The 111486-nt window shown below is 69.8% G+C and carries 108 protein-coding genes, 1 tRNA gene, 6 pseudogenes and 1 riboswitch (1 of these 116 only partly in view); of the genes and pseudogenes, 57 read left to right on the top strand and 58 right to left on the bottom strand.

What is annotated here, in order from left to right; all coding sequences use genetic code 11:
• Position 1, bottom strand: a 1-nt sliver of a protein-coding gene (locus tag ABT115_RS05525) for a copper chaperone PCu(A)C (RefSeq protein WP_351784329.1). Its footprint begins 647 nt before the window's first position; a 1-nt sliver of its 648-nt coding sequence is all that appears in the window; only part of the start codon is in view: it crosses the left edge, with 1 base visible at position 1; its stop codon lies off the left edge, out of view.
• A 619-nt stretch (positions 2-620) separates the two neighbouring features.
• Between ABT115_RS05525 and ABT115_RS05520 the strand changes: the two genes are divergently transcribed.
• The 6 genes from ABT115_RS05520 (at position 621) to ABT115_RS05495 (ending at position 6986) form a co-directional block, all read left to right on the top strand.
• The gene (locus ABT115_RS05520; RefSeq protein WP_006380568.1) at positions 621-1103 is read left to right on the top strand and encodes a CarD family transcriptional regulator; all 483 of its coding nucleotides are present in this window, start codon (positions 621-623) and stop codon (positions 1101-1103) included.
• Positions 1104-1436: 333 nt separating this feature from the next.
• Positions 1437-2183, top strand: a complete 747-nt coding sequence (gene ispD, locus ABT115_RS05515; RefSeq protein ID WP_351784327.1) for a 2-C-methyl-D-erythritol 4-phosphate cytidylyltransferase — start codon at positions 1437-1439, stop codon at positions 2181-2183.
• Positions 2173-2676 (top strand): 2-C-methyl-D-erythritol 2,4-cyclodiphosphate synthase, encoded by a 504-nt coding sequence (gene ispF, locus ABT115_RS05510; RefSeq protein ID WP_351784325.1) that lies wholly within the window; start codon positions 2173-2175, stop codon positions 2674-2676. The genes ispD and ispF overlap by 11 nt, the downstream gene beginning before the upstream one ends.
• A 101-nt stretch (positions 2677-2777) precedes the next feature.
• On the top strand, positions 2778-4181 hold the full coding sequence (gene cysS, locus ABT115_RS05505; RefSeq protein WP_351784323.1) for a cysteine--tRNA ligase: 1404 nt from the start codon (positions 2778-2780) through the stop codon (positions 4179-4181).
• An 85-nt stretch (positions 4182-4266) separates the two neighbouring features.
• A complete protein-coding gene (gene rlmB / locus ABT115_RS05500) occupies positions 4267-5223 on the top strand; it encodes a 23S rRNA (guanosine(2251)-2'-O)-methyltransferase RlmB (protein ID WP_351784321.1) in 957 nt (318 codons plus the stop codon).
• Positions 5224-5390: 167 nt separating this feature from the next.
• Entirely contained in the window at positions 5391-6986 is a 1596-nt protein-coding gene (locus ABT115_RS05495; protein ID WP_351784510.1) for a DoxX family protein, read from the top strand.
• 83 nt (positions 6987-7069) lie between these two features.
• On the opposite strand, the gene ABT115_RS05490 is transcribed toward ABT115_RS05495, so the two are convergent.
• From ABT115_RS05490 to ABT115_RS05480, 3 genes are all read right to left on the bottom strand, one after another.
• Entirely contained in the window at positions 7070-7780 is a 711-nt protein-coding gene (locus ABT115_RS05490) for a nucleotidyltransferase family protein (RefSeq protein ID WP_351784319.1), read from the bottom strand.
• Positions 7781-7814: 34 nt separating this feature from the next.
• Positions 7815-8228, bottom strand: coding sequence for a hypothetical protein (locus tag ABT115_RS05485; protein ID WP_351784317.1), 414 nt, complete (start codon positions 8226-8228; stop codon positions 7815-7817).
• A 224-nt stretch (positions 8229-8452) separates the two neighbouring features.
• The gene (locus ABT115_RS05480; protein WP_351784315.1) at positions 8453-9589 is read right to left on the bottom strand and encodes an ABC transporter ATP-binding protein; all 1137 of its coding nucleotides are present in this window, start codon (positions 9587-9589) and stop codon (positions 8453-8455) included.
• Between the two features lie 178 nt (positions 9590-9767).
• Between ABT115_RS05480 and ABT115_RS05475 the strand changes: the two genes are divergently transcribed.
• Positions 9768-9841, top strand: a tRNA-Thr gene (locus tag ABT115_RS05475).
• Between the two features lie 128 nt (positions 9842-9969).
• Here the strand turns inward: ABT115_RS05475 and ABT115_RS05470 are convergent.
• Positions 9970-10626: pseudogene (locus tag ABT115_RS05470) on the bottom strand (site-specific integrase); the annotation flags it as partial.
• On the opposite strand from ABT115_RS05470, the pseudogene ABT115_RS05465 reads away from it, so the two are divergent.
• The 4 genes and pseudogenes from ABT115_RS05465 to ABT115_RS05450 all read left to right on the top strand — a co-directional run.
• Positions 10624-10953, top strand: a pseudogene (locus ABT115_RS05465) (DUF3631 domain-containing protein); the annotation flags it as partial. The pseudogenes ABT115_RS05470 and ABT115_RS05465 sit on opposite strands and share 3 nt — an antisense overlap.
• A 389-nt stretch (positions 10954-11342) precedes the next feature.
• Positions 11343-11781 (top strand): annotated as a pseudogene (locus ABT115_RS30850) (DUF2637 domain-containing protein); the annotation flags it as partial.
• A 599-nt stretch (positions 11782-12380) separates the two neighbouring features.
• Positions 12381-12938, top strand: a complete 558-nt coding sequence (locus ABT115_RS05455) for a MobC family plasmid mobilization relaxosome protein (RefSeq protein WP_351784311.1) — start codon at positions 12381-12383, stop codon at positions 12936-12938.
• On the top strand, positions 12935-14671 hold the full coding sequence (locus ABT115_RS05450) for a relaxase/mobilization nuclease domain-containing protein (protein ID WP_351784309.1): 1737 nt from the start codon (positions 12935-12937) through the stop codon (positions 14669-14671). The genes ABT115_RS05455 and ABT115_RS05450 overlap by 4 nt, the downstream gene beginning before the upstream one ends.
• Before the next feature lie 5 nt (positions 14672-14676).
• Here ABT115_RS05450 and ABT115_RS05445 read toward each other — a convergent pair whose 3' ends face one another.
• A complete protein-coding gene (locus tag ABT115_RS05445) occupies positions 14677-15096 on the bottom strand; it encodes an NUDIX hydrolase (RefSeq protein WP_351784307.1) in 420 nt (139 codons plus the stop codon).
• Between the two features lie 68 nt (positions 15097-15164).
• Here ABT115_RS05445 and ABT115_RS05440 point away from each other — a divergent pair, with 68 nt between their 5' ends.
• Complete coding sequence (locus ABT115_RS05440) at positions 15165-16022, top strand: hypothetical protein (protein WP_351784508.1); 858 nt, start codon at positions 15165-15167, stop codon at positions 16020-16022.
• On the opposite strand, the gene ABT115_RS05435 is transcribed toward ABT115_RS05440, so the two are convergent.
• The 8 genes from ABT115_RS05435 to ABT115_RS05400 form a co-directional block, all read right to left on the bottom strand.
• Complete coding sequence (locus ABT115_RS05435) at positions 16010-16870, bottom strand: aldo/keto reductase (protein WP_351784305.1); 861 nt, start codon at positions 16868-16870, stop codon at positions 16010-16012. The two genes, ABT115_RS05440 and ABT115_RS05435, sit on opposite strands and share 13 nt — an antisense overlap.
• Positions 16804-18015, bottom strand: coding sequence for a JmjC domain-containing protein (locus ABT115_RS05430; protein ID WP_351784303.1), 1212 nt, complete (start codon positions 18013-18015; stop codon positions 16804-16806). Before ABT115_RS05430 ends, ABT115_RS05435 begins: the two co-directional genes overlap by 67 nt.
• Positions 18016-18097: 82 nt before the next feature.
• Positions 18098-18259 (bottom strand): hypothetical protein, encoded by a 162-nt coding sequence (locus ABT115_RS05425; protein ID WP_351784301.1) that lies wholly within the window; start codon positions 18257-18259, stop codon positions 18098-18100.
• Between the two features lie 542 nt (positions 18260-18801).
• Positions 18802-19389, bottom strand: a complete 588-nt coding sequence (locus tag ABT115_RS05420; RefSeq protein ID WP_351784299.1) for a class IV adenylate cyclase — start codon at positions 19387-19389, stop codon at positions 18802-18804.
• A gap of 20 nt (positions 19390-19409) precedes the next feature.
• Positions 19410-20063, bottom strand: coding sequence for a class I SAM-dependent methyltransferase (locus ABT115_RS05415; RefSeq protein WP_351784297.1), 654 nt, complete (start codon positions 20061-20063; stop codon positions 19410-19412).
• Positions 19981-20553 (bottom strand): hypothetical protein, encoded by a 573-nt coding sequence (locus ABT115_RS05410; RefSeq protein WP_351784295.1) that lies wholly within the window; start codon positions 20551-20553, stop codon positions 19981-19983. The genes ABT115_RS05415 and ABT115_RS05410 overlap by 83 nt, the downstream gene beginning before the upstream one ends.
• Before the next feature lie 61 nt (positions 20554-20614).
• Positions 20615-21517 carry a radical SAM protein gene (locus ABT115_RS05405; protein WP_351784293.1) on the bottom strand — a complete coding sequence of 301 codons (903 nt, stop codon included), beginning with the start codon at positions 21515-21517 and terminating at the stop codon, positions 20615-20617.
• A gap of 107 nt (positions 21518-21624) precedes the next feature.
• On the bottom strand, positions 21625-22317 hold the full coding sequence (locus ABT115_RS05400) for an HAD family hydrolase (protein WP_351784291.1): 693 nt from the start codon (positions 22315-22317) through the stop codon (positions 21625-21627).
• Positions 22318-22413: 96 nt separating this feature from the next.
• Between ABT115_RS05400 and ABT115_RS05395 the strand changes: the two genes are divergently transcribed.
• Together ABT115_RS05395 and ABT115_RS05390 are read left to right on the top strand one after the other, a co-directional pair.
• A complete protein-coding gene (locus ABT115_RS05395) occupies positions 22414-23187 on the top strand; it encodes an XRE family transcriptional regulator (protein WP_351784289.1) in 774 nt (257 codons plus the stop codon).
• Positions 23174-23641: an NUDIX hydrolase gene (locus ABT115_RS05390; protein WP_351784287.1), complete on the top strand. Its 468-nt coding sequence runs from the start codon at positions 23174-23176 to the stop codon at positions 23639-23641. Before ABT115_RS05395 ends, ABT115_RS05390 begins: the two co-directional genes overlap by 14 nt.
• Here the strand turns inward: ABT115_RS05390 and ABT115_RS05385 are convergent.
• Positions 23629-24192, bottom strand: coding sequence for an HD domain-containing protein (locus ABT115_RS05385; RefSeq protein WP_351784285.1), 564 nt, complete (start codon positions 24190-24192; stop codon positions 23629-23631). The two genes, ABT115_RS05390 and ABT115_RS05385, sit on opposite strands and share 13 nt — an antisense overlap.
• 639 nt (positions 24193-24831) lie before the next feature.
• On the opposite strand from ABT115_RS05385, the gene ABT115_RS05380 reads away from it, so the two are divergent.
• The 11 genes from ABT115_RS05380 (at position 24832) to ABT115_RS05330 (ending at position 35594) form a co-directional block, all read left to right on the top strand.
• Positions 24832-25848: a ScbA/BarX family gamma-butyrolactone biosynthesis protein gene (locus ABT115_RS05380; RefSeq protein ID WP_351784283.1), complete on the top strand. Its 1017-nt coding sequence runs from the start codon at positions 24832-24834 to the stop codon at positions 25846-25848.
• Positions 25848-26888, top strand: coding sequence for a beta-ketoacyl-[acyl-carrier-protein] synthase family protein (locus ABT115_RS05375; RefSeq protein WP_351784281.1), 1041 nt, complete (start codon positions 25848-25850; stop codon positions 26886-26888). Before ABT115_RS05380 ends, ABT115_RS05375 begins: the two co-directional genes overlap by 1 nt.
• A 185-nt stretch (positions 26889-27073) precedes the next feature.
• On the top strand, positions 27074-27316 hold the full coding sequence (locus ABT115_RS05370; RefSeq protein WP_351784279.1) for a phosphopantetheine-binding protein: 243 nt from the start codon (positions 27074-27076) through the stop codon (positions 27314-27316).
• Complete coding sequence (locus ABT115_RS05365) at positions 27313-28551, top strand: beta-ketoacyl-[acyl-carrier-protein] synthase family protein (RefSeq protein ID WP_351784277.1); 1239 nt, start codon at positions 27313-27315, stop codon at positions 28549-28551. Before ABT115_RS05370 ends, ABT115_RS05365 begins: the two co-directional genes overlap by 4 nt.
• Positions 28548-29261, top strand: coding sequence for a 3-oxoacyl-ACP reductase FabG (gene fabG, locus ABT115_RS05360; RefSeq protein WP_351784275.1), 714 nt, complete (start codon positions 28548-28550; stop codon positions 29259-29261). The genes ABT115_RS05365 and fabG overlap by 4 nt, the downstream gene beginning before the upstream one ends.
• 35 nt (positions 29262-29296) lie before the next feature.
• A complete protein-coding gene (locus ABT115_RS05355) occupies positions 29297-30280 on the top strand; it encodes a 3-oxoacyl-ACP synthase III family protein (RefSeq protein WP_351784273.1) in 984 nt (327 codons plus the stop codon).
• A 17-nt stretch (positions 30281-30297) separates the two neighbouring features.
• Positions 30298-31041: an SDR family NAD(P)-dependent oxidoreductase gene (locus tag ABT115_RS05350; protein WP_351784271.1), complete on the top strand. Its 744-nt coding sequence runs from the start codon at positions 30298-30300 to the stop codon at positions 31039-31041.
• The gene (locus tag ABT115_RS05345; protein WP_351784269.1) at positions 31029-31745 is read left to right on the top strand and encodes an HAD family hydrolase; all 717 of its coding nucleotides are present in this window, start codon (positions 31029-31031) and stop codon (positions 31743-31745) included. Before ABT115_RS05350 ends, ABT115_RS05345 begins: the two co-directional genes overlap by 13 nt.
• Positions 31746-31946: 201 nt before the next feature.
• Positions 31947-33527, top strand: coding sequence for an MFS transporter (locus ABT115_RS05340; RefSeq protein WP_351784267.1), 1581 nt, complete (start codon positions 31947-31949; stop codon positions 33525-33527).
• A complete protein-coding gene (locus ABT115_RS05335) occupies positions 33524-35185 on the top strand; it encodes an FAD-dependent monooxygenase (protein WP_351784265.1) in 1662 nt (553 codons plus the stop codon). Before ABT115_RS05340 ends, ABT115_RS05335 begins: the two co-directional genes overlap by 4 nt.
• A 19-nt stretch (positions 35186-35204) precedes the next feature.
• A complete protein-coding gene (locus ABT115_RS05330) occupies positions 35205-35594 on the top strand; it encodes a PPOX class F420-dependent oxidoreductase (protein ID WP_351784263.1) in 390 nt (129 codons plus the stop codon).
• A 21-nt stretch (positions 35595-35615) separates the two neighbouring features.
• Here the strand turns inward: ABT115_RS05330 and ABT115_RS05325 are convergent, their stop codons facing one another.
• The 3 genes from ABT115_RS05325 to ABT115_RS05315 all read right to left on the bottom strand — a co-directional run bounded on the left by ABT115_RS05325 (position 35616) and on the right by ABT115_RS05315 (position 41510).
• The gene (locus ABT115_RS05325) at positions 35616-36956 is read right to left on the bottom strand and encodes an MFS transporter (protein ID WP_351784261.1); all 1341 of its coding nucleotides are present in this window, start codon (positions 36954-36956) and stop codon (positions 35616-35618) included.
• Positions 36953-40186, bottom strand: a complete 3234-nt coding sequence (locus tag ABT115_RS05320; protein WP_351784259.1) for an AfsR/SARP family transcriptional regulator — start codon at positions 40184-40186, stop codon at positions 36953-36955. The genes ABT115_RS05325 and ABT115_RS05320 overlap by 4 nt, the downstream gene beginning before the upstream one ends.
• A gap of 469 nt (positions 40187-40655) precedes the next feature.
• Entirely contained in the window at positions 40656-41510 is an 855-nt protein-coding gene (locus ABT115_RS05315; protein ID WP_351784257.1) for an alpha/beta fold hydrolase, read from the bottom strand.
• A 64-nt stretch (positions 41511-41574) separates the two neighbouring features.
• Between ABT115_RS05315 and ABT115_RS05310 the strand changes: the two genes are divergently transcribed.
• Positions 41575-42108, top strand: a complete 534-nt coding sequence (locus tag ABT115_RS05310; protein ID WP_351784255.1) for a cysteine hydrolase family protein — start codon at positions 41575-41577, stop codon at positions 42106-42108.
• Positions 42109-42234: 126 nt separating this feature from the next.
• Here the strand turns inward: ABT115_RS05310 and ABT115_RS05305 are convergent, their stop codons facing one another.
• On the bottom strand, positions 42235-43185 hold the full coding sequence (locus ABT115_RS05305) for an aldo/keto reductase (RefSeq protein ID WP_351784253.1): 951 nt from the start codon (positions 43183-43185) through the stop codon (positions 42235-42237).
• Between the two features lie 313 nt (positions 43186-43498).
• On the bottom strand, positions 43499-44458 hold the full coding sequence (locus ABT115_RS05300; RefSeq protein ID WP_351784251.1) for an aldo/keto reductase: 960 nt from the start codon (positions 44456-44458) through the stop codon (positions 43499-43501).
• Positions 44459-44571: 113 nt separating this feature from the next.
• Here ABT115_RS05300 and ABT115_RS05295 point away from each other — a divergent pair, with 113 nt between their 5' ends.
• A complete protein-coding gene (locus ABT115_RS05295; protein WP_351784249.1) occupies positions 44572-45021 on the top strand; it encodes a hotdog fold thioesterase in 450 nt (149 codons plus the stop codon).
• Positions 45022-45045: 24 nt separating this feature from the next.
• Positions 45046-45531, top strand: coding sequence for a MarR family winged helix-turn-helix transcriptional regulator (locus tag ABT115_RS05290; RefSeq protein ID WP_351784247.1), 486 nt, complete (start codon positions 45046-45048; stop codon positions 45529-45531).
• A gap of 54 nt (positions 45532-45585) precedes the next feature.
• On the opposite strand, the gene ABT115_RS05285 is transcribed toward ABT115_RS05290, so the two are convergent.
• On the bottom strand, positions 45586-46617 hold the full coding sequence (locus tag ABT115_RS05285) for a 3-oxoacyl-[acyl-carrier-protein] synthase III C-terminal domain-containing protein (RefSeq protein WP_351784245.1): 1032 nt from the start codon (positions 46615-46617) through the stop codon (positions 45586-45588).
• A gap of 92 nt (positions 46618-46709) precedes the next feature.
• Here ABT115_RS05285 and ABT115_RS05280 point away from each other — a divergent pair, with 92 nt between their 5' ends.
• Positions 46710-47507, top strand: a complete 798-nt coding sequence (locus ABT115_RS05280) for an enoyl-CoA hydratase-related protein (RefSeq protein ID WP_351784243.1) — start codon at positions 46710-46712, stop codon at positions 47505-47507.
• A gap of 373 nt (positions 47508-47880) precedes the next feature.
• On the opposite strand, the gene ABT115_RS05270 is transcribed toward ABT115_RS05280, so the two are convergent.
• The 3 genes from ABT115_RS05270 to ABT115_RS05260 form a co-directional block, all read right to left on the bottom strand.
• On the bottom strand, positions 47881-50196 hold the full coding sequence (locus tag ABT115_RS05270; protein ID WP_351784241.1) for a GH92 family glycosyl hydrolase: 2316 nt from the start codon (positions 50194-50196) through the stop codon (positions 47881-47883).
• A 342-nt stretch (positions 50197-50538) separates the two neighbouring features.
• Positions 50539-51702, bottom strand: coding sequence for a M20 family metallopeptidase (locus ABT115_RS05265; RefSeq protein WP_351784239.1), 1164 nt, complete (start codon positions 51700-51702; stop codon positions 50539-50541).
• Between the two features lie 55 nt (positions 51703-51757).
• The gene (locus tag ABT115_RS05260; protein WP_351784237.1) at positions 51758-53311 is read right to left on the bottom strand and encodes an AbgT family transporter; all 1554 of its coding nucleotides are present in this window, start codon (positions 53309-53311) and stop codon (positions 51758-51760) included.
• A 171-nt stretch (positions 53312-53482) separates the two neighbouring features.
• Here ABT115_RS05260 and ABT115_RS05255 point away from each other — a divergent pair, with 171 nt between their 5' ends.
• A complete protein-coding gene (locus ABT115_RS05255) occupies positions 53483-54565 on the top strand; it encodes an AsnC family transcriptional regulator (protein WP_351784235.1) in 1083 nt (360 codons plus the stop codon).
• Positions 54566-54708: 143 nt separating this feature from the next.
• Here the strand turns inward: ABT115_RS05255 and ABT115_RS05250 are convergent, their stop codons facing one another.
• A complete protein-coding gene (locus tag ABT115_RS05250; protein WP_351784233.1) occupies positions 54709-56109 on the bottom strand; it encodes an NAD(P)/FAD-dependent oxidoreductase in 1401 nt (466 codons plus the stop codon).
• A gap of 62 nt (positions 56110-56171) precedes the next feature.
• Positions 56172-56846, bottom strand: coding sequence for a rhomboid-like protein (locus tag ABT115_RS05245; RefSeq protein ID WP_351784231.1), 675 nt, complete (start codon positions 56844-56846; stop codon positions 56172-56174).
• Positions 56847-57040: 194 nt separating this feature from the next.
• Here ABT115_RS05245 and ABT115_RS05240 point away from each other — a divergent pair, with 194 nt between their 5' ends.
• A complete protein-coding gene (locus tag ABT115_RS05240) occupies positions 57041-57517 on the top strand; it encodes a GNAT family N-acetyltransferase (protein ID WP_351784229.1) in 477 nt (158 codons plus the stop codon).
• Positions 57518-57543: 26 nt separating this feature from the next.
• Here ABT115_RS05240 and ABT115_RS05235 read toward each other — a convergent pair whose 3' ends face one another.
• The gene (locus ABT115_RS05235; RefSeq protein ID WP_351784227.1) at positions 57544-58041 is read right to left on the bottom strand and encodes a hypothetical protein; all 498 of its coding nucleotides are present in this window, start codon (positions 58039-58041) and stop codon (positions 57544-57546) included.
• Between the two features lie 284 nt (positions 58042-58325).
• Positions 58326-58901 (bottom strand): TerD family protein, encoded by a 576-nt coding sequence (locus tag ABT115_RS05230; protein ID WP_351784225.1) that lies wholly within the window; start codon positions 58899-58901, stop codon positions 58326-58328.
• A 206-nt stretch (positions 58902-59107) separates the two neighbouring features.
• Here ABT115_RS05230 and arfB point away from each other — a divergent pair, with 206 nt between their 5' ends.
• Entirely contained in the window at positions 59108-59542 is a 435-nt protein-coding gene (arfB, locus tag ABT115_RS05225; RefSeq protein ID WP_351784223.1) for an alternative ribosome rescue aminoacyl-tRNA hydrolase ArfB, read from the top strand.
• Positions 59543-59685: 143 nt separating this feature from the next.
• Here the strand turns inward: arfB and ABT115_RS05220 are convergent, their stop codons facing one another.
• Complete coding sequence (locus ABT115_RS05220; RefSeq protein WP_351784221.1) at positions 59686-60192, bottom strand: flavin reductase family protein; 507 nt, start codon at positions 60190-60192, stop codon at positions 59686-59688.
• Between the two features lie 367 nt (positions 60193-60559).
• On the opposite strand from ABT115_RS05220, the gene cdgB reads away from it, so the two are divergent.
• The gene (cdgB, locus tag ABT115_RS05215; RefSeq protein ID WP_351784219.1) at positions 60560-62203 is read left to right on the top strand and encodes a diguanylate cyclase CdgB; all 1644 of its coding nucleotides are present in this window, start codon (positions 60560-60562) and stop codon (positions 62201-62203) included.
• Between the two features lie 152 nt (positions 62204-62355).
• Positions 62356-63306, top strand: coding sequence for a CBM35 domain-containing protein (locus tag ABT115_RS05210; protein ID WP_351784217.1), 951 nt, complete (start codon positions 62356-62358; stop codon positions 63304-63306).
• Positions 63307-63407: 101 nt separating this feature from the next.
• On the opposite strand, the gene ABT115_RS05205 is transcribed toward ABT115_RS05210, so the two are convergent.
• From ABT115_RS05205 to ABT115_RS05190, 4 genes are all read right to left on the bottom strand, one after another.
• Complete coding sequence (locus ABT115_RS05205) at positions 63408-64259, bottom strand: class II fructose-bisphosphate aldolase (RefSeq protein WP_351784215.1); 852 nt, start codon at positions 64257-64259, stop codon at positions 63408-63410.
• A gap of 152 nt (positions 64260-64411) precedes the next feature.
• A complete protein-coding gene (locus tag ABT115_RS05200) occupies positions 64412-65392 on the bottom strand; it encodes a 1-phosphofructokinase family hexose kinase (RefSeq protein ID WP_351784213.1) in 981 nt (326 codons plus the stop codon).
• A 370-nt stretch (positions 65393-65762) separates the two neighbouring features.
• On the bottom strand, positions 65763-66995 hold the full coding sequence (gene nagA, locus ABT115_RS05195) for an N-acetylglucosamine-6-phosphate deacetylase (protein WP_351784212.1): 1233 nt from the start codon (positions 66993-66995) through the stop codon (positions 65763-65765).
• Positions 66995-67927, bottom strand: coding sequence for an ROK family protein (locus ABT115_RS05190; protein WP_351784210.1), 933 nt, complete (start codon positions 67925-67927; stop codon positions 66995-66997). The genes nagA and ABT115_RS05190 overlap by 1 nt, the downstream gene beginning before the upstream one ends.
• 143 nt (positions 67928-68070) lie before the next feature.
• Here ABT115_RS05190 and ABT115_RS05185 point away from each other — a divergent pair, with 143 nt between their 5' ends.
• Both ABT115_RS05185 and otsB read left to right on the top strand, forming a co-directional pair.
• The gene (locus ABT115_RS05185) at positions 68071-68337 is read left to right on the top strand and encodes a DUF3263 domain-containing protein (protein ID WP_351784208.1); all 267 of its coding nucleotides are present in this window, start codon (positions 68071-68073) and stop codon (positions 68335-68337) included.
• Positions 68338-68389: 52 nt separating this feature from the next.
• Positions 68390-69268, top strand: coding sequence for a trehalose-phosphatase (otsB, locus tag ABT115_RS05180; RefSeq protein ID WP_351784206.1), 879 nt, complete (start codon positions 68390-68392; stop codon positions 69266-69268).
• A gap of 12 nt (positions 69269-69280) precedes the next feature.
• Here the strand turns inward: otsB and ABT115_RS05175 are convergent, their stop codons facing one another.
• Both ABT115_RS05175 and ABT115_RS05170 read right to left on the bottom strand, forming a co-directional pair.
• Positions 69281-70672: an alpha,alpha-trehalose-phosphate synthase (UDP-forming) gene (locus tag ABT115_RS05175; protein WP_351784204.1), complete on the bottom strand. Its 1392-nt coding sequence runs from the start codon at positions 70670-70672 to the stop codon at positions 69281-69283.
• Positions 70673-70726: 54 nt separating this feature from the next.
• Positions 70727-71677: a glucosyl-3-phosphoglycerate synthase gene (locus tag ABT115_RS05170; protein WP_351784202.1), complete on the bottom strand. Its 951-nt coding sequence runs from the start codon at positions 71675-71677 to the stop codon at positions 70727-70729.
• A gap of 153 nt (positions 71678-71830) precedes the next feature.
• A riboswitch (SAM riboswitch) is annotated at positions 71831-71958 on the top strand.
• An 18-nt stretch (positions 71959-71976) separates the two neighbouring features.
• Here ABT115_RS05170 and thrC point away from each other — a divergent pair.
• The 5 genes from thrC (at position 71977) to ABT115_RS05145 (ending at position 77019) form a co-directional block, all read left to right on the top strand.
• Positions 71977-73278 carry a threonine synthase gene (gene thrC / locus ABT115_RS05165; RefSeq protein ID WP_351784200.1) on the top strand — a complete coding sequence of 434 codons (1302 nt, stop codon included), beginning with the start codon at positions 71977-71979 and terminating at the stop codon, positions 73276-73278.
• A gap of 29 nt (positions 73279-73307) precedes the next feature.
• A complete protein-coding gene (locus ABT115_RS05160; RefSeq protein ID WP_351784198.1) occupies positions 73308-73586 on the top strand; it encodes a MoaD/ThiS family protein in 279 nt (92 codons plus the stop codon).
• Between the two features lie 421 nt (positions 73587-74007).
• Positions 74008-74214: a cold-shock protein gene (locus ABT115_RS05155; protein WP_003967346.1), complete on the top strand. Its 207-nt coding sequence runs from the start codon at positions 74008-74010 to the stop codon at positions 74212-74214.
• A 405-nt stretch (positions 74215-74619) separates the two neighbouring features.
• Positions 74620-76242, top strand: a complete 1623-nt coding sequence (gene groL, locus ABT115_RS05150) for a chaperonin GroEL (protein WP_072487928.1) — start codon at positions 74620-74622, stop codon at positions 76240-76242.
• A 306-nt stretch (positions 76243-76548) separates the two neighbouring features.
• Positions 76549-77019 carry an RICIN domain-containing protein gene (locus ABT115_RS05145; protein WP_351784196.1) on the top strand — a complete coding sequence of 157 codons (471 nt, stop codon included), beginning with the start codon at positions 76549-76551 and terminating at the stop codon, positions 77017-77019.
• Positions 77020-77100: 81 nt separating this feature from the next.
• On the opposite strand, the gene ABT115_RS05140 is transcribed toward ABT115_RS05145, so the two are convergent.
• Entirely contained in the window at positions 77101-77319 is a 219-nt protein-coding gene (locus ABT115_RS05140) for a ferredoxin (RefSeq protein WP_351784194.1), read from the bottom strand.
• A gap of 5 nt (positions 77320-77324) precedes the next feature.
• Entirely contained in the window at positions 77325-78515 is a 1191-nt protein-coding gene (locus tag ABT115_RS05135; protein ID WP_351784192.1) for a cytochrome P450, read from the bottom strand.
• Positions 78516-78626: 111 nt separating this feature from the next.
• Between ABT115_RS05135 and ABT115_RS05130 the strand changes: the two genes are divergently transcribed.
• Positions 78627-79217, top strand: a complete 591-nt coding sequence (locus ABT115_RS05130; RefSeq protein ID WP_351784190.1) for a TetR/AcrR family transcriptional regulator — start codon at positions 78627-78629, stop codon at positions 79215-79217.
• A gap of 53 nt (positions 79218-79270) precedes the next feature.
• Here the strand turns inward: ABT115_RS05130 and ABT115_RS05125 are convergent, their stop codons facing one another.
• The gene (locus tag ABT115_RS05125) at positions 79271-80890 is read right to left on the bottom strand and encodes an adenosine deaminase family protein (RefSeq protein ID WP_502969033.1); all 1620 of its coding nucleotides are present in this window, start codon (positions 80888-80890) and stop codon (positions 79271-79273) included.
• A 166-nt stretch (positions 80891-81056) separates the two neighbouring features.
• Positions 81057-81260: pseudogene (locus tag ABT115_RS05120) on the bottom strand (helix-turn-helix domain-containing protein); the annotation flags it as partial.
• Between the two features lie 114 nt (positions 81261-81374).
• Here ABT115_RS05120 and ABT115_RS05115 point away from each other — a divergent pair.
• The 3 genes from ABT115_RS05115 to ABT115_RS05105 all read left to right on the top strand — a co-directional run bounded on the left by ABT115_RS05115 (position 81375) and on the right by ABT115_RS05105 (position 82909).
• Positions 81375-81623 (top strand): hypothetical protein, encoded by a 249-nt coding sequence (locus tag ABT115_RS05115; protein WP_351784186.1) that lies wholly within the window; start codon positions 81375-81377, stop codon positions 81621-81623.
• Complete coding sequence (locus ABT115_RS05110) at positions 81613-81846, top strand: hypothetical protein (RefSeq protein WP_351784184.1); 234 nt, start codon at positions 81613-81615, stop codon at positions 81844-81846. The genes ABT115_RS05115 and ABT115_RS05110 overlap by 11 nt, the downstream gene beginning before the upstream one ends.
• Positions 81847-82078: 232 nt before the next feature.
• Positions 82079-82909, top strand: a complete 831-nt coding sequence (locus ABT115_RS05105) for a COG4705 family protein (protein ID WP_502969030.1) — start codon at positions 82079-82081, stop codon at positions 82907-82909.
• Here the strand turns inward: ABT115_RS05105 and ABT115_RS05100 are convergent.
• A complete protein-coding gene (locus ABT115_RS05100; protein ID WP_351784182.1) occupies positions 82890-84299 on the bottom strand; it encodes an ATP-binding protein in 1410 nt (469 codons plus the stop codon). The genes ABT115_RS05105 and ABT115_RS05100 overlap by 20 nt on opposite strands.
• A gap of 49 nt (positions 84300-84348) precedes the next feature.
• Positions 84349-85023 carry a response regulator transcription factor gene (locus ABT115_RS05095; RefSeq protein WP_351784181.1) on the bottom strand — a complete coding sequence of 225 codons (675 nt, stop codon included), beginning with the start codon at positions 85021-85023 and terminating at the stop codon, positions 84349-84351.
• Positions 85024-85264: 241 nt separating this feature from the next.
• On the opposite strand from ABT115_RS05095, the pseudogene ABT115_RS05090 reads away from it, so the two are divergent.
• Positions 85265-85501: pseudogene (locus tag ABT115_RS05090) on the top strand (Uma2 family endonuclease); the annotation flags it as partial.
• Between the two features lie 61 nt (positions 85502-85562).
• Here ABT115_RS05090 and ABT115_RS05085 read toward each other — a convergent pair.
• The 3 genes from ABT115_RS05085 to ABT115_RS05075 form a co-directional block, all read right to left on the bottom strand.
• A complete protein-coding gene (locus ABT115_RS05085; protein ID WP_351784179.1) occupies positions 85563-87119 on the bottom strand; it encodes a PTS transporter subunit EIIC in 1557 nt (518 codons plus the stop codon).
• A gap of 49 nt (positions 87120-87168) precedes the next feature.
• Positions 87169-88134 (bottom strand): N-acetylmuramic acid 6-phosphate etherase, encoded by a 966-nt coding sequence (murQ, locus tag ABT115_RS05080; RefSeq protein WP_351784177.1) that lies wholly within the window; start codon positions 88132-88134, stop codon positions 87169-87171.
• A 90-nt stretch (positions 88135-88224) separates the two neighbouring features.
• Positions 88225-89142 carry a MurR/RpiR family transcriptional regulator gene (locus tag ABT115_RS05075; protein WP_351784175.1) on the bottom strand — a complete coding sequence of 306 codons (918 nt, stop codon included), beginning with the start codon at positions 89140-89142 and terminating at the stop codon, positions 88225-88227.
• A 181-nt stretch (positions 89143-89323) separates the two neighbouring features.
• Between ABT115_RS05075 and ABT115_RS05070 the strand changes: the two genes are divergently transcribed.
• Both ABT115_RS05070 and ABT115_RS05065 read left to right on the top strand, forming a co-directional pair.
• Positions 89324-89692, top strand: coding sequence for a DUF8819 family protein (locus ABT115_RS05070; RefSeq protein ID WP_351784173.1), 369 nt, complete (start codon positions 89324-89326; stop codon positions 89690-89692).
• The gene (locus tag ABT115_RS05065; RefSeq protein WP_351784171.1) at positions 89689-89964 is read left to right on the top strand and encodes a DUF4031 domain-containing protein; all 276 of its coding nucleotides are present in this window, start codon (positions 89689-89691) and stop codon (positions 89962-89964) included. Before ABT115_RS05070 ends, ABT115_RS05065 begins: the two co-directional genes overlap by 4 nt.
• A 159-nt stretch (positions 89965-90123) precedes the next feature.
• On the opposite strand, the gene ABT115_RS05060 is transcribed toward ABT115_RS05065, so the two are convergent.
• The 6 genes from ABT115_RS05060 to ABT115_RS05035 all read right to left on the bottom strand — a co-directional run bounded on the left by ABT115_RS05060 (position 90124) and on the right by ABT115_RS05035 (position 95204).
• The gene (locus ABT115_RS05060; RefSeq protein ID WP_502969029.1) at positions 90124-90342 is read right to left on the bottom strand and encodes a hypothetical protein; all 219 of its coding nucleotides are present in this window, start codon (positions 90340-90342) and stop codon (positions 90124-90126) included.
• Positions 90343-90423: 81 nt separating this feature from the next.
• On the bottom strand, positions 90424-91137 hold the full coding sequence (locus ABT115_RS05055; RefSeq protein WP_351784169.1) for an HD domain-containing protein: 714 nt from the start codon (positions 91135-91137) through the stop codon (positions 90424-90426).
• 184 nt (positions 91138-91321) lie between these two features.
• Complete coding sequence (locus ABT115_RS05050; RefSeq protein ID WP_351784167.1) at positions 91322-92350, bottom strand: DUF2891 domain-containing protein; 1029 nt, start codon at positions 92348-92350, stop codon at positions 91322-91324.
• 48 nt (positions 92351-92398) lie between these two features.
• Complete coding sequence (locus tag ABT115_RS05045; protein ID WP_351784165.1) at positions 92399-93367, bottom strand: DUF979 domain-containing protein; 969 nt, start codon at positions 93365-93367, stop codon at positions 92399-92401.
• A complete protein-coding gene (locus tag ABT115_RS05040) occupies positions 93364-94095 on the bottom strand; it encodes a DUF969 domain-containing protein (RefSeq protein WP_351784163.1) in 732 nt (243 codons plus the stop codon). Before ABT115_RS05040 ends, ABT115_RS05045 begins: the two co-directional genes overlap by 4 nt.
• 386 nt (positions 94096-94481) lie before the next feature.
• Positions 94482-95204 carry a GntR family transcriptional regulator gene (locus tag ABT115_RS05035; protein WP_351784161.1) on the bottom strand — a complete coding sequence of 241 codons (723 nt, stop codon included), beginning with the start codon at positions 95202-95204 and terminating at the stop codon, positions 94482-94484.
• Positions 95205-95393: 189 nt separating this feature from the next.
• Between ABT115_RS05035 and ABT115_RS05030 the strand changes: the two genes are divergently transcribed.
• From ABT115_RS05030 to ABT115_RS05020, 3 genes are read left to right on the top strand one after another with little or no spacing between them, the layout of a single operon-like run.
• The gene (locus ABT115_RS05030; protein ID WP_351784504.1) at positions 95394-96143 is read left to right on the top strand and encodes a LamB/YcsF family protein; all 750 of its coding nucleotides are present in this window, start codon (positions 95394-95396) and stop codon (positions 96141-96143) included.
• Positions 96140-96814: a 5-oxoprolinase subunit B family protein gene (locus ABT115_RS05025; RefSeq protein ID WP_351784159.1), complete on the top strand. Its 675-nt coding sequence runs from the start codon at positions 96140-96142 to the stop codon at positions 96812-96814. The genes ABT115_RS05030 and ABT115_RS05025 overlap by 4 nt, the downstream gene beginning before the upstream one ends.
• Positions 96811-97671, top strand: a complete 861-nt coding sequence (locus ABT115_RS05020; protein WP_351784157.1) for a 5-oxoprolinase subunit C family protein — start codon at positions 96811-96813, stop codon at positions 97669-97671. The genes ABT115_RS05025 and ABT115_RS05020 overlap by 4 nt, the downstream gene beginning before the upstream one ends.
• Positions 97672-97680: 9 nt before the next feature.
• On the opposite strand, the gene ABT115_RS05015 is transcribed toward ABT115_RS05020, so the two are convergent.
• The 3 genes from ABT115_RS05015 to ABT115_RS05005 all read right to left on the bottom strand — a co-directional run bounded on the left by ABT115_RS05015 (position 97681) and on the right by ABT115_RS05005 (position 101385).
• A complete protein-coding gene (locus tag ABT115_RS05015; RefSeq protein WP_351784155.1) occupies positions 97681-99960 on the bottom strand; it encodes a heavy metal translocating P-type ATPase in 2280 nt (759 codons plus the stop codon).
• A 388-nt stretch (positions 99961-100348) separates the two neighbouring features.
• Positions 100349-100936 carry a DNA-3-methyladenine glycosylase I gene (locus ABT115_RS05010; protein ID WP_351784153.1) on the bottom strand — a complete coding sequence of 196 codons (588 nt, stop codon included), beginning with the start codon at positions 100934-100936 and terminating at the stop codon, positions 100349-100351.
• On the bottom strand, positions 100933-101385 hold the full coding sequence (locus tag ABT115_RS05005) for a hypothetical protein (protein WP_351784152.1): 453 nt from the start codon (positions 101383-101385) through the stop codon (positions 100933-100935). Before ABT115_RS05005 ends, ABT115_RS05010 begins: the two co-directional genes overlap by 4 nt.
• Before the next feature lie 121 nt (positions 101386-101506).
• Between ABT115_RS05005 and folP the strand changes: the two genes are divergently transcribed.
• Positions 101507-102367: a dihydropteroate synthase gene (gene folP, locus ABT115_RS05000; protein WP_351784502.1), complete on the top strand. Its 861-nt coding sequence runs from the start codon at positions 101507-101509 to the stop codon at positions 102365-102367.
• A 114-nt stretch (positions 102368-102481) separates the two neighbouring features.
• Here folP and ABT115_RS04995 read toward each other — a convergent pair whose 3' ends face one another.
• Both ABT115_RS04995 and dapE read right to left on the bottom strand, forming a co-directional pair.
• Positions 102482-103231: an LOG family protein gene (locus ABT115_RS04995; protein WP_351784150.1), complete on the bottom strand. Its 750-nt coding sequence runs from the start codon at positions 103229-103231 to the stop codon at positions 102482-102484.
• Positions 103232-103529: 298 nt separating this feature from the next.
• Positions 103530-104609, bottom strand: a complete 1080-nt coding sequence (gene dapE, locus ABT115_RS04990; protein ID WP_351784148.1) for a succinyl-diaminopimelate desuccinylase — start codon at positions 104607-104609, stop codon at positions 103530-103532.
• 304 nt (positions 104610-104913) lie between these two features.
• Between dapE and ABT115_RS04985 the strand changes: the two genes are divergently transcribed.
• Together ABT115_RS04985 and ABT115_RS04980 are read left to right on the top strand one after the other, a co-directional pair.
• Positions 104914-105861, top strand: a complete 948-nt coding sequence (locus ABT115_RS04985; protein ID WP_351784146.1) for a hypothetical protein — start codon at positions 104914-104916, stop codon at positions 105859-105861.
• 222 nt (positions 105862-106083) lie between these two features.
• Positions 106084-106482 carry an ATP-binding protein gene (locus ABT115_RS04980; protein WP_351784144.1) on the top strand — a complete coding sequence of 133 codons (399 nt, stop codon included), beginning with the start codon at positions 106084-106086 and terminating at the stop codon, positions 106480-106482.
• A 75-nt stretch (positions 106483-106557) separates the two neighbouring features.
• On the opposite strand, the gene ABT115_RS04975 is transcribed toward ABT115_RS04980, so the two are convergent.
• Positions 106558-107655, bottom strand: coding sequence for a bifunctional succinyldiaminopimelate transaminase/glutamate-prephenate aminotransferase (locus tag ABT115_RS04975; RefSeq protein WP_351784142.1), 1098 nt, complete (start codon positions 107653-107655; stop codon positions 106558-106560).
• 123 nt (positions 107656-107778) lie between these two features.
• Positions 107779-108099: a ferredoxin gene (gene fdxA / locus ABT115_RS04970; RefSeq protein WP_018956287.1), complete on the bottom strand. Its 321-nt coding sequence runs from the start codon at positions 108097-108099 to the stop codon at positions 107779-107781.
• Between the two features lie 117 nt (positions 108100-108216).
• On the opposite strand from fdxA, the gene ABT115_RS04965 reads away from it, so the two are divergent.
• Positions 108217-109218, top strand: coding sequence for a GNAT family N-acetyltransferase (locus ABT115_RS04965; protein ID WP_351784140.1), 1002 nt, complete (start codon positions 108217-108219; stop codon positions 109216-109218).
• 17 nt (positions 109219-109235) lie between these two features.
• On the top strand, positions 109236-110093 hold the full coding sequence (locus ABT115_RS04960; protein ID WP_351784500.1) for a transglutaminase family protein: 858 nt from the start codon (positions 109236-109238) through the stop codon (positions 110091-110093).
• A 160-nt stretch (positions 110094-110253) separates the two neighbouring features.
• Here the strand turns inward: ABT115_RS04960 and ABT115_RS04955 are convergent, their stop codons facing one another.
• Entirely contained in the window at positions 110254-110571 is a 318-nt protein-coding gene (locus ABT115_RS04955) for a hypothetical protein (protein WP_351784138.1), read from the bottom strand.
• Positions 110572-111208: 637 nt separating this feature from the next.
• Here ABT115_RS04955 and ABT115_RS04950 point away from each other — a divergent pair.
• Positions 111209-111486 (top strand): annotated as a pseudogene (locus ABT115_RS04950) (hypothetical protein); the annotation flags it as partial.

The raw sequence follows: 111486 nt of genomic DNA, 5'->3' as shown, positions 1-111486 counted from the left end.
CGGCGGCGGCAACTCCTTGAACGTTCGGACTGCGGACGGGAGGGGCGGGCGACGTAAAGCCGCCCTAAGGGTGTGTCAGCGGCCTTAGGCTACCGAGCCGCCCCTCCGGCCCCGCACCCGACCCGCCCCTGCGCGCACCGACACTTCCCGGGGCCGGTCCCGTTCGGGCCCCGCACCCGGCCGGCGTTTGCGGACCGGCACATCCCGAAACCGGCCGACACACGCCGTTCACATATCGCCGGTGATCAATTCATGGAGCGTGGCGCATTCCGTTCGCATAACCGATCACACCGGGGCGCTGATCAATTCCATTGATGAGTCGCACTTACGTCCGTACGGGTGATCGATCTCCGAACGGAGTACGGAAAGTTCATCATCCAGAAACCGGCAAAATGGGACGTTCGACCACTCTGGAGGGGGGTTCGGATGCGTGTAACGTGGGCGTTTCGCCCCACCCGTACAGCCGCTCCGACCTGCGAATACCGTCTTCCGCGAGCCTGCCGCAGCACGTACGTGTTGCTGTTGTCAAGCCCCGAGATATGCCCTGACCTGCGGAAACGCCATTCAGGAGAAGCTGTTCTCGTGTTACCCTTGATAGCCACGGAAGGGGTACCTGTCACATGACGTTCAAGGTTGGCGACACCGTGGTCTATCCCCATCACGGGGCCGCGCTGATCGAGGCTATCGAAACTCGCCAGATCAAAGGCGTGGACAAGACCTACTTGGTGCTCAAGGTCGCCCAGGGCGACTTGACGGTTCGTGTGCCGGCGGACAATGCGGAGTTCGTGGGTGTGCGCGACGTAGTCGGGCAGGAGGGGCTGGACCGGGTCTTCGAGGTGCTGCGCGCACCGTATGCCGAAGAGCCGACGAACTGGTCCCGGCGCTACAAGGCAAATCTGGAGAAGCTCGCCTCCGGCGATGTCATCAAGGTCGCCGAAGTTGTTCGCGACCTGTGGCGTCGTGAGCGCGAGCGCGGACTCTCCGCAGGTGAGAAGCGAATGCTCGCCAAGGCTCGCCAGATTCTGGTCAGCGAGCTGGCTCTCGCGGAGAACACGAACGAAGACAAGGCCGAGGCTCTGCTCGACGAGGTACTCGCGTCCTGAACCGGCTCACGCCGGTCGTAAAAAATGTGCCGCGGTGCCCGCTGACGACCGTATTCACGGTACGTCGTCGGGCCCTGCGGCATGTCCGGATTCGGCCACGACGTGTCTGGATTGCGTTCTGATTCACCGATGCGTTGGCTTCATCGGCGATCCCCCCGATACGTTGCTCGCGATCTTGTGTAGCCGATCCCGAGCGACCGGTGCGGCTTGTCCGAATTCGACCGGGTGTCACGGAAAGGGCCCGATCGAGTCATGGCGTGGCGCCCGGCTCGCTTGTGGCCATACCCATGTCGGCTGTGGAAACAAACATGCCGAAACTTCGGAGTGCAACCGATGCCTGATCCATCGCGTCCGTACCGCACCGCCGCCGTGATTCCCGCGGCCGGCCGCGGCGTACGGCTCGGCCCGGGCGCCCCCAAGGCGCTCCGCGCGCTGGGTGGTACGCCCATGCTCATCCATGCGGTACGGGCCATGGCGGCGTCCCGTTCCGTCTCCCTGGTCGTCGTCGTCGCGCCGCCCGACGGCGCCCCCGAGGTCAAGAACCTGCTCGACGAGCACGCCCTGCCCGAGCGCACCGACTACCTCGTGGTGCCCGGCGGCGAGACCCGCCAGGAGTCTGTGCGGCTCGGCCTCGATGCCCTGCCCGAGGACGTCTCCGTCGTCCTCGTCCACGACGCGGCGCGCCCGCTGGTGCCCGTCGAAACCGTGGACGCGGTGATCGAGGCGGTACGGGACGGGGCACCCGCCGTCGTCCCGGCGCTGCCGCTCGCCGACACCGTCAAGGAGGTCGAGCCCGGTCCGCCGGGGGCGCCGGAGCCGGTCCTCGGTACGCCCGTACGGGCCAGGCTGCGCGCCGTGCAGACCCCGCAGGGCTTCGACCGCGACACGCTTGTGCGCGCGCACAAGACCGTCGCTGTCAGCGGCGACGGCGCCACGGACGACGCGGGCATGGTGGAGCAGCTCGGGGCGCCCGTCATGGTCGTACCCGGGCACGAAGAGGCGTTCAAGGTGACCCGGCCGCTGGATCTGGTGCTGGCCGAGGCGGTACTCGCACGCAGGAGGGCGAACGATGGTTTCTGAGGAACGGACCGGGCCCGTGATCCCGCTCGTCGGAATCGGCACGGACATCCACGCCTTCGAGGAGGGCCGCGAGCTGTGGTGCGCGGGACTGCTGTGGGAGGGCGAGGGGCCCGGCCTGGCGGGCCACTCCGACGCCGACGTCGTCGCGCACGCCGCGTGCAACGCACTTTTCTCGGCTGCCGGGCTCGGCGACCTCGGACAGCACTTCGGCACGGGGCGGCCCGAGTGGTCCGGCGCCGCCGGAGTCACCCTGCTGACCGAGGCGGCGCGGATCGTACGGGCCGAAGGCTTCGAGATCGGTAATGTCGCCGTTCAGGTCGTCGGCGTACGGCCGAAGATCGGCAAGCGGCGCGCCGAGGCGCAGAAGGTGCTGTCGGCCGCTGTGGGGGCGCCCGTCTCGCTCTCCGCCGCCACCTCCGACGGGCTCGGCTTCACCGGGCGGGCCGAGGGCCTCGCGGGGATCGCGACCGCACTGGTCTACCGCACGGGCTGACCCGCATACCGGCGTCCGCCCACCGCACTCGCAGCCGCAAGCTTTCCCCGCGATCCCGAAGGAGGCGCGGGGCACTGGTGCGCGCCCACTACCCTTGAGGCGTGACTATTCGCCTGTACGACACCAGCGCCCGGCAGATCCGTGACTTCGTCCCGCTCACAGCAGGCTGTGTCTCGATCTACCTCTGTGGCGCGACCGTGCAGGCCGCCCCGCACATCGGGCACATCCGGTCCGGGCTGAACTTCGACATCATGCGCCGCTGGTTCGCCTACCGCGGCTACGACGTCACTTTCATCCGGAACGTCACCGACATCGAAGACAAGATCATCACGAAGTCGGCCGAGCAGGGTCGCCCGTGGTGGGCCATCGGCTACGAGAACGAGCGGGCGTTCAGCGCCGGCTACGACGTGCTCGGCTGCCTCCCGGCCACCTACGAACCCCGCGCGACCGGCCACATCACCGAGATGATCGAGATGATGCGGGGCCTGATCGAACGCGGTCATGCCTACGCGGCCGACGGCAACGTCTACTTCGACGTGAAGTCGTTCCCCGGCTATCTGGAGCTCTCCAACCAGGACCTGGACGACCTGCGCCAGCCGTCGGGCGAGGGCGAGACCGGCAAGCGCGACCAGCGCGACTTCGCGATGTGGAAGGCCTCCCGGCCCGGCGAACCCAGCTGGGAGACCCCGTGGGGCCGCGGCCGGCCCGGCTGGCACCTGGAATGCTCCGCCATGGCCCACAAGTACCTCGGCACCGCCTTCGACATCCACGGCGGCGGCATCGACCTGATCTTCCCGCACCACGAGAACGAGATCGCCCAGGCCAAGGCATTCGGCGACGAGTTCGCCAGGTACTGGGTCCACAACGGCTGGGTCACCATGTCCGGCGAGAAGATGTCGAAGTCCCTCGGCAACTCCGTGCTGGTCAGCGAGATGGTCAAGCAGTGGCGTCCGATCGTGCTGCGCTACTACCTCGGCACCCCGCACTACCGGTCGATGATCGAGTACAGCGAGGAGGCCCTGCGCGAGGCCGAGTCCGCGTTCGCGCGGATCGAGGGCTTCGTCCAGCGCGTCACCGAGAAGGCGGGCGAGACGGTCGAGCCCGCCACCGAGGTCCCGCCCGCCTTCGCCGAGGCCATGGACGACGACCTGGGCGTCCCCCAGGCCCTCGCCATCGTCCACACCACCGTCCGCCAGGGCAACAGCGCACTCGCGGCGGACGACAAGGAAGCCGCCGTCGCCCGGCTCGCGGAGGTCCGCGCGATGCTCGGCGTTCTCGGCCTCGACCCCCTCGACGACCACTGGGCCGGCGAGAGCGACCGCGGCGACGACCTCCACGGCGTCGTCGACACCCTCGTACGCCTCGTCCTCGACCAGCGCCAGGCGGCCCGCGAACGCAAGGACTGGCCCGCCGCCGACGCCATCCGCGACCAGCTGGGCCAGTCCGGGCTCGCCATCGAGGACAGCCCCACCGGGCCACGATGGACACTCGGCCCGCGCCAGTAGTCCTCCCATGTGCCGCCCGGCGTCCCGGGCGGCACACTTCACTTAATACGTACGCATGTCTGAGAAGCAACGAAACAGGTAGGTCATGGCCGGGAACAGCCAGCGCAGGAACCGCCGCACGTCCAACAAGAAGGGCGCGCAGGTAGGCAGCGGTGGGCAGCGACGCCGTGGCCTCGAAGGCAAGGGTCCGACGCCGCCCGCCTCCGCCCGCAAGGGACACAAGAAGAACCGGATCGCCAACGCCCAGGCCAAGCAGGCCGCGGCCCGCCGCCCCGCGCCGCGGCGCGGCGGCGTCAAGGGCACGTCCGAGATGGTCGTCGGCCGCAACCCGGTCTACGAGGCCCTGCGCGACGGCGTTCCGGCGACGACGCTGTACGTCCAGCAGTACATCGACAACGACGAGCGGGTCCGCGACGCGCTCCAGCTCGCCGGCCAGCGCGGCAACGTCAACCTGATGGAGGCTCCGCGCGTCGAGCTGGACCGGATGACGAACGGCCTGAACCACCAGGGCCTCGTCCTCCAGGTGCCGCCGTACGAGTACGCGCACCCGGAGGACCTCACCGCCGCGGCGTACGACAACGGCGAGGACCCCCTGATCGTCGCCCTCGACGGCGTCACCGACCCACGCAACCTGGGTGCGATCGTGCGCTCCGTCTCCGCGTTCGGCGGCCACGGCGTGGTCGTGCCGGAGCGGCGCGCGGCCGGGATGACGGCGGGCGCCTGGAAGTCCTCGGCCGGCACGGCGGCGCGTACGCCGGTCTCCCGGGTGACGAACCTGACCCGGGCCCTGGAGGGCTACCAGAAGGCCGGGCTCACCGTCGTCGGCCTCGCCGCGGACGGTGAGCACACCGTCGAGGACCTGGAGGCCCTCGACGGTCCCGTCGTCATCGTCATCGGCAGCGAGGGCAAGGGCCTGGGCCGCCTCGTCGGCGAGACCTGCGACTACCGGGTCCGCATCTCGATGCCGGGCGGCGCGGAGTCGCTGAACGCGGGTGTCGCGGCCGGGATCGTCCTGTACGAGGTCGCGCGGCGCCGGGCCTGAAATGCACCCGGCCGGGGGGCGGCCGACCGGGCGCGCCCCCTGCCGGACCTCATTGACGGGCCTCGGACACTTGAGGCCCGTCAAGGCAGTGTCCTAAACACACATCACTCGGTTAGATGAGTGTGGACACCAGAACGCCTCGGTTCGACGATCAACCCGCCCTGAGCATGGCCAAGGTGGACTGCGACCCAGCGCAGGTCATCGTCAACCACGCCAGCTTCCGGGTGCAGCTCGCCCCCGGCCAGCGCCCGCGGCTTCGCGGTCTGGCCTCCGCCGGCGTGCCCAGGATCCCCGCCATGAGCGGCCGTGCCGGAGCAGTGCGCGGCAGGCGCTCGCCCGTCGTGTGGAGCGGCCGGTCCGCCCCCGGCGACCCCGGCGCCACCGGACTCCTGCAAGCCGTACGGAACTCCACCGCAGGCCGCCCGGTCACCGCGTACGACTCCTACGACCCCTACGCCGGTCACGAGTTCGACGGCGGGCTCGGCGCGGGCGGCACCCAGGTCATCGAGCGCCTCGAAGAGACCCGGCCCAACCCCGTCATCACCGCCCCCCAGCAGCCGGGCCGCCACGGCAAGGGCCCCCTGCTGCCGCCCATGCGCCGGGCAGTCGGCGCCTACGACCCCGTCGACACCGGGCCGTACGGCCAAGAGGCGTACGGCGAGGGAGAATACGACGAGGACGAGTACGACGACTTCGCCGACGGTCGGGGCCGGCGCCACGGCGGCGATTCCGTACGGCACGCGTACTACCCCGGGCGCCGGATGAACCTCGGCGTCGTGCTGCTGCCCATGCGTGTCTTCCTCGGCTTCATCTCCATCTACGCGGGCATGGGCAAGCTGTGCGACCCCGTCTACTTCGACGGCGGCGAGCGCGGCTCCATGGTCAAGTGGCTGACCTCGCTGCACCCCTGGGGGCTGGCCGAGCCATTGCGCGACATCGCGCTCTCGCACCCTGTCGGCGCCGGACTCACCGTCGCCTTCCTCCAGGTCCTCGTCGGCGTCCTCACCGTCCTCGGTCTCTGGCAGCGCGTCGCCGCCTCCGTCGGCGCTCTCCTCTCCGCCGCCCTGCTGGTCACCGTCAGCTGGCGCACCGTCGCCGTCTACGACGCGCCCGACATCATTTACCTCGCCGCCTGGAGCCCGCTGATCATCGCGGGCGCCCCCGTCTACTCCGTCGACGGACGGCTCGCCGGTGAGGCCTGGCGCAGGCTCGGCCCGCGCTCGGCGATCTGGGACCTCCGCCGCCGGGTGCTGCGCCGGGGCGCCGTCGTCGCCGCCGTCGTCGTCGGCCTCACCCTCCTCGTGGGCTCCATGCTCGGCAGCGCGGTCCGCTCCTCCGACGTCGTCACCGTGCCCGGTCCGAACGGCGACCCGACCAACCAGCTTCCCGGCTCCCCGCTCCCGCAGGAGTCCCGCAGCGGCCGGGCCTCCCGCACGCCCGACGGGCAGCGCCCCACGCCCTCCCGCAGCAGTGCCGCCACCACCCCGTCCGTAAAGGCGTCCACACCCGCTGCGGACGCCGTCCGCGAGCCCGGCCAGGCGGGGGCCGGTGCCGGACAGCCCAGCCAGACCCAGGGCACCGCCCAGCAGCTCCCGCGGCAGACGACCCCGCAGCAGCCGCCGTCCGGCAGCTCCGGCCCGAGCTCCTCCGGTTCCACCGGCACCGGCGGCGGCTCCACGGGCGGCGGCTCGGACAGCGGCGGCGGCTCCACCGGCGGAACGTCGGGCGGCGGGCAGAACCCCATCGGCGGCCTGCTCGGCTGAGAGGCTGTCGGACTGCGGTACGCGCGGGGGCGGTCACCGGAACGAACCGGTGACCGCCCCCGCGCGTACTCCGTCGCTTCTCGTTACCGCCCGTCCAGCTCTTTGGCGGCCTCGGTCAGGTCCTTGGCCGTGTCGATGGCCCGCCAGTACGCCCCGTGCGGCAGCGGATATCCGGCCAGTCTGCGCTCGCGGGCCAGCCGCGGGAACGTCGTCCGCTCATGGTCGCCCCGGTCCGGCAGCAGCGTCGTGAATGCCGGCGAGAAGACGTACACACCGGCGTTGATCAGATACGGCGACGGCGGCGACTCGATGAAGTCGGTGATGTGCCCGAACGCGTCCGTCTCCACGGCGCCCCACGGGATACGGGGACGGGCCAGGGCCAGTGTGGCGGTCGCATCGCGCTCGGCGTGGAACGCGGCCATTTCGCGCAGGGAGAAGCGCGTCCAGATGTCGCCGTTGGTGGCGTACCAGGGCTGGTCCGGATCGGGCAGCCGGGCGGCGGCGTACTTCAGCCCGCCGCCGCGGCCCAGCGGTTCGGTCTCCACGACGGTCGTCACGCGCAGCGGCAGCACCGCCGAGTCCAGCCACTCCTGCAGCACCTCGGCCAGATGACCGCACGACACCACGGCGTCGGTCACGCCCTCGGCGGCCAGCCAGGAAAGCTGATGGCCGATGATCGGGGTCCCGGTACCCGGGATCTCGACCATCGGCTTGGGGCGGTCATCGGTGTACGGGCGCAGCCGCGACCCCTGGCCACCCGCCAGGACCACGGCCTGCGTCGGATACGTATGCATGCCAGGCACGATATGTGGTGCCCGGACCGGCGGGTCAGCTGAACTGTGCGACACCCGAGGCGAACGACGTGTCGCAGACGGGACGCGAGAACCGGTGGGCGCGCGTCGGGCCGTACCGCTCGACCGCGGCACGGCCCAGCGCCTTCGCGATCGACATGCAGTGCCGGGCGAGCGAGGGGCGGCCCTCGACGGAACGCTGCAGATCCGTCAGCGCGACACCCGGGTCCTTCTGCCGGAGCTCCACGAGCAGCCGGTCACGGAGGACGTCCTGCGGGGTGCGCGCCTTGGCACGCTTCGAAACATTCTGAGCCGATGCGGTCAGGACCTGCGACTCGGAATTGTGCGCTGCCCACGGCACGCTGGTGACGGCGAGAGTCCCGGAGAGGACCATCACGACGGGCAGTACGAGAGCGAGAGTTCGGCCGATGCGGCGCGCGGTGTGGGTCACGCAGCGAGCGTAGCGGGCAGTGATGATGTGGCGACATTTAGTCACCCTTGAGGGGGAGGGTTCGAGGATGCTTTTCGAATCGCGTGTTGACGAATCTCGACGAAATGACTGGTGTGCCAGGGATTTCGCCGCCGTACGGATCCAAACTCAAACAAGCCCCACGGCGCGCGAACGGCCCCGCACGGAGAAATGCGGGGCCGGCTGCGGTGCGGGTGCGCGGCGTGTCAGTCGGTGAGACGCGCACCCGTCGAGGTCGAGAAGACGTGCAGCTCGTCCGGGCGCGGCACGACGTGCAGCTTGGTGCCCTTCTCCGGAACGGCGCGGCCGCCGACGCGGACGACCAGGTCCTTGTCCTCGCCGCCGACCCGCGCGGAGCCGTAGACGAAGCCGTCGGCGCCGAGCTCCTCGACGACGTTGACCGAGACGGCCAGACCGGCCGGGGCGTCGGCGCTGTCCTTCGAGAGCGACTTCGCGGCGGCGCCGCCGTGCTCGACGATGTCGAAGTGCTCGGGGCGGATGCCGACCGTGACGGTCGTGTCGCCCTTGTCCGCGGCGGCGGAGAGCGCCTCGCGGGAGACCGGGACGACGCTGTTGCCGAACTTCACGCCGCCGTCGGTGATCGGAACCTCGATCAGGTTCATGGCCGGGGAGCCGATGAAGCCGGCCACGAAGAGGTTCGCCGGCTTGTCGTACATGTTGCGCGGCGAGTCGACCTGCTGGAGCAGACCGTCCTTGAGGACCGCGACACGGTCACCCATGGTCAGCGCCTCGACCTGGTCGTGCGTGACGTACACGGTCGTGATGCCCAGACGGCGCTGGAGCGAGGCGATCTGTGTACGGGTGGAGACACGGAGCTTGGCGTCGAGGTTCGACAGCGGCTCGTCCATGAGGAAGACCTGCGGCTCACGCACGATGGCACGGCCCATCGCGACACGCTGACGCTGACCACCGGAGAGTGCCTTCGGCTTGCGGTCCAGGTACTCGGTGAGGTCCAGCATCTTGGCGGCCTCTTCGACCTTCGCCCGGATCTCGGTTTTGTTGACACCGGCGATCTTGAGCGCGAAGCCCATGTTGTCCGCGACGGTCATGTGCGGGTAGAGCGCGTAGTTCTGGAACACCATGGCGATGTCCCGGTCCTTCGGGGGCAGGTGCGTGACGTCGCGGTCGCCGATGCGGATCGCGCCGCTGTTGACGTCCTCAAGACCCGCGAGCATGCGCAGGGAGGTCGACTTGCCACAACCGGAAGGACCGACGAGGACGAGGAACTCACCGTCCGCGATGTCGATCTCGAGCTGGTCAACGGCCGGCTTCGTGGAGCCGGGGTAGACGCGGGACGCCTTGTCGAACGTGACACTGGCCATGCTGAATCTTCTCCTTCACCGGCAGGAACGTGCCGGACGATCCGAGTAAGGGAGTGGTCTGGTCCACTTGGGTGAACCCGCAGCGACGCTACCTGGCCATTTGAAATCTGTCAGTAGTTCAAGGGGCGCGAATTTTGGGACCGCGCAGGGGGCTTTGTTGGTTACACTGCTCCGGCACGCCTCCTTAGCTCAGCTGGCCAGAGCAACGCACTTGTAATGCGTAGGTCGTCGGTTCGAATCCGACAGGGGGCTCAGAGAAACCCCAGGTCAGATACCTGCTGACCTGGGGTTTTGTGTTGCTCGGGGCATGGCGGGGCGCACGGCTGGAGTGGCGTGGGACTGCCTGCGTGAGCGATGCGTGAGCGGAGGGGCTCTGGGCCCTACTTCCCGGGCTTCTTCCGCTTCGCCTTCTTCTTGCCTGCGGCCTCGGCCTTCTTGGCGCTCTGGGCCTTCTTCCGGGCTTTCTCCGCCTTGCGGGCGGCGTCCTCCGCCTCGGTCTTCCGCCGGAGTGGGACCAGCTTGGCGGTGGCCTCGGCCGCGCTCTTCCCGACGTGGGGGAGGACGCTCTGGTAGATGTCCCGGGTGATGCGGGTGTCGCTGTGCCCGAGCGTGGCTGACACGATCTTCACGTCAATGCCGGCGGCGAGCATGAGTGTCGCGGCTCCGTGGCGGAGGTCGTGCAGCCGGATGGGCGGCAGATCGGAGGCGGTGACGAGCCGTTCGAAGAGGTCGGTGACTTTTCCGGGGTGAAGCCAGGATCCGTCTTCCTGGGTGAAGACGAGCCCGGTCTCGAACCAGGCTGGTCCCCATTCCTCGCGGCCCGCCTCCTGCTGCTTGCGGTGCCGCTCCAGGACACCGACGGTGTCGTCATCCAGGGCTACGACGCGGAAGCCGCTGTCGGTCTTTGGTTCGGATGCCTCAACCTCCCAGCCGTCCTGAACGAGCTGTCCCGAGACGGTGAGCGAGTGCCGGTCGAGGTTGGTCTCCGACCAGGGCTGCCCGCACGCCTCGCCGCGGCGCAGGCCACGGAAGGCGAGGAACAGCCCAGCGGAGCTCGGCTTCTCGCCGACATCCGTCGGGTCTTCGCCGCCCAGCGCGAGGCCGACAGCCTCTCCACGGACGAACTCCTCCACCATCTGCGCCAGGACGCCGAGAGCCCCTGGGCGGAATGGGGACGCAACGGGCTGACAGCCCGCGACCTCGCAGCCATGCTGCGGCAGTTCGACATCGGGCCCGGCAACGTCCGGATCGCCGACGGAACCCAGCGCAAGGGATACACGCGCAACAAGTTCCTCGACCCCTGGCGCCGTTACTGCCCGACCGTCCACCCGGTCGACGCCGCCCCCGCGCCCCAGGAGGGCTGACCCCGCCGCACCCCCGGCTGCCGTCCTTGCCGTCCCTGCCGTGATTCCGCAGGTCAAACGCCATACACGCAAGACGGCAGCCGGGCTCAAGACGGCAACACGATCACGACCGCCGCGCTGAGCGCTGGAACCTCGCCCGCATCCGTCTTGTGCCGTCCTGCGCGTACGTGCCGTATCACCGCAGGTCACAAGCCATGAGGCCAAGACGGAAGGCGGGCTCGCCCCGTCCGCTGTCCAGATCCGGAGCCTCGGCGACCGCCAGGCTCCGGGCACGCCGCAGCCGCAGCCAAGACGGACGCCGGCCACCTCTGCCGTAACGGCCCTGACCAGCGCTTGCAACGGCCAAGACGCCGAAGACGCACCACGCCACCACCACAGGAGCATCCCGCTTGACCACCCCCGCCATAACCGCCCACCGCGCCACAGCCCACCGGGTGACCGGCTGGGACCGCGCCGCGATCCTCGCCCTCGGCGCTGCCGCGTGCGCGCTGTCGTACGACGCACTCCAGCAGATGGCCGTCGCTGTCCACATCCGGGGCTTCCTGACCTACCTCTTCCCGCTCGTGATCGACGGGTTCATCGCCTACGGGGTGCGGGCGCTCCTCGTCCTGCGCACGGCCCCGTTCCGAGCCCGGCTGTATGTGTGGAGTCTGTTTGGGACGGCGACCACGGCGAGCATCTGGGCGAACGCTCTGCACGCCGTCCGCCTGAACCAGGAAGGGGCCTCCGACGGCTTGTACCTGGGGGACGCCACGGTGGGCGTTCTCTCCACCATTGCGCCGCTCGCCTTGGCCGGTGCGGTCCATTTGCACATCCTGATCACCCGCGAGACGTCGGCTGTCGAGGCGCCGGAAGAGTCCGCGGGGGATATGGAGGCGAAGCGGCGCGGTGGTCGTCCGCCGGACGCCAGGGTGGAGGAGCTGGTCGAGATCGGCCGCGCCGCTGCCGCTGAGCAGGGAAGTCAGTCCCGCGCGGTTGTGCGGAACGCCGTTCAGGCCAAGGGGCTCGGCATCGGCGGTGAGCGGCTGACCGAGGTCATGGAGATCCTCCGCACCGAGGCGAAGACCGGTCCCGACAGCCCCTGATCGACTGGTTCGTGAGCCCAGTCGGGGTGGTCGGAACCATTCCGATCACCCCGTACAGGGCCCGTCCACACCCTGGGGACCGCCCTTGTGGATCCCCCACGGTCCCACCGCCCTTGCCTCTGGGATCTCCCGCTTTCGTCCGTCCACTGGAGAACCGCCCGTGACCCATGACCCGTACCAACCCACCACCGACACCGAAGCAGCCCCGACACAGCCGAAGTCGCCTACGCTGCTGGGGCGTTTGCAGCGCGCGTTCGGACGGACGGCCCCCGACGGAGCGACGGAGCCAGTAGTACCCCGAGTCCGACTCAAGGCCGGTCTTCGGGGGTCTCCGCCCCGGGGGTGGCGGAGACGGCCCAGCGCCAGGGGGCGCCGGACCAGGAAGTCGGCGAGGGCGGCCCCGACCCGGACGAACTCCACGCCACCCAGCAGCAGATCCTCCGCCCCGCGCCCGAAGACCAGCCCTCCCTCGGCGAAACGGCCGTGCAGAGCGTCCAGCCCACGATCCGCCGCTTCACCGGCAACAAGCGCACGGACCGCGTCGGCCCTCTGCTGTTCACCAACGACGAGCGCTCCCGTCTGCGGCAGGCCGCAGCTGAGCACGGCTACAAGGGCGAATCGGGCTTCGCCGCCGATGTCGTCCTCGCCTTCATCGACGGCCGGTTCACCGCCAATCTCCCCCTGTCCGAGGACCGCCGTCGCACGCACATGTTCCGAGCCCAGGTTCTACGTCAGCTCAACCGCATCGGCGTCAACGTCAACCAGATCGCCCGCGCACTCAACAGCGACCTCACCCCGCCCGACATCCGCCAGCGTCTCGACGAGCTCCACCACCTGCTGAAGCTGATCGCCGAGGCCCTGCGCGAGCCTGCCGACTCCAGGAAGGACCTGGTTGCGTGATAGCCGCCATCAAGCCGGCCGGGTCCAACACCCGCGGCCTGCTCGCCTACCTCTACGGACCCGGTCGGCACGACGAGCACGCCGATCCGCACATCGTGACGGGCTTTGCCATGCTCGGCATGCCCGACCCCGGCCGTGATGAGAACGCCACCCTCACCCAACTCGCCCGCCACCTTGACGAGCCGGTAAGGCTCCGCAACAGCGAGTTCGGCAAGGAGGTCACCAACCACGTCTGGCACTGCCCCGTCCGCGCAGCCCCCGAGGACCGCTACCTTTCCGACTCCGAGTGGGGCGAGATCGCCCAGCGCATCGTCCAAGCCGCCAGCATCGCCCCCGCAGACGACGACCTGGCCTGCCGCTGGATCGCCGTACGTCACGCCGACGACCACATCCACATCCTCGCCACCACCGTCCGCGAGGACGGCCGCCGCCCCAAACTCCACGACAGCGGCATCCGCGTCGGCAACGAATGCCGTGAGATCGAGAAGGACTACGGTCTGCGCGAGTTGAAGAAGGGCGACCGCACCGGCACCCGGCGTCCTACCCAGGCCGAGATGTACAAGGCTGAGCGCCTTGGATGGGAGCAGACCAGCCGCGAGTGGCTGCAGGACCGCATCCGCGCCGCCATTTCGCACGCTACCAGCGCCGAGGAACTCCTCGCCTACCTCGAAGCTGGCGACATCCTGGTCAAGCCACGTCACGGACCCTCCGGCGACCTGCTCGGCTACGCCGTCGGCCGCCCCGGCGACCTCAACACGCACGGCGAGCAGATCTTCCACCCCGGCGGAAAGATCGCCCCCGACCTGTCCCTGCCCAAACTCAAGGCCCGCCTGGAAAGCGCCGTGCCGGAGGAGCACCCCACCGCCCGCCGCAATCGGCCCGGCACTCCATGGCAACAGTCCACCGAAGCCCTCGACATCCTCCACGCCCACCTCACCGACCCCAGCAGCGGCGACAGCGGTGACGCTCTGTCCCAGGGCCAGATCGCCGCTCTCGGTGAACTGATTGAAGCCACCGCCCAGAAGGCTCCAGCGGACTTGCGTGTTCAGCTGCAAGCGGCCAGCAAGGCGTTTGCCCGTGCCCAGCGCTCCCAGATCCGGGGAGAAGACCGCGCTGCTCACGCTCTGCGGACCGCAGCTCGCGACATCGCCAACACCGCCACCGGCCCCGACGGCAGCGCCCTCGCCGCCCTCATCGCAGCCATGGTCTGGGCAGCCATCCTCGCCGGACGCTGGCACGAAGCCAAGGGCCACGCTCACCAGGCCAACGCCGCCCGACAGGCCCTCCAGCATCTCCAGGCAGCAGCCGACCACACCCTCACCCCCGCACTCATAGAGCTCGAAGCCCGACAGCCCAGGGCGGAGACCCGCCTCATCCTCGCTAGCGACGTACGCGCGGCCGTCCCCGAGCACGCCGACCGGATCCTCGCCGATCCCGATTGGCCCGCCCTCGCCACCGTCCTCGCCGACGCCGAAGCCGGCGGCCACAAGCCCCACCAGCTCCTCAAAGAAGCCGCCGCACAGCGTGAACTGACCACCGCCCGTCAACCCGCGCGCGTCCTGATCACCCGTATCCAGCACACCGCACGCAACCCCGCACCCAACCGCCTCGCCGAAGCTGCCCGCCGCCGCTCGACCATGACGTCCGCAGTCCCCACACAGCGGGCCCGAGAACTACAGACCCCAGTCGCAATCATGGCGCCCACCGAACAACAGCACAGTCAGCGCCGGTAGACCCCTCAGAACCCGGAGGTAAGCATGGCGTCGAGGTGCGCCTGCACCGGCCCCAAGAGTCCGTGCGGGACGTACTGGGGAATCTCGGCGTGGGTCACCCAAGCGAGCTCGGCCAGCTCGTCGGAGTCCGCCACGTGCGCCGTGCCACCCACCACCTCGCAGGCCGTATAGGACATCAGCCGATCGGTCGCCGGGTGGATGCGCTCGCCGAGCAACTTCACGGCTGCCACGTCCAGGCCGGTCTCCTCCTGGGTTTCCCGCACGGCGGCGTCTTCACGGGACTCGCCGAGCTCGACCTCGCCGGCGGGGAACTGCCAGGAGAGCTTGCCCTCGCTAACCCGGCGTCGCACCAGGAGCACCCGCCCCTCGCAAACGACGATGGCTGCGGCGATGCCTGGCCGTTCTTCAGCTCTCGGCTGCGTCATTTCCTCTCCTTCTGGGGACTCGCATGCCCAGTTTCTTGCTAGCGTCGTTGAGTCGCAATGGAGGTCCAGTGCCGTCTTCTCTGCCCGCTACACCCCACGTCGACCTACGAGTTGAGTCGGTCGATGACGTACTCAACCAGGTTGAGCGCGCCTTCCAGACTTCGCTGGACCGGGGGACGCTGGTACGTAAACGGCGCTCGCTCGGCGCGCGCACAGACCGAGGCACATGGGTGCGGATCGAACGGCGCCGGCTCGACAAGATCGGTGGCCAGGGCTGGAACGGAACCGAATGCGCTGCCTTGCTGGATGGGGTGGCCAGGCCCGGGTGGCACCGGGGGACGGCTTGGCGCGAACCTGATGATGCCGTGATGTGGCGGGCCGACGAGACGGATCTCCTGCCAGGAACGCCGATCGGCAGCAGTGTTATCGCCACCGATCCCCACCTGCCGGACGAATGGTGGCAGGCGCTGAATACTTCGCTGGACGCGCTGGCCGTCCAGCACACGAGGCGCGTGGCCACCCCGGACACCGTCACGATTACCCAGAGCGGTGTTACTGAGGCGATCAAGCGATTCCTCCTCCTTGGCACCGACACGGCGTTGAACCACTGGCGGCCAGCGCACGCGGACCTCAACTGGGCGAACATGACCGGACCGCAGTTCTGCCTGTTCGACTGGGAGGACTGGGGTATGGCCCCTCAAGGTCTGGACGCGGCGTCGCTGTGGGGGAACTCCCTCGCCGTCCCGGCGCTGGCCGAGCGAGTCCGCCGCGAACGGCGCCGCGACCTGGAGAGCCGGGACGGCAAGCTGATGACCTTGTTCGTCTGCGCGAAGATCCTGGCCCCGGACGCTCACCCCGAGGACCCTCGCCTCGAACCGGCCCGAGACATGGCCACACAGATGGCGGACGACCTTCAGAGGGGCTGATGGCCTGCTCGCTCGCGGAGGAGCTGTCGGTACGTATGAATGCTCTTGGTGTTGGCCTCGTACCGCAGGGCGTCGACCAGTTCCCGCAGGTGGGAGGGGTTATCCGTACCGACGGCGATCTTCCCTACTCGCGGTAGCCAGTACGCGGTGCGGAACGCGGCCTGCAGTGCCGAGAGGCTGTCATCAGGGTTCTGGATGAACACCTGTGGGTCGAGCTTGTCCCACAGCGGATCCGTGGCCTTACCGGCGAACGGGCTCATACCCCAGAGCTGGGCCGTGCCGAGGTCCCACCGGGCCGCCAGGGCTTCGGAGGCTTCCAGGACGTCGATCCCGGTGAGGAGGCCCCCGCGGACCATGAGCACGTCGGGTCTGGGCATGGTGTCGTCCGCGAGTTCGGGCAGCGGGCGGGGATCCCAGGAGGAGATGCCCCAGGCTCCGCACAGCCCCTCCGCGGCGGCTGCCTCCAGGGCAGCGCACGCCGCGCCCAGAGCGTCCTGCGCAGCATCCGGCGAGCCGGTGAGAGAGCGCTCGGGGTTGTGCAGGAACACCAGGTCCGGAGCGCGGCCCAGGTCGCGGTTCGTCTGCTCCATGGCTTCCCGGAGCCGGCCTGGGTCGAGGGAATGCTCGGCTCGTCCGGCGGCGGGGAAGAAGCCGACTTTGGTGGAGAGCGTGAAGCGGGGAAGGAGATCGCTTCCGACGTCCGCCAAGGCGGCGTGGGCCGAGAAACCGCGGTAGTTGAAGCTCGTGTCGATCGTGTCGATCCCGAGTTCCAGCGCGCTCGTCAGGATCCGGCGCTCGTAACGAGATCGGTGTAGCCCGAGAACAATTCGGGGGTCAGACTCGCGCACAGCTCCTCCTCCACCAGGATCTTCGCTAGTGCCTCCACCTCGGCGCCCACCGCGCGGGTGGCGTTGTCCAGCTGCACGGGGTGGCCGCTCAGGAGCATGCGGAGCCCTGGCAGAGCCTTGGCCGCGAACGTGAGCTTCTTGCCGGCTGCCACCACGACGGCCGTCTCCCCGTCCTCTCTGATCAGGGGCGGGAACTCGCTTACACACGCCACGGCCTCCAGGGGGCCGAAGATGTCCAGGAAGGGAACGTGCCGGCCGGGAGGAGCTTCCTGCTCTCGGAGCCTGAGGAACTCCGCCGGATCGCGGGCGTCGATGAGGCGTGAGGCGGCGGTGGCCAGCAGCGTCTGCTGGGCCTGCTGCTCGTCGGGGCTGCCCCAGCGGTCGAGGTCGTGGCGGAACACCTCCTCCTGACGGGACCAGTCGGCAAGCCAGGTCAGCCAGCTCACGGCGGTGCGCTTGGCGAAGTCGAAGGTCACATGGGCGCTGTGGCCGCCACCCTGGCCGACGCGGGTGGCTGCGTGCCAGTAGCCGCGTGGGATGTGCATCACGTCGCCAGCCTGCATGGTGCCGGTCCACACGATCTCTTCGCTGGGGGTGTTGTTTCGCTCGGCGTCTCGGAACATGGGTACGGGCCGGGAGGTGCCGCGCACCTCCCACTGCTTCTCGCCTGCCAACTGCACGATGAGAACGTCGTGGTCGTCCCAGTGCAGGTCGAAGCCGGACGCATCGTTCGTGGTCAGGTAGACGTTCGCTTGTACGTGTTCCCGGGACCACCACTGCATGGCCCGGCAGGCTGCTTCCATCGTGGGGTCGAAGACGTTCGACTGGTCCAGGACCAGCGTCGCACCGTCGCGCAGGAGGCTGCCCAAGCGGCGCATGTCCGCCATCGGTATCGCCTGCCCCCGGGGTGTGACCTGACGGTCGAGGTACGCGTCGGGGTGCAGCTCCTCGCCGCCTTTGAAGAGCCGGAACTGGGGGTTGGCGAGGCTCCGGCGCATGACCATGTCGAGCAGGCGCGAAGGTGTGAGCAGCCGTGCCACGACCTCGGGGTCGCTGATGCTGCCCCGAGCGAACTCCTTACCGAGCGGGCCCGGACCATCCCACCCGAGTGCCTCTTCGACGGCACGAACCAATCGATGCTCCATGAGCTGTTCCCTTCCTTGTGCCAGGTTGGACGTGGGAGGCGGAGGGACCGCATGCGCAGCCCCTCCGCCAGAGAACTGGCGGCTACGCCGCGTGGTTCAGCCCGTCACCCCCGGGCCAGGGGCCGTCACCCGAGCCGCCCTGCCCCGGGTCGGAGGCGTTGCTGTCGTGGCGGTCGTGGACGCTCGCGAGGAGTTCCACGGCGACCAGCAGGCCCTCCTCGACGGAGGGTGTCTTGTCTCCCACTTCGTGCTCCTTCCTCTACCGATCTCCCGCCGGTGCGGCGGGCAGTCTGTGGTGTGCGGAGGTGCTGGTACTGCGGGTGGTCCCCGCCCCCGTGTCTGGGGCGTACGCACGGGGGCGGGGATGAAGGGCCGGCCTGTCATAGCGAAGGCAGCGCTCAGCGACGGCGCAGGAATCCGCCCCGTGCCCGGTGCTTGCCTCCGCGTCGTCCAGCGGACGACTCCGCTTCAGCGGGACCGCCGGGTTGCGCCGACCAGGCCGGCTCATCGTGGAGAAGGATGGACTGCCAGACCTGGTCCTGTAATTCCCGGATGCAGGGGCCGCAGGCGTACATAGCGGCCTGGGCACCGGCCACGCTCACGGGGCCGATCCACAGAACACGGGTCCATTCCTGGCCGCAGTAGAGCCAGCAGTATCTGTCTACCCACCTGTTGCCGTCGTCGGTGTCCGCCGGTGCTGGCAGGCCACCGCGGGCGAATTCGGCGATCCCAGGTATCAACCGGGGTGTCACGGCCAGTTCAACATGCACAGATCGGCCCTCAAAGTCATGCGTCCTGGACAGCCACCCGGGCTTGTCCCTTCTTATCGGCGTCGGCAAAAAGGAGGGTGGGCTCGGCCAGGATGTCGCGGCCGGATTCGCTCTTGTAGATCTCGTCAACGCTGCCGAACCGGGCCTCCGAATAGTCGAGGTCGAGCAGAGCCGCTGCCTGCCGGACCGATGCCTCGTCGGGTCCCTCGATCTCGACGAACGTGGGGAGGTCCGGCCAGGTGTCGAAGTCGAAGGCGACCTCGCCCAAGCGCCATTCCTCGCGGTAGTTCTCCTGGTAGCGGACCTCGCGCAAGCCAAGTTTGCGGAGGATCTCGGCCATGGCGTGCAGGTCCGAGACCTCGGTCTCGATCTCGGTGGTGCCGTCGATGGTGGTCGGGTCCGTGACCTGCTTCAACGTGAGCGTGGACCGAGTGGCCTCGTCCCTCAGACGGATCCAGGCGCCACCTTCAAGGGCGTCGTTCTCGAAGATTTTGCGGGTGAGGAGGGTGCGCGGGAACGCCTGGGTGGCGCCGAGGGCAGTCAACTTGGCCTGGAGGTCGTCTACGTCGACGGCGAGGAACTTCGCCTCATACTCGTGCTTCATGTGTCCTTCTTCCTGTGGCTCTAGGAGTGGGTGGACGCACGGGCGGCAAGGAGAAGGCCCATGCGGTGGGTGTGGTCTTGCAACTGCCCGACGTGGGCCCGCTCGGTGAACTCATTGGTCCGCAGGGTGAGAAGGACGTCCCAGTCGCCGATGAAGTAGCGCTGGAGCCTCTCAGGCGACGTGTAGTGCTCAAGCATGTGATGGCGCTGCTCGATGGGCATCATGAACTCCGCGCCGAACAAACCACCAGGCCGGACCAGGCGCTGCATGCGGTCGACGAACTCACCGAGCGGGCGATGGTGGTTGGCACTGTAATGCCACGAGCAGCTCGTCCAGACTGCGTCACTGGTTGCGCCCAAGCGTTCGGATGCGAGGAAGTCCTTCTCTACGACCTGCACCTGGTCATTGAGCCCTTCGAGCTTCAGCCGCTCGATAAGCCCCGTGGCATGACCGGTTTTATCACCCGGAAGTTGGACCTCGCCGCCGTGAAGGGCGATCGGATCGCGTTCGATGGCGACGACGCGGTAGCCGGCAGAGACCAGCGGCAGGATGAGCCTGCCGTCGCTCGCGCCAATGACCGTAACGGTGGAATCAGGCTCTGCGCGCTCCTTCAGCGCGGCGAGGAACTGTGGGAAGAAGGTGAGGGTGTGCCGCCACATGCTCAGTTTCTGCACTGGGCTGTTCTCCTTGGGGGTTGGTGGCGAGGACCGTCTGGAGCACCTCGTCGGGCTTGAGTCCGGTGGTGTTCACGCGGTGCATCGGGAACGAGGTGTAGGCGTCGGTAATTTGATCGGCTGCGATCTCAGCGAGGGCGTCCCAACGGGACACGGGCTTCTCGCGCATGGCGAGGCGGCGTCGGCGCTCGTCCTCCGTGCACACCAGTTGATAAGTGATGGGATGGGGCAGATCCGACGGCAGGGTCACACCAAGACCAGTCCCAAATGCGCGGTGATTTGCCAGGCAGCGAGCGAAGTAGCTCTCCACAACGACCGGAGTGCCGGCGGACAGGTACCGCTGGATATGGTCAGCCGCGGTGAACAGGGCTGAGAGATAGAAGGACATCCGGGCATCGACATTCCCCCGGAGATCCACCTCGTGCCGCAGCGCTTGATAGACGGGCGGCACGGTCGGGACCAGCACGGCCCCGCGGGCTGCTGCAAGCATGGGTGCGAGGGTCGACTTACCAGTACCACGAAGCCCTTCGAGGCTCTCGAACAGCACGTGGTCAGACACGGCCGTACACCACGTCCGGTACTGCGAGGGTGAGTTCGTCGATAGCGGACGGTCGGTGGACGATGTGGTCAGCGAGCTTGTCGTACCAGAAAGCGTGTGAGTCCTTGCCGACGGCCTTGCAGGACATGGTGAGTGCACCGCGCGGGTCGGCCTCGATCCGCTCGATCTCCGCGGGACCTCCCGCAGGAGCGCAGATCTCTGGGGCGCCGTGCTCGGACAACTCCTCATCGACGATCACTTCGATGGTGAGTTCGGCGGTCTCGAGCTGGTCACGAAGGCGGATGTAGGCGGCGGAATCGGTGATGAGGAGCTCGGGGTGCTCTGCTGCGTTGCCGACCGGCCGGAGGCAGTGAAGCTTCAACTGCTCGACCCCATAGTGTTGCAGGGTGCGCGCCAGAGGGAGCACCTCGTCAATGTTGCGTGAGGTGACTGTCAGGGTCGCACCGGTGCAGACACCGAGTCCCCGTGCGATGTCGAGTGCGCTCAGTGCACTCTGGTAGCTCCCGAACTTGCGGACGTGGTCGTTGGTCGAGCCGATGCCCTCCAGCGATACCCGCAGCAGGTCCAGGTGAGGGGCGATCTCGGTGAGCCGGCGCTCGATCCGATAGCCGTTGGTGCAGATCTCTACCTGCATGCCCAGTTCCTGCTTGGCGTACCGGACTACGTAGGCGAGGTCCTTGTAGACGAACGGCTCGCCGCCCAGCAGGGTGACAGCATCGGTGCCGTACTGGTCGCGCATAAGTGTGAGGAGGTTGACGGCCTCGTCTGCCGTGAAGGCATCGGCGTGCTGGAGCCTTTTGCCATGGAAGCAGTGCAGACACTCAAAGTTGCAGCGATACAACAGCTGCAGGTACAGCATCCGGATCCTGCGGATCCCGGTGACTTCCCCGATCACGTGGGTCTCCTTCGGGCACTTGCCTGGTGGGAGACCTGATCCTGGCGGAATAGGGAAGGACCGCATCACCGCGTATCCGGACGCTCCGAGGACGTCCTGGGACGTTTTCAGTGCGCCGCGAAGGTCTCCAGAATCCCAAGAACACGCGCGGTGTCCGTCAGGTCCGGTAGCACTACCTGGGCGCCGGCAGCGACCAGTTCCTCATCGCTGTGGACGCCAGAGGCGACCGCGATGATCCCGGAGCCGGTGGCAAGTGCAGCCTCGACATCCCTCGGGGTATCCCCCACGAGTACGACAGGCACGTCATCCCGCACGCCTCGGAGGCGTTGGGCACGTTCCCGAGCAACAGCGACCAAGTCCGGACGCTGGAGAGCGTCAGCCCCGTAGGCGCCAATAGACAGATCCAGTAGGGGGTCCAGACCGAAGGCCGATACCTTCACGAGGGCGTTGGCCGCGATATTGCCGGTGAGAACCGAGGACACCCAGGCATGGTGTACCGAAGCTGCCTTCAAGATGTCACGCACGCCGGGAAGGGCTGTTCCGCGTTGGCTGAGATCGTGGAGGCGCTCCTCCCCTGCGCCTGTAAGAGCCTCCTCGACAGCAGCCCAGTCCGGCTCGGCGAGACCGTTCCGCTGGAACATGTCGCGCATGATCAGGCGATCTGTACGGCCCTCCGTCCGCGCCGGTTCGGCCGGACCGGTTCCCGCCAACGCCGTAAAGGCGGCGGCGTAGATCTCCTTGCTGACCCCTGCATTTTCGATGAGCGTGTGGTCGATGTCCCACAGGACGATGAGCTCCATACGACCAGCGTAAGTACCGGGGTCGAAGCCTCGGGTTCTGAGGAACGTCCCACAACGTCCTTGCCCGCTCTTGCCGCCTCGGCTTGTATGGCAGCTGTGAACGAGCGACTGCACTCCGTACTCGCCCAGCGTGGCGTCTCGCCAGAGTCACTTGCTGAAGTGTGTGAGGTAGACCCCAAGACCGTCGGTCGGTGGCTCGGGGGGCGCGTTCCCCACGCGCGCCACAGATTCCGTGCCGCTCAGCACTTGCGTGTGGAGGAGCTGTTCCTCTGGCCAGCCCCGGCGCCGAGTGCCGGACAGCCCACTTCCGGGTCAGGCTTGGAGTTGGTCGGGACCTACCAGAACAGGGCCAGTGTTCCGCGGGACATGTGGCTCTCGCTGTTGAAGGGGGCCCAGGAACAGATCAGTGTCCTCGTCTTCTCCGGCACGTTCTTCGCCCAGTCCAACCCCCACGTCGCCAAGATGCTTGCCGAGCGGGCGGCAGACGGGGTGCAAGTACGGCTCTGCTTCGGTGAGTCGAGCGGCCAAGCTGTAGCTATCCGCGGCCGCGAAGAGGGTATCGGTGACACGCTTGCCGCCAAGATCCGCGCCTCGCTGACCTACTACCGGCCCTTATTGTCCGAGGCGGGCTGTGAGGTCAGGCTGCACGACACCACGCTTTACACCTCCCTGTTCCGCTATGACAACGACCTTCTGGTCAACCCGCATGTCTGGGGCCAGCCGGCCAGTGCCAACCCTCTGCTCCATCTCAAGAGAGTTGATGCTGCGGGGTGGTTCGACAACTACGCTCAGAGTTTCGAAGCTGTCTGGGCCACCGCGCGGCCTTGGACGCCAGACCAGGAGGGGGCCTCGTCACATGGGCAGGACTGAGTACTACAACGATCCCAAGGCCCCCAAGGCAAACACGCTCATTCCCGCCAACAACCTGCTTGTCGTCGACGACAGCGGCGCCATCCTGCTCCAGCGCCGTCGAGACACAGGCCAATGGGCCCTGCCTGGTGGCGCCCAGGACATCGGTGAGACGGCGGCACAGTGCGCGGTGCGCGAATGCCTAGAAGAGACCGGCATCATCGCCGAGATCACAGGCTTCCTCGGGGTCTACACAAACCCCAACCACATCGTGGCCTACACCGACGGCGAGATCCGGCAGCAGTACGAGAACACGTACATCGGACGCCCAGTGGGCGGCGAGCCCACCATCAACGACGAAGCCGACGGCGTCCGCTACATCCAGCCATCCGACCTGGACCAGTACGACATCCACCCCAGCATGCGCCAGCAAATCGGCGACTACCTCGCCGGCACCTATCCCTACCTCGGCTGAGCAGCCAGGGACGCCTCCACCCGCGCCGCGGCGGCAAAGATCTCCGGTGCCGCCCGACGGATGAACCGCCCGACCACGCTGTCGGCGCCGTAGCGGCCGGAGATCTCGGCGACGCGTTCCTTGGCGGTGGTCCGGTCGCCGTGGGGTGTGGTCGTCATGTCGCAGTAGACAAGGGCGTCCACAAGTCCCTGGTCGTCGGGCAGGGGAAACTCGGCCTCCAGAACATCCCGCAATCCACGCTCCTCAGCTTCCAGCAACGCCAACGAGTGGTTAGCCACCAACCGAACAAGCCGTCCATCCGCAGCATGAATGTCACGAAGAAATCGGGCGCCATCCAGGGGGTGAAAGCCTGTCACGGCTATCCGCGGGGCGTAGCCCACATCGTGCAACACAGCGGCAGAAGCTAGGAGGTCCGAGTCATTGCCGAGGACCTCCGTCAGTTCGGCCGCGCGCCGCGCGACCCCTTGCGAGTGCGCCCATCGACGAGGAAGCGGCTTACGCAGCTCCGCCTCTGCCACCTGACATGCCCATTTCGTCAGTGTTCCGTTCATAGCTTGGACCTTCCCGGGTACAAGGCTGCACATGCCAAAGCGCGCAAAGCGGGCCCGCATTCCGACGCCTCGGCAACACCTCGATGGAGCGGAGCAGTAAGCAGGCAGCCTCGGTCAGGGGGCCACCCAGCCGCCCATCTCGCTCAACCCGACGAAACCCTTCACTAGGCCCTCGACTGCCTGCCGCCCGCGTCCGGCACGCAGCGCACCGTTGTCCTCGGCGAGCTCGTCGAGGACAACGGTGCAGGCAGCCGACCGGAGGAGCCGTGTCAGTACGCACCCCAGACGCTCGACCAGCTCGCTACCACCTGTTGCGCGACCGATGAACTGCCTCCGCGAAGCCCGCCGTGCGTCGAACAGCCATCCGCAGCCGTCGCTTACACGCTCCGACAGCAGCGCGAAAGACGCCGCGGCTAGCTTCTCGTTCTGTCGGCCGCGGAGTTCGAGGCACGCGGCACATCACGACGAGAGAGCGAGAGCGGTGCGAAAGTCACCGGTCTCCCACTGGGAGGAGTGCCCGCGGATGACAGCGACGACACATGACGTCGCCCGATGTCCGGATTCCGCCGCGGAGCCGCGCCGGTCCACCGGTGTTCCGCGCAGGTGCCACAGCGAGACCGATGTGAAGGGAGCAGGTCGATGACGCAGGTCCACGGCGAGCGGCGGCTGCGGTTCGACGGACCGTTGGAGCGGTCGCTGGTGCACCGTCACGCGGCCGACGAGGTCTTCGTCACCGATCACGTCGCGCTGGGCGACGGCCGCTTCGCCGTCGCGGCGCGGCTGCCGTCCGCCCACCGCTACTTCAACGACGACCCGAGTCCCTCGGCGTCCATCGACCCGATGCTGCTCCTGGAGTGCTCGCGGCAGGCCGGAACCCTGGTTGCCCACCGCCATCTCGGTGTCCCGACGGACACGGCGTTCCTCATTGCGGAGTGGTCCATCGCCCTCGACGGCGAGCCGGTCCCGCGGCCCGGACAAGGCACCGGCGAGCTGACGATGGTCATCGAGGCGAAGGACCTGAAGCAGCGCGGAGAGTCTCTGCTCGGGGCGACGCTGGTGAGTGAGCTGTACCTCTCCGGGCGCCGGGTCGCGACGAGCACGGTGATCACCGGTTATCCGTCCCGTGCCGGCTACGAGAGCTTCCGGACCCGCAGCCGCAGCTCGGCTGCGCCGCTCTCCGATGCCATGCCGCCGCGCCTGGGCGGAACGCCCGCGGACGGCCGGCAGGTCGGGCGGGCGCTGGGGGAGAACGTCGTCCTCTCGGCGGTGCGCCGCGTCGGCGGACGGACCGTCGCGGACCTCGACGTACCGGTCGCGCATCTGGTCTTCTACGACCACCCGCTCGACCACGTACCGGCGACCGCGCTACTTGAAGCCGCCCGTCAGGCCGCCCTGTCGGCGGTCGCGTCGGAGACGGAGGACGCCGGTGAGGCGACCGGGCCGTGGCGGGTGAGTGCGCTGAGCGCCCGGTTCGGACGCTTCGTCGAACTGGACAGCCCGACGGAGGTGTCCGCGCGCGTGGAGCAGGCTGGGAGCAGCCGCTCCGTGGCCGTGCTGTTCGAGCAGGACGGAGCGACCGCCTGCGACTGCGAGGTCACGGTCCTCGCACCGTCGGCGGCCCCCGCTCCTGCGGCCACTGCCTCTGGTGGCCGTTGATGCGGCTGAGCGGAACGTACGGGCTCGTGTGCGCGGCCTGGTACCCACCGGAGAGGCAGACCGTCGAGGAGGCGCTGGCCGCCGGAGACGTGGACCGGCGCAACGCCGCCGACCTGGGATACACGGCGCTGCCGGTCAGCGCGGACACCGCGCCGCCGGACATGGCCGTGGCCGCTGGGCGCCAGGTGCTGGAGCGAGGCGGCTGTCCGGCGCGGGCGCTGTCGATGGTGCTGCACGCGAGCGTGCACCATCAAGGGCATGACGCGTGGTCGGCACCGCACTACATCGCCGACCGGCTGACCGCGCACCACGCGGTGCCGATCGGACTGCTGCAGCAGTGCAACGGCGGAGCCATCGGCATCGAGCTGGCAGTCTCCCGTCTCCAGGGCGACCTGCAGGCCGGGCCGGCCCTGGTGACCACCGGCGACCGGTTCCTGATGCCGAGCTGGCACCGCTGGCGTACCGACTACGGCATGGCTGCGGGCGACGCGGGCACGGCGGTGCTGGTGCACCGCGGCGACGGGCTGCCCTCGGACCTCACCCTGCACGCCCTGGCGACCACGGTGGCGTCCGAGCTGGAGGTGATGCATCGCGGAGAGGACGAGCTGAACGCGGACCCGCTCGGACACGGCCTGATGATCGACGTACGGCGTCCCAAGCGCCACTTCGTCCGGTCCTTCGGCGTCGACCACTTCACCAAGCTCGCGCACGACCGCATCCGGGGAGCCGTCGGCGAGGCGCTCGCCTCCAGCGGTCTCGCCCCGGACGATCCACGACTGCGTCACGCCGTGCTGCCGCGCCTGGGCGCCAAGGCGATGGCGGAGGCGTACGTACCGCCGCTGGCGGAGTCCGTCGCGGCGCCGCTGCTGGACCTCGGGCGTGCCACCGGCCACCTGGGAGCCGGCGACCTGAACGCCTCGCTCGCCGACTTGGCGAACGGCGACTGGCTGGAGCCCGGACAGTACGCCGTCGTGCTGAACGGCGGTGGCGGGTTCACCTTCACCGCGGCCGTGGTCAGCCGCACGGACACCGCCGCCTGAACCAGCCGCGACATTTCACCCGGCCGGACCGAGGAGACCTCCGGCAAGCGGGCGGTCCCGCGCGGACCGCACCCGGCCGGACCGAAGAGACACCCGGACGGTCCCGCGACAGTCGCACCCGACCGGGCCGAAAAGACCTCCGGGGCGGAGAACCGCCCGGGCAGCCCATGGACAGGAGAACCGACATGAACGACGTCCAAGACCGCTTCTACTCCCTGCTCAGCGCGAAGATCGGCGTGGAGACCGAGTCGCTCACCGAGGACACCACCCTCGAATCCCTCGACCTCGACTCGCTCCTGCTCGTCGAGGTCAGCGTTGCCGTGGAGAAGGAGTTCGGTGTGGTGCTCGACGAGCTCCAGCTCGCGCCCGAGCGCACCGTCGGCGAGGTCCTCGGCACCCTCGACAGCCAGCTCAAGGCGGCTTCGTGACCGCCGGACGCCGTCGCCGGTTTGACGTGGCCGTCACCGGCCTGGGACTCGTCACGCCGGCCGGGACCGGAGTGAAGGCCAACGTGGCCCAGATCTGGGACGGCCGGTCCGCCGCGAGCAAGAGCCCCGAACTGGAGGGCATGGCCGTCGACTTCTCCTGCCGGGTGGATGACTTCGACGCGGCGGCTGAACTCGGCCGGCGCGCGGCGCTGCGGATGGACCGGGTCAGCCAGCTCGGCGTCACCGCCGCACGGCTGGCCGTGTCGGACGCCGGCCTCGACCCCCAGGTCTGGGACGGCGCCCGGGTCGCCGTGGTGATCGGCACCTCGTTCGGCGGCTCCGCCAGCTTCGAGCGCGAGCACGAGACCTACCTGCGAAGCGGGCCGACGGTGGTCTCACCGCAGCTCATGGTGACGGCGCCGGTCAACATGACGGCTGGTCACATCGCCATGGACTGCCAGGCGCTGGGACCGAACCAGGTGGTGTCGACCGCCTGTGCCTCCGGTACCACCGCCATCGGTCTGGGCCGGATGCTGCTGGAGGCCGGACTCTGCGATGTGGTGCTGGCCGGCGGCTCGGAGGCGGCGCTCACCCGCACCGGCATGGCCAGCCTGCACAAGATGGGCGCGCTCTCCCAGCGTGCCAAGGACCCGGCGGCCGCTTCCCGCCCGTTCGACGCGCACCGGGACGGCTTCGTCGCCGGTGAGGGAGCCGGCGTCCTGGTGCTCGAACGGGTGGCCGACGCGCACGCCAGAGGGGCCAGGGTCCGCGCGAGGATCAGCGGCTTCGGAGCGTCGGCCGACGGCTTCCACGCCTCCGCCCCGCACCCGACGGGCGACGGCGCGGAGCGGGCGATGCGCGCGGCGCTGGCCGACGCCTGCCTCGACCCTGTGGAGGTGGCGCACGTCAACGCGCACGGCACGTCGACCCCGAAGAACGATGTCACCGAGGCGGCCGTCATCCGCCGGGTCATCGGCGACCATCCCCTGGTCACCTCGACCAAGGGAGTGACCGGCCACCTGATCGGCGCCGCCGGAGCGGTCGAGGCCGCGTACACGGTGCTGGCGGTCGAGCAGGGCTCCGTACCGCCGACCGCGAACCTGGAGTGCGTCGATCCTCAGGTGGAGATCGATGTCGTCGCCGGGGCGCCGCGCACAGCGACGATCGGCGCGGCGATGTCGAACTCCTTCGGGTTCGGCGGGCAGAACGCCGCCGTGGTGGTGACGGCGGCATGACGCGTACCGGCCGCTCCGTCCTCGTGACCGGAGGCAACCGCGGCATCGGCCTCGCCGTCGCCCGGGACCTGGCCGCGCAGGGCCACCGGGTGGCGGTCACCCACCACAGCACCGAGGCGCCGCCCGGCCTGTACGGGGTGGCCTGCGACATCACCGATCCCGAGGCGGTGGCGCGTCTGTTCGAGAAGGTGACCGCCGAACAGGGGCCGGTGGAGGTGCTGGTGGCCAACGCCGGCATCACCCGGGACGCGCTTCTGCTGTCGATGGCCGACCACGACCTGGACGAGGTGCTGGACACCAACCTCCGCGCGGTGATCCGGCTGGTCAAGCACGCGTCCCGGGGCATGCTCGCCGAGCGCTGGGGGCGGCTCGTCCTGGTCTCCTCGTCGGCCGCCTTCACCGGCTCGCCGGGCCAGACGAACTACGCGGCCGCCAAGGCCGGTCTGGTCGGCATGGCCCGCTCGCTGGCCTGGGAACTGGGACCGCGCGGCATCACCGTCAACGTGGTGGCTCCCGGCCTGATCGACACCGACATGACACGCGACCTCAGCGACACCCGGCGCGAGCAGTTCCTGAGCCGGACACCGCTGGGACGACCTGGCAGAGCCGAGGAAGTGGCCGCCGCCGTCCGCTTCCTGGCGAGTGCCGAGGCCGGCTACGTGACCGGCGCGGTGCTGCCGGTCAGCGGCGGACTCGGCATGGGCATATGACTAACCGTCAGTTACCAGGAAGAAGAGGCTGATCAATGGCAATCGGCGTGATATCAGTCGGCGCTCACCTTCCCGAACGCGTCGTGACCAACCGGGAGATCGCGGCCTGGGCGAACGTCACCGAGGAGTGGGTCGCCGAACGGACCGGCATCCTGGAGCGGCGTTACGCCGCGACCGGCGAGGCGACGTCCGACCTGGCGCTGCCCGCAGCCCGCGCGGCGCTCGGCGAGGCCGGACCGGAGGCCAGGGAACGGCTCGCCGCCCTGGTCGTCGCCACCTGCACCCCCGACCACCCGCAGCCGTCGACGGCGGCCATCGTGCAGGCGGGCCTCGGCCTGCCGGCCCTGCCCGCCTTCGACGTCAACGCCGTGTGCAGTGGCTTCCTCTACGCGCTCACCCTCGCCAAGGCGCTGCTGGACGGACAGCCCGGGCAGCACGCCCTGGTGGTCGGGGCGGACGTCTTCTCCACGCTCATGGACCGCGGCGACCGCAAGACCGTCAGCCTCTTCGGCGACGGTGCGGGCGCGGTCGTGCTCGGTCCGGTGCCGGAGAGCTACGGAATCCACGCCAGCACCCTGCTGGCCAACGGCGAACTGCACGACTACGTGAAGGTCGAGGCCGGCGGCAGCCGGACCCCGCTGGACGAGCGGGCCCGCGCGGCGGGCGAGCACCGCTTCCGGATGGACGGCAGGGCTGTACGGGAGTACGCCATGACCACGCTGCACAAGGTGGTCGGCCAGACCCTCGCGGACTGCGGCGCCCGGATCGAGGACGTGGACCGCTTCGTCCTCCACCAGGCCAACACCCGGCTGCTGGAGTCCTTCGCGGCCGAGGCCGGCATCGACCCCGACAAGGTCGCCCTCACGGCGCCGAGCCTGGGCAACACCGCGGCCGCCTCCGTACCGCTGACGCTCCACCACACCCATCACGCCCGCCCCCTGGAACGCGGTGAGCGTGTCCTGCTGGCCTCCATCGGCGGTGGCATGACCGCCGCTGCCACCCTCATGACCTGGTACTGAGGACGGAAGAGCAACCCATGAGACTCGACGGAATGTCCGCCATCATCACGGGCGGCACGCGGGGCCTCGGCCGCACCATCGCGGAGAGCTTCCTCGCCGAAGGCGCGAACGTCGTCTGCGCCGCCCGCAACCCATACGATGTGAAGGAGATCATCGACCGGCATCCGGGCCGGGCCCGCTACCAGCGCACCGACGTCACGGACGAGGACTCCGTGGCGGAGCTGATGGAGGCGGCCCTGGCCGCCTTCGGCCGGATCGACGTGCTGGTCAACAACGCCGGCGTCAGCCGCGACGGCACGATCAGCCGGCTCTCGACGGTGGACTGGAACACCACCGTCGCCACCAACCTCAACGGGGTCTTCCTGTGCACCCGGGCGGCCATCCGCCCGATGCAGGCACAGGGCGGTGGCCGGATCATCAACCTCTCGTCCTGCGTGGCGAGCCGTGCCGTGGCCGGCGCGGCCGCCTACAGCGCCAGCAAGGCCGCCGTGGAGATGTTCACCCGCGCGTCGGCTCTCGAACTGGCGCACAAGGGCATCACGGTCAACTGCCTGTCACCCGGCTACATCGACGAGGGCATGGGCAAGCAGGTCGCCGCGGACGACCGCATCTGGGAGAGCTACCGAAAGCGGCTGCTCTCCGGGCGGCTGGGACGGCCGGAGGAGGTGGGGGCGGCCGCCGTGTTCCTCGCCGCCTCGGACAGCTCGTATGTGAACGGGCACGTGCTGGAGGTCAACGGGGGGCTGATGTGGGCGGCCTGACGGCATCCTCCGCCCCGGTGGTGGCGTTCTTCGACGTCGACGAGACGCTGGTCGCGATGAAGAGCCCGTTCGCGATGCTGCGCCACCGGCTGCGCGAACAGGGCGACCTGGACGGCTCGGCGTACCGGGTCAAGGTCGATCCCATCCGCAGGTTCGCCGCCGAGGGCGGCGCTCCCGCGGAGGCGAGCGCGATGTTTTACCGCGCCGTCGCCGGCGTCGCGTGGGACGAACTGCTGAACCAGGGCCGCGACTGGTACGCGCAGTTGCGCGGCCGGGGAATCCCGTTCGTCGAGGCCACACTGCGCGAGCTGCGGCACCACCAGCGCCAGGGCCACCTCACCGTGGCCGTGTCCGGTGCGTGGGCCGCGAGCCTGCGGCCGATGGCCGAGGACCTGGGCATCGACCTGGTGCTGTGCACCGAGCCCGAGGTGGACGAGGCCGGGCTGTTGACGGGACGGATCGCCCGGGCGATGTTCGGCTCGGCCAAGGGGACCGCGGTGCGCGACGTCCTCGCGGAGCGGGGCGCGGCGGCGGGGGAGTGCTTCGCCTACGCCGACGACCCGAGCGATCTCGACATGCTCCGGCTGGTGGGCCGGCCCACCGTCGTCGGCGACCACCCCGTGCTCGCCGGGATGGCGGCCGAGCACGGCTGGCGGGTGCTGTCCAACGCGCTCGTGCCCGGCACCGAGCGCATACCCGTCTGATCACCCGTCCTGCCCGCTCCCGCCCGGCCCGTGCGACTCGCGAGCGGCCGGCGACGGCGTCCTCGACGCCACGGAAGGCGGAAGCAGCTCAGCCTGCTCGCTCAAGGTAATGCTCGCATGAATGACAGAGTGCTGCTATAAACTAGTGTCCTACCTCAAGGGAACCTTCTACAAGTCGCCCACGGAGGGATTGCAGCTCACATGAGCACAGTGACCTCGGGCCGCGCCACGGCACGGCCCTCTATCGTCCTCGCCGCGGTCTGCGTGGCCGTCCTGATCCTGCCCGCCTCGCTGACCGGCAGCTCGGTGGCCCTGCCCGACATCGCGTCCAGCCTGCACGCCGGCATCGTCCCGCTGCAGTGGGTGGTCAACGCCTACAACCTCGCGTTCGCCTCCTTCATGCTCGCCTGCGGCTCGCTGGCCGACATCGTCGGCCGCCGGCGGCTGTTCGCCGCCGGAACGACCGTGTTCGTCCTCGCCTCGGTGGCCAGCGGCCTGGCCGGCGACGTGCTGCTGCTCGACGTGATGCGCGGCCTGGCCGGGCTCGGCGCCGCCGCCGTGATGACCAGCGGCAGCGCAATCCTGGCCACCACCTTCCAAGGGGCCGCGCTCGGCCGGGCGTTCGCGATCCTCGGCTCCTCGGCGGGCGCCGGCCTGGCCCTGGGCCCGTCCGTGTCGGGTCTCCTCGTCGGCGCGCTGGGCTGGCGGTGGGTGTTCTTCGCGCACGCCCTCGTGGCCGCCGCGGCCCTGCTGGCGCTGCCCTCGATCTCGGAGTCCCGTAACAGCGAGGGCGCCAGGATCGACTGGTGGGGCACCGTCACCTTCACCAGCAGCCTCTTCCTGCTGATGCTGGCCGTGGTCCAGGGACCGCAGACCGGCTGGGCCAGCGCCGAGGTGATCGGCCTGTTCGTCGGTGCGGCGCTGCTGATCGCCCTGTTCATCGTCGCCGAGAGCCGTCAGACGCACCCCATGTTCGACCTCGCGCTCTTCCGGCAGTCCCGTTTCCTGGCCGTCTGCCTGCTGCCCGTGGCCATCGCCTTCGGCTTCGTCTGCCTGCTGGTGCTGCTGCCCTCGTGGTTCAGCGCGGCCAACGGAGCCTCCGCGGACGTCGCCGGCGCGACCATGATGCTGCTCACCCTGCCGGTGCTGGTGGTGCCGCTCGGCGTCAGCCGGCTGGTGAAGCTGGGCATGTCGACCCGTGTCGTCCTCAGCCTCAGCCTCCTCCTGGTGGCGCTCGGCGGCGCCTGGCTCACCGTGCTGCACCCGGGCATCTCCACGCTGGAGCTGGCCGGCCCGCTCCTGCTGATCGGCGTCGGGATGGGTTTCTCGGCGGGCCTGATCGACGGCGTGGCGATCACCTCGGTCGCCCCGGAACGCGCCGGCATGGCCGCGGGAATGTTCAACACCATGCGGCTCGCCGGCGAAGCGGTCGCCATCACGGTGATGAGCACCGTCCTGGTCTCCCTCCTGCAGAGCCGGGTGGCCGGCGGCCTGCGCGACTACGGACTTCCCGCCGCCGACGCGTCCGGCGTGGCCAACCGGGTCGCCAGCGGCGACCTGGCGGGCGCAGGACGGAGCGTCGAACCCGGACTGCGCGACCGCTTCGGCGACTTCCTCGCGGACAGCTACACCGGGGCCATGCACTCCGTGCTGTGGCTGCTGGCCGCGGTCTGCGCCGTCGCCACCGTCGTCGTCTACCTGATGCTGCGCGAGCGCGAGGAGCCGGCCACCGCCGCTCCGGCCGCAAAGGACGCCACCGCCCAGGAGGCCACCCGCGTATGACGACTCGAGACCAGCGTCCCGTCCTGGTGGTCGGCGCCGGCCCGTCCGGCCTCACCGCCGCCGTGGAACTGACCCGGCGCGGCGTACCGGTGCGCTGCGTGGACCGTGCCGAAGGCCCGAGCACGTCGACGAAGGCACTCGGCGTCTGGCCCCGCACCCTGGAGCTGTTGCGCCGGATGGGAGCCGAGGAGGAGATACGGCGGCGTGTCCTGCCGCAGCGGGCCATGCGGTACTACTCAGACGGCCGGGTGATCGCCGACCTGCGCTTCCGGGACCCGGACGTGCAACCGGTCTGCCTGCCGCAGCCGGACGTCGAGTCCATGCTCCGGGACGCGTTGGCCGAGGCCGGCGGACAGATCGAGTGGGGCACCGAACTGGCCGGATTCCAGCAGGACGGGCCTGCCGTCAAGGCGGTGCTGCGCGACCGTGACGGAACGGAGCGGACGGAGGAGTTCTCCTGGGTGGTGGGCGCCGACGGCGCGCGCAGCCGCGTCCGGGAGCACCTGGACATCGGCTTCGAGGGCGCCACGCACGAACTGTCCTTCGTGGTGGCCGACATCGACCTCGACGGACCGCTGGAGCCGGACGTCACCCACTACTTCTGCTCACCGCGCGGCATCCTGGTCACGTGTGGACTGCCCTCCGGCCGCTTCCGGGTCTTCACCTCGGCACCGCCCGGCCTGAAGCGCGACGACGTGGACCTGGCGGTCGTCCAGCAACTGGTCGACGAGCGGGGTCCCGGCGGCATCGAACTGCGTGACCCTGACTGGATCAGCGTGTTCGCGGTGCACTCCCGGCACGCGGACCGAACCCGTGAGGGACGGGTCTTCCTGTTGGGCGACGCCGCGCACATCCACAGTCCGGCCGGCGGCCAGGGGCTGAACATCGGGATGGCAGACGCGCACAACCTGGCCTGGAAACTGGCCCTGTGCTGGAACGGCCTGAGTGACACGGCGCTCCTGGACAGCTTCGAGCGCGAGCGCGGCCAGACCGCCCGGGCCGCCATCAAGCAGGCGGACGTCCAGACCAGGATCTGGCTGCTGAACAAACCACACCACGTGGCCCTGCGCGACAACGCGCTCCGCGTCGCCTCCGCGCTGCGCCTCTTCCACCTCGACTACCTGCCCTGGCTGGCCGGCCAGCGGACCGTCTACGCGCAGCCCGGCTTCCGGCGGCGCCTCGCCCTGCCCGCCGGAGGGCCGTGGCCGGGCTCCGGAGGATTCACCGAGGGCGGCCTCGTCCCGCAAAGACGGATCTGGGACACCACGAGCTCCCGGCGGATGCCGCTGCGCTCGGCTCTCTCCGACCTCCGCCACACCCTCCTGCTACTGGGCGACCCAGCGCCCGGCGGCAGGTCCGCCCGGCTGGCCGCCTGGGTCAGCGACCAGTGCGCCGGGACGGTCGAGGTCCAGGTGCTGCGGACCCGCGCCCGGACGCTGCGGCCGTGGACGCCCGAACGGCCCGCGTCGCCGAGCGGTCCGGACACCACCCGGATCGTCCTGGTCCGCCCGGACGGGATCGCCGACCTGGTCTGCCCCGCGCGCGAGTCCTGGCGAGTACGGCGGCGGCTCGAAGGGCTCTTCGCCCCGCTGCTCAAGCCCGCCGACATCCCCGAGAACCGCGCCGACGCGCTCCGACACCCGCCCGAAGCTGCCTGACATCCACCGGAGAAACACCATGTCGATCATTCCCGAGAGTCACCGCGACCTGTTGGAGCGCCCCCTCTTCGCGCATCTGGCCACCATCAGGCCGGACAGCACCCCGCAGGTGAACCCCATGTGGTTCGGCTGGGACGGCGAGTACCTGTACTTCACCAACACCACGACCCGGTACAAGTACCGCAACGTCACGCGTCATCCGGTCGTCTCGGTGTCCATCAACGACCCCGAGCAGCCCTACCGATACCTGGAGATCCGCGGCGCCGTCGAGCGCATCGACCCGGACCCCGAGGGCGCCTTCTTCCTCCGGCTCGCCGACCGCTACGCCCTCGAGTTCGACGGCCCGCCCGCCGACGCGGAGCACCGGGTGGTGTACGTGATCCGCCCAACCGGGACCAGCAAGCAGTGAGGACCCGGCGCAGGCCCGGCGTCATCCCCGCACGGCGCCGCCCGCCGTGCGAACGCGGCCGGTGTCCTCGACGGCGGTGAGGTCCGCGTCGGCCGTCCCCCGGAACCGGAAGAAGAAGACCGTGCTGACCGCACAGAGCACCACGACGTACCAGGGGTACCAGACGGCGTGACCGAGCCCGGAGAGGTACTCGTTGAGATAGGGCGCCGTACCGCCGAACAGCGCCACCGTCAGCGCGTACGGCAGCCCCACGCCGGTGGAGCGCAGCGCGGTGGGAAACATCTGCAGCGTCGCCGCCGGTGCAGCCGTCGCGTAGCACCCGAACAGCAGCAGCGCCGCTGTCATTACTGCGAACAGCCGCACGGCCGAACCCGACATGACCCCGAACAGCACCGGGGTCAGGCAGACGAACCCGCCGCCGAACGCCAGCAGCATGGGCCGTGGGCCGAAGCGGTCGGTGGCTGTGCCGAGCAGGGGCAACGCGGCCATGAACACCACCTGTGCGGCGACGGACGCCCACAGCGCCGCGTTCGCCGGCACTCCGTCGTGCACCTGGGCGTACAGCGGCAGGTAGGTGGCGAACGTGTAGTAGACGACGGTCGCGCCCAACGAGAAGCCGGCCACCCGGAGCACACGGCGCGGATGCGTGCGCAGCACCCGCCACGCCGGACGGCGCGTCCGCACGGGCACCGCGTCGAAGACCGGCGTCTCGCGCACGCCGCGGCGCATCCACCAGCCGTACAAGGCGAACAGGGCGCCGAGCGCGAAGGGAACACGCCACCCCCAGTCGCCCAACTGGCCCGGCGTGAGCGTGTTCCGCAGCAAGAGCGCGAGGAAGGTGGCCGTGAGCGTGCCGAGCGTGGTGCTGATGTAGATGGCGCTGGAGTACAGCCCACGGCGCCGCCTCGGCGCCGTCTCGGTCACGTAGGTGCTCATCGCCGTGCTCTCGCCGCCCGCGGACAGCCCCTGCAGCGCCCGTGCCGCCACCAGCAGCGCCGGGGACAGCACGCCGGCCGTCCGGTGGGCCGGGGCGAGCGCGATCAGGAGACTGCCGCCCGCCATCATCAGCAGCGACAGCCGCAGCCCCGCGCCGCGGCCGCGACGGTCGCAGTAGGCGCCGATGAGCAGCCCGCCGACCGGCCGGAACAGGAAACCGACGGCGAACACGGACAGGGTCTCAAGGACGCTCGTGGCCCCGTCGCCGGACGGGAAGAACTGCGGGCCGAGCACCGCGGCGAACGTCACGTACACGGTCCAGTCGAACCACTCCGCGGCGTTGCCGAGCGAGGCGAGCAGGATCTGGCGCAGGCGTCCGCGTTCCGTCGCGGTGCGCACGCCGGTTGCTGGAGCAGTGGTGTTCACGATGCCGTCCTCCCTTGACCCGATGACGCGTCCAGCCGTGCTGGCGGATCGGTGTCCACGAGGACGCCGATGTCGGTGAAGGCCGCCCGCGCCCTGTTCCAGTGCGCGCGCGCCCGTGCGTGGTCGCCGCCGCAGGTGGCGACGGCGCCCAGGACCTCCTCGGCCCGGGCGATGTTCAGTCGCTGCGCGCTCGGCTGTGACAGGCGCAACACTTGGCGCGCGCACTCCTCGGCCCGGTCCGGCGCGTTCAGGGTCAGGTAGAGCTGAGCCAGGTCCAGCAGGATCTTGCTGCGGGCCATCCGGTTCGTGCTGGAGTCGGCCAGCGAGCGGGCCGACTCCGCGTGATCGGCGGCGTCACGGCCGAGGAGTCCGTCGGCGACGGCGAGGCGTGCCAGCGCGTACGCCTCGCCGTCCACGTAGCCGATCTGCCGGGCCCCGTCGAGCGCCTTGGCCGCGTACTGTGCCGACCGCCGCGGTGAACCCAGGCTCCCGCTGATGGCAGACAGCAGGCACAGCGTCTCGACCTCGTACGTGCGGTCGCCGCACTCCTGGAAGGAGCTCAGTGCCTGCTGCGCCGACTCGCACGCGCTGTCGTACCGGCCGATGTCCAGGTCGACGAGCGCGAGCCCGTACAGCGAGACGCTGCGGTCGTACGAGGAGTCGATGGCCTCGGAGACCTCCAGCGCCCGGCTGAAGTAGGACCGCGCCTCGGTGAGCTCTCCGGTCGCCTGGTGCACCAGGCCCAGATTGCGCAGGCTGTACGAGCTGATGTGGTGCAGGCCGAGGGCGCCGGCGGTGGTCAGGGAGGCCGTGAGGAACTCGGTCGCGCCCTCGATGTCCCCCCGCGTCCAGTGGATGAAGCCCAGCACTCCCTTGGCGGTGGCCTCCAGACGCGGCGAGAGGATGGTGTGCGCGATGTCGAGCGCCCGCTGCGCGGCCTCCTGGGCCCGGCCTCCGCGGCCGAGGCTGAGGTGGGCGAGGCTCATGTTGTTGAGCGTGGCCGCGGCCTCCTCGGCCATGCCCAGCCGGTCGTGCACCGCGAGGCTCTTCTCCTGGTGCACGAGGGCCCACTCGTAGTCGCCCAGGGTGTTGGCGAGGTTGGCGAGGCTGCGGTGCATCGCCGCGATGCCGCGGTCGTCGGCGTGCGCCTCGGCGGCGGCGAGGGCGGTGCGGGTCGTCTCCCACCATTCGGTCCGGTACTTGCCCGTCCAGAAGAAGCCGCGCAGCGCGTCGGCGATGTGCCAGGAGAGGTAGTGCGGTCCATGGGCGCCGAAGTAGCGCACGCACGCCATCAGGTTGCGCCGCTCGGCCAGCAGCCAGGCCGTCGAGTGGCTCTCGTCGCGATGGCTCGGCGCGTCGAACGTCCCCTGAGGCAACGGCGGTTCGGCGAGCCGGACGAACTCCGAGTAGAGGACGTCGGCCGCGGCGCAGACACCCGCCAGGTACCACCGGCCGAGCCGCTCCACAGCCTCGGCGCGCTCCCGCTCGGGGTCCTCCTCGGCGGCGCGGTCCTGGGCGTACTCGCGCAGCAGGTCGTGGAACTGGTAGCGACCCGGGGCGGGTTGCTGCAGCAAACTCGCCATCTCCAGGCGGCTGAGACCCGCCCGCGCCTGCGCTTCGCTGATGTCGGCGAGCACCGACACGGCGGCGGGGGAGAAGTCGGAGCCGGGGAAGAGTCCCGCGAGCCGGAAGATGACGCGGTCGTCCGGTGCGAGGGCGTAGTACGACAGGGCGATGGCGGTCGAGACCGCGGACGTCGTGTCGCCGTCGACGGACAGGGCGGCGAGGCGGTTGCCGCGCCGCAGACTCTCCAGGTACACCTCGGTCTGCCCGCCCGGAGCGCCGATGAGGTTGGCCGCGGCGATCCGCAGGGCCAGCGGCAGACACGAGCACAGCGCGGTGACCTCGCGCACCGTCTCCGGATCGATCGTCACTGCGGCCTGGCGCATCATGCCCGCGACCAGGTCCATCGACTCGGGCGGACTGAGCGTGCCGACCTGGATCAACTGGGCTCCGTGCGTGACGACGAGGGAGCGCAACTGCCGTCTGCTGGTGATCAGCACGGAGCAGCCGCCGTCGCCCGGAATGAGCGGGACCACCTGTTCGGCACTGGCGGCGTTGTCCAGCACCACCAGCACCTTCTTGCCGGTCAGCTTCGACCGGTACAGGTTCGCCTGCTCCACGAGGTCGACCGGGATCTGCTTCGCCGGCACCCCGAGCGCGCGCAGGAACTGCGAGAGCACCTGCTCGGCCGGTAACGGCTCACGCGCCGCTCCCTGGTCGTAGCCGCTCAGGTCCACGTACAACTGGCCGTCCGGGAAGGCCGGCCGTACTCGCCTGCCGACGCACACCGCCAGAGCCGTCTTGCCCACTCCGGGCGGTCCGGACAGCACGACGACCGGGACGCTGGTGCGCCCGGACGAGGGCGGGAGTGCCGCCGCGATCCGGTCGATTACGGCTTCGCGTCCCACGAAACCCGCCCCGAGCGGCGGAAGTTGGGTGGGCACCGGGCCGGTCTCGCCGGTGCTGGGGCCCGGGCCGTCCGGAGCTGCCAGCGCCGGGTCCGATTCGAGGATCCCGGTGTGCAGGGTGCGCAGCCGCTCGCCCGGCTCGATGCCGAGCTGCTCGACCAGATGCCGCCTGGCCTGCTGGTAGACGTCCAGGGCCTCCGCTTGCCGGCCCGAGCGGTAGAGGGCGAGCATCAGCATGCTCCAGAAGTTCTCCCGCAGCGGATTGTCCATGGCCGCGGCGCGCAGCTCCCGCACCAGCTGTGCATGCCTGCCGAGTTGGAGGTCGGTCTCGAAGCACGCCTCCAGCGCGGCCAGTCGCTCGTCCTCCATGGACCGGCACTCGTCCTGGTGCAGTGAGCTCGACGGAACGTCCTCCAGCGCCGCACCCCGCCAGGTGGCGAGCGCCGAGGCGAGCAGGCGGGCTCGCTCCTCGAGCGCCTCGGACCGCCGGGCGGCCCGGACCAGCCCGCGGAAGCGTTGGAAGTCCAGCTCGCCCGCTGGGACATCGATCCGGTAGCCGCCGGCGGCCGTCTCCAGCGGGAGGGCGTCGCCGAGCAGCATCCGCAGGCGCCGTACGTAGGTGTGCAGCGTTCCGCGAGGATTGGACGGCTGTCGTTCATCCCAAAGCCATTCGGCGAGACGTTCGTTGCTTACGACCGTTCCGCTTCGCACCAGCAGGGCTGCCAGCAGGATACGAAGTTTCGCGGAATTCAATGCCATTTCTTTACCTTGGACCGTCACTGAAAGCGGTCCGAGAATCCCGAAGTTGTTTCCGTAGCCGGATGTCGCGGCCTTGTCCGCCACGATTGCGGTCGGTCCTGCCACACAGCTCACCTTCCCCCGTCAGTCTGTGTTGACCTGCTCGTTCCCGGTCTTTCCGCGCAGACGTGCGGCGCCATCACCGGAATCGCGCGTTCCATAAGGTGACTTCACTCATGCGGATGCCACACTACTGGACGTCATATTCTGGCCAAAGGGTTTACTGGGGTGAGTCGCCGGGGTGACGTTTCTCACCGCCGCCGAAATTTGGAACCGGCCGCGATTCCTTCTCTGACGCGTAGTTGAGACCGTGACAGGCGGTACGCAATGTCGAGGAATCAATTTTCCTACGCCCGTCCGTCCGTTCGTCCAGCTGTCCGTTCTTTCGGCCGTCCATCCGTGCGTCCGTCGGGGCGTCCGCGTCCGGACGTCATGTCCGTCGCAGGTGACCGACGATCAGCGCGCTGATCGTCGACGACCAGTGCGGAGGGAAGATGTGCCCCATGCCGGGGATCCGGCGGAGCCGCGCGTCCGGAATCGCCCGGCACAGCTCCTCGCCGTGCTCCACGGGGAAGATCTGGTCCTGCTCGCCGTGCACCACCAGCGCCGGCACCTGGAGTGCGGTGATGCGGCCAGTGAGCGCGGGCGTACGCGCCATAGCCGCCAAGTGGCGTGCGGAGGTGTCGGGTTCGCTGCTGTGTGCCGCCACGCGGTCGACCAGGTCCGCCCAGTAGGCGCGGTCGAACGGCGCGGTGGGCCCCACCAGTCTCCGCCAGCCCTCGACCGCCATGGCCCGGCGCTCCTCGGGTCCGGCCGCGGGCGATCCGGGCCGCGCGGACGGCTCCGCCTCCGGCGCATGCGTATCCGCAGGCCCGGTGTGCGGCTGCCGCACGCCGACGTCGGCGCCGGGCGAACTGGACAGCAGCACCAGGGAACGGACGAGCCCGGGACGGCCGAGGGCGAGCAGTAGGGAGACCATGCCGCCCGCCGACTGGCCGACCACGTGGGCCGGGCCCGCGTCGAGCCCGGCGATCACCGCCGCTGCGTCCGCGGCCATCGTCGAAAGGTCGTACTCGGCATCGGACTTGCCGGATCTCCCGGTGTCGCGGTGGTCGTAGCGCACCACGTAGTACCCCGCCGACGCGAGCTGCCGGCACAGTTCGTCCGGCCATACGATGCCCGGCGCGGTGGCGCCCATGACCAGCAGCACCGCGGGATCACGACGGTTGCCGAACGTCTCGGCCCACAACAGCAGACCGTCGTCGGCCGGAATCGACCTCTCCACTGACCCGAGTTTCCCCTTGCTAGTGTGCCGTGGACGCTGTTCATTTCTCCCCGGGGGGCACTTCATGACCCGCGCGCGCACGGCACTTGTCCTGATCGATCTGCAACGGTGGATCGTCGACAGGCCCTGGCAGCCGGTGAGCGGCGCCGCCGTGGCGGACGCCTGCGGAAGGCTGCGCGAGCACTTCGCGGCGGCGGACTCCGCGGCTGTCGTCCTCGTCCGGTACGTCCGCGCCGATGGCGCCGACGGCGGCCTCGCCGCGGCGCCCAACCACCTGGTTCCCGCGCTCGCCGCCCGTGCCGGAGAGCACGTGGTGACCAAGCACGGCCTCGACGCGTTCGAGGACACCGGTCTCCACGACCACCTGCGGCAGACGGGGGTGACGAAGATCGTGCTGGCCGGCCTGACCACCGCGCACGGCGTGGCGTCCACCGCGACGACGGCTTTGCGCCTCGGATACGAGGTGACCGTCGTCCCCGACGCCACCGCCGGCGAGAGCGATGCGCAGCACCGAGAGGCGCTGGACCGCATGGCCGCGCTCGGTGCGCGCATGTGTCCGGTCGACTCACTCGTGACCTCCGAGGCCGTGGGAAGCTGACACGGCATCGAGAGAAAGGCTCTGCGCCTGGTGGGCCCTCGCGTGGCATGGGTCACGGGGTCGGACCCCCTGCCGGGCAAGGCGGCGCGGGCCGTGCACGGTCCTGGAGGCGCCGACGCTCACGGCTCAGTATCGGCTGCCGATGGGGGCGGGCAGTGTGCGAAGGTCCGTTAAGTCCTCGTCGGCCAGCCGGACTTCCGACGCGGCCAGGTTCTCCCGCAGGTAACGGGAGTTCTTCGTGCCAGGGATCGGTACGACCTGTTCGCCCTGTGCGAGGGCCCAGGCGATGGCGACCTGGGCGGGGGTGACCGACCGGCGGTCGGCCACCTCTCTGATCACGTCGACGATGCGTTGGTTCGCCTCCATCGCGGCGCGGTGGAAGCGGGGATCGGAGGTACGGAAGTCGCCGCTCTCGAACTGGTCGGCACGCAACGTTCCGGTGAGGAAGCCGCGCCCCAGAGGCGCGGACGGGATGAAGCTCGCTCCCATGCTCTCGCACCAGCCGACCATGCCGTCCGACGCGCCGTCCAGCGCGTCGCGGTTCCACAGCGAGAGTTCGGACTGCACCGCCGTCACCGGGTGGATCGCGTGCGCCTCACGGGCCTGCGCCACGGTCGCCCCGGACAGCCCCAGCCAGCGCACCATGCCTCGCTGGACGAGCTCGGCCATGGCGCCCCAGGTCTCCGCCAACGGCACCGCGGGGTCGATGCGGTGGAGGTAATAGAGATCGATGACGTCGATGTCCAGGCGTCGCAGACTCGCCTCCGCGGCCTCGCGCAGATGGGCCGGTGAGCCGTCGCGGTAAATCGCCCGCCGGCAGAGATCGTCCGGGGCGATCCCGGGCTTCGTCGCGACGACGGCCTCCTCGCGCCGTCCCGCGATGGCCTTGCCGAGCAGAGACTCGTTGTGTCCGGCGGTGTCGAGGAGGTTCCCGCCGAGGTCCAGGGCTTCGTTGATCACCCGGACGCAACGCCCGTCGTCGCGGGAGGCTTCCTGGTCCAGCCGGCTCATGCCCATGCAACCGAGGCCGATCGCGCCGACCTTGGTTCCCGTGTTGCCCAGACTTCTCAGGCGCACCCTTCCCCCTCTCCTCTCCTGCCACCGCCAGGCACCGTGCCTTGGGCGGACGCCGTGAACCCGACGGCGGAACCGTGGTGCGGCCGCCGACACGGCGCACCTCGTTCCGGCCGTCCGCCGGCTGCCCTTCGGCGCACGGACCGGCGCGGAGCAAAGGCAGCCACGGAGCAAAGGCAGCCACGGAGCCTTTCGTCCCGCTGTCGGAGTCCGCAAGCAGGTGCACGGTGCGGAACGACCCGCGCGCCATGACCGTCACGGGCCAGGACCCGAGCCCATGACCGTCACAGGCCCGGACCGAGTGCGGCCGGATCGGTCAGTAGCGCGTGCCCACCGCCGCCGGAACGTCCTCCAGCGCAACCAGCGAGGCGTCGTCCAGCTCCACTGCGGCCGCGCCCGCGTTCTCCTCCAGGTAGCGCATGTTCTTCGTGCCCGGGATCACCACGACGTTCTCGCCCTGCGCGAGCACCCAGGCCAGCGCCACCTGCGCCGGGGTGGCCCGCAGCCGCTCCGCGACCTGCCGGAGCCGGCCGACGATGCCCAGGTTCGCGGCCAGCGCCTCGGACTGGAAGCGGGGCAGCCGGCGGCGGCCGTCGACCTCCGGAAGGTCGTCGGCGGAGCTGATCTGGCCGGAGAGGAAACCCCGGCCGAGCGGCGAGAAGGCGATGAGGGCGATGCCCTGCTCGCGGCAGAAGTCCAGGACCCCCGACTCGACCGTGTCCCGGCTCCACAAGGACAGTTCACTCTGCACGGAGGCCACGGGATGCACGGCCTGAGCTCGCCGGATGTCCTCGACCGACGCCTCCGAGAGGCCGAGGGCACGCACCTTGCCCTCCCGTACCAGCTCCGCCAGGGCGCCCCAGCTCTCCTCGACGGGCACGTCCGGGTCCACCCGGTGGAGCTGGTAGAGGTCGACGTGGTCGACGCCCAGGCGCCGGAGGCTGGCTTCGCAAGCGCCGCGCAGGTGCTCCGGCCTTCCGTCGCGGTGGATGGCGTAGGTCTTGGGATCGTCCACCACCAGACCACCCTTGGTCGCCAGCACCACCTCGTCCCGCCGGCCGCGCAGCGCCCGGCCGACGAGCTCCTCATTGGTGAACGGACCGTACATGTCCGCGGTGTCGATGAGCGTGCAGCCCAGCTCCACGGCGCGGTGGACGACCGCCACGGAGGCGGTGTCGTCCCTGCCCAGTTCGTCGTACGCCCAGGACATGCCCATGCAGCCCAGACCCACGACGCCGACCTCGGGGCCGGAAGTCCCCAGTGTGGTACCGCGCATCGCGGCCTCCCTCTTCTCGACAAGGCCGTAACAGTACACATCTTGATCTCCAATAGCTACCATAAGACAGGACACGTACACTCATCCGGTCACGTACGAACATGGAGGGTCGAATGACGCAGTCGGCGGCGACGCTGGGGCCGGTGCCGGTCCTTCCGAACTACCTGGACGAACAGCTGGTGACCCGCATGGGGATTGAGATCCTCCGCTGCGAATCGGACCTCGTCGTGGGCACCATGCCGGTGCGGGGGAACCGGCAGCCGATCGGGATCATGCACGGTGGCGCCAACGCGGTCCTCGCGGAGACCCTCGGCTCGCTCGCCGCCTGGGTACACGCCGGACCGGACCGGATCATCGTCGGCCAGGAACTCTCCTGCACCCACCACCACGCGGTGCGCGCCGGCCTGGTGACGGGCGTCTGCCGTCCCCTGCACGTGGGGCGCGCGGTGGCCACGTACGAGATCGTCATCTCCGACGAGCGGGAACGGAGGGTCTGCACCGCCCGGCTCACCTGCGCGCTTCCCCAGCCCCGGCGGCAGGCACGTCCCGAGAGGGATTCGTAGGCTCATTCATGGGAGACTGCTGACATGGCGGATACCAGAACGACGAAGCACGCGCAGGACCCCCGCGCGGCCGTGACGGCAGCGGTCGGGGACCGGCTCGGAAACACCATCAAGCGGGCCGAGCAGGCATTGATCGCGCGCAAGAACCAGGTGCTGCGCCAGTTCGACCTGACCGTTCCCCAGTACTCCGTACTGTTGCTGCTCTCACTCTTCCCGGGCGGGATGTCGGCCGCGCAACTCGCCCGGGAGAGCATGGTGACGCCGCAGACGATGTCGACGGTCCTCGCCAACCTGGAGAAGCACGGCCTGGTGGAGCGAGAGCCTTCCCCGCTCCACCAGAAGGTCATCGTCAACAAGCTGACCAGGGCCGGACGCGCCGTGCTGAAGAAGGCGGACAAGGAGGCCGTGCGCGTCGAGGACGGACTGCGGGCCGAGTTCACCCCGAAGGAGTTCGAGCAGTTCGAGAACTACCTGGAGCGGGCCATCAAGACGCTGAACGAAACGCAGTGAACCGGGTGGCTCCACAGCGGGCCACCCGGTCCCGGGCGTCCCGGCGCCCGACGGTCAGGCGGCGGCGCTCACCAGCAGGCACGACCAGGTGAACCCGGCCCCCGCGCTCACCACCAGGGCATACTCGCCCGGCGACAGGACGCGGTCGGCCCACAGCTCGGCCAGGCTGGCCGCCGCGTCCCCCGCGCCCAGGTGTCCCGTGTCTCCGCCCACCATCCGGATCTCGGCCGACAGCATCTTGCGCAGGGCCGGCGCATAGGCGAGGTCGAGGGTCTTCGCGCCCAGCCGCGGCGGAACGACGCAGTGCAGCAGCGGACTGTCGGGTGCCAGTCCGCCGGCGGCGAGGCAGCGCTCCACGACCGCCGTCAGGCTCTCCGCGCTGGCCCGGGTGAAGGCCTCCATGCCCTCACGCTCGAGGAAAGCCTTCTTCGTGCGGCGCATGTCCACCCGGTCGCTCACGGAGCGCGGCATCGCACCGAACGCGTCCCGTCCGCGGTGCATCCCTTCCAGTTGCGGCGCGGCGACCGTGGCGACCGCGTGCAGCAGCAGGTCCGCGGAACGCTCTTCGAGCGGGTGCAGCAGCAGCGCGGTGGCGCCGTCCCCGTAGGCGATCCCATAGTCTCCGCGCCAGCGGTCGAAGCCCGGTGCGGCGAACCGGTCGGCCGTCGTGACCAGGACGTCGCCGAGGCCGGGGTCGGCCAGCAGCCGGGCGGCGCCCACCTCGACGGCCGCCGCACCGCCGTTGCAGACCTGCTGGACACCCAGCGGCTCGGCCTGTCGGGCGCCGAGCTGATCGGCGATGTAATGCGGAGGCGACCAGAGGTCGTGCCCCTGGTAGTACATCCAGGCATGCAGCACCATGCCCAGCCCGGCCGGCGCAGTCCCGGTACTCTCCAGGGCCGTGCGCGCCGCCAGCACCGCCATCTCGGGAGGAGCCTTGTCCGCCACCGGCAGCGCCTCGTAACCGAGTTCCTCGGCCGTGTCCGCCTCCACCAGGCCTTGTTCGACGGCGTCCCGGGCGGTCTGACGTGCTTCGGGTATCCACGTGCTCAGGCCGGACAGACCCAGCGGTCTCGGTAGTCGCACAGCAATGCTCCGCTCGTCATCAGGGGCTTCATGATAAGCAGTTCACTTAGTAAAGTCAGCAGTCTGTCATCTGTCATCTGGAGGTAGAGGGCATGTCCAGTAGCGCGACGGGCATAGAGACACACACCGAGGGCTCCGTGCGGACGATCACCTTCGCCCGTCCCGAGCGTCGCAACGGCATGGACCTGTCCATGTTCGGCGCCTATTACGACGCCTTGGCCGAGGCTGACGCCGACGACGAGGTCCGCGCCGTCGTCGTCACGGGCGCGCGCAGCAGCTTCTGCTCGGGAGCGACCCCCGACCTGCTCGCCCAACTGGCCGATTCACAGGACTCGCCGGACGAGGACCCGGACTCGATCCTCGGACACCCCGCGCATCTTCCGCTGACCATGCGGACCCCGCTGATCGCAGCGATCAACGGCAGCGCGGCGGGCCTCGGCCTCGTGCACGCCCTGTACGCCGACGTCCGGTTCATGGCGGACGAGGCGCAGGTCTCGGCCGTGTTCAGCCGGTTCGGCCTGATCGCCGAGTACGGCGCGGCCTGGCTGCTGCCACGCCTGGTGGGCGTCGGCAACGCGACGGACCTGCTGCTGTCCTCCCGGGCCGTGGGCGCGCAGGAGGCGCTGCGGATGGGCCTGGTGCAGTACACCGCGCCTCGCGACACGGTGCTGGCGGCCGCCCAGGAGTACGCCCGCCAACTCGCCGAGACCTGCTCCCCGGCGTCCATGGCCGTCATCAAGCGCCAGATCCTGGACGGCCTGCGCATGCCGGCGGCCGACGCCGTGGCCGAGTCCGTCTCCCTCATGCGGGAATCGTTCACACGCCCTGACTTCCCCGAAGCCATGGCCGCCGTCCGGGAGCGCCGCAAGCCGGTCTTCGTACCGCGGTGATCCACGGTCCCGCGCCCTGCAGCGGCCGGCTTGTCACCCTCGAGGGCCGACTCCAGCAGCCCGCCCTCGCCGGTCAGCTGCAAGCCCTCGGCCTGGGCCCGGCCCACCAGCTCGTCAATCAGCCGGTCATCCGCAGACTTCGACGGCACCGCCTCGGACGGCTCGCCGGTCTCGACCTCGGTCACGTTGTCGCTGGTCATCGATGCATGACATGGCACGAGCGTGCCGTTGGTGGATCGCGTCAGAACTGTCGGTGGCGAGGGTCCATCCGCCACCGCCCGAGCACATGTCCTTGATCGCTACTAGCCGGAGGGTGAGGGAGGAGAGGGCGCCGTTCATTTTAACGGCCAGCGGCGGGCGGCCGGCCGCTGTCTCAGTGTGCGCCCGCCCCCTGCGTCGGCGACGCCGAAGCGCCCCAACTCTGTGGGGTGTCGCTCATCGTGAAACGCAACTGGCCGCCTCGCAGCAGGTCGGAGTGGCTCAGCACCGGCTTGGTGACGCTCCGGCCGTTCAGCGACAGCGACTGGACGTACTGCTTGTCCGCCGCCCCCGAGGCGCTGATCACCAGCGGACGGGACGCGGCCGGTAGCTGCACGATTGCCTGGTCGAAGAACGGGCTGCCCACCGAGTACTTCGCCGATGCCGGGTTGACCGGGTAGATGCCCAGCGAGGAGAGCACGTACCAGGCGGACATCTGGCCGCAGTCCTCGTTGCCGCTGAGGCCGTCCGTGCGGTTCGCGTAGTTCGCCGCGGCGATCTCGCGCACCTTCGCCTGCGTCTTCCACGGCTGGCCCGCGTAGTCGTAGAGGTAGGCGGCGTGGTGGCTCGGCTCGTTGGTGTGGTTGTTGTGGCCGCCGGCAAAGTAGCCGTCCAGCCACGACGCGAACCTTTCCTTGCCGCCCATCAGATCCATCAGCCCCGGCACATCGTGCAGGACGTCGAGCGTGTACACCCACTGGTCGCCTTCGGTCCAGCCGCCCCAGGCCCAGAAGCCGTTGCTGAAGCGGGCCTGCATGAAGCCGGTCGCGGGGTTGTACAGCTTCTTGAAGTTCGCGCTGCGTTTGAGGAACATCTCAGCGTCGTCGGTCTTGCCGACCGCCTTCGCGACCTGCGCGACCGCCCAGTCCTCGTACGCGTAGTCCAGCGTGCGGGACGCGGACTCCGCCGTACGTTCCGCGGCGACCCAGCCGTTCTGCTTGTAGTAGGTCAGGCCGGCCCGGGCTTCCACCGGAGTGCCCTCCTGGCGGTCGTAGTAGGCGAGTTCGGTGTCTTTCTCCGGCGGGGTCATCGCGTCCTTGTACACCGCCTCGTACGCGAGCTTGCGGTCGAAGCCGGTGAAACCCTTGGCGATGGCCTCCGCGATCACCGAGTCGGCGTTGGTGCCGACCATGATGTTGGTCTCGGTGATGTTCTTCCACATCGGCAGCCACCCGCCCTCCTGGTAATCGTGGAGCATCGAGGTGACCATGCCATCGATCCGCTCAGGGGCGAAGAGCGTCAGGAACGCGTTCTCGGCGCGGAAGGTGTCCCACAGCGAGTAGCCGGTGTAGCTGACTCCGGAGTGAACCTTGTCGTCGTACGCGCTGTAGTAGCGGCCGTGTTCGGAGTTCTCCGACGGGTACTGCAGCGCGTGGTACATCGACGTGTAGAAGACCGCCTGCTGGTCGGCGGTCCCGCCGCGCAGCTGGACCCGGTTCAGCTTCTGGTTCCACTGCGCGCGGGTCTTGTCGGCGATCTGCTCGAAGGACTGGTCGTTAGGGGCCTCGGCGGCCAGGTTGGCACGGGCCTGCTTCAGCGAGATGAACGACGTCGCGATACGCACCTGCACGGTCCGGGTGCCGGAGGGGAAGCGCACGTACGCGGACACGTCGCCGTCGGTGCGGTCGCCCTGGCCCTCGTGCAGCGTCCCGCCGGTAGCCGTGCCGTAGCTGTCGAAGCCGGTGTCGATCCGGGCGACGAAGTACCCCTTGAAGTTCGATGCCTTGAACGGGCCGAGGTTGCTGTCCTGGCGGTCCGGGTTGTAGCCGGTGATCTCGCGGGCGGCGGGATCGATGTGCACGTTGCCGATGACGCCCACACGGGTCGCCTGCAGCACGAAGTTGCTGTCCGCACCCTTGGGATACGTCATACGCAGCAGGCCGACGCGGGACGTGCCGGTCATCTCCGTCTTCAGCGTCCGGCCCGAACCGGCCTGCATCTCAACCGAGTAGCGGTCCGCAGCGGCGTGCTCGTCGGAGTGGCTGAACGGCAGCGCCCGGTCGCTGGCCGTCGTCTTCACGGAGCCCACGCCGGGCATGCCCGACACGTAACCGGAATCGCCCATCCAGATGGCCGGCTGATGGGTGCCGATGAAGCCGCTGATCTTCGTGTCGGAGTAGTGGTACGGCGTCCGGCTGACGTAGTTCTGCCGGGTCATCGGCGACCAGCGGGTCATCGCGAACGGCGGGGCGGTGCTCGGGATCATGCCGCCGTACTCGGTGGCGCTTTGGCCCGCCGTCCCGATGAACGGGTTGACCAGGTCCACGTTGGACCGGTTGGAAACCGCCCAGCCGGTGGTGGCGAACGGCGGGAGGAACGCGGCGACGAGCGCCGTCGCGATGACGAATGCCCACGCCAGGAGCGTCGACCGCGGACGTGGCAGGTGCACGGCGCCCGGGGCGCCGAGGGCCGGGGATCTGCCGCTGTGCATGCTGTCTGCCTCCAAAGCGCTTGACATCGTTGTCAGTTGATTTTTGGAGTCTGGCGCGAGAGTTGCCGGCGCACAAGATGCCGGAGGGGGAATTCCCGTGCGCGGGTGTTGGGGCCCGGTCGGCGGCCAGGCCGGCTACACCACCGGCATCCGCTCCTCCCGGGGGATCGAGCGGCGTTGTGAGGTCGTCGGTTCGAATCCGACAGGGGGCTCCGCAGAAGACCCAGGCCGGACAATGCTCCGGCCTGGGTCTTCTGCTGTGCGTTTTCGGATGTCACGGTGCCTGGCAGGCCCGATGGCTGCCGCTCGGGGTCGCCGGTGGGCCATCGGTATGCCGGTGCGTCAGGAGGTGCCGACCAGCCGGTGCAGTATTCCGGCGACCAGTGCGGTCTGGTGAGCCACCGTGTCCGGGTAGATGAACTCGTGCCTCGCATGGGCGCCCCCGCCGACCGCTCCCAGGCCACAGAGCACAGGAAGGCCCAGACCCGCGACGAAATTCGCGTCGCTGGCACCACCGACGGTGACGTCGGCGAGAGTCCGGCCGAGTTCTTCCGACACTGCTCGCGCGGTCTTCAACAGGGGCTCCGACGCGGAGTTCAGCGTCATCGGCGGCCGGTTCCAGCCGTGCCGGACATCGATACGGACGCGCGGGTCGCTCACCTGGATCTCGTCGAACGCGGCGTCCACCCGGTCCTGCTCCGCCTGGGTGAGAACACGGATGTCGATGCTCGCGGAAGCCTGTCCGGCCACGACGTTCGTTCCGGATCCGCCGCTGATACGCCCTACGTTGACCGTGGTTCCCTCCGCGGGTGCGGCAGTGGCCGCAGCACCCGTGACGAACTCGGCGAGCGCGTGGATCGCGCTGGCCCCGTCCTCGGGGTTCAGCCCGGCGTGTGCTTCCACTCCGGTGGCCGTCACCGTGAAGATTCCACCGCCCTTGCGGCCTGTTTTGACGGCACCGTCCACACTCGCCTCAAGTACCAGCGTGGCATCCACGGATGCCGCGACCCGTTCGATCACCGTTCGGGACGAGAGGGAGCCGATCTCCTCGTCGCCGTTGAGGACGAAGGTCACGGTGGGCACTGCCGCACCGCTTTCGCGGAGCAGTTTGAGAGCCCAGATGCCCTGAGCGAGGCCCGTCTTCATGTCGAAGATGCCGGGCCCGCTCAGACGTTCCCGGCCGTCTGAGTCACGGTGGGAGGCGATCGGCCAGTTCGCGAGTGTGCCCCGCGGCCACACGGTGTCGTAGTGGCCGACGATCGCGACGTGCCCTGGGCCGTGCCCTTCGTAGGTGATGACCACGGTGTCGCCCTGTTCGCCGCCAGGGTGCCGTTCCACTTCTGTGGGGGTGCCGAGTCGGCGGGTGACGAGGGTGCTCAGCAGTTCAAGGCCGTGATCGAGACCGGGGAGGTCGTAACTGTGGGTCTCGCAGGCGACGAGGTCGGTGATGTCGGTGAGGATGTCCGCAGCGGCGGCGTCGGCGCTGCGGGCGAGCTCGGAGATCATGGTGCGGTCGCTCCGTGGAAATGTGGGGGATGCGGGGGATACGGGAGATTCGGGGTCAGGCGCCGGGGCCGAAGGGGATGCCGAGCAGATACCAGGCCAGAACGAAGGCGACCCACACCACCCAGACGACAGCGGCCAGCGGGATGGTGAACGAGGCGAGCGTGCCGATCCCCGCCGACTTCCGGTAGCGCTGGATGAAGCCGAGAGCCATCGCGAAGTACGGGCTCATGGGCGTGATGCAGTTGCTGACGGAGTCGGCCACCCGGTAGACGGCCTGGGTGGCCTCAGGGCTGATCCCGATGAGCATGAGCATGGGGATGAACACCGGTGCGGCCAGCGCCCAGAGCGCGGATCCGCTGGTGATGGCCAGGTTCATGAAGGTGACCAGGACGGCTATCCCCAGCAGGACCACCCACCCGTGCACGCCGAGGTTCTGCAGCGCTTCCGCGCCCCGTATCGCGAGCACCTCGCCGATGTGACTCCACTTGAAGTAGGCGAGGAACTGGGAGATGGCGAAGAACAGCACCAGGATCGGCGCCATGGACCGGGCGCCCTCGATCATGGCCGCCACTACGTCCCGGGACCCGGGGAGGGATCCCGTGATCCGGCCGTACACGGTGCCCAGCAGCGCGAAGAAGATACCCAGGAGAAGGGCCATGCCCGAGAACAGCGGGGACTGGACCACACTGCCCCCTTCGCCGCGCAGCGGAGACGTCGTCGGCAGCATGACGAGGATCAGAGCGGCCACGAAGGCCAGCGCGACCAGTCCGGTCATCCGCAGGGCGCGGCGCTCAGCGGAGGTGACCTCGACGTCGGTCAGTTCCGCGGCGTTCAGGTCCGAGGCGGGTTCGTCGGTCTCCAGATCAGGGCGGCGGGCCAGGACCTTCTCGGTGACCAGGGTGATGACGAGGGCGACGAGCACCGAGGATGCGAGGCTGAAGTAGTAGTTCGCCACAGGAGTGACGACGTAATTCGGGTCGATCGTCTGCGCGGCGGCGGTGGAGATCGTGGACAGCAGTACGTCGGTGGTCGTCAGCGAGGGCGAGGCGTCGTAGCCCGCCGAGATGGAGACGAACGCGACTATGCAGCCGAGCACGGGGCTGCGGCCGGCGGCGCGGAACACCAGAGCGCCCAGGGGGATGAGCGTCACGTAGGCGGCGTCGCCGGCGACGTGGCCGACCATCGCGGTCATGGACAGGGCGAAAGTCAGGTACTTGCCCGGTACCCGTGCGACGAGGCGACGCAGCAGGGCACTGAACAGTCCGCTGCGCTCGGCCACCGCGATGCCGAGCATCACCGTGATGATTGTGGCCAGCGGGGGGAAGCCGGCGAAGTTCTCCACCGCCTCCTCGACCATCATGGCGATGCCGTCGTGGCTGAGCAGGCTGCGTACCTCGACGGTCTCGTCGCCTCCGGGCTGGACGGCGCCGAGACCTGCTGCGGACAAGACCGCGCTCAGCGCGATGACAAGCAGTGCCAGCAGCCAGAACAGCCAGAAGGGATGGGGCAGTCTGTTGCCCACCCTCTCGATCACGGCGAAGCTGCGGAAGGCTGCCCGCAGCACCTTCGGCTGCGGGGCCACCTCTTTGGTGGTCAGCTCATGGGGCATCGCAAAAGAAAACCTTTCCGCAAGAAGGGAAACAGGGGAGTGAAGGACTCCGTGGGGGATTTGGTCGCATCCGGACCGCCGATCCGGGGTGGTCGACCGCGCTGCATCATCGTGTGCATTTCTGGCCAGTAGGGCCGAAAATCTTCGAAAATCGCTTTCTGGAGGCCCTGCATGCACGATTTCGCCGACTCGCTCCCGGACAGCCGCTTGGAGGAGGCCGACCTCGCGCTCGCCAACTGTCTGCAGATCGCGCCGCGCGCCTCATGGGCCACGCTCGGCGACGTCCTGGGGGTCAGCGCCGCCACGGCGGCCCGACGCTGGCGGCGGCTGGCCTCCACGGGACAGGCATGGGTCACCGCGACCGGCGGTTCCAGCCTGTGGCGCTCGCTGTGTGATGCCTTTCTCGACATTCAGTGCCATCCGGCACAGCGCGGCCGGGTGGCACTCGCACTGGCCCGCGATCCGAGAACCAAATCGGTGATGGAGGTCGCCAGCGGCCGTGATCTGCATGTCAACGTCATCACCAGCGATCTGCAGGCACTGTCGCGCTTCGTCCTGGACCAGGTCAGTTGCCTCCCCGGGGTGGTGAAGGTCGATGTGCAGATCAGCACGCACACCTATATCTCCGGAAGCGCCTGGCGGCTGGACGCCCTGTCCCGCAACCAGCGCGAGCGCCTGCAACCCGCGGCTGCGCCGAGCCGGCCCGCGAGCACCGGGTGGTTGTCACCTGCCGACCGCACGCTCCTGCTGGCACTGGCTCCGGACGGCAGACTGCCGGTCACCGAGCTCGCCGAACGCACCGGCGCCAGTCACACGGCGACCCGCCGCAGGCTGTCCCGGCTGGAGCACACGGGGGCGATCTCCTTCCGCTGCGAGATCTCCCAACACCTCACGGGCTGGCCGGTGACGACGCTTCTTTGGGGCCGGGTCCCTTCGGGCGACCGCAAGCGCGTCAGCGAGCGACTGGCCCGCATGCCCGAGATCCGCCTGCTGGTCGCCACCAGCGGCGGCACCAACTTCCGGGTATCCGCCTGGCTGCGTTCCACCGCCGGCGCGCACGATCTGGAGGACCGGATCACCGCCGCTCTGCCCGAATTCGAAATCGTCGAGCACGCCGTCGTGCTGCGTACGGTGAAACGGCTCGGCTGGATTCTGGACGATCTCGGGCGGCGCAGGGAGTGCGCCCCCATCGACCCGTGGTGCCCGAAGGACACCCGTATCCCGTCGGCGGACCCGGACGAGTACCAGGAGTGACGGCGGAAGGATGACGTGGAACACCTCGGGCACCGGGCCGCCAGTGTTCGCGCCGGGGCGCTCAGCGGCCGGCCGCTGAACGGGGCGGACCGGCCACGGGCACCTGCCACCACCCGGTGGCAGGTGCCTGTCCGTCCGTCTGCTCAGTGCCGCCCTGACAGCCGGTCCGCAGCCCTCGCGATGGGGTCCGTGCCAAGGCGGGGCGACGTGAGTTCGCGGCGGTCGGCGGCCCGGTAGGCGGCGTACATGCCGTGGACGCCGAGCCAGCGGAAGGGCTCCGGCTCCCAGCGGCGGACCCGGTGATTGACCCAGGGCAGCGTGGTCAGTTCCGTGGGGCCGGACTGGCCGGAGTCCTGCTGGATCAGGTCGCGCAGGGTACGGGCGGCGAGGTTGGTGGTGGCCACGCCGGAACCGACGTAGCCGCCGGCCCAGCCGAGGCCGGTGGAGCGGTCGAGGGTGACGGTGGCGCACCAGTCGCGGGGGACGCCGAGGACCCCGGACCAGGCGTGGTCGATGCGGGCGCCCCCGGTGGTGGGGAAGAGGCGGACGAGGATGTCGCGGAGGGCCTCGATGGTGGCGGGCTGGGTGCGGCCGTCGTTGTCCGTGCCGGAGCCGTAGCGGTACGGCACGCCGCGGCCGCCGAGTGCGATGCGGTCGTCCGCGGTGCGCTGGGCGTACATGTAGGCGTGGGCCATGTCGCCGAGGGTTTCGCGGCCGTCCCAGCCGATGGTGTCCCACACGGACCGGGGGAGCGGCTCGGTGGCGATCATCGAGGAGTTCATGGGGAGCCAGGTGCGCCTGAGGCCCTTGAGGTTCGCGGTGAAGCCCTCGGTGCAGCGCAGTATGTACGGGGCGCGGACGGTGCCGTACGGAGTGTGGGCGTGCTTGGGCTTGATCTCGGTGACCGGCGTCGACTCGTGGATGGTGACGCCGAGCGCCTCGACGGTCGCGGCGAGGCCCTTGACGAGTTTGACCGGGTGCAGGCGGGCGCCGTGCGGGGTCCAGGTGGAACCGACGGCTCCGGTGACGTTGATGCGCTCGCCGGTCTCACGGGCACCGTGCAGGACGCGGTCCTTCTCGCCGAAGGCGATCTCGACGGAGTGGAAGTCCTTGAGCCGGGCCAGCTGGGCGGGGGTGTAGGCGACTTCGAGGACACCGCCCTGGTGGATGTCGGCGTCGATGTTCTCCTCGGCGGCCACGCGGACGACCTCGTCGACCGTGTTGTTCATCGCCTGCTGGAGGCGGACGGCGGCTTCGTGGCCGTGGAGCTTGGCGTAGCGGTCGCGGCCTGCGATGCCGTTGTACAGCCAGCCGCCGTTGCGCCCGGAGGCGCCGTAGCCGCAGAACTTGGCTTCGAGGACGGTGATGTTGAGGAAGGGGACGGCCTTCTTGAGGTAGTAGGCGGTCCACAGTCCGGTGTATCCGCCGCCGACGATGCAGATGTCGGCGGTGGCGTCGCCGGGCAGGGGTTCCCGGGGAGTGGGGGTGCCTTGGTCCGCGTACCAGAACGATATGCCGCCGTTGACGGTGCTGACGGTGCTCATGTTGCCCCTGCTTTGTCCGGTGTGAAGCCTTGCGTGAGGTCGTACTTCTCTGGGGCGGGACGTTACTGCGCCGGAGGGGATTTCGTCCTGTGCCGGGACCGGGTCAGTGGGTAGCAGGCGAGGCCGATGAGTACGGAGGTGAAGTGGCCGAGGTCGGTGAAGGTGCGGCCGGCGATGAGCGGGATGCCGTAGAAGACGAGCACGGCGAAGAGGTACACGTACCGCCAGGGCGCGGGGATACGGTACGTGAGGACCGCGATGACGCCCGCGAGCGCGTAACTGACGCCGATATCGAGCGTGTTGGCGGCGGCCGGCGGTGCGTGTCCGTGTCGGACGGCCCAGGCCAGGACGCCTTCGCTGACAAGGGTGGCGAGGGCATGGGCCGCGATGGCGACGGCGAGCCAGCGCAAGGTGCCGAGCCAGCGTTCGGCAGGGGCGTGAAAGACGGTGTAGAGGACGGCGTACGGAATCCAGTGGCCGCCGTCGATCCAGAACGCGCTGCTGATCAGTACGCGTACGGGGTCCTGGGAGAGTTCGTGGATGTTGGTCGAGCGCTGGCGCAGGAAGTCCTCTTCGAAGTCCGGTGACAGCTGGTGGACGATGACGGTGGTGACGAAGAGCGCGGTCAGCCAGATGTAGGTGCCGGGTGCGCTGCGGATCCATGAGCCGACGCTGCGAATCCATGCGCCGGCGCGGGTGCGCGGCCGGGTGGGCGGGGCGGGGCTGCTCGGAGTCATATCCGATTGATGCACGGCTCCGCGACCGTCCGGGTGATTGACATTCCGGACGAGCTGATCGACACCCGGTCCAAGTCAACGGGGCGGCAGTGCGGGCCCTTCGCGCGGAGCTGCCGGGGGCGGGGCCAGCGGGGTACGAGCCCGTGCTCAGCCCCGCGACGCACCCATTTGTCGGTCGGTCCTACGCTGCCCTCATGATTCGCACCGCTACCCCTGCCGATGTTCCCGTCATCCACGCCATGATCCGTGAGCTGGCCGACTACGAGAAGGTCCTGCACGAGGCGAACGCCACCGAGGAGCAGCTGCACGAGGCGCTGTTCGGCGAGCGGCCCGCCGCGTATGCGCACATCGCCGAGTCGGACGACGACGGCGAGGTCGTCGGCTTCGCACTGTGGTTCCTGAACTTCTCCACGTGGCGCGGGGTGCACGGCATCTACCTGGAGGATCTGTACGTACGTCCGCAGCGGCGCGGCGGCGGGTACGGGAAGGCGTTGCTGACGGAGCTGGCGCGGATATGTGTGGAGCGCGGCTACGAGCGCCTGGAGTGGTCGGTGCTGAACTGGAACACCCCGTCCATCGCGTTCTACGAGTCGCTGGGTGCGCGGCCGCAGGAGGAGTGGACGGTGTACCGGCTGACGGACGGGGCCTTGTCGAAGCTCGGTGGCCGGTAGGTCCTGATACCGGGACCGGGCCGGATTCAGGTACGGGGGAAGCGGGTCTGGAGGTCCCAGATCACGGGGTTGTCGGCGAGCCCCTCGTGCATGTCGGCGAGGTCGGCGATCAAATCATGCAGGAAGTCGCGGGCCTCGCGGCGCAGCAGCGAATGGCTGAAGGTGAGCGGGGGCTCGTCGCCGGCCATCCAGTCGGCCTCGATGTCCACCCAGCCGAAGCGGCGCTCGAAGAGCATCCGGTCGGACGACTCCGTGAAGTCCAGCTCGGCGAACTGCCGCCGGTGCGAGCGGTTGCCGCGCGGATCCTGGTCGATCTGCTCGACGATGTCGCACAGCGCCCACGCGAAGTCGAGCACCGGCACCCATCCCCAGGCTGTGGACACCTCGCGGTCCGCCTTGGTGTCCGCGAGGTAGACGTCCCCGGAGAAGAGATCGTGCCGCAGGGCGTGGACGTCCGCGTGGCGGTAGTCGGTCTGCGGGGGATCGGGGAAGCGTCGGGAGAGGGAGTAGCCGATGTCGAGCACGGTTCGATGGTGTCATGCCCGCGCGTGCGTCAACGCCGTGGCGGTCGGTTACCGGATCAGGTGATCAAAGGGAAGAACCGGCAGAGGGGCGTGAAGAGGGCATTGCGAAGGAGCGGGCTCTGAGCGTGCTGCGGACTCTGGGGGGTGGGCCGCGGCTTGCACATCCGGGCCACGACACGGATGAGCGCGGGCGGGGAGCTCAAACCCGGTCGGTGCGCACGCGGAAACCCCCGGCTGTCAGGGAATTCGGACGGCAGGGGGCTTCCGCGTGATGAGCTCTTGCGTCAGATGTTGACGCCGAAGTCCTGCGCGATGCCGCGCAGGCCCGAGGCGTAACCCTGGCCGACCGCGCGGAACTTCCACTCCGCGCCGTTGCGGTAGAGCTCGCCGAAGACCATGGCCGTCTCGGTGGCGGCGTCCTCGCTCAGGTCGTAACGCGCGATCTCGGTGCCGCCGGCCTGGTTGATGATGCGGATGAACGCGTTGCGCACCTGGCCGAAGTTCTGGCTGCGGGTCTCGGCGTCGTAGATCGAGACCGGGAAGACGATCTTGTCGACGTCGGCCGGCAGGCCTGCCAGGTTGACGTTGATCTGCTCGTCGTCGCCCTCGCCCTGGCCCGTGAGGTTGTCACCGGTGTGGACGATGGTCTGGTCCGGTGTCGACTTGTTGTTGAAGAAGACGAAGTGGCCGTCGGAGACGACCTTGCCGCCCGCGTTGACCGCGATCGCCGAGGCGTCGAGGTCGAAGTCGGTGCCGGTGGTGGAGCGGACGTCCCAGCCGAGGCCGACTGTGACGGCGGTCAGGCCCGGGGCCTCCTTGGTGAGGGAGACGTTGCCGCCCTTGGACAGGCTTACAGCCATGGGAAGACCCTTTCATTGTCGCTTGCGGGCTTCATGCCATCACGAAGCTGCCGTTACAGGTCATAACGTGGGCGGGGGGCCAGGAGGTTCCTGCTCGCTTTACTTTCTTTACCGAAGCCCCCGGTCGGTTCGGCGGCCAATCGTGGGCGAGGCCGTAGGGTTCGTACGACAAAAGAAGGTGACGAACGCCCTGTGGGCCAGGGAACATGGGTGTCATGTCCGGGCCCTATGTCATCCGTGGTTCGGTCTCTCTGCCGGAGGCCGAGCTCATGTGGCGTTTCTCGCGGTCCTCCGGGCCCGGCGGGCAGCACGTCAACACCAGCGACTCCCAGGTGGAGCTCCGCTTCGACCTCGTGGCGACCGAGTCGCTTCCCGAGGTGTGGAAGGAGCGGGCGCTCCAGCGTTTGGAGAGCAGGCTCGTGGGCGGGGTGATCACGGTACGGGCGTCCGAGCACCGCTCCCAGTGGCGCAACCGTGAGACGGCTCTCGTGCGGCTCGCGTCCCTGCTGGCCGAGGCCACGGCGCCGCCCCCCAGGCCACGCCGCAAGACCAGGATTCCGCGAGGCATCAACGAACGCCGCCTGCGCGAGAAGAAGCAGCGCGGCGAGACGAAGCGCGGCCGCTCCGGCCGCGACTGGTAGCCGCGCCTGCCCGATCCGCGCGCGCCCCGCCTCCCGCGTGACCGGACGACAGCCAGGCCCGTACGACGGACAGCGCCCGTGCGATGCACCGCGCCCGTGCGACGCCGGGCCCCGTTCACCGCCAACTGCGTGATGCCGCCCCCTCACCCCAGCTGCCGGTACCGCCCCCGGAAGTACGTCAGCGGCGATCCGTCCCCGCTCGGCAGGGCCGCGCTCAGCACCCGGCCGATCACCAGCGTGTGGTCGCCTGCCAGGACTCGCTGTTCGGTGCGGCACTCCAGCGTGGCCAGCGCGCCTCCGACCAGTGGTGCATGGCTGAACTCTCCCCTTGTATATGGGATGTCCTCGAACAGCAGCCGGTCGCTGATCCGGCCCCTCATCGCGAACCGTCCGGCGATGTGCCGCTGGCTCTCGGCGAGCACGGAGACCGCCCACAGCGGCTGCTCCGACAGCAGATCGTCCATCCGTGAGCCGTTGCGCAGGCTGACCATGACCAGTGGGGGGTCCAGCGACACCGACATGAAGGCGGTCGCCGTCATCCCGACGTCCTCACCGCGCCCGTTCTCGTCGAGCGGCGGCTCCTCGGCGGTGATCAGCACGACTCCGGCGGCCAGCCGGGAGAGGGCGCCTCGGAACTCATCGTTGCTCACCCCCTCAGCATGGGGGATGGGCTCGTAAGGCGGGGCGGGGAGTTTCGTCTGCAACACGTATGCACGCTAGCCGCGGACGGTGTGCCGTCGCATCGGGCCAGGGGACCAGCCGGGTCCTAGGACCCGCGGCCCATCGCGGCGGTGGTCAGGCGCCGCACCGCCCGGATGTGCGTTCAGGGAAAGGACGGGCCACATCCGCAGTGAGCTCGAACCCTTTCATCATCTGTTGTGACTTGAGTCACAGAGGGCAATATTTGCTGACCCTGTGTACCGACTGCGCAGCTCAGTGTGATTCAGTGGCCGTGACACTGAAGCAGGTACGCCGATAAAACCTGGAGTGCTGTCGAGGTCTCGGGGAGTGCGAGCAATGGAGGCCGAGTCGGAGCCGTACGTCCGTCTTGCGACGATGCGGCAGCTGCACCAGGCCGTGGCCGATCTCAATACGGCGCGGAGCCTGGCCGACACGCTGCAGACCGTGGCCGACGGAATCGTCGCCGGTCTCGGCTACGAGCTGGCCTGCGTGAACCTGGTCCGCCCCGACGGCGATCTCGTCGTCGCCGCCTTCGCCGGCAATAGCGCCGCAGAAGCCCTGATCACCGGCCGTGTGGGCTCGCGCAGCTCCTGGGAGCGCAGGCTTTCGATGGGTGAGCCCTGGGACGAGCTCCGCTTCATTCCCCACACTGACGGCTGGGTCCTCCTCGACGACGACGTACCGCAGTGGCACACCGAGGGCCCCGAACCCCGCTTCGAGGACGAGTGGCACCCCGAGGACCGGCTCTACGCCCCTATGTACGCGTCCGGCGGCGGTCTCGATCTTCTGGGTGTCATATCCGTCGACCGCCCGCGCAACGGCCGCCGCCCCGGCGCCTGGGGCCGTGAGGCCCTCCAGATGTACGCATCACAGGCGGCCATTGCGATCAGCAACGCCCGGCTGAGAGCGAACATGCAACGCGCCCTGGTCCGTTTGGAGCGTGAACAGCAGGCGCTTCGGGCCAGCGAGGAGTCTTTCCGCCAGGCCTTCGAGTACGCCCCCAGTGGCATGGCCATCGCCGAGATGGGCGGCGACCAGCACGGCAGGCTGCTGCGCACCAACGACGCCCTGTGCCGGCTGCTCGGCCGCCCCGCGTCCGTCCTGCGCCGCTACTCCTTCGCCGACCTCGTCCACCCCGAGGACATCGGCACCCTGCTGCGCACCTCCGCCGAGGGCGGCCGCGCCGAGCTGCGGCTCGGGCGGCGGGACGGCGCCTATCTCTGGGTCTCGCTGCGCAACTCCGTCGTCGCCGACACCGCGGACGGCCCGCGCTTCCTGCTCACCCATGTCGAGGACATAGAGGAGCGCAAGCGCCACGAGCTGCATCTCGCGCACCGCGCCTCGCACGATGCGCTCACCGGTCTGCCCAACAGCGCAGAGCTGCGCTCCCGGCTCAGCTCCCGGCTCTGCGAGCGCCCGCACTCGGCGGCCACCACCCCGGTGGAGACGCTGGACGCGGCGTATGGCGACGTCGGCGACCCGGACGCGCGGACACATGGCTACGACGTGGACTCGGCACCCGACGGCCCATACGACCACCATGTGCATTCCGTTGCGCCGGACACCGAGAACGACGACGGGGCGAAGGGCCTCGCGGTCCTCTTCTGCGACCTCGACGGCTTCAAGTCGATCAACGACCGCTTCGGCCACCACACCGGTGATGCCGTGCTGATCGAGGTCGCCCGCCGTCTCAGCGCCTGCGTCCGTGACGGCGACACGGTCGCCCGCCTCGGGGGTGACGAGTTCGTCGTTCTCGCCGACGGACTCGGCGCCGCAGACGCCGCGGACCTGGCCGTACGCCTCCGTAACGCCATCATTCCGCCCATTCGGGTCGACGGCCGGGCGGTGCGCGTCGGGGCGAGCTTCGGTATCGGCTGGGCCGCCTGCGGCATGACCGCCGAAGAGGTACTGCGCTCCGCCGACCAGCGGATGTACGTGGAGAAGCGGTCCCGGTCGAAGGTTCACCGCAGGGCCGGCTGACGTTTACGACAGGGCTGTTCCCGCATCACACCGCGGTTCCAGGACGTGCGACGGCAATTCTTGGTGCGGGTCGTTCAAGGTAGGCTCGGCCGGTCGGCCACGGCTGGCGAAATTCGGCGACGGCTGGCGACATGGTGAGGAGTGACCCAGGGATGACGGCCGGGAACAACGGCGCAAACACGCCCGAGGACGACGATCCGTTCGGCTACCTGTACGAGGACGGACAGGCAGCAGGCGCCCAGCCGCCACGGCAGGGCGGCTACGGCTACCCTCCCGCGGCCACGCAGCCCGGCGTGCCCCGGACCTCGTACAACCAGGTGCGGGCCGTCGGAGAGCGCCAGTACGGGCAGCAGGTGCCGCACCAGCAGCCGTACGGCCAGCCGAACGCGCAGTACGCCGCCCCGGCGACACACCCCAGCGCTCCCTCGGCGCATGTCCCGCAGCAGGGCGGCCGCGGCCGCACCGGCGGTCCCGGCAAGGGCGGCCCTAACACCAAGGGCCTGCTGATCGGTGCGGTCGCGGTGGTCCTGGTCGTGCTCATCGGTATCGGCGCCGCACTGATCACGAGCGACGACAACAAGGAAGAGAAGAAGGACGAGGCGACCCCCTCCGCCAGCCCCAGTAGCCAGGTCGAGGAGTCCCCGAAGGTCGAGCCGTCCGAGAGTTCGAAGGCCCCGGCCGAGCTTCCCAAGCAGGACGCGGCGACGCTGAAGCTCGGCGGCACGGCCCAGCTGGACAACACGATCAAGGGCGCGGAAGGCCCGAACGGCTCATACGTCACGGGCTTCAACGAGGTTGGCTCATCGGTGACGTGGAAGGCAGCGATGGAGGAGGAAGGCAAGTACCGCTTGACGGTGCGTTATGCGATTCCCGCCAAGGACGCCAATGCAACGCTGACGGTGAACGGGAAGCCGAATCCGCAGCCCATCGGCCTCAAGAACTTCATCCACTCGTCCGACTCGGACTGGGAAAAGAACTGGCAGACCACCTGGGCACCGGTCGACCTGAACAAGGGTGAGAACGAGATCAGCATCTCGTGCCAGGAAGGGAATCAGTGCGACGTGATCCTGGATTGGCTGGAAGTCACCCCTGAGAACGGTTAGCCCATTGAGGGCGAACACTTTGCGGCCTCTCCTGGTGTCCGAACCGGGGAGAGGCCGCGTTTGTGTTTTGTTCGGCGCGCGCAACGCGCTGCGTGCCGCGGTCAGCCCATCAGCGCGAGGAACCCCGCCACCGTCGCGGCCATCGCCTCGCGGCCCGGTGCGATGTACTTGCGCGGGTCCACGCCCGTGGTGTTCTCGGCCAGGTACGCCCGTACCGCGCCGGTGAACGCCGTGTTCAGCGCCGTACCCACGTTGATCTTGACCATGCCGGAGGAGGTGACGGCCCGGCGGATCTCGTCGTCCGGGACGCCGCTGGAGCCGTGCAGCACCAGCGGGACCGGGACGGTGTCGCGCAGCCGGCCGATCAGGGCGTGGTCCAGGGCGGCGGTGCGCTCGGTCATGGCGTGCGAGGAGCCGACCGCGACGGCCAGCGCGTCCACCCCGGTGTCGCGTACGTACGCGGCGGCCTCGGCCGGGTCGGTACGGACACCGGGGGCGTGGGCGTCGAGCGGGGCCTCGCCCTCCTTGCCGCCGACCTTGCCGAGTTCGGCCTCGATCCAGATGCCACGCTCATGGCCCCAGGCCACGGCCTCGGCCGTGGCCCGCACGTTCTCCTCGTACGAAAGCTTGGAGGCGTCGAACATCACCGAGCTGAAGCCTTCCGTGTGCGCCTGGTGCAGCAGCTCCACGGACTCGACATGGTCGAGGTGGAGCGCGAGGGGGGCGCCACAGGTACGGGCGGCGGCGGCGGCTGCGGCGGCGATGGCACAGAGCCGTCCGCCGTGGAACTTCACGGCGTTCTCGGAAATCTGCAGAATGGCGGGCGCTCCGGCCCGCTCCGCGCCGGCCGCGATGGCTTCCGCGTGCTCCAGCGTGATGACATTGAAGGCGGCGATCCCGCGTCCCTCGGTTTGGGCGGCGGAGACGAGTTCACCGGTGCTGACGAGCGGCATGCTGACCTCTTGCTGCTTCTTCGAACCAGCCGAACGCGGGTTCGGGGGCTGGCGCGGCCTCAGATCCTGTCGGGCGACCTCTGATCGGGCGGCCACGGCCTGGCACGCACGCTTTCGGCGTTGCCGAAATTCGGTGGTCAACCGACAGGCTCTCAGGCCGCGATTGTGTGTTCCTCGACGCCGACGCGCGGCAGCAGCTCCTCGTACGCCGCACGGTCGAACTCACCGGCTGTCGGGGAGAGCACGGTCGCCGTCGACAGTGCCACCGCCCGCCGCAGCCGGTCCGGCCAGCTCAGGCCTTCGACGAGGCCGGACAGCAGCCCGGCCACCGCGGAGTCGCCCGCACCGGTCGGATTGCCCAGGACCTTGGCGGGCGGGGACGCTCGCCAGATGCCATCGGGGGTGGAGGCCAGCATGCCGTCCGGGCCCAGGGACGCGATGACCCCGTGCGCGCCGCGGCGGCGGGCGTCGCGGGTGGCGCGCAGGGGTTCGCGGGAGCCGGTGAGCTGGGCGAGCTCGTCGGCGTTGGGCTTTATCAGATCGGGGCGGGCGGCGATGCCGCGGCGCAGCGGTTCGCCGCTGGTGTCCAGGAGCACGGGGACGCCGGCGGTGCGGGCCAGGCGGACCAGTTCGGCGTAGGCGCCGACGTGGATGCCCGGCGGCAGGCTGCCGCAGAGGGCGACGGCGTCGGCCCCGGTGAGGAGCTCCTCGTACCGGCCTATGAGGGCGGTCCACTCGTCGGTGGTGACGAGCGGGCCGGGTTCGTTGAGCTGGGTGGTGTCGCCGGTGGCACGGTCGACGACGGCGATCGTGCGACGGGTGTTCCCGGCGACGGTGACGAGGGCGTCGGTGATCGGCGCGGCGGCGGGTGTGGCACCGTTTTTGGCCTTCGTGTCCGCGTTTTGCCGCGACAGGCCTGCCAGCAGCTCGCGCACCACGGCTCCGGTGGAGCCTCCGGCGAAGCCGGTGACCGCCGTTTCGTGCCCGAGGGCACAGAGCACCCGGGCCACGTTGAGGCCCTTGCCACCGGGCCGCTCGGACTTGTCGCTGACGCGGTGGCTGGCGTGCGGGACGAGTTCCGGGACGCCGTACGTCAGGTCGAGTGCCGTATTCAGTGTGACCGTGAGGATCACCGCGGCCGCCCCCTCGATCCTGCTCTGGAGCGCGAATCCTTGGACGGAATGCGCTTTCTCTGCCTCTTTCCCAGGTGATCATGTCAAAGAGGCGGCGATCGGCCCAGATCTCCGGACCAACCGCCGTCTCTTCGTTACGTACTCGACTCGCCGTCAATAAGAGGTCGCGCACATAGGTGGGGCGGCGTCGCGTGCCGATGGGCGGCGCCTGGCGGCGTTGTCGTCGGTCGACGACGCTCCTTCCCCAAGCTCTCAGCTGCGCTCGAGCAGGGGAGATCCCATCCGCCTCCCTCCTCCGCCTTGCCCGGCTTGCCCCTCGCCCCGCTCCTTCCTCCACCCCACCTATGTGCGCGACCTCTAACGGGCCGGATCAGCCGATCCGGGGATCGATGATCCATTGGCCCTTGCGCATGACGCCCTTGAGCGTGAAGTCCGCGTCCAGGACCACCAGGTCCGCGTCCTTGCCCGGCTCCAGCGAGCCGACCTTGTCGTACACGCCGAGCAGCCGTGCCGGGTTGGCGGAGATGGACTGGACGACATCGCCGACCGGAATCCTGTCGATGGTCACGGCCCGGTGGAACGCGACGTCCAGGGTGAGCGTGGAGCCCGCGATCGAGTTGCCCTCGACCAGCCGCGCGACGCCGTCCTTGACCTCGACCGCGAGCGGGCCGAGCTGGTACCGGCCGTCGCCGAAGCCGGCCGCGTCCATGGCGTCGGTGATCAGTGCGACGCGGTGGGCGCCCGCGTGATGGTAGGCCAGCTCCAGGGCGGCGGGGTGCAGATGCGTACCGTCGTTGATCAGCTCGACGGTGATCCGCTCGTCCTCCAGCAGGGCGGCGATCGGGCCGGGCGCGCGGTGGGCGAAGCCGGGCATCGCGTTGTAGAGGTGCGTGGCGACGGTGGCGCCCGCGTCGATCGCCTCGACGGTCTGCTCGTACGTCGCGTCGGTGTGCCCGATCGCGGCGATCACCCCGTGCTCGGCGAGGAGTCGAACCGACTCGATGCCGCCCGGGAGTTCGGTGGCGAGCGTGAACATCTTCGCGGTGCCGCGTGCCGCGTCCATCAGCTTGCGGACCTCGGCCGGGTCCGGGTGGCGCAGCAGATTCTCACTGTGCGCGCCCTTGCGGCACGGCGAGATGAACGGCCCCTCGAAGTGGACACCGGCCAGGTCGCCCTGCTCGACCAGCTCGGAGAGGACACCGGCCCGCTGGGCGAGGAAGTCCATCTCGCCGGTGACGGTGGAGGCGACCAGCGTGGTGGTGCCGTGCTCGCGGTGGGTGCGGATGCCGGTGAGGACATCGTCGACGGTGCCGGAGGTGAAGGACGCGCCGCCGCCGCCGTGGTTGTGCATGTCGACGAAGCCCGGGACCACCCAGTGGCCGCTCAGGTCGACGATCCGGGTGGCATCCGGACACGGTGTGGACGCGGCCGGGGTGTGTGTGGGGTTGCCGTCGGTGGGTGGTTTCCACGGGGTGCCTGTGTCCTCCGCCGCGCTGCCGACGATCCGGGTGCCCTCGATGATCACCCGGCCGTTCTCGATGGTTCCGGTGGGAAGCACCACCCGGGCACCTGCGAGAACTGTGCTGTCTGCGCGTCCGGCCATCAGGCGGATACCTCCGTGGAGAGAAGATCCCAGGCGAGCAGCCCTGCGCCCAGGCATCCGGCGGCGTCCCCGAGGGCCGCAGGGACGATGTGGGGCAGTTTCTGGAACGTGACACGTTCCTTGACGGCCGCACGCAGTGGTGTGAACAAGGTTTCCCCGGCCTCGGCGAGACCGCCACCGATGATGAGTGTGCGGGGGTCGAGCAGTGTCAGCGCGGTGACCAGCCCGGCGGCGAGCGCGTCGACCGCGTTCCGCCAGACCTCCACGGCCGCCGGGTCGCCCGACGCCACGGCTTTCGCGCAGTCCGCCGCGTGCGCCGCCGGATCGCCGGACGCGGCGGCCCAGGCCCGGGTCACCGCGGAGGCGGACGCCAGGGTCTCCAGACAGCCGCGCTGACCGCAGCGGCAGTCCGGGCCGTCCGGCCGGACCACGATGTGGCCGATCTCGCCCGCGCACCCGTGCGCGCCGGACTCGATGGTGCCCGCGATGCCGATGGCCCCGGCGATCCCGGTGCCCAGCGGTACGAAGAGGAAGCGGTCGGCGCCCTTGCCCGCGCCGATCCGGCCCTCGGCGAGCCCGCCGGTGCGCACATCGTGGCCCAGCGCGACGGGGACACCGCCGAGCCGCTCGCCGAGCAGTTCCCGCATGGGTACGTCGCGCCAGCCCAGGTTCGAGGCGTAGACCGCGATCCCGTTCTCGGCGTCGATGATGCCGGGCACGGCGACACCGGCCGCGACAGCGCCTTCGCCGAGGTGCTCCTCACCGTACGCCCGCAGGTCTGCGGCGAAGGTGAGGATCGACTCCACGACGGCGTCGGGGCCGCGCTCTCTGCCGGTCGCCCGCCGCGCCTCATGCAGGAGGGCGCCGTCGGCCCCGACCAGTGCGGCCTTCATTCCGGTGCCGCCCACATCGAGGGCGATGACGTGTTTCACGGGAAACAGTCTCGCCCGAGGAACTGAAAAGGTCTAGTCCACTATCCCGGTTTGTGGTGACGGCAACCGCCTCGGACGTGAGGGCGGCGCAGGACGCGGAATGACGGGTGGCGGCTCTCCGGCCGGGCGATAGGTTGGCTGATATGACCACCCACCCGAATGGCCCCGACGACACGGACGGCCCCATCGGCCTCTCCGACAGGGACCGTGCCGTGCTCGCCGTCGAACGGCAGTCGTGGGCCGGGCCCGGGGCGAAGGAGCGCGCGATCCGCGAACAACTCGGCATCTCGCCCACGCGCTACTACCAGCTGCTGAACGTGCTGCTCGACGACCGCCGCGCGCTGGAGGCGGACCCGGTGACGGTGAACCGCCTGCGCCGGGTACGGGATGCGAGGCGCGAGCGCCGCTGAAACCGGCACCCGCCCATGGTTGTGTCCGGCGGTACGCCTATAGGCTCGACACATGGGCAGCAACCCGCACGTACCCGCGTCGAGCGAGACCCCGGCCGAGCTCCCGGCCCCCACCACCCCGCCCGGCCGAGAAGCCCTCGCTGCAATCCTCGCGCGCCCCGACCGTGCCGTCGTCGCGCTCGATTTCGACGGGACGCTCGCCGACATCGTCCCGGACCCGGAACAGGCCCGCGCCTACCCCGGCGCCGTCGACGCGCTCGTCGCGCTCGCCCCGAAGGTGGCCTCCGTCGCCGTGATCACCGGCCGCCCGGCCGGCGTCGCCGTCCGGCACGGCGGCTTCGCCGGAGTGCCGGGACTCGATCACCTCGTCGTCCTCGGCCACTACGGTGCCGAACGCTGGGACGCCGCCTCCGGTGCCGTCCATGCCTCCGCCCCGCACCCCGGTATCGCCGCGGTCCGCGCCGAACTCCCGGGCGTGCTCCACCGGTTCGACTCGTGGCACGGCACCTGGATCGAGGAGAAGGGCCGGTCGCTCGCCGTCCACACCCGCCGGGCCACCGACCCGCAGGCCGCGTTCGAGGCCCTGCGCGGCCCCCTCGGCGAGCTCGCCGGCCGGCACGGCCTGATCGTCGAACCGGGCCGCCTGGTACTGGAGTTGCGCCCGCCGGGCGTGGACAAGGGTGTGGCGCTCGCACAGTACGTACGGGAGACGGACGCCGAGTCCGTCCTGTACGCGGGCGACGACCTGGGCGACCTCGCCGCGTACGCCGCCGTGGAGAAGCTCCGCACCGACGGCCCCGACGGCATCCCGGGCCTGCTGGTCTGCAGCGGCAGCGCGGAAGTGCCCGAACTGGCCGATCGGGCGGATCTGCTGCTGACCGGCCCGGGAGCCGTCGTCGACTTCCTGGCGGCCCTGGCGCGGCAGCTCTGAGACCGCTCCCGCTCACTGCCGCCGCAGCGCGTCCAGCTGGTCCAGGAACCACTGCTGCGGCGGCAGCGCCACCGCCGCCGCAGCCAGCCGCTTCGTGCGCGCGGCCCGTTCGTCGTCCGGCATCGTCAAAGCTTCGTGCAGCGCCGCCGCCGTCGCGGACACGTCGTACGGGTTCACCACGACCGCATCGCTGCCCAGTTCCTCGTACGCCCCCGCCTCCCGCGACAGCACCAGTGCGCAGCCGTGGTCGGAGACGACCGGGACCTCCTTGGCGACCAGGTTCATGCCGTCGCGGATCGGGTTGACGAGCGCCACGTCGGCCAGCCGGTACGCGGCGAGCGAGCGGGCGAAGTCGTCCTTGACGTGGAGCACGACCGGCGTCCAGCCCGCCGTGCCGTACACGGCGTTGATCTCGTCGGCGACCCGCCGCACCTCGACCGTGTAGTCGCGATACACCGCCAGGTCCTGCCGCGAGGGGTAGGCGAAGGCGACATGGACGACGTGCTCACGCCATTCGGGCCGCTCTTCGAGGAGCGCGCGGTAGGCGAACAGCCCGCGCACGATGTTCTTGGACAGTTCCGTTCGGTCCACTCGTACGATCGTCTTCCGCCCGGGGCCGACCTGCTCCCGCAGTGCCGCCATCCGCTCGTCCACGTCCGCCTCGTGCGCGCGCCCGCGTAGGAAGTCCGCGTCAGCGCCGAGCCCGTGCACCCCGATCCTGGTCCGGCCGGTGCCGCCCAGGATCTCCGTACAGCAGCCGATGAACGCGTCCGCCCAGCGCCGGGTCAGAAAGGCCGCCCGGTCCGCGCCCAGGATGCCGTGCAGCAGCTGCTCGGCAATGTCGTCGGGGAGCAGGCGGAAGTAGTCGGCGGGCGCCCACGGGGTGTGCGAGAAGTGGCCGATACGCAGGTCGGGGCGGAGTTCGCGGAGCATGCCGGGCACCAGCGCGAGGTGGTAGTCCTGCACCAGCACCGCCGCGCCCCGGCCCGCATCCTTGGCGAGCGCCTCGGCGAAGGCCCGGTTGTACGTCTCGAACGACGCCCACTGCCGCCGGAACTCCGCGTCGAAGACCGGCTCCAGCGGCGTCTGGTACAGCATGTGGTGGACGAACCAGAGCACCGAGTTCGCGACGCCGTTGTACGCGTCCGCTTGGACGGCCGCGTCGATGTCGAGCATCCGTACGCCCTGCTCACCGACCCCGCGCCTGACCGCCTCCCGGTCCCCGTCACCGAGCGCGGCGCACACCCACAGCTTGTCCTTGACGGCGCTCAGCCCGGAGACGAGCCCGCCGCCGCCCCGCTTCGCGTCGAGCGATCCGTCCGTGGCGAGGGTGTACGACACCGGGCCCCGGTTGGACGCGACGAGGACCTGGGCAGCGGACTGGGCTTCGTGCTCGGAGACCATGTTGCGGAATCTAGCCGGATCACGAACCACCCAAACGTGCGAAGCCAGGCCACGTCAGGCCGCGCGGCGCGAAACGTACTCCTCGATCTCGCGCATCGGGGGCCGCTCCTCGGTGTCCACCGCATGGGTGCGTGGCACGAAGCCGTTCTCGCCGCGCTCGAACTGGGTGAGCGAAGGCCGCACCAAGTGACCTCGGGACAGACGGAGTTGAGCGGTCCGGTAGATTGCCGCCGCCATCCGCCCGAGCGCCTGCCCGTCCTGGTGGCGGTGCTTGCGCACCCCCACGTCGACCTGGGCCAGCGCGTCCAGGCCCACCGTGTGCAGCGCGTCGACCAGGAGGCCCAGCTCCACTCCGTAGCCGACGGGGAAGGGCAGCCGTTCGAGGAGGGAGCGGCGCACGGCGTACTCCCCGCCCAGCGGCTGGACGAAACCGGCCAGCTGCGGCCAGTGCAGATTGAGCAGCGGACGGGCCACCAGTTCGGTGACGCGACCGCCCTGACCTGCGGTGTCACCGAAGGGGCGGTCGTACATCGCCTTCACGAACTGCACGTTCGGGTCGGTCAGCAGCGGGCCGACGATGCCGGAGACGAAGTCCGCCGAGAAGTCCTTCAGATCGGCGTCGATGAAGCAGACGATGTCACCGCCGGTCACCATGAGCGACCGCCACAGGACCTCGCCCTTGCCGGGCACGGCGGGTATCCGGGGGAGTATCTCGTCCCGGTGCACCACCCGGGCGCCGGCCTCCCGGGCAACCTTCGAGGTAGCGTCCGTGGAACCGGAATCGATCACCACGAGTTCGTCGACCAGCTGGACCTTCTCCATCAGCTCGCGCCGGATCGTCGCGACGATCCGGCCGACCGTCGCCTCCTCGTTCAGCGCGGGCAGTACGACGCTCACGCTCCCGCGGTGCGGGTCCCTGGCCTTGGCGGCCAGGAGACGGTCCAGCGGGCGGTCGGCGGCCGACCAGGAACGCCCGGCCAGCCAGCGTTCGACCTCTTCCAGCACGGTCGATACTCCCTGTATGTGATCCATCTCGCGGTTCGGACGACTATCTCAACTGTCCGGTGCTTCGGTTACAGTCTTGAACAACGCGGACGGCCGTCGCATGTCGGGGTCGGTCTGCCAACAAATGCCTGGATCGGTGATCCAGTGCCACAGCGCTCATCCAGAGGGACTGAGGGAACGGCCCGTTGAAGTCCCGGCAACCCTCCTACCGGCCGCGAGGCCACGGTGGGGAAGGTGCCAATTCCGTCTTGTGGCGAAATGCGTCGCAAGGAAGATGAGGAGAAAGGGCCTCCGCCATCATGGCCGTGCAGACTGTCGCAGTAAGCACTGATTCTTCCGCCGAAGCTGTCGACCTCGGTCCCGCCGCGGCGCTTTCCTGCCGCGAGTGCGGCGAGCGATTCGAGCTCGGCCCCATTTTCGCCTGTGCGTCCTGTTTCGGTCCGCTCGAAGTGGCGTACGACCTGCCGAGCGGCTCCCCCGACGAACTGAAGAAGCGCATCGAGGCCGGACCCGACAACATCTGGCGTTACGCGCCCCTGCTGCCGGTCCCCGCCGATGTCGCGGACAAGCCCAACATCAACCCTGGTTTCACGAAGCTGGTCAAGGCCGACAACCTCGCGCGCGAGCTGGGCGTCACCGGTGGCCTGTACGTCAAGGACGACTCCGGCAACCCGACACACTCCTTCAAGGACCGCGTCGTCGCCATTGCCGTCGAGGCCGCCCGCGCTTTCGGTTTCACCACCCTCTCCTGCTCCTCCACCGGCAACCTCGCCGGTGCGGTGGGCGCCGCCGCCGCCCGGGCCGGCTTCCGTTCCTGCGTGTTCATCCCGCATGACCTGGAGCAGGGCAAGGTCGTCATGGCCGCGGTGTACGGCGGTGAGCTGGTCGGCATCGAGGGCAACTACGACGATGTCAACCGCTTCTGCTCGGAGCTCATCGGTGACCCGCTCGGCGAGGGCTGGGGCTTCGTCAACGTCAACCTGCGTCCGTACTACGGCGAGGGCTCCAAGACCCTGGCGTACGAGATCTGCGAGCAGCTCGGCTGGCAGCTGCCCGACCAGATCGTCATCCCGGTCGCGTCCGGCTCGCAGCTCACGAAGATCGACAAGGGCCTGCAGGAGCTGATCAAGCTCGGTCTCGTCGAGGACAAGCCGTACAAGATCTTCGGCGCCCAGGCCGAGGGCTGCTCCCCGGTCTCCACCGCCTTCAAGGCCGGTCACGACGTCGTACGGCCCCAGAAGCCGGACACCATCGCCAAGTCCCTGGCGATCGGCAACCCCGCCGACGGCCCGTACGTCCTGGACATCGCCCGCCGCACCGGCGGCGCGGTCGAGGACGTCGACGACGAGCAGGTCGTCGACGCGATCAAGCTGCTGGCGCGCACCGAGGGCATCTTCGCGGAGACGGCGGGTGGGGTGACGGTCGGCGTGACGAAGAAGCTGATCGAGGCCGGTCTGCTCGACCCGACGCTGACCACCGTAGTGCTCAACACGGGTGACGGCCTCAAGACCCTGGACGCGGTGGCCGCCACCTCTCAGGCGACCGCGACGATCCGCCCGAGCCTGGACGCGTTCCGCGCCGCCGGCCTCGCCGCCGTCTGACCACCCGAGACAGAAGAAAGGCACCCACCATGAGCGTCAAGGTCCGCATCCCCACCATCCTCCGCACCTACACGGGCGGCCGGGCCGAGGTCCCGGCCGAGGGCTCGACTCTCTCCCAGGTCATCGAGTCCCTGGAGCAGAACCACCCGGGCATCGCCGCTCGTGTCCTGGACGACCAGGGCAAGTTGCGCCGCTTCGTGAACGTGTACGTCAACGACGACGACGTGCGCTTCGAGGGCGGCCTGGACGCGGCGACGCCGGACGGCGCCGGCATCTCGATCATCCCGGCGGTGGCGGGGGGCTGCTGACCGTCCGTCCGACTTCACGGCTTATCGGAATTGCCCCTTCCGCGAGAGAAGCGGAGGGGGCAATTCTGCGTGGTTGAGCGCGGTACAGTGTGGGAAGCCCCCCCCGCTGCCCGTGCCGCCCGCATATGAGAATGCGCCCGCTCGCGACAAGAAGCAGCCAAAGTGGTCGATCTCCTTGCGCCAAACATCACCTTTGCCCGGCCCGACTTGCCCTGGAATCTCATGAATCCCTCATGTTCGGGCGTTCGGTGCTGCCCAGAATTCTCGTCCGATTGACCTGTTGCAGAGGGCAGTTGGGCAGATACATTCGGCCGCGGTCGACGCGTTCCGGCGCACGCACCCTCTCCTGTCGGAGGGTGGGTTCTGACCCGGGTCCGCGAAGTGCGGTCCTGTGCAAGGGCCAGTAATAGGGGAGTTAGGCATGGCTCAGGGCACCGTCAAGTGGTTCAACGCGGAGAAGGGGTACGGCTTCATCGCGGTCGACGGTGGTGCGGATGTTTTCGTCCACTACAGCGCGATCCAGATGGACGGGTACCGCACCCTCGAAGAGGGTCAGCGAGTTGAATTCGAGATCTCGCAGGGCCAGAAGGGGCCGCAGGCGGACATGGTCAAGCTCGCCGTCGGCTGAGCTCGACGCGGTCGGCCAACGACACTACTCACGCACAAAGGGCCCATACCCCAGGGGGTACGGGCCCTTTGTGCGTGAGCGCCGTGGTCCACCCGTGTTGGCCGTGTTCGTCCGCGTCCCGTCGACGACCATCACCCCTCAGCGAGCCTTCTTCGAAGGCGCTTGCGCCCTCCCGTCGCCCGACCACCACCCCTCAGCGAGCCTTCTTCGAAGGCGCTTGCACTCTTGGGGGTCGAGTGCTAATCATTGGCGTTAGCACTCTCCAGGTGAGAGTGACAGAACTTGGACCGGGCCGGTGAGGCCCGCAGGTCCGGTGGGGCAAGGAACCGCCGGACACGCAGGCCGTCCGTCGCGGGCGCCACTCGGTCCGGAGAAATCCACCCCTGTCCGGGAGGACCACTTCACATGGCCAAGATCATCGCGTTCGACGAGGAGGCCCGGCGCGGTCTCGAGCGCGGCATGAACCAGCTCGCCGACGCCGTCAAGGTCACCCTTGGCCCCAAGGGTCGCAACGTCGTCCTTGAGAAGAAGTGGGGCGCCCCCACGATCACCAACGATGGTGTTTCCATCGCCAAGGAGATCGAGCTGGAGGACCCGTACGAGAAGATCGGCGCGGAGCTGGTCAAGGAGGTCGCCAAGAAGACGGACGACGTCGCCGGCGACGGTACGACCACCGCCACCGTTCTCGCCCAGGCTCTCGTCCGTGAGGGCCTTCGCAACGTCGCCGCGGGTGCCAACCCGATGGCTCTCAAGCGGGGCATCGAGAAGGCCGTCGAGGCCGTCTCCGCCGCCCTCCTGGAGCAGGCCAAGGACGTGGAGACCAAGGAGCAGATCGCTTCGACCGCCTCCATCTCCGCCGCCGACACCCAGATCGGCGAGCTCATCGCCGAGGCCATGGACAAGGTCGGCAAGGAAGGTGTCATCACCGTCGAGGAGTCCCAGACCTTCGGTCTGGAGCTGGAGCTCACCGAGGGTATGCGCTTCGACAAGGGCTACATCTCGGCGTACTTCGCCACCGACATGGAGCGCATGGAGTCGTCCCTCGACGACCCGTACATCCTGATCGTGAACTCCAAGGTCAGCAACGTGAAGGACCTCCTTCCGCTGCTGGAGAAGGTCATGCAGTCCGGCAAGCCGCTGCTGATCATCGCCGAGGACGTCGAGGGCGAGGCCCTGTCGACCCTGGTCGTCAACAAGATCCGTGGCACCTTCAAGTCCGTCGCCGTCAAGGCCCCGGGCTTCGGTGACCGCCGCAAGGCCATGCTCGGCGACATCGCCATCCTCACCGGTGGCACCGTCATCTCCGAGGAGGTCGGCCTCAAGCTGGAGAACGCCGGTCTCGACCTGCTCGGCCGCGCCCGCAAGGTCGTCATCACCAAGGACGAGACCACGATCGTCGACGGTGCCGGTGACAGCGACCAGGTTCAGGGCCGCGTCAACCAGATCCGTGCCGAGATCGAGAACTCCGACTCGGACTACGACCGCGAGAAGCTCCAGGAGCGCCTCGCGAAGCTGGCCGGCGGCGTGGCCGTCATCAAGGCCGGTGCCGCGACCGAGGTCGAGCTCAAGGAGCGCAAGCACCGCATCGAGGACGCGGTGCGCAACGCCAAGGCCGCCGTCGAGGAGGGCATCGTCGCCGGTGGTGGCGTGGCTCTGCTCCAGGCCTCGGCCGTCTTCGAGAAGCTGGAGCTCTCGGGTGACGAGGCGACCGGCGCCAATGCCGTGAAGCTCGCTCTGGAGGCCCCGCTCAAGCAGATCGCCGTCAACGGTGGCCTTGAGGGCGGCGTCGTCGTCGAGAAGGTGCGCAACCTGGCCGTCGGCCACGGTCTGAACGCCGCGACCGGCGAGTACGTCGACATGATCGCCGAGGGCATCCTCGACCCGGCCAAGGTCACGCGCTCCGCCCTGCAGAACGCCGCGTCCATCGCCGCGCTGTTCCTCACCACCGAGGCCGTCATCGCCGACAAGCCGGAGAAGGCCGCCGCGGCCGCTCCGGGCGGGATGCCGGGCGGTGACATGGACTTCTGATCCTGACGGATCGGTAGTTCCTGTACAGCTTTGCCGCATCGGCCCCGGGACCAACTGGTCCCGGGGCCGATGTCGATTTCTGTACGGGTGGCGGGCCGGCGCTTCCGCTCAGAGGTTTCGCCTGGTGGTGGGGCGCGCGAGTGCGCTGAATGCGCCGGGTGGCCTCCCTGAGCGCCGCTGCTGATGGGGTGGATCGGCGGGGGCACGGTGCAGGAAGCGGGGAACGGGCGTCGGACTCCTGTGACCGTGGTGGCGTGGGCCGTGCGGCCCGCACTTCCTCCCCTTCCACTTCGTACGAGGAGTCCCGTGCGCATCCGTTCGATCCTGTCTCTCGCCGCGTCCGCCGTCGCGGTGGCGGCGCTGGCCACCCCCGCCCAGGCCGCGGACGCCGCCGATGGCGCGTACTTCATCCGTGATCTGCGCAGCGGCCAGTGTCTGGCCGGTGGCGAAGGCCCGCTCGGCGGTCACGTCGAGCCCTGCAACCCCCGCACCATCTGGGAGATCCGAAGCCAGGGCAACGGCCTGGCCCAGATCGTCGAGGCGCGCGGAGAGGGCCGCTGCCTGGCGCTCTCGCCGATCCGGATCTTCCCGCCGGCCGTGTGGGTGGATCAGTGCGGCAAGCAGCCCGACCAGTGGTCGATCCAGGGCGCGGCCGATGAAGAGCCGGTCAACATCGCCCTCGGCCGGGGTGAGCTCGGCTCCCTGACGACGGAGGGCCAGCGCGTCGTCCTTCTCCCCAACGGTGGGCCCCAGTGGGTCCTGGAGCGGCTCGGCTAGGACCGGCTGGTTCGACCGCACACACAGCCGCCCCGTGCCGGGATCGCCCAGCCCGGCACGGGGCGGCTGTGTATGGGGGGCTCAGTCGCGGCGGGGGCCGATGACCGACTTTCCATCGTGCACGATGATCGCCTGGGCCGGGCAGATGTCGGCGGCGTCCAGGACCCGTTCGTCGGGCTCGGTCTCGTCCGCCCGTGCCCGGGCGTGCTCGCCGTCCAGCGCGAACACTTCGGGGACGGTCCCGGCGCACATGCCCGACGCCTGGCAGAGCTGGGGGTCGACGCGTACGTTCCAGGGCATGCCGTTCACCACCCGACCGGCATGACACGCGGGCCGCGTACCAGCATCTCGGACTTCCATGTCACATCGCCCGCCACCCGCAGCCCCGGGAAGCGGGTGATGAGCGCGATCAGCGCCTCCTGAAGTTCCAGCCGGGCCAGCGGGGCGCCCAGGCAGTGGTGGACACCGTGGCCGAATCCGAGGTGCTGGTTGCCCTCGCGAGCGATGTCTAGCACGCCCGGGGCGGTGAAACGCAGTGCGTCGTGGTTGGCGGCGCCCAGGGCGACCAGGACCGGGCTGCCGGCCCGGACGAGGGTGCCGCCTACCTCGATGTCCTCGGTGGCGTACCGGGGTTGGCCGGCGCCGCTCCCCAGCGGCACGAAGCGCAGCAGTTCTTCCACCGCGCCCGATACGAGTCCGGGATCGGCCCTGAGCCTGGCCAGCTGATCCGGATGGTCCAGCAGCGTGAGGACGAAGTTGGGGATCTGGGACGCGGTGGTCTCGTGTCCTGCCACCAGGATGCCCACGCACAGATCGACGAGTTCGAGTTCGGAGAGCCGGTCGCCGCCGTCGCGGGCCTCGATGAGCGCCGTCATCAGGTCGTCCTGCGGCGACTGCCGGTGCTGGTCGATCAACTTGGCCATGTAGGCGCGTAGTTCATCGCGGCTGGCGTCGAACTCCGCAGCCGTGAGCGAGCTGGTCGACAGCGCGTCGTCGCTCCACACCCGAAATCGTGGACGGTCCTCGGTGGGTACGCCCAGCATTCGGCAGATCACCGCGACCGGCAGCGGCAGCGCGAACAGGTCGACCAGGTCCGCGGGCGGTCCGGCCGCCTCCATGTCGTCGAGGAGGCCGGCGGTCAACTGTCGGACCTGGGGCCGTAGCTTCTCGATCTGGCGGACGGTGAATGCCTTGGCGACCAGGGAGCGCAGCCGGGTGTGGTCGGGCGGATCCATGCTGAGGATGCCACTGTCGCGCCGGCCCTCGGACTGCCGGGGCTCGTCGTGCGAGGCGCCCGCGGCCCGGCTGAAGCGCGGGTCGCCCAGGACGAGCCGGGCGTCGGCGTAGCGGGTGACGAGCCAGGCCGGTTCGCCGTATTCCATCTGGACCCGTAAGAGGCCGGGCCGGTCGCGGGCGCGCTCGTAGGCGTCGGCGAGCTGGAGCCCGTCGGGAGTGTTGAAGGGGTAGGCGGTGGGGGTGATGTCCGCTTTCGTCACTGTGGCCTCTCTTATGTAAGCAGCTGCTTACAACGGTAGGAGTGTGCTTGGGGGCGGTCAACAACGCTTTACGGCCGTTATCCTGACGGGCCGTCCGAGAGGAAATCCGCCATGGAGTCCGCGCCCGCACCGCCGTCCGGAGAGCGGCGTCGCGACGCCGCGGCCACGCGTCGCCGACTGCTGGAAGCGGCCCGTGACCTGTTCGCGGAGCGGGGCTACGAAGGGACGACGGTCAGGAGCATCGCGGAGCGGGCCGGGGCCAACCAGGCCTTGCTGTTCCGGTACTTCGGGTCCAAACAGGGGCTGCTCACGGAGGTCCTCGCGCAGGGCGGACTTGAGCAGGTGCGCACGACACCGCCCGAAGAGCTCTTCGAGACCGCCCTGCGCTCGATGCTGACCCGCAGCGCAGTCGGCGGTGCGGGGGATCGCTCCCTGGAGGTCTATCTGCGCTCCATCGGGCGGGGTGACGAGGCGGCCGGAACCCTGCGGGAGTTGGGCGAGGAGTATCAGAGAGCGCTGGCCGGGCTCTCCGGCACTGAGGACGGTGCCCTGCGTGCGGATCTCGCCATGGCGTGGCTTCTGGGCATCGGCCTGATGCGGACGGTCGTCGCGCGCGAGCCCCTGGCCGGGGCCGATCCGGACGACGTGTGCCGTCTCGTGCTGGGCACACTCAGGCACCTCTGGTCGGCTCCGCAGGAGTAGCGGAAGAACACGCCCGGACCCGGGCCCCGGGCCCGGACGTGTGCTGTGCGCTGTTACCGGTGACGGCTCTCGAAGGTGGCGAAAGCCGTCTCCTGGCGCCACTCGGTCGCCGCCTTCGGGTTGTCGGCGAGGTAGCGGGCGCAGCGCTCGCTCGGGTGGCCGGTGCCCGGTTGGTTGCCCGAGCAGGCGGCGACCAGGCGGTAGCCGGAGGGGGCGGAGCCGGTGGCCCACAGGCTGCGGCCGTTGCGGAACGCGTACTCCAGCGAGGCGCGGGCCAGGTCCTTCAGCTCGGTGTAGCCGAGGCCGTATGTCTTGGCGGCGTACTGGTACTCGTGGCTGATGTCGATCCGCGAGACCCCCGGGTCGTCGGTGGACAGGACCACCGGGACGCCGTATCGGCGGTACGCGTCGAACGGGTGGTCGGCGCCCGCGATGCCGAGGATCTGCTTGTTGCTGGAGAGCGGCACCTCGACCGCCACCTTGCGCTGCGCCATCGTCCTGGCGAGCTGCCGCCAGTCGTCCTCGTGGACCAGGTCGACGCCGTGTCCGATGCGTTCGGCTCCGGCGACGAGCACGGCCTCGCGGATGTGGAAGGTCAGGTCCTCGGGCTTGACCAGGCCGGGGGCCAGCTCGCCGGCGTGCAGGGTGAGGTGGGCGCCCGGGTACTGGCCGCGCAGATAGTTCAGCATCCGCATCTGGAGGCTGTAGTTGGCCAGCGAGCTGTCCCAGTCCTCGGGCTGTACGAGGTTGACGGCGACGAACCTCGGGTCGCGCTCCGCCAGCCGCATGCCGACCGCCATCTGCGTGAACACCCGCGCCGGTGAGCTGCCCCGGGACACCTGGGAGATCCACCTGACGGGGAGCCGGCAGCCCGGGTCGGGGCGCGCGGTGTCGCAGTGCGCGGCCTTGCGGAACTGGACGTTGCTGTCGTCGGCCTCCTTGACCGCCTCGTCCACGACCCGGTCGAGTTTCCCGCCGGCCACGAGCTTGCGGTGAAACGCCGCCAGGTCGGCGTCGTAACCCACGGACTCGGCAAGCGCCTTGGCGCTGTCCGACGCGGGGGTGACCATGGTCTCCAGATAGAACTGGTTCTGTTCGACAACGGTGTTGGCCACGTTGGCGAGCATCTTGCCGCGGGCGTACCAGGTCGCCATGCCGAACTTGTTGAACGTGTCGAAGAAGTGGTCGTGCCCGGACTGATCGGCCGGGAAGTCCTGCATCGACCAGGCCCGGATGATCTCCCGCTTGAACGCGGCATCGGTCCGCGTGTCGGCGGCGGGCCGCGTGCCCGGTCCGCACGGCGACGCGACCGCCGTCATCGTCGCGTCGATGCACAGGCCGTTCTCGATCGCGAGCTTGATCAGGTACTCGGTCGTGACCGCGCCGGAGAGGTGGTTGTGGAGGTCGCCCCCCTTGGGCAGCGCCTTGAAGAAGGACTTCAGCCGCTCGGGTCTGTTGCGCAACGAGTCGAGGTATGCGGACGTCCTGCGCTCGGCGGCGGTCACCACACGGGGCGACGCGAACGCGGCGACGCGCGACGAGGAGTCCTTCGCGGGTGCGGTCGAGGTCGCGGCGGTGGCCGGGAGCGCCGGGAGCAGGGTCAGCGCGGCGAGTGCGCCGAGCCCGGCCGGGAGCAGGGACTTGGGACGGCGAGCCGTCCGGTTTGATGACATCACGACCGAATGATTGCGTTTTGAAGAGCCGCCCGGGACCCGAATCACGTTTGTGGCCGGGAACGTTCACTCGATCGAGGAAACCAGGTCCGTCCGTCGAGGGTCCGATTTCGGTGTTGTGGTCGGACATGGAGGCTTGGGCCTCAGAGGCCACCCGACAGCCTCTCAGCATCTCGTCCAGTTTCTCGGCCTGATCCGCCTGCATCCGTCGCGTGCCGGACTCCAATTGTCCGATGAAGGAGCCGCTGACGAACAGCGGAAGGCCCAGTTCCTCCTGCGAGAGGCCCTCGGCCTCTCTCCGGTGGCGGAGTTCGGCGCCGAGCAGGGCGCGTGGTGAGGAGGAGGGGCCGAGCTTCTTGGGTCCTGGTATGACAACTCCCTGTGACACACGTGCGGGTGTTGGTTCTCCGCCTCTTCCAGGCTAGCTGCGCGTTGGACACGCTGGGTATGCATTGTCATTACTCAGCGTGGAAAGGAATGGGTCATGGCGATCAAGGAACGGCGCAGGGCGGCAGAGGGCAGAGTGCGGGCGGCGGAGGACGCGGTGGCGCGGCTGAAGGAGGGGTTCTCGGCGGTGGGGATCACGTTGCCTTCGCTGCGAATCGACCCGGTGACGTGCGCGGGGAGTGAATCGGCGTCGCCGCTGGTGGACCTCGGCCGGTGCAACCTCGACACGGCGTTGCGGCTGAGTGCGGTGCTGGAGGCGCAGGGGCTGGCCGGTCATGACGGGTGAGGGGCTGGAGTCGCGCGGGCCGGAGCCCGGGTCGTTCGCGGTGGACACCCGGGACGGGCGGGTGGGGCGCGTGATGGGGCGCGTCGGACCGTACGTACAGCTGCGGGAGCCAGGGGGCGGGGCGGAGTGGGACTGTCCGCCGGAATCGGTGCGCCCGGCGCCGCTCGGGGAGGTGCTGCGGGCCAGGGTCAGGGAGGTCAACCGGGAGGGGCGGCTGCCGTGAGGGTGTCGGCCGGCCAGGCCTGACACGCCGTGGACGTGCGGAAGGGCGATGCCCAGGGTGGGCGCCGCCCCTTCGACCTGGCCGGTCGGTCCGGTCAACGCTCTTTTACGTACGGCACGGCCACTCGTTGCGCAATGCAATGAAATGACTGCGTACAGTTGCAGTCGGTGGCGGGTCGGGTGCCGTGAGCAGTCAGGAAAATTTCAGGGAGGCCCTGCCAGCGTGCCGTTCCATGACAACCGACACGACTGACACGTATACGCCGGGCACGCGTTTTCGGGCGCGCCAGATGCTGAACAAGGTCCCGGAAGTGACCCTCTACTTCTGGGTGATCAAAGTGCTGTGCACCACCGTGGGCGAGACCGCAGCCGATCTGCTCAACGACAACCTGGGCATGGGGCTGACCAACACCACGTACCTGATGGGTGCGCTGCTGGTCGTGACCCTGTTCTTCCAGTTCCGGGCGCGGGCGTATGTGCCGGGCCTGTACTGGCTGACCGTGGTCCTGATCAGCGTCGTCGGCACGCTGATCAGCGACAACCTGACCGACAACCTCGGGGTTCCGCTCCAGACCACGACTGTGGTGTTCGCGGTGGCGCTCGCCGTCACGTTCATCGCCTGGTACGCGAGCGAGCGGACGCTGTCCATCCACTCGATCCGGACGACGCGCCGTGAGGCGTTCTACTGGCTGGCGATCCTGTTCACGTTCGCGCTGGGCACGTCTGCGGGCGACCTCACGGCGGAGAAGCTGAATCTGGGGTACTGGCTCTCCGCGGTCGTGTTCGCCGCGCTGATCGCGGCCGTGGCGCTCGCGCACCGCACGCTCGACTTCAACGAGGTGTGGTCGTTCTGGATCGCGTACGTCCTGACCAGGCCGCTCGGCGCCTCGCTGGGCGACTACCTGTCGCAGCCCGCGGCGGACGGCGGGCTGGGGCTGGGCACGGTCGGCACCAGCATCCTGTTCCTCGTCCTCATCCTCGGCCTGGTCGTCTTCCTGACCCGGACCCGGCGCGATGTGGCGGAAGAGGCTGGTGTCGTCGGAGTCAGCCCGCGGGAAGGGTGATGACGAAGCGTGCGCCGGGGGCCGCGGTGTCCAGCGCGATGTCGCCGCCCGCGGCCCTGGCCAGTCGGCGGGCCAGGGCCAGGCCGAGCCCCGCGCCGTCGTGTCCGTCCTCGGGGCGGGCACGGCGGCCGGGTTCGAAGAGCGAGGCGACGAAGTTCTCGGGGACTCCGGGGCCGTCGTCGGACACGTACACCGTGACCTCGCCCGCGCTCGCCGCGCAGGTGAGGGTGATCGAGTGGGCGGCGTAGCGGCGGGCGTTGTCCAGGAGCGGCGTCAGGATGCGCTCGGCGACGTCCTGCGAGACGCCGATGCTCACGTCGGGGGGCGGTGTGCCGGGTGGTGATGTGTTGGGCGGTGGTGTGCCGGCCGCCGCGACGGTCACCGGTGGGGCCGCGGGAAACAGGGTCGCGTTGCGTTCTGCCAGGCGGTGCGCGATGTCGGCGAAGCGGGAGCGGCCGGGAGTCTGCGCGTTGCGGGTACGGACCTCCGAGAGCAGTGAGTCGCAGATCTGCTGCATGGTCGCGGTGGCCCCCGCGATGGCCTCCAGAGAGGTCTCCCGCTCCTGCGCGGAGCGCGGGCGTCCGGTCAGCCACTCGGTTTCGGCGGCGATGCGGGCGAGCGGGGTGCGCAGTTCGTGGGAGAGCTCGGCGGCCTGCTGCTGCTCGTGGCGCAGGACGGCGGCCAGCCGGTCCAGCAGGGCGTCCAGGCTGGTCGCGAACGCGGCGAGTTCGGCCGGCCGGTCCTCGGCACCGAACCGTTCGGGGGCGCCCGCGGCGCTCCACCGGTTGGCCTGCTCGCTCATCGACGTTACGGGGCGCAGGGCCCGTCGTACGACGAGGCGGGTCAGCAGATAGATGGTGGCGAGCAGGAGCACGGCCAGTGCGATCGAACCGACCAGGGCGGTGTCCGCCGTACTGCGGTACGGGTCGAGGCTCACGGAGCTGACGACGGTGCCGGCCTGCGTGGGCGGGTGCCCCGGCCGGGCGGGGGTGTCGACGGGGAACGCGTACAGCCGCCACGCCCCGGGGCCCTCGGTGTCGGCGAACGTCTCGCGTCCTCCCGCGAGCCGGGCCGCCTGGGCCTCCAGGCCGGCGGGTGCGGTGGGAGGCTTCTCGACCACCGTGTCGCCCTGGAAGATCCAGACCCCTACGTCCAGGGCCCGGTCCTCGGTCGGCTCCCGGACGACGAGCCGGCCGTCGGGGCGCACGTCCACCGTCGCCGCCACGGCCTCGGCGCGGGTGCGCAGGACGTCGTCGGCCTGTCCGTGGAGCCGGTTGTCGAGGGCGATGTTGAAGACGATGGTCAGGACGCCGACCCACAGCGCACTGGCGGCGAGGGCCATCAGGGCGAGGCGGCCGCGAAGGGTGCGGGGGGTGAAGTAGCGGTTCATCAGTTCATCGGGGCCCTTGGTCGGACGTGTTGCCCTGTCGGTCCTCTGCTCAGCCGAAGCGGTAGCCGATGCCGCGGACGGTGCTGATGGTCTGCGGGCTGTCCGCCTCGCGGAGCTTGCGGCGCAGCCGGGTCAGGTACTGGTCCAGGGTGTTGTCGCTGACCTGCGCCCCCTCCGGCCAGCCCGCCCGCAGCAGGGCCCGGCGGCGCACCACGTTCCCGGGGCCGGACATCAGGCACGCGAGCAGGCGGAATTCGGTCGGCGTCAGGGCCACGGGCCGGCCGTGGACCGTCAGCTCGTGCTTCATCGGGTTCAGCCGCATCGCACCCGCGCTGTCGGCGAGGGCGCTGTCGTGGTGACCGGTGCGGTTCAGGACTGCGCGGACGCGGGCCGCGAGCTCGCTGAGGTGGAACGGCTTCACCAGGTAGTCGTCGCCGCCCGAGGCGAAACCGGAGAGCCGGTCGGTGAGATTGCCGTGGGCGGTCAGGAAGATCACCGGAACGGTGACCCCGGCACCGCGCATCGCCTGGCACACGTCGCGCCCGTCGGAGTCGGGCAGCCCCACGTCGAGCACGACCGCGTGCACCGACTCGTCGACGGTCTTCAGGGCGGTGGCGCCGTCGACGGCGGTCACCACGTCGAAGTCCTCGTCGCGCAGGCCACGGGCCAGGACATCGCGCAGGCCGTGGTCGTCCTCGACGACGAGAATGCGTGCAGCGGTCACCCGGCCAGTATTACCCGGTCCGCACCGGGCACCCCAGCGCGCTCAGGTTCCGGGAGGTCGACGCGGACGGGCGCCCGGCGGAGGGGCGCTGCATACGCCACACGATCGTGGGAGGCTGAGGGAAGCGGCGGACTGCCGCAGAACCGTCGATCTACGCTCCTTTGTCAGGCCACAGGAGAAGGGACCCGCGATGACCGCCGCGATGGTCGAGAACGACCAGGCCTCTGAGGGCCGCCCGTGGTCGAAAAGGAATGCCAGGGAGGACCGGACGAAGAAGTACCGCGCCTATGCGCGCGCGGGTGTGCCGATGTATCTGCTGATCGACCGGTTCGACACGCGTGGTGCGATGGCCACGCTCTTCACGGAGCCGAACGAGGACGGCACGTACAAGCAGTCCGACCCGGTGCCGTTCGGGAAGCCGCTCACGCTGCCGGAGCCCTTCGGTACGACGCTCCGCACGGAGGAATTCCCGGTCTGAGAAGGCACAGAAAGGGGCGGCACCCAGCCATTGGGTGCCGCCCCTTTCCGTGTGGCCTAAATCAGACCCCGGCAGGTTCCTTTGCCGGGTTGTCCGGGCCGGTCGTCGGGGACGTCGGGCCGCCCGTTGCTGCGACCGTGGAGTTCGCCGGTTCCTGCGAGACGTTGAACTCCGTCAGCATGTCCTTACTGAAGCCGAAGAAGTACGTTGCGAGGAATCCGGCGAGGTAGCCGGTCAGCAGTCCGCCCGCGTAGATCGCGATCGTGGTGCCCATGCCGTGGTTGCCGTCGAGGAGGGGGAACAGGGCCCAGCCGGACGGGCCGATGGCCGTGGAGCCGACCTTGTCGCCGAGCTGGCTGAAGAGGCCGATGAAGGCGCCGCCGAACGCACCACCCACGCACGCCGTGATGAACGGGCGGCCCAGCGGCAGCGAGACACCGTAGATCAGGGGCTCGCCGACACCCAGGAGGCCTGCGGGAAGGGCGGACTTGATGGTCTTGCGGATCGACTTGTTGCGGGGGAGACGGAAGTAGACCGCCACGGCCGCGCCGACCTGGCCGGCGCCCGCCATCGCGAGGATCGGGAGCAGAACCGTGTAGCCCTGCTGCTCGATCAGGGTGGTGTGGATCGGGATCAGGGCCTGGTGCAGGCCCAGCATCACCAGGGGCAGGAAGAGGCCGCCGAGCAGGAAGCCCGCGCCCGCGCCGCCGTTGGTGAGCAGCCAGTCGGCGAACGTACCGATGGCGGTGGAGATCTCACCGGCCACGTACATCAGGCCGAAGACCGTCACCAGGCCGGAGATCAGGACCGTGAGGGTCGGGGTGACCAGTACGTCGAGTGCCTCGGGCACCCAGCGGCGGCACCACTTCTCCACGTACGCCGCGAGCACTGCCGCACCGAGCGCGCCCAGCACACCGCCCTGGCCGGGGGAGAGCGTCTGGCCGAACGCCTCGATGTTCGCGACGCCCGGGAAGACAATGATCGCGGCGACCGCGCCGCCCAGGATCGGCGTACCGCCGAACTCCTTCGCCGTGTTGAAGCCGACGAACACGGCGAGCAGCGCCATGAATCCGGACGCTATCGCGCCCAGGGCGGGCGTGACGGAGGTCAGCCAGCCCAGGTTCACCAGCAGGCCGTTGAGGCCGGCGATGATGCCGCAGCCGATGAGCGCGGGGATCAGCGGGACGAAAATGTTCGCGATCCGGCGCAGGAACAGCTTGAACGGGGTGGCGTTCTTCGCCTTCTGCTTCGCCTTCATCGCTGCACCCTGGGCGGCCAGCTCCTCCGCCGAAGCGGAGGCGGAAGCCGGGGCGGAGGAGGAGGCTTCGGCAGCGGTTGGTTCAGGGGCTGCTGCCTTGCCCTCCTCCACCAGCTGCTCGAATTCCGGTGTGACCCGGGCGACGGTGCCCGGGCCGAGGACGATCTGGTACGTGTCGTCCTCGACCACGCCCATGACGGCGGGGAGTGCCTTCAGGGCTTTGTCGTCGACGAGCGAGCGGTCGTGCAGGCTCAGCCGGAGCCGGGTCATGCAGTGGGCTATGGAGCTGACGTTCGAGGCGCCACCGACGAGCGGAAGGATCGCGGCGGCGGTGGCGCGGTTCTTGTCTTCTGTTGCCATGGTGCGTGGTGCCTTGCTGTTGCGGGGGTGTGGATGTGGAGCTGGTGGGTCAGGTGCTGCGCGGGGCAGCGGCGAGGGCGGCGCGGAGGTGGCCGCCGGACGCGGTCAGAAGGTCCTCGGCGGTGGGGCCGTCGACCTGGCCGAGGATGGTGAGGATGGCGTTCTTCACCTCGCCCTCGGTCGCGGCGAGGGCCGCCTCGATCTCCTTGTCGGACGCGCCCGTGGCAAGCGAGACGATCCGGCGGGAACGGGCGCGCAGCTTCTCGTTGGAGGCGCGGACGTCGACCATCAGGTTTCCGTAGGTCTTGCCGAGCCTGATCATCGTGATCGTCGAGAGCATGTTGAGGACAAGCTTCTGTGCTGTACCCGCCTTGAGCCGGGTGGAGCCGGTGAGCAGCTCGGGGCCGACGACGATCTCGATGCCGTGCTCGGCCGCGGCCCCCAGTGCGGAGTCCGCGTTGCAGGAAAGGCCGATGGTCAGCGCGCCCTTGGCACGGGCGTGTTCGACGGCGCCGATCGCGTACGGCGTACGGCCGGAGGCGGAGACGCCGACCACGGTGTCGTCCGCGGTGAGGTCCAGCGCGTCGAGGTCGGCGGCAGCCAGCTCCTTGCTGTCCTCGGCGCCTTCGACGGCCTTGACCATCGCGGACGGGCCGCCCGCGATCAGGCCGATGACCTCGGAGGGGTCGGTGTTGAAGGTGGGCGGGCACTCGCTGGCGTCCAGCACGCCGAGTCGGCCCGCGGTGCCCGCGCCCGCGTAGATCAGCCGACCGCCGCGGGCCATGCGCTCCGCGGTGCCGTCGATCGCGGCGGCTATCTCGGGCAGCCGGGCGGCGACGGCGGTCGGGACGGACTGGTCCTCGCCGTTCATGATCCGGGCAATCTCAAGGGTGTCCAGGCGGTCGATCTCGGCGAGCTCGGGACGGAACGCCTCGGTGGTGAGCGTTTCGAGCTGGGCGCGCAGCTCACCGTATTCGCCGGGGGCGGCGGCGCCGGAGTCGGTGGTGGAGGTCATGGAGAGCGGCTCTGCTTTCTTGGTCTCGTACGGGTCGGCGGGCGCGAACGCGGGTGCGGGTGCGGGTGGTGAGAGTCGGTCGGTTCGCGGTCAGAGCGGGCGCGGGGTGTGGCGGTGGGCCAGCGCCTCGTAGGAGGCGGCGAGCGCCGGTGCGGCCGTTTCGTATATGCGCTGCGCGACGCCTATGAACAGGCAGTCGATGACGAGCAGCTGGCTCGTACGGCTCGACATGGCTGCGGGCCGCAGCTCGCTCTCCCGGGCGGTGGACGTGGTCAGCACGTGGTCGGCGTACTGGGTCACGGGGCCGTCGGGGCGGCCGGTGACGGCGAGCGTCGTCGCACCGCGGTCGAAGGCGACCCGCAGTGGCTCGATGACGTCGACGGTGGAGCCGGAGTGCGTGATCGCGACGGCCACATCGCCGGAGCGCAGCTGCACGGCGTTGGTCACCGCGAGGTGCGGGTCCGTGTGGGAGTGCGCGATCAGGCCGATGCGGGCCAGCTTCTGTGCCAGGTCCTGGCCGACGAGGGAGGAGGCGCCCACGCCGTAGATGTCGATGCGCCGGGCGGTGGCAATGGCGGCCACCGCGGCGCCGAGCTGGACGGTGTCGAGCCCCGCGGCCGTGTCGGCGAGGGTCTGCTGCTCGTCGTAGGCGAGCTTGGCGACCACATCGGCGATCGGGTCGTCGACCGCTATGTCGGCGGTGACGGAGGGAGCCCGGCCCGACTGCTGCTGCGCGGCGAGCCCGGCGAGGGCCAGGCGCAGATCGCGATAGCCGGGGTAGCCGAGGAGGCGGGCCGTGCGGACCACGGTCGCCTCGCTCGTGCCGGTGAGTTCGGCGAGACCGGTGACCGTGAGGGCGGCGCAGCCGGCGGGGTCACCGGCGACGGCCTCGGCGACGCGCTGCATGGAGCGGGTCATGGACGGCGCGAGCGTGCGCACCTTGGCCGCGAGAGCCGCCGGGGCGGGCGGCGAATCAGCGCTGAAACTTTCCTTCAGATCACGGGTCACCTTTGAAAGATATTTTCAACCGGGTTGCCCGTCAACCCCCCTTTGGTCCCTACCTTCACCCCCCCTTTTGTCCCTACCTTCACCCCCCTTTGGTCCCTACCTCCGACACCACTTCCGACAGCGCGGAAACGGCAAAGGCGGGAGCGCGAAACGGGTTCGCGGGCAGGGTGACAATGGGCCCATGGAGATGAACCCCCTGGAACAGGCGTTGCACACGGCCCGCGCGCTGGTCATGGCCGATCTCACCGCAGGTGACGTCGCCGAGGCCGGGATCGTCTCGCTGGTCGAGGACGCGGTGAGCCACCGCCGCTGGTGGGTCGAGCAGTGGCCCGACGGCGCCTCGTTCGTCGTCGGCCTCGTGGCTCAGGACGTGCAGGACGCCCTGCTCGAACGGTACGGGCGGTGGCCGCTCTGCCCGGTCTGCGACGCGGGTGACCCGCACGCCCTGGACGTCGAACCGGAGTTGGGCCCGGACCCGCACTGGGTGTGCACCAAGGCCGCCGTGGCCGTCGCACCGGTGGGTTCGCTGAGCGGGATACTGCGGCGGTGACGGTCTACATCGACCCGCCCGACTGGCCGGGTCACGGGCGGCTCTGGTCGCACCTGGTCAGCGATGTGTCCTTCGAGGAGCTCCACGCTTTCGCGGCATCCATCGGCTGCCCGCCCGGTGCGTTCGAGCGGGACCACTATGACGTACCGGAGTCGCGGTACGAGGACGCGGTACGGGCCGGGGCCCGGCAGATCGGCTCGAAGGAGCTCGTCCGCCGCATTACGGAGGCCGGGCTGCGGCGGCCCAAGGGGCGTCCGGTACCCGCCCGGTGACGGGCCGTGCCCCGCCGCGCTCCACCGGCCCGCGCCCGCGCCCGCCGTTCGAGAGTCCGGTCCGGCGGGCGCTCGTCCGGTCCTACGGGCGATAGTCCGGTCCGCGCAGGTACCCGCCTCCATGGACGCCTCCGCAGTAGTCAGAAGACGCCTCCGCAGTCAGACCGCGGAGATATCCGCCTCCGTGGCCGCCTGCGGCGTCTTGCCCGACACCTCCGAGGACACTCCCGCCGACGCCGCGGCGGGCGCCCCGGCCACCCGTCGCGACCTGCCCCCGCCCTGCAGCCGCAGCGAGAACACCACGGCGACCAGCGCCAGCACTGTCATCGCCGCCCCCGCCCACGCGGTCGCCGTGAAACCGAAGTCCGCGTCGATCACGGCGCCCCCCAGCCAGGGTCAGCGATCCCGGGTGCTGCATTCCCGCGGCCGGAGGCTTCCTGCCGCCGCCCCACCGCACGCTCAGCGGCTGAGCAGTTCCAGCTCGGTCAACAGGTTCTGCCGCGCCCGCGGTTCCCACTGGTCCACCCCGTGCGGGGTGCGGAACAGTCGCGGCAGCCCGAGCAGCTGACGCAGCACCGCCGCCCGCCCTTCCCGGAACGCGTCGTCGGGCACGAAGCCGTACTCCTCCCGAACCTGTGCCGCGTACGCCGCGTACTCCTTCGGGGCCGCCGCCAGGATCGCCAGATCCGCATCGCACAGCACCTCACCGTTGGTGTCGCCGTCCGCCGGATCGTGGGTGACGGTGAGCCGGACGAGCCGGGCCACCTCGGCCGTGACGTCGGCCGGTACGCCGGCCTCCGGCAAGGCGCGTTCAGCGAGGGTGGCGCTGCGTTCCTCGTTCTCGGACCGGTCGGGCCGGTAGACCGCGTCGTGGAACCAGGCGGCGAGGCGTACGGCATCCGCATCGGCCGCGTATGCGGCGAGTGTGTCGATGCGATCGAGCACCGCGGCCAGGTGCGCCGTGGTGTGGTACCGCCGCTGCGGCTCGGCCCAGCGCGCCAGCAGATTGTCGGCGTACGGCAACGGATCGGGGCCTGACGCCCCGCCCCGGGCACCGACGAGCGCCTCCCGCCAGCGGTCACGGAGAGAGGCGTCGGCGCTGCCCGCCTCGTGGGCGCCGTCCGCCCTGTGGGCCGCCCCGGAGGCACTGCTTCCGCGCGTACTGTCGGTCATGGAACGACTCTAAGGGCTGTCCCGTGGCCCGGTGCTGGGCGTTCCTTGTTCTGCCAGTCCTCTGAGAGTCCTTCACCGCGTCGTGTCCTAAGGGCTGAAGACTGCCCGATGGGGCAGACGACCGGACCGGGGCAGCCTGCCGAGCCGCCCCGGTCGTTGTACGGGTGACGGTGCGCCGGACCGGTCAGTGGCCGGGCGGGGTGTCCAGGGCCAGTGCGGCGAAGGTGGCCAGCCAGTGGTCCGTGTTGAAGTCGCCGGAGGAGACCGCGGGCAGGCCGACCGCGAGATGGGCCTCGGCCGACGCGGTCAGAGCGGTGCGGGCGGGACCCTCGCCCAGCGCGTCGGCAATCGTACGAAGAGCAGCTGCCCGGCTCAGGGTGAGGCCCAGGAGATGGCCGATCTGCGGGTCCGAGTGGTCGGAGATCACGGGCGGGGTGAGCAGCGCAGAGTCCGCCAGGCCCGGCAGGAACGTGGCCAGCCAGGTACGGAACTCGGCGACCGGCAGCACCCGGCGCATCGCGTCCGCCTCGGTCAAAGCGGGGGAGAGGAAGTCCTGGCCGGACGGCTCCCAGTGCTCGGGGGCGTCGTGGTCCGCGGTGAACCAGGTGCGCAGCCGGTCCGCCGCCGTGTCGAGCACCGGGCGGGGCAGACCGGCACGCTCACCCGCGTCCAGGATCAGGCCCAGGCCGAAAGCGCTGTTGGGGTGGATCCCGTGCCGGATCGGGTACGTGGCCTTGGGCAGCCAGGCGGCGAGGAGTTCGCCGACCGCGTCGACGGCGGGAGAGAGGACGTCGGCCCAGCGGTCGCCCTCGGGAGTGGCGAGCGCACGGCACTCCGCTGCCAAAGCCACCAGCCACGCCCAGCCGTAGGGGCGTTCGAAGTGCGGACGTCCGCGGAGATAAGCCGCCTCGACAACGAGGTTCTCCCGGGTGAGGTGGGAGTTCAGCACCTCGTGGACACGGGTGGTGACCGTGGCCGGGAGGTCGCCGGTGGTGGAGAAGCGGCGCAGCAGGCGGACGAGCAGCCAGTGCATGTGCACGGTGGAGTGCCAGTCGTACCCCCCGTAGAACGCGGGGTGCAGCGTGCGGGGCGCGACCAGTTCCTCGGGGCCTGTGTACAGGTGGGCCGGGTTGTTGGGGTATTCGCGTACGACATTGGCCAGGGCCAGTTCCGCGAAGGGGACGGCGTACGCGGCGGGGAGCGTGGGGGACATCGGGGCTCCAGACGGGTGGGCGAGCGGCTCGGGTCGAGGGGCGGCGGGTCAGAAGGCGAAGACGGCCATGATCACGATGTTGCAGAGCAACACGGCTGCCGCCGTGGGGAGTTGGGCCTTGATGGGGCCGTACTGGTCCTTGAGTTCGAGAAGTGCGGCGGGAACCAGATTGAAGTTGGCGGCCATCGGCGTGACAAGGGTGCCGCAGAAACCGCAGAGCATGCCGATCGCGAGGATCGCGGGTGCGTTGCCGTTCATCTGCTCGATGAGGACGGGCCAGCCGATCGCGGCGGTCATCACAGGGAAGGCGGCGAAGGCGTTGCCCATGATGATGGTGAACAGGGCCATTCCGCAGCAGTAGACCACCACGGCCACCAACTTCTGGCCGTCCGGCAGCACCGCCTCGGTGATCTTGCCTACCTGTTCGCCGACGCCGGCCACCTGGAAGATCGTGCCGAGGACCGCGAGCAGCTGGGGCAGGATCAGTGCCCAGCCCATGGACTCGAGCATGCCGCGACCGGAGTGCAGCGGCACGGAGATCTTTCGCTCGCGCAGCACCACCATGCCGACGATCAGCGCGGTGATGGCGCCGATGCCGAGGCCCAGGATGGTCTCGTAGCCCGGTTCCAGGACCGGTTCGCCACCGATCTTCCAGTTCTTCACGAGCGTCGCGCAGATCATCGCGACGACGGGGATGGTGAGGGCCGGAAGGAACAGCTTGTTGCCGAAGCGGGCGGCCGAGGCGGCGCGCTCCTCGCGGGAGGTGGTGCGCGGTTCGCCCTTGCCGGTGAGACCGAAGCCGCCCAGAACGATCAGGATCAGGACGGCGACGCCCAGCGGCTCGGCGGGCAGCGTCTTGCTGACGACTCCGGTGGAGTAGAAGAACGAGACCCCCAGCAGACCCCAGAAGCCGGCCGAGCCGAAGCGCTTGGGGTTGGTGCGGTCCATGACCATCTGCGCGGCCATGACGAGGAACACCGCGCCGACCAGCCAGAAGAAGTACTCGGACTTGATCACTTGGCGTCCTCCGTCCGGAGCCCGGCGTGTGCCGACAGGTCGTTCTCGGCGGCGGCGACGGCGAGCTCGCGCTCCAGCTGCCGGTCCAGGTTGAGCAGGCGCGCCCCGTGGATCAGGAAGGCGCAGATCGCGGTGGGGATCGCCCACACGGCCAGATGCAGAGGTTCGAGGTGCTGGTCGTACGTGGAGTTCACGAACCCGGTGATCAGCAGGATCGAGCCGATCGCGAGGAAGCAGTCCTCACCGAAGAAGACCCCGATCGTGTCGGCGCCGGACGCGTGCGAACGGACCTTCTCGCGCAGCTTCTGAGGCAGCGGGCCACCCGCCTTGGCCTCGGCCGCGGCTTCGGCCATGGGGGCGATCAGCGGGCGCACGCTCTGCGCGGGCCCGCCGATGCTGGTGAGGCCGACGGCAGCGGTGAGCTGGCGGATCAGCAGGTACAGCGTCAGGAAGCGGCCGGTCGTCAGCTTGCCCAGCTTGCCGATGAGGTTGCGGGCCTGCTCCTGGAGCCCGTACCGCTCAAGCAGCCCGATGACGGGCAGTGTGATGACGAAGACGGTCACGGAGCGCGAGGTGGCGAAGCTGTTGCCGAACGTGGCCAGCACCTCCTGGAGGGAGAGCTTGCCCAGCAGTCCGGTGACGATGCCGGCGACACCCACCACGAGGAGGGGATTGCGGCGGGTGGCGAATCCGAGGATCACCACAAGCACGCCGAGGAGAACGATCACGCGTCGGCCTTCTTCCGCGCATGGACGTGCAGGCGCAGACCTGCTCGGTTCCGATCGGATGGGGGAATGCGCGAGACATTAAGCGATTGTTCAACAAGCCCACAAGAGTGTGGGCTGTACGAATTGAGAAGTGAGGTGCGGCGCACATGCTCGGCCGGGGCGGGCGGCGAGTGGTGCGGAACGTCGCCGGCGTGGGGATCCGCCCGTGAAGTGGCTCGCTGGGCGGCCCGGGCGGCGCGGTCACGGATCGTGGCGAGGATGGTGGAACGTCTGGTTCGCCGTAGGAGTCGGCGGGGGTGAAATGTCGGGGTTGCTGGGGAGGTGACGCTCCCGGGGGCCGGCCCCCGGGAGTGCTCCGGCGGGCCGCCCGGCGCGCCCCGCGCGGGCTACCGCCCGGTCAGGCGCTCCGAGTACGCCTCCGCCAGCTGGCGCCGTGAATCCTCCAGGTAGAAGGCCAGCATCCGCTCGGCGCCCGCCGCGTCCCCCTCGGCCAGCCTGTCCGCGATCTCCCTGTTCCTGGTGAGGTAGGGCTCGTGGAAGCGGCGCGGGTCGGCCATCACATGGAAGGCCAGCCGCAGTTCGGCGAGGACGTTGCGCATCAGCTCGTCCGTGCGGGGGCTGTTCGCGAGGCCCGCCAGGGCTTGGTGGAAGCGAATGTTGGCGGTCGAGCAGACCGGCCAGTCGTCCGCCAGTGCCGCATGCTCGCCCGTCGACACGGCGGCCTCGACGGCCGTCAGGTCGTACGGCGGCTCGCCCAGCGTCCGCAGGGCCGCGCACTCGACGAGCAGCCGGACCCGGTAGATGTCCACCAGGTCGTCGACGGCGAGGATGCGTACGAAGACGCCCTTGTTGAGCCGGTGTTCCAGGAGGCGCTCGTGCGACAGCAGCCGGAACGCCTCGCGCAAGGTGTTCCTGGACACGGTGAGGGCGCCGCTGATGCTCTCCTCGGAGAGCCGGCTGCCCGGCGGGAAGTAGCCCTCGGTGATCCGGTCCCGCAGGATGGCGGCGACCCGCTCGGCGGTGCCGGACCGGGCCAGTAAGGCGCTGTCCGCGGCCAGTTCCGAGAGATCCGGAGAAGTCCGGCCGCCACTGCCCGCAGTCCCCGCCATGGCCCGTCCCCTGTCCTGTTGTCCTGTCGCGTCGCCGCTCCGTCGCGGTGCGCGTCATCCGGTACGCAGTCTGTGCCCAGTGAACCGTACGGGCGTCTCACCCCCAAGCCGGGTCTTGTCAGATTGTTGAACAATCGCTAGCGTGCGCCCGTGATGGATCTGACGAACCCGACGAACCCGGCGGCCCCGATGGATCTCAACGCGGATCTCGGCGAAGGGTTCGGGCACTGGACTCTCACCGATGACGACGCGCTGCTCGACTGTGTCACCAGTGCCAACGTCGCCTGCGGGTTCCACGCGGGGGATGCCTCCGTGATGCGGCGGGTCTGCGAGACCGCGGCCGCCAGAGGTGTACGGATCGGAGCCCAGGTCGCGTACCGCGATCTGGCCGGCTTCGGGCGTCGCTCCATGGATGTGCCGTCCGCCGAGTTGACCGCCGAGATCGCCTATCAGATCGGCGCGCTGCGGGTCTTCGCCAAAGCGGCCGGTTCCACGGTCTCGTACGTCAAACCCCACGGCGCCCTCTACAACCGCGCCGTCTGGGACGACACCCAGGCCGCGGCCGTGGTCGAGGGTGTCCGGCTGGCCGGCGGGGACCTGGCGGTCCTCGGACTCCCCGGCTCGCGCCTGCTCGCCCACGCGGCAGCCGCGGGCCTCACGGCCGTCGAGGAAGCCTTCGCCGACCGCGCGTACACCCCGCAGGGCACCCTGGTCCCGCGCGGCGAGCCCGGAGCGGTGGTGCACGACGAGGACGAAGTCGTACGCCGCAGTGTCGGCATGGCGGTGGACCGGGGCGTCATCGGGTCGGACGGCGGCCGGATACCGGTCATGGCGCGCTCGCTGTGCGTCCATGGCGACACCCCGGGCGCGGCGGCGCTGGCCCGCAGGATCAGGACGGCGCTCGAAGAAGCGGGCGTGGCCGTGCGGGCGTTCGTATGAGCGCGGGGGCGCGTACGCACGTCGGCATCGAGGTTCTTCCCGCCGGGCCGGGAGCGCTGCTGGTCGAGTTGTCGTCCGGTGAGCACGCGGAGGCCTTTCACGCCGAGCTGCTGCGGCGGCGGGCGCTCGGCGAGCTGCCCGTCGTACGCGAGATCGTTCCCGGTGCCCGGACCGTCCTGCTCGACGGCATCGCGGACCGCACCCCGGACGGCACCGCGCGGCTCGCCCGCGAGGTCGCCTCCTGGCGGATACCGCCGCTGCGGCGCGACACCGGGGACGCCGTGGAGATCCCCGTCGTCTACGACGGGCCGGACCTCGGCGACGTCGCGGCGGCCTGGGGCGTCACCGTCGCAGACGTGCCCCGCATCCACTCCGGGACCGAATTCCGGGTGGCCTTCTGCGGGTTCGCCCCCGGCTTCGGCTATCTCACCGGCCTCCCCGCACACCTGCACCTGCCGCGCCGCGCGACCCCGCGCACCAGGGTTCCGGCCGGTGCGCTCGCCCTCGCGGGGGCGTACACCGGGGTGTACCCGCGTCCGTCGCCCGGCGGCTGGCAGCTCATCGGGCGGATGCCCGAGACGGACGAACTGTGGAACCCGGCCCGCGAACCGGCGGCGCTGCTGACCCCTGGAGCGCGGGTGCGCTTCGTCGTGACGGAGGTGCGTCCGTGACCGGTTCCATCGAGGTGGTCAGGGCCGGGGCCCTGACCACCGTTCAGGACGCCGGCCGCGTCGGCTGGGCACACCTCGGAGTGCCACGCGCCGGCGCGCTCGACGCCCCGGCCCGCCGCCTGGCCAACCGACTGGCCGGAAACCCGGTGGAAGCGGCGCTGCTGGAGACGACCGTCACCGGCTGCGCGGTCCGCCCGGACCGGTCCGTGGTCGCCGTCGTCGGCGGGGCGCCCTGCCGGGTCACGGTCGACGGACGGCCCGTGGCCTGGGGAACACCCGTGTACGTACCCGCGGGCGCGGTGCTCGACGCCGGCCCCGCGGTCCAGGGCCTGCGCAGCTATCTGGCGTTCGGGGGCGGCCTGCTGCCGGAACCGGTGCTGGGCAGCAGGTCCGCCGACCTGCTCTCCGGGCTGGGCCCGGCCCCCTTGCGCGCCGGGGACGTACTGCCCCTGGGGCACGGCACGCCGAGCCCCGCGGGCACCGACGCCGTGCCCTGGCCGGGCGCCCCCGGCGAACTCGTGCTCCCGCTGAACCTCGGCCCCCGCCACACCTGGTTCACGGACGAGGCGCTGCGTACGCTCACCACGGCCACGTACCGGGTCTCGCCGCACAGCAACCGGATCGGCCTGCGCACGGAGGGTCCGGCCCTGGCGCGCGCCCGCGAGGGCGAACTGCCCAGCGAGGGGATGGTGCTCGGCGCCATTCAGGTGCCGCCGGACGGGCGCCCGGTGGTGTTCCTCAACGACCATCCGACGACCGGGGGTTACCCGGTCGTCGGTGTCGTGCACGAAACCGCACTCGCGGGCGCGGCACAGGCGGTGCCGGGAACCCGGGTGCGGTTCGTGAGGGCGGGCTGAGGACCATTCCTACGCCGCCCTGAACCCCCGCAGCCGAAGCGAGTTGCCGACCACGAAGACCGACGAGAACGCCATCGCCGCGCCCGCGATCATCGGGTTGAGCAACCCGGCCGCGGCGAGTGGCAGGGCGGCCACGTTGTAGGCGAAGGCCCAGAACAGGTTCGTACGGATGGTGCCCAGCGTCTTGCGGGAGAGCCGGATGGCGTCCGCCGCGGCCCGCAGGTCCCCGCGCACCAGCGTCAGGTCGCCGGCCTCGATCGCGGCGTCCGTGCCCGTACCCATCGCCAGGCCCAGGTCGGCCTGCGCGAGGGCGGCCGCGTCGTTGACGCCGTCGCCGACCATGGCGACCGAACGGCCCTGAGCCTGGAGGCCCTTGATGACGTCGGCCTTGTCCTCAGGCATGACCTCCGCGTACACCTTCTCGATCCCGACCTCGGCCGCGACCGCCTCGGCAACCGTCCGGTTGTCACCGGTGAGCAGGATCGGGGTCAGACCGAGTGCCCGCAGCCGCTCGATGGCCTCCGCGCTGGTGTCCTTCACCGCGTCGGCGACCTCGAGGACCGCCCGTGCCTCGCCGTCCCAGGCGACCGCGATGGCCGTCCGTCCGGCGGCCTCCGCCGCGGCTTTCTGCCGGGCCAGCTCCACCGGCAGGTGTATCTCCCACTCCGCGAGCAGCTGCTCACGGCCGACGAGGACGGCATGGCCCTCGACGACGCCCTGGACACCGAGACCCGCGACGTTGGCGAAGTCCTCGGGGGTGGGCAGGGCGGCGCCGGTGCGCTCTGCGGCTCCGGCGGCGACGGCCTGGGCGATGGGGTGCTCGGAGGAGTGCTCCAGGGCGCCCGCGAGCCGCAGCACGTCATCCTCGTCCGTACCGTCCGCCGTGTGCACGTCCAGCAGGGTCATCCGGCCGGTGGTGACCGTGCCGGTCTTGTCGAGGACGATCGTGTCGACGCGGCGGGTGGTCTCAAGGACCTCCGGGCCCTTGATCAGGATGCCGAGCTGGGCGCCGCGTCCCGTACCGACCATGAGGGCGGTCGGAGTGGCGAGGCCCAGGGCGCAGGGGCAGGCGATGATCAGTACGGCGACGGCGGCGGTGAACGCGGCGGTCAGGCCCGCGCCGTTGCCGAGCCAGAGGACGAGCGTGCCGAGCGCGAGGGCGATGACAACGGGGACGAAGACGGCGGAGATCCGGTCCGCGAGGCGCTGGGCGGCCGCCTTGCCGTTCTGCGCGTCCTCGACGAGCCTGGCCATCCGGGCCAGCTGGGTGTCGGCGCCGATCCGGGTGGCCTCGACGACGAGCCGGCCGCCCGCGTTGAGCGTGGCCCCGGTGACCCAGTCGCCGACACCGACCTCCACGGGTACGGACTCACCGGTGAGCATCGACACGTCCACGGCCGACGCGCCCTCGACGACGGTGCCGTCGGTGGCGATCTTCTCGCCGGGGCGGACCAGGAACCGGTCCCCGACCTGGAGGTCGGCGGTCGGCACGGTCACCTCGCGGCCACCGCGCAGCACGGTCACTTCCTTGGCGCCGAGCTCCAGCAGCGCCTTGAGGGCCGCACCGGCCTTCCGCTTGGAGCGCGCCTCGAAGTAGCGCCCGGCCAGGATGAAGGCGGTGACTCCGGCGGCGGCCTCCAGGTAGATGTTCCCGGCGCCGTCGCTGTGGCCGATGGTCAGCTCGAAGGGATGAGTCATGCCGGTCATCCCGGCGGTGCCGAAGAACAGTGCCCACACCGACCACAGGAACGCGGCCGAGGTGCCGAGCGAGATCAGCGTGTCCATCGTCGCCGCGCCGTGCCTGGCGTTGGTCCAGGCGGCGCGGTGGAAGGGCCAGGCGGCATACGTGACGACGGGGGCCGTCAAGGTCAGCGAGAGCCACTGCCAGTAGTCGAACTGGAGCGCAGGGACCATCGACATGGCGATCACCGGCACGGCGAGCACGACGGCGGTGACCAGCCGCTGCCGCAGGGGCCGCAGCTCGTCGGCTTCCTCGGCCTTTGGGGTCTCGTCCTCGCGACGTATAGGGGGTGGGGGTTCGTGCGCGGTGTAGCCGGTCTTCTCGACGGTGGCGATCAGGTCCTGTACGGAGATGTCCTCGCCCCGGTAGCTGACCTTGGCCTTCTCGGTGGCGTAATTGACGGTGGCCTCGACGCCGTCCATCCGGTTGAGCTTCTTCTCGATACGGGCCGCGCAGGAGGCGCAGGTCATGCCGCCGATCGAGAGCTCGACCTCTGCGGTGGTGCCGTCGGCTGTGCTGGTGCCGGTTGTGGCGGTGTGCGCGGACACGATGTCCTCCCTGACGGAGATTGTATACCCCATGGGGGTATGAGTTGATGGTTCAGGTATACCCCCCACCCCTATGAAGTGCAAGTGTGATCCACCCTCGGGAGCTGGAGCGTGCGCGCCCGATCGCCTGGTATGCGTCCCGGCCTCGCGTATCTTCACGTCACATTGAGGCCGTGCCCTCGGCCGACCGCCCCGTAGGCTGGTCACTGGACTAGGGCGTGTTTCGAAAGTCCCGTCGTCCGCCCGAAGGGCGGGCCCCGCGGCGTCTGGTGCGTGCGATCGCAAGGCGGAGGGTCGTCCTCGTACTGGGCGTACGAGGACGATCCCGACAACGCGGCGAGCGTGCGTGCCAGGCGTCGCGGGGCAGGCGGGACTTTCGTAACACGCCCTAGGGCCCGGTGCCGCGCGCCACGCAGTCGGCCAGATGGTCGTCGACCAGGCCGCAGGCCTGCATCAGGGCGTAGGCCGTCGTCGGTCCGACGAAGCGCAGACCGCGCTTCTTGAGGCCCTTGGCCAGCGCCGTGGATTCAGGGGTGACCGCGGGAACGTCGCCGACGGTGCGCGGGGCCGGGCGTCCGGCCGGGTCGGGGGCGTAGGACCAGATCAGTTCGTCCAGCTCGCCGGCGCGCCAGCCGGCCAGTACCTGGGCGTTGGCGAGGGTCGCCTCGATCTTCGCCCGGTTGCGGATGATGCCGGCGTCGGCGAGGAGGCGCTCCTTGTCGGCGCCGGTGAACTCCGCCACCGCGGGGATCTTGAATCCGGCGAAGGCGGAGCGGAAGCCCTCCCGGCGGCGCAGGATCGTCAGCCAGGAAAGACCCGACTGGAACGCCTCCAGACAGAGCCGTTCGAAGAGGGCGTCGTCGCCGTGGACGGGGCGGCCCCATTCGGTGTCGTGGTACGTGAGGTAGTCCTCGGTGGAGAGCCCCCACGGGCAGCGCAGACCGCCGTCCGGGGCCGCTTGTGCGCCGCCGCTCATCGCTGGGGCTCCTCTCCGGGACGCTCTGTCTGCTGCGGGTCGTCCTGCCGAGGTGCCTCCCCCGGCGCCCCCGGACGGTCCTCGGGCCGCTCCCCCGTCAACTGCGGCCGGTCCTGCGGCCGCTTGCGGAGATCGGGGCCACCGGCCGTGGTCGCCCGCGCGCCTGCCAGCGCCGACTGCAGCTCCGCGATCCGCGCGTCCCGCTCGGCGAGCTCAGCGCCGAGCCGGCCGAGTGCCTCGTCGACATCCGTCATGCGGTAGCCGCGTACGGCCACCGGCAGCCGCAGCGCCTCGACATCCGCGCGGCCGACCGGGCGCGTCGCGGGCAGCGGGTCGGTCAGCTGCTCGGGGGCCACGTCCTGCAGGACGGCGCTCTTCCCACCGCCGAGCACCGCGAGGGTGACCGCAGCCACGACCACCACCATCGCCAGCAGCAAGAACCAGAACACGCGTATCTCCCCGGGAGCGGAAACCTGTCCAGGTCCGATCGTGCCATGCGGCGGTGACAGTTAGGGTCGCAGGCGACCCACGGGCGATCTACCAGAGGAGAAACACGGGATGCGAAGCGGTGTGCTCAGGCTGGGGCGGCGTGAATTCGGTGCCCACGAGCCAGTGATCATGGCGATCGTGAACCGTACTCCGGACTCCTTCTACGACCGGGGCGCGACGTTCCAGGACGAGCCGGCACTGGCCCGGGTCGAGCAGGCGATCGCGGACGGCGCGGCGATCGTCGACATCGGGGGTGTGAAGGCAGGACCCGGTGAAGAGGTGACCGCCGAGGAGGAGGCCCGACGCACGGTGGGGTTCGTCGCCGAGGTCCGGCGCCGCCACCCGGATGTGGTGATCAGCGTCGACACCTGGCGCCACGATGTCGGCGAGGCGGTCTGCCAGGCCGGTGCGGATGTGCTGAACGACGCCTGGGGCGGCGTCGACCCGAAGCTCGCGGAGGTCGCCGCGCGGTACGGCGCCGGACTGGTGTGTACGCACGCGGGCGGCGCCGAGCCGCGGACCCGGCCGCACCGGGTCACGTACGAAGACGTGATGGCGGACATCCTGCGGGTGACGGTGGGACTCGCCGAGCGGGCGGTCGGACTCGGGGTGCGGCCGGACGGGATCATGATCGACCCCGGTCATGACTTCGCGAAGAACACCCGGCACTCGCTGGAGGCAACCCGCAGGCTCGGCGAGATGACGGAGACCGGCTGGCCGGTCCTCGTATCGCTGTCCAACAAGGACTTCGTCGGGGAGACGCTCGACCGGCCCGTGAAGGAACGGGTGATCGGGACGCTGGCGACGACGGCCGTGTCCGCGTGGCTGGGGGCGCAGGTGTACCGGGTGCACGAGGTGGCGGAGACGCGGCAGGTGCTGGACATGGTGGCGTCCATCGCGGGGCACCGGGAGCCGGCCGTCGCGCGGCGCGGGCTGGCGTGAGCGGATCGGGGCTCCGCCCCGGTCCCCGCTCCTCAATCGGACGCTGTCGGTTGGTTACCAACAGCGTCCTCAGTCGCCGGAGGGGCTTGAGGATGTCCGGGCGAAGCCCCGGCTCTACCGGCCGACCTCCTTCGTCACGAGGTCGACCGCCTCGTCCACGTCGTCCGTGACGTGGAACAGCAGCAGGTCGTGCTCGGACGCCTTGCCCTGCGCCACCACCGTGTCCCTCAGCCAGTCCACGAGCCCGCTCCAGTACGCGGTGCCGAACAGCACGATCGGGAAGCGCGTGACCTTGCCCGTCTGGACAAGGGTGAGGGCCTCGAAGAGTTCGTCCAGCGTGCCGAGGCCGCCAGGCAGCACAACGAATCCCTGCGCATACTTCACAAACATCGTTTTTCGAACAAAGAAGTAGCGGAAGTTCACGCCGATGTCGACGTGCGGGTTGAGGCCGGACTCGAAGGGCAGCTCGATACCGAGGCCGACCGAGACGCCCTTCGCCTCCCGTGCCCCCTTGTTCGCCGCCTCCATGGCTCCGGGGCCGCCTCCGGTGATCACCGCGAAGCCGGCCTCGACCAGGGCCTTGCCGATCCTTACTCCCGCCTCGTAGTCCGGCCCGCCGGCCGGGGTGCGGGCCGAGCCGAAGACGCTGATGGCGCTCGGCAGCTCGGCGAGGGCTCCGAATCCTTCGACGAACTCCGACTGGATGCGCATCACCCGCCACGGGTCGGTGTGCACCCACTCGGAGTCGCCCTCGGTGTCCAGCAGCCGCTGATCGGTGGTGCCGGGCTGCACCTGGTCCCTGCGGCGCAGTACCGGCCCCTGTCGCTGTTCCTCGGGGATGTGCGCTCCCTCGGGGTTGCCCATGATCCGCTCCCTCCGACGACGATCGATGACCACCGGCGATGACCATCCGTGCTCAGAAGCTGTTGTCCAACCTTCGCTGGGCTCGGAACGCCTGGCACGGCCGCTCGCTGCGTTGCCGAAATGCCCTAATAGCTCCTTCCCCAAGCTCTCAAGGAGCAGGGGAGGCCCCATATGAGGACACTCCGGCGCCTTGCGATCGACCGCACCAGACGCCCCGAGCTGATCCAGCGGGGGTTGGACAACAGCTTCTGAGACCAGGGTAGATCCATGAAGGTTACGGACAGGGGAATACCGGAGGTCAGCTGGTGAGCCAGGAGCGGAGCCGCTCCTCGCAGTGGGTGATCCGCTCGACCACCACGTGCTCGTCGCGCTTGTGCGCGACGAGCGGGTCGCCGGGTCCGTAGTTCACCGCAGGGACGCCGAGAGAGCCGAAGCGGGCGACGTCGGTCCAGCCGAACTTGGGCCGGGCGGTGCCGCCGACCGCCGCCATGAACGCCTTGGCCGCCGGGTGGGCGAGGCCGGGCATGGCCGCGCCCGAGTGGTCGTCAACGGTGAATTCAACGACGCCGCAGTCCGCGAAGACCTCGTGGACGTGGGCCAGGGCCTCCTCGGCGGTGCGGTCGGGGGCGTACCGGTAGTTGACGACGACGGTGCAGACGTCGGGGATGACGTTGTCGGCGACGCCGCCCTCGATCCGGACCGCGTTCAGACCCTCGTGGTACTCCAGCCCGTCGATGACCGGTCGGCGTGGTTCGTACGCGGCGAGACGGGCGAGGACCGGGGCGGCGGCGTGGATGGCGTTGGAACCCATCCAGCTGCGTGCGGAGTGGGACCGCTCCCCTTCCATCCGGAGGAAGACCCGCAGGGTGCCCTGGCAGCCGCCCTCGACCTGGGCGTCGGAGGGCTCCAGGAGGACGGCGAAGTCGCCCGCCAGCCATTCGGGGTGGGCGTCGGCCACATGACCGAGTCCATTGAGGTGCGCGGCGACCTCTTCGTTGTCGTAGAAGACGAAGGTGAGGTCGCGGTTGGGTTCAGGCACGGTCGCGGCGATCCTCAGCTGGACAGCGACGCCCGACTTCATGTCGGAGGTGCCGCAGCCCCACAGCACGCCATTCTCGTCGAGCCGGGACGGGACGTTGTCGGCGATCGGCACGGTGTCGATGTGTCCGGCGAGCACGACGCGCTCGTCGCGGCCGAGGTTCGTCCGTGCCACGACGTTGTTGCCGTGCCGGTCGACGGTCAGATGCGGGAGAGTGCGGAGAGCCGACTCGATCGCATCGGCGAGCTCCTTCTCCTGACCGCTGACCGACGGGAAATCGACGAGCCGGGCGGTGAGCGCCGGGCCGTCGAGGGTGAGGTCAAGACTGCTTTCGAACATGGAACCGACCCTAACGGCCTGGTGCACGATAGAGAGTGGATCAGCGAGCGGCGTCATGCGGCTTCGAATCCAAGGCGGAGGAGGGAGGCGGATGGGGTCTCCCCTGCTCGAACGCAGCTGAGAGCTTGGGGAAGGAGCGTCGTCGACGGACGACAACGCCAGAGGCGGAGTCGCATGACGCCGGGAGCCCGCTCGCTATCGTGCACCAGGCCGTAACGGCCTCAGCGGCTCCCGGATGGCCTCCGATGTCCGATCAGAGTTCACCCAAGAGCCTCTCAGGCGGGCACTCGAGTACGGTGGCCCCGTGCCCCGGACCGTCTCCCCCGCCCCCCAACACACCGGCCGCAGCCGCCGCTCCCGTATCACGGCCGCCTTTGTCGTGCTTTCCGCGCTGGGCGGCTATCTGACCGTGCAGTACATCACCGGCAGCAAGATCATCGAAGGCTGCACCGTGGAGTCCGCCGACGGTTCGGCCGGCAAGGGCCGTACGTACCGGCTGAGCCCGGAGCAGGCTTCGAACGCCGCGACGATCTCCGCGGTCGGCACCTCGCGCGGGATGCCGGAGCGGGCGGTGACGATCGCGCTGGCGACCGCGTTACAGGAATCCGGGCTGCGCAATATCGAGCACGGCGACCGGGACTCGCTGGGGCTGTTCCAGCAGCGCCCTTCGCAGGGGTGGGGCACCGAGAAGCAGATCCTGGACCCGGTCTACTCCGCGGGTGAGTTCTACCGGCATCTGGCCGAGGTGCCCGGCTACTCGCGGCTGCCGCTGACGGTCGCCGCGCAGCGGGTCCAGCGCAGCGGCTTCCCGCAGGCGTACGCGAAGCACGAGCCGGACGCGGCGTTGCTCGCGGCCGCGCTGACCGGCCGTACGCCTGCCACGCTGAACTGCACGCCGCCGCGGACGACGGCCGCGAAGGCCGATGCGGCGAAGGTGCGGGCGGAGCTGGTGCGCAACTTCGGCAAGGACGTGCTGCCCACGAAGAAGCCGTCGACGGAGGACGGGACGGGCGCGGCCGGCGCGCCGGCGACCAGCACGGTCTCGGTGCCGGTGCGGGCGACCCGCGCCTCCAGGGACGACGACTCGGCGCGGCACGGCTGGGAGCTCGCGCACTGGGCGGTCGCGCAGTCCGAGGTGCTCCGCCTCGACAAGGTCGCGTACGCGGGCCAGGTGTGGGAGGCCGGGTCTGGCTGGCGGACGGAGCGTACGGAATCGGGCACCACCGAGGTCCGTATGCGGCTCGCGCTCTAGGGCGTGTTTACCTCAATCCCCGATCCCCTTGTGGGCAAAGGGAAGTGACGGCTCGTCGGATGATCCGGGAATGCGGCGTCCGCCCGGTTTCCTCCGTTGTGGATCAGAGACGCATTACCGACTCTTTACCTCGGCTCACCGCAACCTCCTCCGCCCTTACGACGGTTGTCATGGCGTCCGATCAACGGCCAGACAGATTCCTCATCCCGTCGAAGGAGCATCATGTCCCTCCCCCTGACCCGCCGGATCGCCCGTGCCGCGCTGCTGATCGCCGCGGGTGCCGCCCCCGTGGTCGGTGCGGCCGGTGCCGCGGGTGCCGCGGAGCTCCCGCAGACCCCGGAGCTCGGCGGTCTGACCGCCGTCGACGGCGCCGGCCTCGGCAAGACGGTCGACGGCACGTCCCAGCAGGGCACCGAGACGGCGGGCAGGACCGGCGGCAAGATCGTCGGAACGACCCTCCCGGCCGCGGGCAAGACGGTCGACAAGGCCGGCGACCAGGCCGCCCCCGCCGTACAGAACGCCGCCGGAGGTGCCGCGGGCAGCACGGGCGAAGTCCTCGGCAGCGCCGCCGGTGCCGCGCCCGAGGGGGGCCTGCCCACCCGGGGTCTGCCGATCGGCTGACCCGATCCGTCGGCACATCACACGCGAGGGGCCTCGGGAGTGTGCACCCCCGAGGCCCCTCGCGTGTACTGCCGGCTATCGGGCCAGCCGCTTGACCGCGGCGGCCACCCGCTCGTCCGTCGCCGTGAACGCGACGCGTACGAAGCGGTCACCGGCCGTCCCGTAGAAGTCGCCCGGCGCCACCAGAATGCCGAGTTCCGCCAGGTACGCCACGGTCTCCCAGCACGGCTCGTCGCGCGTGGCCCACAGGTAGAGGCTCGCCTCGCTGTGCTCGATCCGGAAACCGTGGGCCTGCAGCGCCGTGCGCAGGGCCGCGCGTCGGTCCGCGTACCGGGTCCGCTGCTCGGCGACGTGCTCGTCGTCGCCGAGCGCCGCGACCGTCGCCGCCTGGACGGGGGCCGCCGTCATCATTCCGCCGTGCTTGCGGATCAGCAGCAGCTCGCCGAGCACGGCCGCGTCGCCCGCGATGAAGGCCGCACGGTATCCGGCCAGGTTGGAGCGCTTGGAGAGCGAGTGGACGGCGACGATGCCCTCGTACGTACCCCCGCAGACGTCCGGGTGCAGTACGGAGACGGGCTCGGCATCCCAGCCCAGCTCCAGGTAGCACTCGTCGCTGAAGACCAGCACGTCGTGCTCGCGCGCCCAGGCGACGATCCGGATCAGCTCGTCCTTGGACAGGACGCGGCCGGTCGGGTTGGACGGCGAGTTGAGCCAGAGCAGCTTCAGGCCGGCCGGGTCCAGCTCCGTCGGATCGTCGTAGACGACGGGCTCGGCGCCGCAGAGCCGGGCACCCACCTCGTACGTCGGGTAGGCGAGGCGCGGGTACGCCACCTTGTCGCCCGCGCCGAGACCGAGCTGGGTCGGCAGCCAGGCCACCAGCTCCTTGGAGCCGACGACCGGCAGGACGTTCTCGTGCGCCACCCCCACCGCGCCGAGCCGCCGCTCCACCCAGCCGGTGATTGCGTCTCGCAGCTCGGGGGTTCCCCACACCGTCGGATAGCCGTGGCTGTCCGCGGCGGCGACGAGCGCCCGCTGGATCAGCTCGGGCACCGGGTCGACGGGCGTGCCGACGGACAGGTCCACGATGCCGTCCGGGTGGGCGGCGGCCGTCGACTTGTAGGGCGCGAGCTTGTCCCAGGGGAAGACCGGGAGACGGGAGGAGACTGCGGACACGGATCTCTGCTTTCTCGTACGGGGGTTCCGAGGGTTGCTCGGGGCGCTCGGGTGCAAAAACGCCTCGGTCCCGCACGGGGACGAGCCGTACGGGACCGGGGCGACGCGCGTGCCGGCCGCTGACTACTGATTCTGCGGCGGCAGCGCAGCGATGAACGCGTGGTCGCGTTCGATCAGGCCCAGCTTGGAGGCACCACCGGGCGACCCGAGGTCGTCGAAGAACTCGACGTTCGCCTTGTAGTAGTCCTTCCACTCCTCCGGGGTGTCGTCCTCGTAGAAGATCGCCTCGACCGGGCACACCGGCTCACAGGCTCCACAGTCGACGCATTCGTCCGGGTGGATGTACAAGGACCGCTGGCCCTCGTAGATGCAGTCGACGGGGCACTCTTCGATGCAGGCCTTGTCCTTCACGTCGACACAAGGCTGCGCGATGACGTAGGTCACGCTGTCGTTCCTCCTCGGTAGGGCGTTGGCTCTCGCGCGGGAGCGCGGCGTCGTCGATGCCCGCCCCTAGTATCTCCGTTCCCGGGCACGAACCGAACAGGAGGGGCGGACAGAGCTGTGGAATTCACCATCAGCGGACAACTCGAAATCCGAATTACACCCGCTGACGTGGGCAAACGGGTATCAGTCCGACGTACGGCCGAGCACGGCCCACAAGGGCCGAAGTTCACCGACACGGTCGGCGTTCTCACATCGTGGGACGGCGGTGTGCTGTCGATCACACCGAAGAGCGGAGACTCCGTCCGCATCGCTGAGTCGACGCTGGTGGCCGGCAAGGTCGTGCCCTCCGCCCCGGCCCGGCGGCGCGGCCCCGCGGCCTCCTTCGACGAGCTCGCACTCGTCTGCGCCCGCGCCTGGCCGCCGGTGGAGAGCGAGCCGCTGGGCGACTGGCAGCTGCGCGCCGCGCAGGGGTTCACCCGGCGCGCCAACTCCGTACTGCCGCTGGGCGATCCGGGCCTGCCGCTCGACGAGGCGCTCGAACGCGTCCGGCAGTGGTACGGGGAGCGGGACCTGCCCGCATACATCCAGACCGCGACCGGCGCCGAGGGCACCCAGGAGCAGCTCTGCGCGGAGCTGGAGCAGCGCGGATGGCGGCGCGAGGTGACGGCGGAGGTACGGATCGCCGCGCTGGCGCCGATCGGCGATCTGGACGCGGATGTGTCGGAGGTTCGGCTGAGCCGGGACCTCGACGAGACGTGGCTCTCCCGCTATCAGCGCTTCGAGACCCCGGGGCCGCACGTCCTGAAGGTGCTGCGCGGTGGCCCCTCGGTGTGGTTCGCATCGGTGCCCGGTGACGCCGAGGACGCGGCGCCCGCAGCGATCGGGCGGTGTGTGGTGGACGGGCGGTGGGCCGGCTTCATGGCCGTCGAGGTCGGTCCCGCGCACCGGCGCCGCGGGCTCGCCACCGCGGTGATGACCGCGCTCGCCCGCAAGGCCCTGGACGAGGGCGCGTCGGCGGCGTGGCTCCAGGTGGAGACGGACAACGAGGGGGCTCGGGGGCTGTACGAGGGCATGGGGTTCGCGGTTCATCACCTGTATCACCACTTCCGGTCGGCGTGACGGAGACGGACGACCCGATGAATCCTCACCACCCCGAGCAGCCCGAGCGTCCCGGCCTGGACGAGCTGCGCGGGCAGTTCGCCGAGGAGGCGCGCGCCGAACGGCCGGACCTCGCGCTGCTCTGCCTGCTGCTGGGCGCGGTGGCCGACCCGGCGCTGGACGCGAACGGGATCGACGCGGCGCAGATCGAACTGGACGAGCTGGCGGGCCGGCTTCCGTACGGGGTGCGGGGCGGCCGGGCCTGGGCCTCGGCCCTTGCCGAATTGCTTGGCGAACGGTACGGCTTCGCGGGCTCGTCGGCGGACTACCAGCGACTGGAGTCGTCGCTGCTGCACAAGGTGCTGCGTCGGCGTCGCGGGCTGCCGATCCTGCTGTCCGTGGTGTGGATCGAGGTCGCGCGGCGGGCGGGCGCTCCGGTGTACGGGGTGGCGCTGCCCGGTCACTTCGTCGTCGGGTTCGGTGATCCTTCGGAACGAGTGCTGGCCGACCCGTTCGACGGCGGCCGGCCGATGACCGGGCAGGACGCGGAGCTGCTGGTGGCGGGGGTGACCGGGGAACCGCTGGACGAGTCGATGCTGGTGCCCGCGCGGCCGCTGGAGATCGTGCTGCGGATCCTGAACAACATCAGGGCGTGGGCGGCGGCCCGTCCGGAGCGGACGGATGTGGCGCTGTGGGCGGTGGACCTGTCGCTGCTGTTGCCCTCGCATCCGGCCAGGCTGCGCTACGAGCGGGCGCAGCTGCTCGTACAGAGCGGGCAGTTTCTGCGCGGCGCGGCAGAGATGGAGGAGTACGCGGATGTGGTCGACGCGGTCGAACCCGAGGCGGCGGAGGCGATCCGGCGACGGGCGCGGGCGGCGCGGGCGCAGCTGAATTAAGGGAAGTCGTCGGCAGTGCTCGGCATGCTCTTGTTGAAACGCTCTGTCGAAACGGCATGAGAACGGCTCTGCCGGGGCCAGTAATTCTTTCTGAATGTCATCCTGACGTAGGTTGATCAATAGGACCGGCTCGGCGAGTTGCGCGAGCGCGAAATGAAGCTCATCCTGCTCGCCGGAATACAGGCGACCACGATCGATTCCAGCGTCGGCGGGGCGAACCGGTGGCCCGACGCGGTCGTGTCCAGTGCGCCGGCCGAATCGCCGGACCGAAGAACACGGGATGCACCAGCACCTGCCCGACCTGCACCAACAGCCCTTCGCCCAGCCTGCTGTGCGGGCGCGGCACCGCATTCTCGACATGCGCGACCAGCAGCGCGTAGTCCTGGTCGGCGAGAAGCCCGGTCAGGCCCTCCTTAACGACGTCGGAATGCGTCAGAATTCCTACATTCAAAATGCGAATAATGCTCCACTTCTTCAAGATTGGCAGCAAATTCTGCCTGAATGAAAATGAGAGTTCCGCGCATTATTTTCTCCTCGGCCGGTCGGCTACTGGGGGCACAGCAGTGGCCGCCCCGCACGACAACCAATTCGCCGGCCGGGAATTCATCGAGCAGGGGACATCTGCCGGAACCCGCGTGCCCACTCCCTGTGCTTTCGCACCCGACGGTCGAAGGCAAGCAGGTCAGCGTCTACGTATCAGCGAGTCACGTACGCCGCCACACGGATTCGAGGTGCGACTCCGGGCGGATTCCCGCCGGGCGCCGCGCGCACTTCTTGCCGAACATGGGAGTGAGTCATCTCAACTCCCTTTTCCGAACGTGATGTTCGAGATCATCGGAGAATCATCGCCGGGCCGGGCGGCGATCGGGCCGCCGCGTCAAATAGTCGGCAAACGAGTGGACCATCGCCGCCCAAACCTCACGCGGCGCTGCGTGCAGTCCAACGGGTGATTATTGGCTTTTCGCCACCCGAAGGGCCCACGACATAGCACCAATGCGGCATTTCCAATTGGCGCGGATTAGCTTTCTAGCTGACGGTAGATCACGTCGCTACTGCGCCACATTGAGTCGACATCCCGTCACTCTTCGCAGTCGCGCCGGAAGGAATGTGTTCAGATGCGCTCTGCCCGCACACTGTTCGCTTCGGCCGCTGTCACAGCGGTCCTTGCTATTACTGGTCCCTCCGCATACGCCTTGGTCACGGCCGCGGACTCGGGATACAACAGCGGATCGTCGTCCTCGCGCGACGACGAGAACGGAAAGTACGACTCCGACAACGGTGGCCATGGCGGCGACGAAGGCGGCAGCGACGAAGGCGGTCGCGCCAGCGACGAAGGCAGCAGCGACGAAGGCGGTCGCGCCAGCGACGAAGGCAGCAGCGACGAAGGCGGTCG

The organism is Streptomyces sp. NPDC001832 (genome assembly GCF_040297265.1).
Classification (GTDB): Bacteria; Actinomycetota; Actinomycetes; order Streptomycetales; family Streptomycetaceae; genus Streptomyces.
This window is presented reverse-complemented; position numbering and strand designations above follow the sequence as displayed.

Excerpts from the sequence above, each read along its gene's own strand:
- ABT115_RS05520 (WP_006380568.1), top strand. The coding sequence starts at position 621 with ATGACGTTCAAGGTTGGCGACACCGTGGTCTATCCCCATCACGGGGCC.
- ispD (WP_351784327.1), top strand. The coding sequence starts at position 1,437 with ATGCCTGATCCATCGCGTCCGTACCGCACCGCCGCCGTGATTCCCGCG.
- ispF (WP_351784325.1), top strand. The coding sequence starts at position 2,173 with ATGGTTTCTGAGGAACGGACCGGGCCCGTGATCCCGCTCGTCGGAATC.
- rlmB (WP_351784321.1), top strand. The coding sequence starts at position 4,267 with ATGGCCGGGAACAGCCAGCGCAGGAACCGCCGCACGTCCAACAAGAAG.
- ABT115_RS05495 (WP_351784510.1), top strand. The coding sequence starts at position 5,391 with ATGGCCAAGGTGGACTGCGACCCAGCGCAGGTCATCGTCAACCACGCC.
- ABT115_RS05490 (WP_351784319.1), bottom strand. The coding sequence starts at position 7,780 with ATGCATACGTATCCGACGCAGGCCGTGGTCCTGGCGGGTGGCCAGGGG.
- ABT115_RS05480 (WP_351784315.1), bottom strand. The coding sequence starts at position 9,589 with ATGGCCAGTGTCACGTTCGACAAGGCGTCCCGCGTCTACCCCGGCTCC.
- ABT115_RS05445 (WP_351784307.1), bottom strand. The coding sequence starts at position 15,096 with ATGACGCAGCCGAGAGCTGAAGAACGGCCAGGCATCGCCGCAGCCATC.
- ABT115_RS05430 (WP_351784303.1), bottom strand. The coding sequence starts at position 18,015 with ATGGAGCATCGATTGGTTCGTGCCGTCGAAGAGGCACTCGGGTGGGAT.
- ABT115_RS05420 (WP_351784299.1), bottom strand. The coding sequence starts at position 19,389 with ATGAAGCACGAGTATGAGGCGAAGTTCCTCGCCGTCGACGTAGACGAC.
- ABT115_RS05410 (WP_351784295.1), bottom strand. The coding sequence starts at position 20,553 with ATGCTTGCAGCAGCCCGCGGGGCCGTGCTGGTCCCGACCGTGCCGCCC.
- ABT115_RS05400 (WP_351784291.1), bottom strand. The coding sequence starts at position 22,317 with ATGGAGCTCATCGTCCTGTGGGACATCGACCACACGCTCATCGAAAAT.
- ABT115_RS05390 (WP_351784287.1), top strand. The coding sequence starts at position 23,174 with ATGGGCAGGACTGAGTACTACAACGATCCCAAGGCCCCCAAGGCAAAC.
- ABT115_RS05385 (WP_351784285.1), bottom strand. The coding sequence starts at position 24,192 with ATGAACGGAACACTGACGAAATGGGCATGTCAGGTGGCAGAGGCGGAG.
- ABT115_RS05380 (WP_351784283.1), top strand. The coding sequence starts at position 24,832 with ATGACGCAGGTCCACGGCGAGCGGCGGCTGCGGTTCGACGGACCGTTG.
- ABT115_RS05375 (WP_351784281.1), top strand. The coding sequence starts at position 25,848 with ATGCGGCTGAGCGGAACGTACGGGCTCGTGTGCGCGGCCTGGTACCCA.
- ABT115_RS05370 (WP_351784279.1), top strand. The coding sequence starts at position 27,074 with ATGAACGACGTCCAAGACCGCTTCTACTCCCTGCTCAGCGCGAAGATC.
- fabG (WP_351784275.1), top strand. The coding sequence starts at position 28,548 with ATGACGCGTACCGGCCGCTCCGTCCTCGTGACCGGAGGCAACCGCGGC.
- ABT115_RS05355 (WP_351784273.1), top strand. The coding sequence starts at position 29,297 with ATGGCAATCGGCGTGATATCAGTCGGCGCTCACCTTCCCGAACGCGTC.
- ABT115_RS05350 (WP_351784271.1), top strand. The coding sequence starts at position 30,298 with ATGAGACTCGACGGAATGTCCGCCATCATCACGGGCGGCACGCGGGGC.
- ABT115_RS05340 (WP_351784267.1), top strand. The coding sequence starts at position 31,947 with ATGAGCACAGTGACCTCGGGCCGCGCCACGGCACGGCCCTCTATCGTC.
- ABT115_RS05335 (WP_351784265.1), top strand. The coding sequence starts at position 33,524 with ATGACGACTCGAGACCAGCGTCCCGTCCTGGTGGTCGGCGCCGGCCCG.
- ABT115_RS05330 (WP_351784263.1), top strand. The coding sequence starts at position 35,205 with ATGTCGATCATTCCCGAGAGTCACCGCGACCTGTTGGAGCGCCCCCTC.
- ABT115_RS05320 (WP_351784259.1), bottom strand. The coding sequence starts at position 40,186 with ATGGCATTGAATTCCGCGAAACTTCGTATCCTGCTGGCAGCCCTGCTG.
- ABT115_RS05310 (WP_351784255.1), top strand. The coding sequence starts at position 41,575 with ATGACCCGCGCGCGCACGGCACTTGTCCTGATCGATCTGCAACGGTGG.
- ABT115_RS05300 (WP_351784251.1), bottom strand. The coding sequence starts at position 44,458 with ATGCGCGGTACCACACTGGGGACTTCCGGCCCCGAGGTCGGCGTCGTG.
- ABT115_RS05295 (WP_351784249.1), top strand. The coding sequence starts at position 44,572 with ATGACGCAGTCGGCGGCGACGCTGGGGCCGGTGCCGGTCCTTCCGAAC.
- ABT115_RS05290 (WP_351784247.1), top strand. The coding sequence starts at position 45,046 with ATGGCGGATACCAGAACGACGAAGCACGCGCAGGACCCCCGCGCGGCC.
- ABT115_RS05280 (WP_351784243.1), top strand. The coding sequence starts at position 46,710 with ATGTCCAGTAGCGCGACGGGCATAGAGACACACACCGAGGGCTCCGTG.
- ABT115_RS05270 (WP_351784241.1), bottom strand. The coding sequence starts at position 50,196 with ATGCACAGCGGCAGATCCCCGGCCCTCGGCGCCCCGGGCGCCGTGCAC.
- ABT115_RS05265 (WP_351784239.1), bottom strand. The coding sequence starts at position 51,702 with ATGATCTCCGAGCTCGCCCGCAGCGCCGACGCCGCCGCTGCGGACATC.
- ABT115_RS05260 (WP_351784237.1), bottom strand. The coding sequence starts at position 53,311 with ATGCCCCATGAGCTGACCACCAAAGAGGTGGCCCCGCAGCCGAAGGTG.
- ABT115_RS05255 (WP_351784235.1), top strand. The coding sequence starts at position 53,483 with ATGCACGATTTCGCCGACTCGCTCCCGGACAGCCGCTTGGAGGAGGCC.
- ABT115_RS05250 (WP_351784233.1), bottom strand. The coding sequence starts at position 56,109 with ATGAGCACCGTCAGCACCGTCAACGGCGGCATATCGTTCTGGTACGCG.
- ABT115_RS05245 (WP_351784231.1), bottom strand. The coding sequence starts at position 56,846 with ATGACTCCGAGCAGCCCCGCCCCGCCCACCCGGCCGCGCACCCGCGCC.
- ABT115_RS05240 (WP_351784229.1), top strand. The coding sequence starts at position 57,041 with ATGATTCGCACCGCTACCCCTGCCGATGTTCCCGTCATCCACGCCATG.
- ABT115_RS05230 (WP_351784225.1), bottom strand. The coding sequence starts at position 58,901 with ATGGCTGTAAGCCTGTCCAAGGGCGGCAACGTCTCCCTCACCAAGGAG.
- arfB (WP_351784223.1), top strand. The coding sequence starts at position 59,108 with ATGGGTGTCATGTCCGGGCCCTATGTCATCCGTGGTTCGGTCTCTCTG.
- cdgB (WP_351784219.1), top strand. The coding sequence starts at position 60,560 with ATGGAGGCCGAGTCGGAGCCGTACGTCCGTCTTGCGACGATGCGGCAG.
- ABT115_RS05210 (WP_351784217.1), top strand. The coding sequence starts at position 62,356 with ATGACGGCCGGGAACAACGGCGCAAACACGCCCGAGGACGACGATCCG.
- ABT115_RS05205 (WP_351784215.1), bottom strand. The coding sequence starts at position 64,259 with ATGCCGCTCGTCAGCACCGGTGAACTCGTCTCCGCCGCCCAAACCGAG.
- nagA (WP_351784212.1), bottom strand. The coding sequence starts at position 66,995 with ATGGCCGGACGCGCAGACAGCACAGTTCTCGCAGGTGCCCGGGTGGTG.
- ABT115_RS05185 (WP_351784208.1), top strand. The coding sequence starts at position 68,071 with ATGACCACCCACCCGAATGGCCCCGACGACACGGACGGCCCCATCGGC.
- otsB (WP_351784206.1), top strand. The coding sequence starts at position 68,390 with ATGGGCAGCAACCCGCACGTACCCGCGTCGAGCGAGACCCCGGCCGAG.
- ABT115_RS05175 (WP_351784204.1), bottom strand. The coding sequence starts at position 70,672 with ATGGTCTCCGAGCACGAAGCCCAGTCCGCTGCCCAGGTCCTCGTCGCG.
- thrC (WP_351784200.1), top strand. The coding sequence starts at position 71,977 with ATGGCCGTGCAGACTGTCGCAGTAAGCACTGATTCTTCCGCCGAAGCT.
- ABT115_RS05160 (WP_351784198.1), top strand. The coding sequence starts at position 73,308 with ATGAGCGTCAAGGTCCGCATCCCCACCATCCTCCGCACCTACACGGGC.
- ABT115_RS05155 (WP_003967346.1), top strand. The coding sequence starts at position 74,008 with ATGGCTCAGGGCACCGTCAAGTGGTTCAACGCGGAGAAGGGGTACGGC.
- groL (WP_072487928.1), top strand. The coding sequence starts at position 74,620 with ATGGCCAAGATCATCGCGTTCGACGAGGAGGCCCGGCGCGGTCTCGAG.
- ABT115_RS05140 (WP_351784194.1), bottom strand. The coding sequence starts at position 77,319 with ATGCCCTGGAACGTACGCGTCGACCCCCAGCTCTGCCAGGCGTCGGGC.
- ABT115_RS05130 (WP_351784190.1), top strand. The coding sequence starts at position 78,627 with ATGGAGTCCGCGCCCGCACCGCCGTCCGGAGAGCGGCGTCGCGACGCC.
- ABT115_RS05125 (WP_502969033.1), bottom strand. The coding sequence starts at position 80,890 with ATGTCATCAAACCGGACGGCTCGCCGTCCCAAGTCCCTGCTCCCGGCC.
- ABT115_RS05115 (WP_351784186.1), top strand. The coding sequence starts at position 81,375 with ATGGCGATCAAGGAACGGCGCAGGGCGGCAGAGGGCAGAGTGCGGGCG.
- ABT115_RS05110 (WP_351784184.1), top strand. The coding sequence starts at position 81,613 with ATGACGGGTGAGGGGCTGGAGTCGCGCGGGCCGGAGCCCGGGTCGTTC.
- ABT115_RS05105 (WP_502969030.1), top strand. The coding sequence starts at position 82,079 with ATGACAACCGACACGACTGACACGTATACGCCGGGCACGCGTTTTCGG.
- ABT115_RS05100 (WP_351784182.1), bottom strand. The coding sequence starts at position 84,299 with ATGAACCGCTACTTCACCCCCCGCACCCTTCGCGGCCGCCTCGCCCTG.
- ABT115_RS05085 (WP_351784179.1), bottom strand. The coding sequence starts at position 87,119 with ATGGCAACAGAAGACAAGAACCGCGCCACCGCCGCCGCGATCCTTCCG.
- murQ (WP_351784177.1), bottom strand. The coding sequence starts at position 88,134 with ATGACCTCCACCACCGACTCCGGCGCCGCCGCCCCCGGCGAATACGGT.
- ABT115_RS05070 (WP_351784173.1), top strand. The coding sequence starts at position 89,324 with ATGGAGATGAACCCCCTGGAACAGGCGTTGCACACGGCCCGCGCGCTG.
- ABT115_RS05055 (WP_351784169.1), bottom strand. The coding sequence starts at position 91,137 with ATGACCGACAGTACGCGCGGAAGCAGTGCCTCCGGGGCGGCCCACAGG.
- ABT115_RS05050 (WP_351784167.1), bottom strand. The coding sequence starts at position 92,350 with ATGTCCCCCACGCTCCCCGCCGCGTACGCCGTCCCCTTCGCGGAACTG.
- ABT115_RS05035 (WP_351784161.1), bottom strand. The coding sequence starts at position 95,204 with ATGGCGGGGACTGCGGGCAGTGGCGGCCGGACTTCTCCGGATCTCTCG.
- ABT115_RS05030 (WP_351784504.1), top strand. The coding sequence starts at position 95,394 with ATGGATCTCAACGCGGATCTCGGCGAAGGGTTCGGGCACTGGACTCTC.
- ABT115_RS05025 (WP_351784159.1), top strand. The coding sequence starts at position 96,140 with ATGAGCGCGGGGGCGCGTACGCACGTCGGCATCGAGGTTCTTCCCGCC.
- ABT115_RS05010 (WP_351784153.1), bottom strand. The coding sequence starts at position 100,936 with ATGAGCGGCGGCGCACAAGCGGCCCCGGACGGCGGTCTGCGCTGCCCG.
- ABT115_RS04995 (WP_351784150.1), bottom strand. The coding sequence starts at position 103,231 with ATGGGCAACCCCGAGGGAGCGCACATCCCCGAGGAACAGCGACAGGGG.
- dapE (WP_351784148.1), bottom strand. The coding sequence starts at position 104,609 with ATGTTCGAAAGCAGTCTTGACCTCACCCTCGACGGCCCGGCGCTCACC.
- ABT115_RS04980 (WP_351784144.1), top strand. The coding sequence starts at position 106,084 with ATGTCCCTCCCCCTGACCCGCCGGATCGCCCGTGCCGCGCTGCTGATC.
- ABT115_RS04960 (WP_351784500.1), top strand. The coding sequence starts at position 109,236 with ATGAATCCTCACCACCCCGAGCAGCCCGAGCGTCCCGGCCTGGACGAG.